The 115,343-nt window shown below is 55.6% G+C and carries 110 protein-coding genes, 6 pseudogenes and 1 riboswitch (2 of these 117 running past the window's edge); of the genes and pseudogenes, 41 read left to right on the top strand and 75 right to left on the bottom strand.

The features are described from left to right. The 6 genes from U5J94_RS01860 to U5J94_RS01835 form a co-directional block, all read right to left on the bottom strand. On the bottom strand, positions 1-465 hold the 5' portion of the coding sequence (locus tag U5J94_RS01860) for a chalcone isomerase family protein (protein WP_322563951.1). The gene continues 111 nt to the left of window position 1, outside the view; only the first 465 of its 576 coding nucleotides appear in the window; its start codon is at positions 463-465; the stop codon falls past the left edge of the window. A gap of 455 nt (positions 466-920) precedes the next feature. After that, complete coding sequence (locus U5J94_RS01855) at positions 921-1,469, bottom strand: hypothetical protein (RefSeq protein WP_322563950.1); 549 nt, start codon at positions 1,467-1,469, stop codon at positions 921-923. A 3-nt stretch (positions 1,470-1,472) separates the two neighbouring features. Then, entirely contained in the window at positions 1,473-2,894 is a 1,422-nt protein-coding gene (locus U5J94_RS01850; protein ID WP_322563949.1) for an ethylbenzene dehydrogenase-related protein, read from the bottom strand. A 259-nt stretch (positions 2,895-3,153) separates the two neighbouring features. After that, a complete protein-coding gene (locus tag U5J94_RS01845) occupies positions 3,154-3,852 on the bottom strand; it encodes an SDR family oxidoreductase (protein ID WP_322563948.1) in 699 nt (232 codons plus the stop codon). Positions 3,853-3,993: 141 nt separating this feature from the next. Next, the gene (locus U5J94_RS01840; protein ID WP_322563947.1) at positions 3,994-4,803 is read right to left on the bottom strand and encodes a sirohydrochlorin chelatase; all 810 of its coding nucleotides are present in this window, start codon (positions 4,801-4,803) and stop codon (positions 3,994-3,996) included. A gap of 136 nt (positions 4,804-4,939) precedes the next feature. Beyond that, positions 4,940-5,404 (bottom strand): hypothetical protein, encoded by a 465-nt coding sequence (locus U5J94_RS01835; RefSeq protein WP_322563946.1) that lies wholly within the window; start codon positions 5,402-5,404, stop codon positions 4,940-4,942. 129 nt (positions 5,405-5,533) lie between these two features. Here U5J94_RS01835 and U5J94_RS01830 point away from each other — a divergent pair, with 129 nt between their 5' ends. Beyond that, entirely contained in the window at positions 5,534-6,091 is a 558-nt protein-coding gene (locus U5J94_RS01830) for a DedA family protein (RefSeq protein ID WP_322563945.1), read from the top strand. A gap of 287 nt (positions 6,092-6,378) precedes the next feature. On the opposite strand, the gene U5J94_RS01825 is transcribed toward U5J94_RS01830, so the two are convergent. The 5 genes from U5J94_RS01825 to U5J94_RS01805 form a co-directional block, all read right to left on the bottom strand. Then, positions 6,379-6,906, bottom strand: coding sequence for a DsrE family protein (locus tag U5J94_RS01825; protein ID WP_322563944.1), 528 nt, complete (start codon positions 6,904-6,906; stop codon positions 6,379-6,381). Between the two features lie 81 nt (positions 6,907-6,987). Then, the gene (locus U5J94_RS01820; RefSeq protein ID WP_322563943.1) at positions 6,988-7,569 is read right to left on the bottom strand and encodes a TetR/AcrR family transcriptional regulator; all 582 of its coding nucleotides are present in this window, start codon (positions 7,567-7,569) and stop codon (positions 6,988-6,990) included. Positions 7,570-7,984: 415 nt separating this feature from the next. After that, positions 7,985-10,195, bottom strand: a complete 2,211-nt coding sequence (locus U5J94_RS01815; RefSeq protein WP_322563942.1) for a xanthine dehydrogenase family protein molybdopterin-binding subunit — start codon at positions 10,193-10,195, stop codon at positions 7,985-7,987. Then, positions 10,192-10,659: a (2Fe-2S)-binding protein gene (locus tag U5J94_RS01810; RefSeq protein ID WP_322563941.1), complete on the bottom strand. Its 468-nt coding sequence runs from the start codon at positions 10,657-10,659 to the stop codon at positions 10,192-10,194. Before U5J94_RS01810 ends, U5J94_RS01815 begins: the two co-directional genes overlap by 4 nt. Before the next feature lie 374 nt (positions 10,660-11,033). Further along, the gene (locus U5J94_RS01805) at positions 11,034-11,345 is read right to left on the bottom strand and encodes an antibiotic biosynthesis monooxygenase (RefSeq protein ID WP_322563940.1); all 312 of its coding nucleotides are present in this window, start codon (positions 11,343-11,345) and stop codon (positions 11,034-11,036) included. Positions 11,346-11,523: 178 nt separating this feature from the next. Between U5J94_RS01805 and U5J94_RS01800 the strand changes: the two genes are divergently transcribed. From U5J94_RS01800 to U5J94_RS01790, 3 genes are all read left to right on the top strand, one after another. Continuing rightward, positions 11,524-11,850: a hypothetical protein gene (locus U5J94_RS01800; protein WP_322563939.1), complete on the top strand. Its 327-nt coding sequence runs from the start codon at positions 11,524-11,526 to the stop codon at positions 11,848-11,850. A 99-nt stretch (positions 11,851-11,949) separates the two neighbouring features. After that, positions 11,950-13,668, top strand: a complete 1,719-nt coding sequence (locus U5J94_RS01795; RefSeq protein WP_322563938.1) for a chloride channel protein — start codon at positions 11,950-11,952, stop codon at positions 13,666-13,668. Positions 13,669-13,873: 205 nt separating this feature from the next. After that, positions 13,874-14,959 (top strand): thioredoxin family protein, encoded by a 1,086-nt coding sequence (locus U5J94_RS01790; RefSeq protein ID WP_322563937.1) that lies wholly within the window; start codon positions 13,874-13,876, stop codon positions 14,957-14,959. Positions 14,960-15,013: 54 nt separating this feature from the next. Here the strand turns inward: U5J94_RS01790 and U5J94_RS01785 are convergent, their stop codons facing one another. The 3 genes and pseudogenes from U5J94_RS01785 to U5J94_RS01775 form a co-directional block, all read right to left on the bottom strand. After that, on the bottom strand, positions 15,014-15,364 hold the full coding sequence (locus U5J94_RS01785) for a DUF3147 family protein (RefSeq protein WP_322563936.1): 351 nt from the start codon (positions 15,362-15,364) through the stop codon (positions 15,014-15,016). Between the two features lie 71 nt (positions 15,365-15,435). Then, positions 15,436-16,461: a hypothetical protein gene (locus U5J94_RS01780; RefSeq protein ID WP_322563935.1), complete on the bottom strand. Its 1,026-nt coding sequence runs from the start codon at positions 16,459-16,461 to the stop codon at positions 15,436-15,438. A gap of 49 nt (positions 16,462-16,510) precedes the next feature. Continuing rightward, positions 16,511-16,954: pseudogene (locus U5J94_RS01775) on the bottom strand (SDR family oxidoreductase); the annotation flags it as partial. A gap of 56 nt (positions 16,955-17,010) precedes the next feature. Between U5J94_RS01775 and U5J94_RS01770 the strand changes: the two are divergent. Further along, positions 17,011-17,772: a hypothetical protein gene (locus U5J94_RS01770; RefSeq protein WP_322563933.1), complete on the top strand. Its 762-nt coding sequence runs from the start codon at positions 17,011-17,013 to the stop codon at positions 17,770-17,772. Between the two features lie 29 nt (positions 17,773-17,801). Here U5J94_RS01770 and U5J94_RS15185 read toward each other — a convergent pair whose 3' ends face one another. Further along, a complete protein-coding gene (locus U5J94_RS15185; RefSeq protein WP_416224144.1) occupies positions 17,802-17,930 on the bottom strand; it encodes a hypothetical protein in 129 nt (42 codons plus the stop codon). A gap of 463 nt (positions 17,931-18,393) precedes the next feature. Between U5J94_RS15185 and U5J94_RS01765 the strand changes: the two genes are divergently transcribed. After that, entirely contained in the window at positions 18,394-19,233 is an 840-nt protein-coding gene (locus tag U5J94_RS01765; protein ID WP_322563932.1) for a mechanosensitive ion channel family protein, read from the top strand. Positions 19,234-19,343: 110 nt separating this feature from the next. On the opposite strand, the gene U5J94_RS01760 is transcribed toward U5J94_RS01765, so the two are convergent. Then, positions 19,344-19,988: an adenylate kinase gene (locus U5J94_RS01760; protein WP_322563931.1), complete on the bottom strand. Its 645-nt coding sequence runs from the start codon at positions 19,986-19,988 to the stop codon at positions 19,344-19,346. A gap of 275 nt (positions 19,989-20,263) precedes the next feature. Between U5J94_RS01760 and U5J94_RS01755 the strand changes: the two genes are divergently transcribed. Then, positions 20,264-21,484: a sodium:proton antiporter gene (locus U5J94_RS01755; RefSeq protein ID WP_322563930.1), complete on the top strand. Its 1,221-nt coding sequence runs from the start codon at positions 20,264-20,266 to the stop codon at positions 21,482-21,484. 34 nt (positions 21,485-21,518) lie between these two features. On the opposite strand, the gene U5J94_RS01750 is transcribed toward U5J94_RS01755, so the two are convergent. Together U5J94_RS01750 and U5J94_RS01745 are read right to left on the bottom strand one after the other, a co-directional pair. Then, positions 21,519-21,701 carry a DUF3330 domain-containing protein gene (locus U5J94_RS01750; RefSeq protein WP_322563929.1) on the bottom strand — a complete coding sequence of 61 codons (183 nt, stop codon included), beginning with the start codon at positions 21,699-21,701 and terminating at the stop codon, positions 21,519-21,521. Next, the gene (locus U5J94_RS01745) at positions 21,701-22,213 is read right to left on the bottom strand and encodes a hypothetical protein (RefSeq protein ID WP_322563928.1); all 513 of its coding nucleotides are present in this window, start codon (positions 22,211-22,213) and stop codon (positions 21,701-21,703) included. The genes U5J94_RS01750 and U5J94_RS01745 overlap by 1 nt, the downstream gene beginning before the upstream one ends. 271 nt (positions 22,214-22,484) lie before the next feature. Between U5J94_RS01745 and U5J94_RS01740 the strand changes: the two genes are divergently transcribed. Continuing rightward, positions 22,485-22,718 carry a hypothetical protein gene (locus tag U5J94_RS01740; RefSeq protein ID WP_322563927.1) on the top strand — a complete coding sequence of 78 codons (234 nt, stop codon included), beginning with the start codon at positions 22,485-22,487 and terminating at the stop codon, positions 22,716-22,718. A 253-nt stretch (positions 22,719-22,971) separates the two neighbouring features. Here the strand turns inward: U5J94_RS01740 and U5J94_RS01735 are convergent, their stop codons facing one another. Both U5J94_RS01735 and U5J94_RS01730 read right to left on the bottom strand, forming a co-directional pair. Continuing rightward, positions 22,972-23,523 (bottom strand): DUF2189 domain-containing protein, encoded by a 552-nt coding sequence (locus U5J94_RS01735; protein WP_322563926.1) that lies wholly within the window; start codon positions 23,521-23,523, stop codon positions 22,972-22,974. Positions 23,524-23,707: 184 nt separating this feature from the next. After that, positions 23,708-23,965, bottom strand: coding sequence for a hypothetical protein (locus U5J94_RS01730; RefSeq protein WP_322563925.1), 258 nt, complete (start codon positions 23,963-23,965; stop codon positions 23,708-23,710). Between the two features lie 294 nt (positions 23,966-24,259). On the opposite strand from U5J94_RS01730, the gene U5J94_RS01725 reads away from it, so the two are divergent. Then, positions 24,260-25,591: a Mur ligase family protein gene (locus U5J94_RS01725; RefSeq protein WP_322563924.1), complete on the top strand. Its 1,332-nt coding sequence runs from the start codon at positions 24,260-24,262 to the stop codon at positions 25,589-25,591. 61 nt (positions 25,592-25,652) lie between these two features. Here U5J94_RS01725 and U5J94_RS01720 read toward each other — a convergent pair whose 3' ends face one another. The 5 genes and pseudogenes from U5J94_RS01720 to U5J94_RS01700 form a co-directional block, all read right to left on the bottom strand. Further along, the gene (locus U5J94_RS01720) at positions 25,653-27,059 is read right to left on the bottom strand and encodes a GNAT family N-acetyltransferase (RefSeq protein WP_322563923.1); all 1,407 of its coding nucleotides are present in this window, start codon (positions 27,057-27,059) and stop codon (positions 25,653-25,655) included. Then, the gene (locus U5J94_RS01715; RefSeq protein WP_322563922.1) at positions 27,047-28,057 is read right to left on the bottom strand and encodes an ATP-grasp fold amidoligase family protein; all 1,011 of its coding nucleotides are present in this window, start codon (positions 28,055-28,057) and stop codon (positions 27,047-27,049) included. Before U5J94_RS01715 ends, U5J94_RS01720 begins: the two co-directional genes overlap by 13 nt. Before the next feature lie 1,130 nt (positions 28,058-29,187). Then, positions 29,188-29,938, bottom strand: a pseudogene (locus U5J94_RS01710) (transposase). A 286-nt stretch (positions 29,939-30,224) separates the two neighbouring features. Continuing rightward, positions 30,225-31,850: an aspartate:alanine exchanger family transporter gene (locus U5J94_RS01705; RefSeq protein ID WP_322563920.1), complete on the bottom strand. Its 1,626-nt coding sequence runs from the start codon at positions 31,848-31,850 to the stop codon at positions 30,225-30,227. Between the two features lie 380 nt (positions 31,851-32,230). After that, positions 32,231-33,157, bottom strand: coding sequence for a DMT family transporter (locus U5J94_RS01700; RefSeq protein WP_322563919.1), 927 nt, complete (start codon positions 33,155-33,157; stop codon positions 32,231-32,233). A 109-nt stretch (positions 33,158-33,266) separates the two neighbouring features. Here U5J94_RS01700 and U5J94_RS01695 point away from each other — a divergent pair. Further along, positions 33,267-33,473, top strand: a pseudogene (locus U5J94_RS01695) (MFS transporter); the annotation flags it as partial. A 336-nt stretch (positions 33,474-33,809) separates the two neighbouring features. Here U5J94_RS01695 and U5J94_RS01690 read toward each other — a convergent pair. The 10 genes from U5J94_RS01690 to U5J94_RS01645 all read right to left on the bottom strand — a co-directional run bounded on the left by U5J94_RS01690 (position 33,810) and on the right by U5J94_RS01645 (position 39,848). Next, complete coding sequence (locus tag U5J94_RS01690) at positions 33,810-34,310, bottom strand: DsrE family protein (protein ID WP_322563917.1); 501 nt, start codon at positions 34,308-34,310, stop codon at positions 33,810-33,812. A gap of 210 nt (positions 34,311-34,520) precedes the next feature. Continuing rightward, positions 34,521-34,757, bottom strand: coding sequence for a sulfurtransferase TusA family protein (locus U5J94_RS01685; protein ID WP_322563916.1), 237 nt, complete (start codon positions 34,755-34,757; stop codon positions 34,521-34,523). 11 nt (positions 34,758-34,768) lie between these two features. Next, complete coding sequence (locus tag U5J94_RS01680) at positions 34,769-35,185, bottom strand: DsrE family protein (protein WP_322563915.1); 417 nt, start codon at positions 35,183-35,185, stop codon at positions 34,769-34,771. A 75-nt stretch (positions 35,186-35,260) separates the two neighbouring features. Beyond that, entirely contained in the window at positions 35,261-35,857 is a 597-nt protein-coding gene (locus tag U5J94_RS01675) for a TetR/AcrR family transcriptional regulator (RefSeq protein ID WP_322563914.1), read from the bottom strand. Positions 35,858-36,012: 155 nt separating this feature from the next. After that, the gene (locus U5J94_RS01670; protein WP_322563913.1) at positions 36,013-36,249 is read right to left on the bottom strand and encodes a DUF2442 domain-containing protein; all 237 of its coding nucleotides are present in this window, start codon (positions 36,247-36,249) and stop codon (positions 36,013-36,015) included. Beyond that, entirely contained in the window at positions 36,236-36,601 is a 366-nt protein-coding gene (locus U5J94_RS01665) for a type II toxin-antitoxin system RelE/ParE family toxin (protein WP_322563912.1), read from the bottom strand. Before U5J94_RS01665 ends, U5J94_RS01670 begins: the two co-directional genes overlap by 14 nt. A gap of 19 nt (positions 36,602-36,620) precedes the next feature. Beyond that, entirely contained in the window at positions 36,621-36,866 is a 246-nt protein-coding gene (locus tag U5J94_RS01660; RefSeq protein WP_322563911.1) for an addiction module protein, read from the bottom strand. A gap of 93 nt (positions 36,867-36,959) precedes the next feature. Then, on the bottom strand, positions 36,960-38,069 hold the full coding sequence (locus U5J94_RS01655) for a polysaccharide deacetylase family protein (protein WP_322563910.1): 1,110 nt from the start codon (positions 38,067-38,069) through the stop codon (positions 36,960-36,962). After that, positions 38,005-38,853 carry a glucosaminidase domain-containing protein gene (locus U5J94_RS01650; RefSeq protein ID WP_322563909.1) on the bottom strand — a complete coding sequence of 283 codons (849 nt, stop codon included), beginning with the start codon at positions 38,851-38,853 and terminating at the stop codon, positions 38,005-38,007. Before U5J94_RS01650 ends, U5J94_RS01655 begins: the two co-directional genes overlap by 65 nt. Positions 38,854-39,179: 326 nt before the next feature. Beyond that, positions 39,180-39,848: a rhodanese-like domain-containing protein gene (locus U5J94_RS01645; protein WP_322563908.1), complete on the bottom strand. Its 669-nt coding sequence runs from the start codon at positions 39,846-39,848 to the stop codon at positions 39,180-39,182. A gap of 203 nt (positions 39,849-40,051) precedes the next feature. Between U5J94_RS01645 and U5J94_RS01640 the strand changes: the two genes are divergently transcribed. After that, complete coding sequence (locus tag U5J94_RS01640; RefSeq protein ID WP_322563907.1) at positions 40,052-40,687, top strand: rhomboid family intramembrane serine protease; 636 nt, start codon at positions 40,052-40,054, stop codon at positions 40,685-40,687. A gap of 32 nt (positions 40,688-40,719) precedes the next feature. Here U5J94_RS01640 and U5J94_RS01635 read toward each other — a convergent pair whose 3' ends face one another. The 7 genes and pseudogenes from U5J94_RS01635 to U5J94_RS01605 all read right to left on the bottom strand — a co-directional run. Next, positions 40,720-40,890: a hypothetical protein gene (locus U5J94_RS01635; protein ID WP_322563906.1), complete on the bottom strand. Its 171-nt coding sequence runs from the start codon at positions 40,888-40,890 to the stop codon at positions 40,720-40,722. Beyond that, entirely contained in the window at positions 40,880-41,377 is a 498-nt protein-coding gene (locus tag U5J94_RS01630) for a DUF6036 family nucleotidyltransferase (protein WP_322563905.1), read from the bottom strand. The genes U5J94_RS01635 and U5J94_RS01630 overlap by 11 nt, the downstream gene beginning before the upstream one ends. Positions 41,378-41,542: 165 nt before the next feature. Continuing rightward, positions 41,543-43,615 carry a hypothetical protein gene (locus tag U5J94_RS01625; protein ID WP_322563904.1) on the bottom strand — a complete coding sequence of 691 codons (2,073 nt, stop codon included), beginning with the start codon at positions 43,613-43,615 and terminating at the stop codon, positions 41,543-41,545. Positions 43,616-44,367: 752 nt separating this feature from the next. Then, positions 44,368-46,005 carry a hypothetical protein gene (locus tag U5J94_RS01620; RefSeq protein WP_322563903.1) on the bottom strand — a complete coding sequence of 546 codons (1,638 nt, stop codon included), beginning with the start codon at positions 46,003-46,005 and terminating at the stop codon, positions 44,368-44,370. A 162-nt stretch (positions 46,006-46,167) separates the two neighbouring features. Next, entirely contained in the window at positions 46,168-46,302 is a 135-nt protein-coding gene (locus U5J94_RS01615; RefSeq protein ID WP_322563902.1) for a hypothetical protein, read from the bottom strand. Positions 46,303-46,457: 155 nt separating this feature from the next. Further along, positions 46,458-47,666, bottom strand: a complete 1,209-nt coding sequence (locus tag U5J94_RS01610; protein ID WP_322563898.1) for an IS256 family transposase — start codon at positions 47,664-47,666, stop codon at positions 46,458-46,460. A gap of 118 nt (positions 47,667-47,784) precedes the next feature. After that, positions 47,785-48,918 (bottom strand): annotated as a pseudogene (locus U5J94_RS01605) (IS256 family transposase); the annotation flags it as partial. A gap of 65 nt (positions 48,919-48,983) precedes the next feature. On the opposite strand from U5J94_RS01605, the gene U5J94_RS01600 reads away from it, so the two are divergent. Then, entirely contained in the window at positions 48,984-50,213 is a 1,230-nt protein-coding gene (locus tag U5J94_RS01600) for an IS256 family transposase (protein WP_322563789.1), read from the top strand. Positions 50,214-50,221: 8 nt separating this feature from the next. Here the strand turns inward: U5J94_RS01600 and U5J94_RS01595 are convergent, their stop codons facing one another. From U5J94_RS01595 to U5J94_RS01575, 5 genes are all read right to left on the bottom strand, one after another. Further along, positions 50,222-50,350, bottom strand: a complete 129-nt coding sequence (locus U5J94_RS01595; RefSeq protein ID WP_322563901.1) for a hypothetical protein — start codon at positions 50,348-50,350, stop codon at positions 50,222-50,224. Between the two features lie 56 nt (positions 50,351-50,406). Continuing rightward, entirely contained in the window at positions 50,407-51,249 is an 843-nt protein-coding gene (locus U5J94_RS01590; protein ID WP_322563900.1) for a nucleotidyl transferase AbiEii/AbiGii toxin family protein, read from the bottom strand. A 2-nt stretch (positions 51,250-51,251) separates the two neighbouring features. Continuing rightward, positions 51,252-51,548, bottom strand: a complete 297-nt coding sequence (locus U5J94_RS01585) for a hypothetical protein (RefSeq protein ID WP_322563899.1) — start codon at positions 51,546-51,548, stop codon at positions 51,252-51,254. Between the two features lie 147 nt (positions 51,549-51,695). Continuing rightward, complete coding sequence (locus U5J94_RS01580; protein WP_322563898.1) at positions 51,696-52,904, bottom strand: IS256 family transposase; 1,209 nt, start codon at positions 52,902-52,904, stop codon at positions 51,696-51,698. Further along, positions 52,852-53,472 (bottom strand): hypothetical protein, encoded by a 621-nt coding sequence (locus U5J94_RS01575; RefSeq protein ID WP_322563897.1) that lies wholly within the window; start codon positions 53,470-53,472, stop codon positions 52,852-52,854. Before U5J94_RS01575 ends, U5J94_RS01580 begins: the two co-directional genes overlap by 53 nt. A 444-nt stretch (positions 53,473-53,916) precedes the next feature. Between U5J94_RS01575 and U5J94_RS01570 the strand changes: the two genes are divergently transcribed. Both U5J94_RS01570 and U5J94_RS01565 read left to right on the top strand, forming a co-directional pair. Then, positions 53,917-54,228, top strand: coding sequence for a transposase (locus U5J94_RS01570; RefSeq protein WP_322563896.1), 312 nt, complete (start codon positions 53,917-53,919; stop codon positions 54,226-54,228). After that, complete coding sequence (locus tag U5J94_RS01565; RefSeq protein ID WP_322563895.1) at positions 54,225-55,085, top strand: IS3 family transposase; 861 nt, start codon at positions 54,225-54,227, stop codon at positions 55,083-55,085. Before U5J94_RS01570 ends, U5J94_RS01565 begins: the two co-directional genes overlap by 4 nt. A 330-nt stretch (positions 55,086-55,415) precedes the next feature. Here U5J94_RS01565 and U5J94_RS01560 read toward each other — a convergent pair whose 3' ends face one another. Together U5J94_RS01560 and U5J94_RS01555 are read right to left on the bottom strand one after the other, a co-directional pair. Then, complete coding sequence (locus U5J94_RS01560) at positions 55,416-56,465, bottom strand: polysaccharide pyruvyl transferase family protein (RefSeq protein ID WP_322563894.1); 1,050 nt, start codon at positions 56,463-56,465, stop codon at positions 55,416-55,418. A gap of 106 nt (positions 56,466-56,571) precedes the next feature. Beyond that, positions 56,572-57,825 (bottom strand): ISL3 family transposase, encoded by a 1,254-nt coding sequence (locus U5J94_RS01555; protein ID WP_322563893.1) that lies wholly within the window; start codon positions 57,823-57,825, stop codon positions 56,572-56,574. A gap of 625 nt (positions 57,826-58,450) precedes the next feature. On the opposite strand from U5J94_RS01555, the pseudogene U5J94_RS01550 reads away from it, so the two are divergent. Next, positions 58,451-58,645: pseudogene (locus U5J94_RS01550) on the top strand (transposase); the annotation flags it as partial. A gap of 40 nt (positions 58,646-58,685) precedes the next feature. Here U5J94_RS01550 and U5J94_RS01545 read toward each other — a convergent pair. Next, a complete protein-coding gene (locus U5J94_RS01545; protein WP_322563892.1) occupies positions 58,686-59,465 on the bottom strand; it encodes a glycosyltransferase family 25 protein in 780 nt (259 codons plus the stop codon). A 130-nt stretch (positions 59,466-59,595) separates the two neighbouring features. Between U5J94_RS01545 and U5J94_RS01540 the strand changes: the two are divergent. Both U5J94_RS01540 and U5J94_RS01535 read left to right on the top strand, forming a co-directional pair. Further along, a pseudogene (locus tag U5J94_RS01540) lies at positions 59,596-59,706 on the top strand (IS30 family transposase); the annotation flags it as partial. 105 nt (positions 59,707-59,811) lie between these two features. Further along, on the top strand, positions 59,812-59,988 hold the full coding sequence (locus tag U5J94_RS01535; RefSeq protein ID WP_322564132.1) for a hypothetical protein: 177 nt from the start codon (positions 59,812-59,814) through the stop codon (positions 59,986-59,988). 249 nt (positions 59,989-60,237) lie between these two features. On the opposite strand, the gene U5J94_RS01530 is transcribed toward U5J94_RS01535, so the two are convergent. The 3 genes from U5J94_RS01530 to U5J94_RS01520 form a co-directional block, all read right to left on the bottom strand. Next, the gene (locus tag U5J94_RS01530) at positions 60,238-61,146 is read right to left on the bottom strand and encodes a patatin-like phospholipase family protein (RefSeq protein WP_322563891.1); all 909 of its coding nucleotides are present in this window, start codon (positions 61,144-61,146) and stop codon (positions 60,238-60,240) included. An 86-nt stretch (positions 61,147-61,232) separates the two neighbouring features. Beyond that, positions 61,233-61,478: an addiction module protein gene (locus U5J94_RS01525; protein WP_322563890.1), complete on the bottom strand. Its 246-nt coding sequence runs from the start codon at positions 61,476-61,478 to the stop codon at positions 61,233-61,235. A gap of 140 nt (positions 61,479-61,618) precedes the next feature. Then, positions 61,619-61,942, bottom strand: coding sequence for a hypothetical protein (locus U5J94_RS01520; protein WP_322563889.1), 324 nt, complete (start codon positions 61,940-61,942; stop codon positions 61,619-61,621). Positions 61,943-62,209: 267 nt separating this feature from the next. Here U5J94_RS01520 and U5J94_RS01515 point away from each other — a divergent pair, with 267 nt between their 5' ends. After that, positions 62,210-62,398 (top strand): hypothetical protein, encoded by a 189-nt coding sequence (locus U5J94_RS01515; RefSeq protein WP_322563888.1) that lies wholly within the window; start codon positions 62,210-62,212, stop codon positions 62,396-62,398. Between the two features lie 472 nt (positions 62,399-62,870). On the opposite strand, the gene U5J94_RS01510 is transcribed toward U5J94_RS01515, so the two are convergent. The 6 genes from U5J94_RS01510 to U5J94_RS01485 all read right to left on the bottom strand — a co-directional run bounded on the left by U5J94_RS01510 (position 62,871) and on the right by U5J94_RS01485 (position 72,229). After that, positions 62,871-65,708 (bottom strand): hypothetical protein, encoded by a 2,838-nt coding sequence (locus U5J94_RS01510; protein ID WP_322563887.1) that lies wholly within the window; start codon positions 65,706-65,708, stop codon positions 62,871-62,873. Further along, complete coding sequence (locus tag U5J94_RS01505; RefSeq protein WP_322563886.1) at positions 65,708-66,094, bottom strand: hypothetical protein; 387 nt, start codon at positions 66,092-66,094, stop codon at positions 65,708-65,710. Before U5J94_RS01505 ends, U5J94_RS01510 begins: the two co-directional genes overlap by 1 nt. A gap of 92 nt (positions 66,095-66,186) precedes the next feature. After that, positions 66,187-67,416 (bottom strand): IS256 family transposase, encoded by a 1,230-nt coding sequence (locus tag U5J94_RS01500; RefSeq protein WP_322563789.1) that lies wholly within the window; start codon positions 67,414-67,416, stop codon positions 66,187-66,189. 56 nt (positions 67,417-67,472) lie between these two features. Next, positions 67,473-68,552, bottom strand: coding sequence for an SIR2 family protein (locus tag U5J94_RS01495; protein ID WP_322563885.1), 1,080 nt, complete (start codon positions 68,550-68,552; stop codon positions 67,473-67,475). 490 nt (positions 68,553-69,042) lie between these two features. Beyond that, positions 69,043-70,932, bottom strand: a complete 1,890-nt coding sequence (gene thiC, locus U5J94_RS01490) for a phosphomethylpyrimidine synthase ThiC (RefSeq protein ID WP_322563884.1) — start codon at positions 70,930-70,932, stop codon at positions 69,043-69,045. Between the two features lie 49 nt (positions 70,933-70,981). After that, positions 70,982-71,148, bottom strand: a riboswitch (TPP riboswitch). 190 nt (positions 71,149-71,338) lie between these two features. Continuing rightward, complete coding sequence (locus U5J94_RS01485) at positions 71,339-72,229, bottom strand: alpha/beta fold hydrolase (RefSeq protein WP_322563883.1); 891 nt, start codon at positions 72,227-72,229, stop codon at positions 71,339-71,341. A gap of 217 nt (positions 72,230-72,446) precedes the next feature. On the opposite strand from U5J94_RS01485, the gene U5J94_RS01480 reads away from it, so the two are divergent. From U5J94_RS01480 to lpxL, 5 genes are all read left to right on the top strand, one after another. Next, the gene (locus U5J94_RS01480) at positions 72,447-73,100 is read left to right on the top strand and encodes a protein-L-isoaspartate O-methyltransferase family protein (protein ID WP_416224143.1); all 654 of its coding nucleotides are present in this window, start codon (positions 72,447-72,449) and stop codon (positions 73,098-73,100) included. Positions 73,101-73,253: 153 nt separating this feature from the next. Next, positions 73,254-73,577, top strand: coding sequence for a rhodanese-like domain-containing protein (locus tag U5J94_RS01475; protein ID WP_322563881.1), 324 nt, complete (start codon positions 73,254-73,256; stop codon positions 73,575-73,577). After that, complete coding sequence (locus U5J94_RS01470; protein ID WP_322563880.1) at positions 73,577-74,902, top strand: TolC family outer membrane protein; 1,326 nt, start codon at positions 73,577-73,579, stop codon at positions 74,900-74,902. Before U5J94_RS01475 ends, U5J94_RS01470 begins: the two co-directional genes overlap by 1 nt. Positions 74,903-74,906: 4 nt before the next feature. Next, positions 74,907-75,467 carry a hydrolase gene (locus U5J94_RS01465; protein ID WP_322563879.1) on the top strand — a complete coding sequence of 187 codons (561 nt, stop codon included), beginning with the start codon at positions 74,907-74,909 and terminating at the stop codon, positions 75,465-75,467. A gap of 54 nt (positions 75,468-75,521) precedes the next feature. Then, a complete protein-coding gene (lpxL, locus tag U5J94_RS01460; RefSeq protein ID WP_322563878.1) occupies positions 75,522-77,729 on the top strand; it encodes an LpxL/LpxP family Kdo(2)-lipid IV(A) lauroyl/palmitoleoyl acyltransferase in 2,208 nt (735 codons plus the stop codon). A 91-nt stretch (positions 77,730-77,820) separates the two neighbouring features. Here the strand turns inward: lpxL and U5J94_RS01455 are convergent, their stop codons facing one another. Then, positions 77,821-78,537: a 3-deoxy-D-manno-octulosonic acid kinase gene (locus U5J94_RS01455; RefSeq protein WP_322563877.1), complete on the bottom strand. Its 717-nt coding sequence runs from the start codon at positions 78,535-78,537 to the stop codon at positions 77,821-77,823. A gap of 230 nt (positions 78,538-78,767) precedes the next feature. Here U5J94_RS01455 and U5J94_RS01450 point away from each other — a divergent pair, with 230 nt between their 5' ends. Beyond that, on the top strand, positions 78,768-79,823 hold the full coding sequence (locus tag U5J94_RS01450) for a glycosyltransferase family 9 protein (protein WP_322563876.1): 1,056 nt from the start codon (positions 78,768-78,770) through the stop codon (positions 79,821-79,823). Here the strand turns inward: U5J94_RS01450 and U5J94_RS01445 are convergent. Genes U5J94_RS01445 through U5J94_RS01405 form a run of 9 tightly spaced genes read right to left on the bottom strand, consistent with a single transcriptional unit; the run spans position 79,814 to position 88,142 of the window. Next, entirely contained in the window at positions 79,814-80,923 is a 1,110-nt protein-coding gene (locus U5J94_RS01445; protein ID WP_322563875.1) for a glycosyltransferase family 4 protein, read from the bottom strand. The genes U5J94_RS01450 and U5J94_RS01445 overlap by 10 nt on opposite strands. Next, positions 80,920-81,726: an O-methyltransferase gene (locus U5J94_RS01440; protein ID WP_322563874.1), complete on the bottom strand. Its 807-nt coding sequence runs from the start codon at positions 81,724-81,726 to the stop codon at positions 80,920-80,922. The genes U5J94_RS01445 and U5J94_RS01440 overlap by 4 nt, the downstream gene beginning before the upstream one ends. A 3-nt stretch (positions 81,727-81,729) precedes the next feature. Then, complete coding sequence (locus tag U5J94_RS01435) at positions 81,730-82,491, bottom strand: glycosyltransferase family 2 protein (protein ID WP_322563873.1); 762 nt, start codon at positions 82,489-82,491, stop codon at positions 81,730-81,732. Position 82,492: 1 nt separating this feature from the next. After that, positions 82,493-83,497: a lipopolysaccharide heptosyltransferase II gene (waaF, locus tag U5J94_RS01430; protein ID WP_322563872.1), complete on the bottom strand. Its 1,005-nt coding sequence runs from the start codon at positions 83,495-83,497 to the stop codon at positions 82,493-82,495. Then, positions 83,494-84,297: an aldo/keto reductase gene (locus tag U5J94_RS01425; protein ID WP_322563871.1), complete on the bottom strand. Its 804-nt coding sequence runs from the start codon at positions 84,295-84,297 to the stop codon at positions 83,494-83,496. Before U5J94_RS01425 ends, waaF begins: the two co-directional genes overlap by 4 nt. After that, the gene (locus U5J94_RS01420) at positions 84,279-85,487 is read right to left on the bottom strand and encodes an FAD-dependent oxidoreductase (protein WP_322563870.1); all 1,209 of its coding nucleotides are present in this window, start codon (positions 85,485-85,487) and stop codon (positions 84,279-84,281) included. Before U5J94_RS01420 ends, U5J94_RS01425 begins: the two co-directional genes overlap by 19 nt. After that, positions 85,484-86,938, bottom strand: a complete 1,455-nt coding sequence (hldE, locus tag U5J94_RS01415; protein WP_416224142.1) for a bifunctional D-glycero-beta-D-manno-heptose-7-phosphate kinase/D-glycero-beta-D-manno-heptose 1-phosphate adenylyltransferase HldE — start codon at positions 86,936-86,938, stop codon at positions 85,484-85,486. Before hldE ends, U5J94_RS01420 begins: the two co-directional genes overlap by 4 nt. Positions 86,939-86,965: 27 nt before the next feature. Continuing rightward, the gene (locus U5J94_RS01410; RefSeq protein WP_322563868.1) at positions 86,966-87,190 is read right to left on the bottom strand and encodes a zinc-finger domain-containing protein; all 225 of its coding nucleotides are present in this window, start codon (positions 87,188-87,190) and stop codon (positions 86,966-86,968) included. A 28-nt stretch (positions 87,191-87,218) separates the two neighbouring features. Further along, complete coding sequence (locus tag U5J94_RS01405; protein WP_322563867.1) at positions 87,219-88,142, bottom strand: branched-chain amino acid transaminase; 924 nt, start codon at positions 88,140-88,142, stop codon at positions 87,219-87,221. A 385-nt stretch (positions 88,143-88,527) separates the two neighbouring features. On the opposite strand from U5J94_RS01405, the gene U5J94_RS01400 reads away from it, so the two are divergent. After that, positions 88,528-89,688 (top strand): glycosyltransferase, encoded by a 1,161-nt coding sequence (locus U5J94_RS01400; protein ID WP_322563866.1) that lies wholly within the window; start codon positions 88,528-88,530, stop codon positions 89,686-89,688. 18 nt (positions 89,689-89,706) lie between these two features. Then, entirely contained in the window at positions 89,707-90,666 is a 960-nt protein-coding gene (locus U5J94_RS01395) for an O-antigen ligase family protein (RefSeq protein ID WP_322563865.1), read from the top strand. A gap of 18 nt (positions 90,667-90,684) precedes the next feature. On the opposite strand, the gene U5J94_RS01390 is transcribed toward U5J94_RS01395, so the two are convergent. Beyond that, the gene (locus U5J94_RS01390; RefSeq protein ID WP_322563789.1) at positions 90,685-91,914 is read right to left on the bottom strand and encodes an IS256 family transposase; all 1,230 of its coding nucleotides are present in this window, start codon (positions 91,912-91,914) and stop codon (positions 90,685-90,687) included. A 145-nt stretch (positions 91,915-92,059) separates the two neighbouring features. On the opposite strand from U5J94_RS01390, the gene U5J94_RS01385 reads away from it, so the two are divergent. Beyond that, positions 92,060-92,341, top strand: coding sequence for a hypothetical protein (locus U5J94_RS01385; RefSeq protein ID WP_322563864.1), 282 nt, complete (start codon positions 92,060-92,062; stop codon positions 92,339-92,341). 84 nt (positions 92,342-92,425) lie between these two features. Here the strand turns inward: U5J94_RS01385 and glnE are convergent, their stop codons facing one another. From glnE to U5J94_RS01365, 4 genes are all read right to left on the bottom strand, one after another. Next, positions 92,426-95,299, bottom strand: a complete 2,874-nt coding sequence (gene glnE / locus U5J94_RS01380) for a bifunctional [glutamate--ammonia ligase]-adenylyl-L-tyrosine phosphorylase/[glutamate--ammonia-ligase] adenylyltransferase (RefSeq protein ID WP_322563863.1) — start codon at positions 95,297-95,299, stop codon at positions 92,426-92,428. A gap of 442 nt (positions 95,300-95,741) precedes the next feature. Beyond that, positions 95,742-97,397 carry a chaperonin GroEL gene (groL, locus tag U5J94_RS01375; protein WP_322563862.1) on the bottom strand — a complete coding sequence of 552 codons (1,656 nt, stop codon included), beginning with the start codon at positions 97,395-97,397 and terminating at the stop codon, positions 95,742-95,744. 62 nt (positions 97,398-97,459) lie between these two features. Beyond that, positions 97,460-97,750, bottom strand: coding sequence for a co-chaperone GroES (gene groES, locus U5J94_RS01370; protein ID WP_322563861.1), 291 nt, complete (start codon positions 97,748-97,750; stop codon positions 97,460-97,462). 185 nt (positions 97,751-97,935) lie between these two features. Then, entirely contained in the window at positions 97,936-98,379 is a 444-nt protein-coding gene (locus U5J94_RS01365; RefSeq protein WP_322563860.1) for an FxsA family protein, read from the bottom strand. A gap of 90 nt (positions 98,380-98,469) precedes the next feature. Here U5J94_RS01365 and cutA point away from each other — a divergent pair, with 90 nt between their 5' ends. The 11 genes from cutA to purH all read left to right on the top strand — a co-directional run bounded on the left by cutA (position 98,470) and on the right by purH (position 110,344). Next, positions 98,470-98,793, top strand: a complete 324-nt coding sequence (cutA, locus tag U5J94_RS01360) for a divalent-cation tolerance protein CutA (RefSeq protein ID WP_322563859.1) — start codon at positions 98,470-98,472, stop codon at positions 98,791-98,793. Then, a complete protein-coding gene (locus U5J94_RS01355; RefSeq protein WP_322563858.1) occupies positions 98,793-101,033 on the top strand; it encodes a protein-disulfide reductase DsbD in 2,241 nt (746 codons plus the stop codon). Before cutA ends, U5J94_RS01355 begins: the two co-directional genes overlap by 1 nt. 93 nt (positions 101,034-101,126) lie before the next feature. Further along, the gene (locus U5J94_RS01350) at positions 101,127-101,681 is read left to right on the top strand and encodes a TlpA disulfide reductase family protein (protein WP_322563857.1); all 555 of its coding nucleotides are present in this window, start codon (positions 101,127-101,129) and stop codon (positions 101,679-101,681) included. Positions 101,682-102,314: 633 nt separating this feature from the next. Further along, positions 102,315-102,758, top strand: a complete 444-nt coding sequence (aroQ, locus tag U5J94_RS01345; protein ID WP_322563856.1) for a type II 3-dehydroquinate dehydratase — start codon at positions 102,315-102,317, stop codon at positions 102,756-102,758. A 29-nt stretch (positions 102,759-102,787) separates the two neighbouring features. After that, on the top strand, positions 102,788-103,240 hold the full coding sequence (accB, locus tag U5J94_RS01340) for an acetyl-CoA carboxylase biotin carboxyl carrier protein (protein ID WP_322563855.1): 453 nt from the start codon (positions 102,788-102,790) through the stop codon (positions 103,238-103,240). A 70-nt stretch (positions 103,241-103,310) separates the two neighbouring features. After that, entirely contained in the window at positions 103,311-104,654 is a 1,344-nt protein-coding gene (gene accC, locus U5J94_RS01335) for an acetyl-CoA carboxylase biotin carboxylase subunit (protein WP_322563854.1), read from the top strand. Positions 104,655-104,761: 107 nt separating this feature from the next. Then, complete coding sequence (gene prmA / locus U5J94_RS01330; protein ID WP_322563853.1) at positions 104,762-105,661, top strand: 50S ribosomal protein L11 methyltransferase; 900 nt, start codon at positions 104,762-104,764, stop codon at positions 105,659-105,661. A 61-nt stretch (positions 105,662-105,722) separates the two neighbouring features. After that, positions 105,723-107,276, top strand: a complete 1,554-nt coding sequence (locus tag U5J94_RS01325; RefSeq protein ID WP_322563852.1) for a DUF3426 domain-containing protein — start codon at positions 105,723-105,725, stop codon at positions 107,274-107,276. A gap of 152 nt (positions 107,277-107,428) precedes the next feature. Then, positions 107,429-108,415, top strand: coding sequence for a tRNA dihydrouridine synthase DusB (gene dusB, locus U5J94_RS01320; protein ID WP_322563851.1), 987 nt, complete (start codon positions 107,429-107,431; stop codon positions 108,413-108,415). Next, positions 108,412-108,705, top strand: coding sequence for a DNA-binding transcriptional regulator Fis (fis, locus tag U5J94_RS01315; RefSeq protein WP_322563850.1), 294 nt, complete (start codon positions 108,412-108,414; stop codon positions 108,703-108,705). The genes dusB and fis overlap by 4 nt, the downstream gene beginning before the upstream one ends. A gap of 79 nt (positions 108,706-108,784) precedes the next feature. After that, positions 108,785-110,344, top strand: coding sequence for a bifunctional phosphoribosylaminoimidazolecarboxamide formyltransferase/IMP cyclohydrolase (purH, locus tag U5J94_RS01310; RefSeq protein WP_322563849.1), 1,560 nt, complete (start codon positions 108,785-108,787; stop codon positions 110,342-110,344). Here purH and U5J94_RS01305 read toward each other — a convergent pair. Then, the gene (locus U5J94_RS01305; protein WP_322563848.1) at positions 110,316-111,665 is read right to left on the bottom strand and encodes a metallophosphoesterase family protein; all 1,350 of its coding nucleotides are present in this window, start codon (positions 111,663-111,665) and stop codon (positions 110,316-110,318) included. The two genes, purH and U5J94_RS01305, sit on opposite strands and share 29 nt — an antisense overlap. A gap of 131 nt (positions 111,666-111,796) precedes the next feature. Here U5J94_RS01305 and U5J94_RS01300 point away from each other — a divergent pair, with 131 nt between their 5' ends. The 3 genes from U5J94_RS01300 to U5J94_RS01290 form a co-directional block, all read left to right on the top strand. Next, the gene (locus U5J94_RS01300) at positions 111,797-113,803 is read left to right on the top strand and encodes an LTA synthase family protein (protein ID WP_322563847.1); all 2,007 of its coding nucleotides are present in this window, start codon (positions 111,797-111,799) and stop codon (positions 113,801-113,803) included. A gap of 68 nt (positions 113,804-113,871) precedes the next feature. After that, entirely contained in the window at positions 113,872-115,161 is a 1,290-nt protein-coding gene (purD, locus tag U5J94_RS01295; protein WP_322563846.1) for a phosphoribosylamine--glycine ligase, read from the top strand. Positions 115,162-115,323: 162 nt separating this feature from the next. Continuing rightward, a protein-coding gene (locus U5J94_RS01290; RefSeq protein WP_322563845.1) for a phosphoribulokinase crosses the window boundary here: on the top strand, positions 115,324-115,343 show its start. 868 nt of this gene lie beyond the right edge of the window; 20 of the gene's 888 nt are visible here — the first part of the coding sequence; it begins with the start codon at positions 115,324-115,326; the stop codon falls past the right edge of the window.

Genomic DNA, 115,343 nt, shown 5'->3' with positions numbered 1-115,343 from the left:
CGTGTTGTTAATTCGTACCACAGTATTGCTGTCAGGCAGAAAGTCGATAATAACGACATCGCCCTCCACGATATTACCAAACGCGGCATTGAATGTGTCTATCTCGGATTGCAAACCGGTGAACTGCGCATCCGTCAGATTATCCTCAAACCCCTCTGTCCAGGCGGAGTGCATTTTCTTTTTTTCGATCTCGTCATAAAGAAAGTGCATAACAACGCGCCTGGGCGATCCATCGTCCAGAATTTTTTTGATACTGTCTGAACGCTCGGGGAGATAGAGTGCGCCGATATAAATATCAAAAATGAACTTGGCACGAACGCCCGCGCCGTTCAGGACCAGTTTCTGCTGTGAAGCTTCCTGCGTAATCTGTTCGGGGAACTTGACGCCCTTGATTTGCAGGGCAAAAACATAAGCGGGTAGCAGCAGCATGCATGCTGCCACACCCAATGTCGCGATCTTTTTCATCACACCCTCGGACTTGATCTGTAGTTCTCGCTACCTAATTATTGACCATTACCGGATAATTTCCAGGACAGGCGAAAATAAGACGCCGTGCAGGGAAAGCCGAGGAATCACCCCGGCTCTCCCCGGCCATATAAGCAGCAATACAGGGCTGTTCGCTACATATACCTGCGCGTATCTCTCAGGTGTTTTGGGACCGCGCGACAGGTTTCAACTTGAATTTTCCGTTTTTGAGCTTTATTTGCTCATATGCCGTAGCAGGGCAGTCACGTTAGCGTGAGGCTGCTTCTCTTTCGGTGGCTCGTAAGCACTCATGGTGCCACAACCGGCCAACATTTCCAGAGCAAGAATCCCCAAAAGCAGCAGAATATCCATAAGCCCGGGCCAGCCGGCCAACCTGAGCGGCGCCGACTTGAGGGGAAGCCCGGGATATCCCCGGTACCGCGCCATTCCCGGTTTTATTCAGGGCGTCGACTTTGTATGCCTATAATCACCAGCGAAAGCGCGACAAGACAGGTAATCACAATCATCCAGACGGGCATATAGAATGTCGTGTAGACCTCCCAACCCAATGCTCGCAATACGCTGGACAACGCGGTGGCGCTACCGGTCAGATGTCCCCCCAGGGTTCCGGCCACCGCCAGCAATACACCGCCCAGTGCCCCGAGCAACAGCATCAACCAGCGATTGTGGCCTTTCCAGACCGCCTCGCCTGCACGCTGACGCAACACGGCAATCAGCGCCCAGTAGGCCAGGGTCCAGGTTGCGGCGAGAATATGATTGCGGCCCATGGGTGTGTAGGTGATCGCCTCCGGCGACCAGACCAGCAAGCCGCTGGCATAGGCCAGCAGACCGAGGGCCGTCCCCAGCCACAGAATCGGGGCCAGCACCCGATCTGCCGCCAGGGCAAAGCGGCCGGCGGAGACGGTCCTCACCAGAATAATAATGGCCCCGGTCGTCCACAGGGCAAGCGGGAAATGCACCAGCATGTGATGATAGGCTTCCATCGCTTATCGCCTCGTCTCTGCCTGCAGCGTGCGCACCAATGCAAATCCGAATCCGGTAATCAGCAACATACCGGCAATCAGGGTCCAGAACCAGTGAGTGATAATCGCCGCATTGAATTCCATTTCGACCCCGTAATGGGCCAGTTGTTTCGGTGTATGCCGGGAAGCGACTGGGACATCCTGCGCGATCTTCTCCGCGCCGGCATGGGCGTGACTGGTCAACAGCGGCCAGCTGACCTGCCCGGGATAAAACAACGTCACCTCAAACCAGTCCTGTTGCCAGCCGGGTTGCTCGCCCTCGAAGCGTGCCGCGCGTAACGGCGCATCGCGTTCCATGCCCAGCGTGACCGGCAACGACACGTAGTGCCAGCGGCCACCACTCGCGTTACGGTGAACCGCGAAGGCCAGCCAGTACAGCTGTTTGTGGACAAAGGCCTTGTCATCCAACGGATGGCCCGTGTCCAGAGCCCGCTCCAGGGTCACCTCCCAGTACCCCGCCCGCCAGCGCCCCTGACTTGAGACGCTGATGTCGGAATGAGAGCCCGACCCCGGCCGCAACATCCGCCGTGGCAGGGTATCGCCATCCTCCCAGGCATGATCCGGATCGAAGGGTATGGCCTCGGCCTTGCGCAAGTAATAGATATCGTCGAAACCCAGCCGCTTTTGTTCCAGGTCCGCCCAGCTGAGTGCGGCAAAACCAACCTTGTCCGGGTCGAACATCCACATGGGCCGGTTGTTCGCACTGTCCCAGTTGGTGGTATAGACGCCCTGCCCCTCATCACCATAGCGGTACTCGGCCACAAACTGATCATCGGACTTGCCAATCGGATTGGAACGATGCGCCCGCCAATGCCACAAATCCAGAAAGTAGCCCGCCTCACGCAGCTCGCCCAGTTCCTGTTCGGGGACGATCGATGTCCAGTCCGCCGGGTCGGTTCGCGTGGCAGGCAGGTACTTGCGCACATCGGACTTGCCTTTCTTTCCACCAAGGTAGGGATGGGCCTTGACCGCTGCAGCATCCGCCTCGTCGGTGAAAAACCGCATGCCGTTACCGATAGTGGCATAACCGCCGTATTTGTCGAACGCCGGCACGCGACCGTCGTCCACCAGCATCGTCACTCGATCCTCGTAGATCCCCTGCGGCTGCCGGCCGATCGGGCTTTTGCCGATACGCAGCCACTTGCCGTCCTGATAACGGAGCATGTCATGGTATATATGCGGCTGCTTTGCGGGCCACCGGTAACGGAAGAACATCTTCTCGCCGTTGTAAGCCGCCTTCACCTGCAGGGGTATCGTCAGCGTTTGAGGGATATAAATGTTGCGGCCGGCATCATTACCCACGACACCGGTACCATGAAAAACCCAGGCGAGCAGCAGCGTAATCAGGAACAGACCAATCGCCAATCCTGAACGTGACATTCCCATCGCCCTTCCTCTTTTGCAAAAGAGATATTAATCGAGGTTGCCGGAACAACGATCAGCCGCCATCCGCAGGCTTTCATATTGACGGCTACATCTCGAAATTCCTGAATTATCGATATCCGCTGACCAAGGTGTAACAGCGAACCGGATGGAAATCAAATATTCCCCGGAGAAATCCGATATTCCATTCTCTGACGCGATGTCCGGTCAGGTCATTACAAGTTTGCAGACCTGCTTGTTGGAGGGACTATCCGGCTACCTGTCACCAGGGCATTGGGGTGCCGTCAAAACGCAGAAAGACGCCTGACTGCTCAAGCGTGAAATCATCGATGATTTGACGCATCCCCTGCACACTCTCGGCAGGTGTATACGGCGCCGAATCGCCTCCCATGCGGGTCTGGACCCAACCGGGATGCAGCAACAACACACCGACCTTGCGCGGCGCGACTTCATGGGATAAACCGGTCATAGCCGCGTTCAGGGCCGCCTTGCTGGAACGATAGGCGTAATTCTTGCCACTGTCGATATCCGTGATGCTGCCCATGTGGCTGCTGATGCCAACCAGCAGACGGCGCCGGCTGCGGGCAACCGCATCCAGCAAGGCTTCACTGACCCGCATGGCCCCCAGGACGTTCACCGCGAAGGTCTGCTGCCAGTTGGCATAATCAATGCTACCGAGTTTGTCCTTGCCCCAGCGTTCGTAATAAACACCGGCATTATTCACCAGAATATCGATGGCAACATCGCTCAATTCTCTGGCCAGCGCCCCGATCTGCTCGGCCCGGGTGACATCAAGCGGATGGACGGAGACATTCGGATGGTCACTTGCCAGCTTGTGCAGTTCATCGGCCTGCTCCGGAAAGCGACACGTAGCGTAGACCCGCCATCCCAGCTGTGCATACTGACGCACCCATTCCAGACCTAGCCCGCGGTTGCTACCCGTCACGAGGATCGAGTTCATATTCATATCCGATCTATATGCCAAATCGTGTGGTCAGTAAACCCTGGACAAAATCGCTGTAACGGACAACGGGGCTTACGAATTGCAATAGAACCGGTCTCTTGCCGGCCGGATCCTCTGTATACTAGCCGGCACTTTTAACTACTCTCCCGCTTCAAGACGATCTTTGAGAATTTCCAGTAACAACGGATGGTCGATGATCAGGGGGGTAATAGTGTAGTTAAGCTGCGGATAATCGCTCGTCACGGTATTGCAGATTTCCGCCACGTCGCCATGCGGGCCGGCATGGCGACCGGGGAGGAAGAAGAGCATGGCGACGATCACCTCTGTCACACCCCGCTCCGCCTGTTGTCGCAGCCAGGTCGCGAGCAGATCGCCGTTAAAATCGTATTCTTTGCCTTCACGGCGCTCCATGACCGCCTGGTCCACCTCAAGGCCGTGTTGCCTTGCCAGAGTTTGGGCAACGCCCCTGCGTACCTCGGTTATCATCGGGCTCGGGGAGCCGTGGTCGACCAGTACCAGCTTTGCCCCATCTACGCTCTGCCGCCGGGCCTGCTGGATATGTTCGAACACGACCTGCGCCAGGCGCGGTTCGCCCTCGGGCAGGGGCCAGGTGACCGGGGCCACCCTGACCGTCAGTTCGGGATATGTCGATTTGAGTCTCGCCACCTCGGCGGGAATAAACGAGGTGATCGCCCGGCTCAGTCCGAAGAACAACGGCACCACCACAAATTCCTGTTCACCCTGCGCCAACCGGGTCCGGAGAAATTCGGGAAACACCTGCGCGGGCGTACCATCCAGTTCCTCCTCGGGAATCGCGTCTGCATGCTGCAGCGAGACCGGGTGGATAGTCTTGCCCGTATGTTCGCTCAGCCGGGCGGCCAGGCAACGCAAATACAATGTAGCGTCCGGTTGTTTGGAACCGTTATCGACAAGCAGGTAAACTGGCATGGAACTCTTGGTCCCGGGTCATGAGCACACCCCATCTTATCAGCTTTTGCCGAAGAGCAAAGACCCGGACAAATCACCCCGCAACCTTCCAACAGTGGTGGCGGGCAGATATAATCTTCTATTTATTACTGATTTTTTATTTCGCTTTACGGCGACAATATTCTTTGCCCGCCTGGGTCAGGTAATACTTCGTGCCGCTGACACCGGCAACCTCTTCCACCATACCTTTATCTACAAGCTTTTTCATGGCATGTTGCGCATGGATCATACTGATACCCATCCTGTCGGCAATGGTTTTCATCAACACACCCTTGTCGCCTTCCTTTATGAGTATCGTCAGAATCCGGGCCAGTTCCGCCTTCTTTTCGCGCTCCTTCTCTTTCTCTTCATTCCTGGCTGATGCGCGCTTTTTGGGGTCAGGAGCACTGATCCGGTTCTGCACTTTCCAGACAACCGTGTCGCCCTGCTCTTCCCTGACCAGCCCGCCCTGCTTGAACCGGTAGCCTAGCCTGACCAGCTTTATCAGGGTCGGGAGCATGATGACGATCATGATGACCAGAAGCCATAGCGGGATTGATATGCTGTAAGAAAGTAATGACATATGAATAACGTCCAGGCCTGCCTTGCGTACGATATAGTCGGACTGAGTTATTGAATCAGCCCAAAGTACCTCTTAACATTAGGTAATTCCGTGCTCCGTTCCCGGTTTTCAGACAGAGGAATCCATCGCGTGACGCTCGAATCAGCCATTGCCACCTACGGCTACCTGGCAGTCGCGCTCGGCGTTTTTGTCGAGGGCGAGGCGATTGTATTGACCGCCGGCTTCCTCGCCCACCGGGGACTGCTGGAATTACACTGGGTGATGATGGCATCAATCATCGGCTCGATCCTGACCTACCAGTTTTTCTTTCTGCTCGGCCGCCTCAAGGGTCGGGCCGTACTGGAAAATCGCCCCGGGTGGCAACCGCGCGTGGCGCGGATTCGCAGTCTGCTCGAGCGTCACAATATGCTGATCATCTTTGGCTATCGGGGTCTGTTTGGCCTGCGCGCCATCACCCCTTTCGCTCTGGGCATGACCGGCATCAGCCACCTGCGCTTTACCCTGCTGGATCTGATACCGGCCACGGTCTGGGGACTGGGCGTCTCCTGGGCCGGCTTTGCCCTGGGCAAGGGTGCGGAAAAGCTGCTGGAGAACCTGGAGGAGTACCAGTACTGGCTGGCTGGCGCGGCACTGCTTGTTGGTCTGCTGATCGCCGGCCTGTATGCCCGGCATCGGATGCAATTATGACAAATCAAAACCCATCAGCGTTTCTTATAAGCTCCCGGCTACGTATCCCGTTTTCAATGACAAACAGCGCAAGGATTATCACCATTTTGTGAGCAGCACATAAAAAAGGGGAGAGGCACATCCCCTTCCAGAGCGTTACCACTAACTAAACAAGCGTCCCGAATACCAGTCCAGAGAGATTGCTTCGTCACGTTGTTCCTCGCAATGACCCACGATTTTCGGTCATTGCGAGCGAAGCGAAGCAATCTTTTGAACAAAGTGTTCGGGTATTCGGAACACTTATTTAGTTACTTTTTCTTCTGTGGCTGATCGAGATAACGCACATCGCGTACCGAGTACGGAATCGGGTTGATGTACTCATAGCCCTTGGACTGCAGGTAGGCAATCTCCGGAAAACCCGCCGGGACAACGGTAATAAAGCCGTGCATGTCCGAGGGTTCAAAGCCCGCTGCACGCAGCGCATTGTTACACATCCGGAAATCGACCCCGTCCTCGGCCAGGGCGGCCAGCTTATCGACGATTCCCTGATATTTCATGTAGTTCTCCTTGGCAAACAGGCGCAGCTCCGGCCCGTGGGTAACGACTACCATATGGCCCTTGAGCGGTTTGGCCGTATTTTTGACAAACGCATGCAAAATATTGAGCTTTTTGGGGTCCTCGTAATTGGCATCAAAAACAGCATTGATGGTCGGGTACTCATGCATATTGGTCTTCGCCGTGCCGTAGGGCGCCATCTCTTCGGCCTGGGCGATAGACAACGGCGCTAATAGCAGGCTCAGTAACATTGCTTGCAGTGCTCGATTAATACTTCTCATCTTGCTTCTCCTCACTTCTCGTTGGGTGGTGGTGTTATCCCGACAACCCGTGCCGGCTGGTTATCGTGTTTTTAGTTTGTATTAATAATCCGATTCAAGATCCGCCAGCCAGGCGCGCAATTGATCGTTCTCGCGCCTGATCAGATCGGGATCACTTAACGCATTGGCAATCAAACTGATACCCTGCAATGCCGCCAGCAGATGCAGGGCCAGATCCGCCGCCCGATCCTGGTGTCCCATCTCGACAAAACGCGCTTCGCACCACTGCAACAGAATCCGCAAAGGCTGCGAGGCCAGCTGTTGCTTCTCGCCGCCCTGCTTGGCGAGCTCATAACACAAGCTCCCGATGGGGCAGCCATATCGGGCGTCGATTTCGCTGTCCTCCTGCCAGATATTGATAACCGCCTCGATCATCGCCCCGGCTGAGGCAAGCTGCTCAAAGCCGTGCAACCGCTCCTCAAGCTCACGCACCCGCTGTTCGACAATGGCGCGAACCACATCGTCTTTATTGCGAAAGTAGTAATAGATACTGCCACTCGGCATCTGCGCCTGGCCGGCGATCGCCGCCAGGGTGGTTTCCGCAAAACCCTGTTGATGGACGAGCCGACTGGCCGCTTCGATCAACTGTTGCTGGCGTTGTGTATTGCTCGGGCGAGGTGTCATCGAAATACCTAGTTAGTTAACTAGCTATAGTCTAGTCCAGCCTATTCGGGGACACAACCTGGTCGTTTGCTAAAAGAAGTGATATCAAACCGGGTTGTTATACCCGATGAGCGGCAGGAATTAAGCAGTTATTGATATGCTTATTTGAAGGTTGCGAAGCGCTACCAGATTTTTCTGGGGGTTTTCAGCCGCACAAAAGAGAAGTCGGCAAATTGCAGTCGCAGTTGGCAGCGTTAGACTGTAGCGTCCTTCCGGACGCAGCAGGGCCAAGAGAGCCGTAGGAGCGCCTCTGGCGCGACAAGCCCCGTGGCCCTGCACGATCTATCGCGGCGCAGCCGCTCCTACCGAGCCATATGGTGAGAGTGTTTTCCTCGTCACTCGTCACTCGGCCCTCGGCCCTGCCCGAAGGGCCAGGCTAGGCCGCACTCAAATCCACATCCTTGAGCGGCACCTGCCGGATTCGCTTGCCGGTGGCGGCGAAGATGGCGTTGAGCACCGCCGGCGCGGCGACGGCGATGGTCGGCTCGCCGATCCCGCCCCAGAAGCCGCCGGAGGGCATGACAATCGTCTCCACTTTTGGCATCTCATCCATCAGCATGGACGGGAAGTCATGGAAATTGGTCTGCTCGACGCCGCCGTCCTTGATGGTGCACTCACCGTAAAGCAGCGCCGACAGACCGAAGACGAACGAGCCTTCCACCTGCGCCTCGATCTGTTGCGGGTTGACGGCATGGCCGGGATCGGTGGCGGCGACGATGCGGTGGATTTTGAGTTTGCCCTGCTCATCCACCGATACCTCGGCGCAGGCGGCCACGTAACTGCCGAAGGTCTTGACCACCGCCAGGCCGCGATGCACGCCTTCACCGGCCGGTTTATCCCAGCCGACTTTTTTGGCCACGGCATCGAGCACCGCCCGGCTTTTTGGCTGATCGGCCATCAGGCTGCGGCGGAACTCGAGCGGATCCCGGCCGGCGGCATGGGCCAGCTCATCCAGAAAACATTCCATATAGATAGCATTCTGGTTGATGTTGACCCCGCGCCAGAAGCCCGGCGGCACCGGCGGGTTGCGCATGGCGTGCTCCACCAGCAGGTTGGGCACCGTGTAGCTGATGGCGTGGTCGCCCTCGGAGTGAAAGCCCTGGAAAGTGACCGGATCCATGCCGTCCTGCAGCCCGTCGGGCATCACGGCGGCCAGGATCGACTGGCCCGAGATACGCACGTTCAGCCCGGTCAGGTTGCCGGCCTCGTCCAGCGCGCCGACCAGCTTGCAGTGGGTGATGGGATGATAGTGACCGTGGGCCATATCCTCCTCGCGGCTCCACAACAATTTGACCGGGGTACCGGGCAGCTGTCTGGCGATGGTCACCGCCTGGGTGACAAAATCATGAAACGCCCCGCGCCGACCAAAGCCGCCGCCCAGGTGAATCTTGTACACATCACACTTGTCCACCGGTAACCCGGCGGCGTCGACCGCCGCCTTGAGAGCCGCCTCACCGTTTTGCGTGGGGCACCAGACCTCGCACTTGTCTTTGCTCCACAGCGCGGTGGCGTTCATCGGTTCCATGGTGGCGTGGTTCTGGTAGGGATAGCGATAGGTCGCCTCGACGGTGCTGGCCGCGCCGTTTAACGCCTTGTTGACATCACCGGCCTGGTTACCGACAAAGACATCCTTGTCGGAGGTCAGTCCCTCCTCGAGCATTTTATCGATCGCGGCGCTGTCGAGTTTCGCGTTCGGCCCATGGTCCCAGGTGATCGGCAACGCCTCCAGCGCCTGGTTGGCCTGCCACCAGGTATCGGCCACGACGGCGACGGCGTCCTCACCCACGCGCACCACATTGCGCACGCCGGGCATGCCGGTGACCTTTTTCTCGTCAAACGCTTTGAGCTTGCCACCGAAGGTCGGGCAGGCCTTGATCGCGGCGTTGAGCATGCCGGGCAGTTGCAGATCGGCGCCGAAGATCTGCTTGCCGTTGAGCTTGTCGTCGGTGTCCAGACGCGGGATCGGCTTGCCGATGATTTCCCACTCGTCCGGTTGTTTCAGTGCCACATGCTGCGGCGGGAACAATTCGGCAGCCGCTTCGGCCACCTGGCCGTAGGTGAGCGTGCGCCCGCTGGGCTGGTGGGTAATCACGCTGTTGGCCGCGCGACATTCGCCTTTGGGCACATCCCAACGATCGGCCGCCGCCTGCAGCAGCATCTCCCGCGCCACGGCCCCGCCCTTGCGCACATAGCGGTGGCTGTCGCGGATGCCCCGACTGCCGCCGGTGGAAAAGCTCCCCCAGATCCGATCCCGCGCACGGTTCTCGCCGGGGGTCGGGTATTCGGTAATGATCCTGTCCCAGTCGCACTCCAGCTCCTCGGCCACCAGTTGCGCCAGGCCGGTCAAGGTCCCCTGGCCCATTTCGGAACGGGCGATGCGAATGATGACCGTGTCATCGGGCTGGATGACGACCCAGGCGCCGATTTCGGGGAAACCTTCGGAGGGCAGCTCATCCCACTCGCCCGCCACGGCCGTGGCACTCATGGGCAGATAGAGCCCGAGGGAGAAGCCCGCGCCCAGCCCGGCCGCGCGGGTGCTGGTGATCAGAAACTCGCGCCGGGACACATCGATGCTGTCGGTTTTCATGAGGTGCGCTCCTTGCCGATCGCCACGGCCCGGTGAATCCCGCGCCGCACCCGGTTGAAGGTGCCGCAACGGCAGATGTTGGTGACCTGGTTATTGATCTCCGCGTCACTGGGCTCGGCGTTGTTGTTCAGCAACGCCGCCGCGGCCATGATCATCCCCGGCTGGCAGTAACCGCACTGCGGCACATCCAGCTCCTTCCAGGCCTGCTGCAGCGGATGGCTGTTATCCTCGGAAAGCCCCTCGATGGTGACGATCTGCTTGGTGACATCCATGGCAGAGACCGGCACGGTACAGGCGCGCACCGCCTCGCCATCGACATGCACCGTGCACGATCCGCACAGGCCGATGCCGCAGGCATACTTGGTGCCGGTCAGCCCCAGCTGCTCACGCAGCACCCAGAGCAGCGGCGTCGAGCCATCGACCTCCACCTCGACCGTTTCGCCGTTGATGTTCAATGTTGCCATGCGAAGCCCTCCGAAAAACCTGCCAGAAGTCTAGACGGGGCAGGCAGGCTTAACAACAGGCTTTGAACGTAGTTTTTGTGGGAAAAGAAAATTGGCAGAACAGCTGAATAGTGAGCCTGTAGGAGCGCCCCGCGGGCGCGACTGCCGAATCTGGCACCGTCGCGGTCGAAGCCCGCTCCTACAGGGATTGTATAGATAGTTGGCAGTTGGCAGTTGGCAGTTGGCAGTTGGCAGTTGGCAGTTGGCAGTTGGCAGTTGGCAGTTGGCAGTTGGCAGTAAAAGCTGAACCGGGTTCATTCATCGGTCAAGTGATCGATCATCGTCATTAAACAATTCCAAGAGTGGTGTATACAACGTGCCAGAGGCCCGGGCTGTTAACCGGATTGTTCGCTGGCCACGACGACCTCGTGCATTTCCAGCTTGCCCTCGCCGTCGAATGCTTCTTTCGGCATCAGATTGCTGTGGGCCAGTTTGAAATCCTCGCTGCCTACCCAGGCCTCGAACGACGCTTTGTCCTGCCAGGTGGTCAGCACCACATAGGGGGTCTCATCACTCTCTGGCCGGAGGACTTCCATGCGCACAAAGCCCGGCTGCTGATCGATCTGGCCGGCCCGTTGGCGAAAACGTTCCTCGAAGGTCTCTTCCCATCCGGCGGCGACCGGCACGCGATTGGCGACAATAAACATGATTACAACTCCACTGACAAGCGATTTTAGCGTACCTGGCAGTTTATCAAAGATGAGCGGGAAAGCGGTTGCAGTAAACCGGATTACATCAAGAGGTGGCTCACCGCGCTTGATAGCCACTGCCAGGGATGCAAGACTGAGCGACCGGTTTACTGAATAACGACAATGGGAGAGCCTGATGGCGGAGATTATTGAACTGCCCGATAATTTTTTCGGCAAACACGATCGCGAGCGCGTGGAAAGCTTTGCCGCTCACGAAGTGGCCCACGGGCGGGCGACGCGCTGGCACTGGGCCAAGGACAACGATGATGACGATATTTTTCAACTGTTCGCCGGCGGCGCGGACGAGTATCTGGTCCTCACCCTCAGCCGGGATCGCGAGCAGGATGCCTACTGTGCCCACGACGGCGAGGGCCGACACCTGGTCAGCGGCTCGCTGGATCATGTCATGGCCGAGGTCGATACTTTTCTCAGCTCGCTGCATGGGGAGCCGCCGGCCTCCTGAACCGCCGCCCGGTTCCGGCAGCGCAACGATCGTCACCCGCCCGGGTGAGACGTCGGCGCCCCACCCCACCGACCAAGACACCCCATGATCCCGTCGAAAATGAGCGAATGGCTGGAGCGATTCCGCATCCAGCTGGCCCGGCCGGATGCAATATTGCCGCTCTCCTTCCTCGGGCTGGTCGCCGGCATCCTGGCGGCCCTGACGGTCATCGCCCTGCGCCTGCTGGTCGACGCGGCGCAGACCTCACTCTATCCGATGACGCAGGCCGGAGACTTCGAGTCCCTGTCCTGGCACTGGCGGCTGGGCACTGCCCTGGCGGGCGGGCTGCTAATCGGAGTGCTGTTTCGCCTGGTATCGGCTCCGGCGCAGACCGTCGGGGTGCTGCATGTGATCGAACGCCTGGCCTATCATCAGGGCCGCCTGCCGTGGATCAACGCGGTGGTGCAGTTTTTCGGCGGCGCGATTTCGATGATCGCCGGGCATTCGGTCGGCCGCGAGGGACCCAGCGCCCACCTGGGGGCAGCCAGCAGCAATCTGCCGGCCCAGGCGCTGGGCCTGCCGCATAACAGCCTGCGGGTGCTGACCGCCTGCGGCGCCGCCGCCGGGATTGCCGCTTCCTTCAATACCCCGCTGGCCGGGGCGGTGTTCGCCATGGAAGTGCTGATGCTCGAATACACCGTGGCCGGTTTTGCCCCGGTGATTCTGGCCACGGTCAGTGCCACCGCCATCAGCCAGCTGGTATTCGGCAACACCTACACCTTTTCCGTCCCCGAGCTGCACCTGGGCAGCGTGGCACAGCTGCCCTATATATTGGTATGCGGGATCCTGATCGGCCTGCTCGCCGCCGGCTTCAATGCCCTGTTTCAACAGGTCGCCCTGCGCAGCCGGGGCCTGCCCCACTGGTCGCGGCCGGTGCTGGCGGGCCTGCTGGTCGGCGTCTGCGGGCTGTTCGTCCCCGAGGTGATGGGCATTGGCGATGACACGGTCAATGCCATCCTCGGCGGCGAGATCGCCCTGCGCCTGCTGCTCGTGGTGCTGATCGTCAAGGTACTGGCCACCGCCGGCGGCATCGGCCTGGGGCTGCCCGGCGGGATCATCGGCCCGACCTTCTTTATCGGCGCGGCCGCCGGGGGGCTGCTGGGGGCCATCGGCATCCAGCTCGGCTTCATCGAACCCGGCAGTGTCGGCCTGTACGCAATGATCGGCATGGGCGCCATGATGGCCGCCACCCTGCAGGCGCCCATGGCCGGGTTGATTGCAATCCTGGAGCTGACCGGGGAGCCGAACTTTATCCTGCCGGGGATGCTGGCGGTCGTGACCTCGACCATCGTCAGCGGGCGGCTCTTCCGGCGCGAATCCCTGTTCCATACCCTGCTGCGCGGCCGCGGCCTGGATTATCGCAGCGATCCCGTGGCGCAATCGTTACGGCGGGTCGGCGTGGCCAGCGCCATGAACCGCAAGATCGTCGTCCTGCCCCGGCAGGTCGAGGCACAGCAGGTGGATCGCGCCCTGCAGGACGAGCCGGTCTGGGTATTGATCCAGGAAAAGAACCAACCGCAGATGGCGCTGGCGGGCGTGGATCTGGCCTATGCCCGCAAGCAGTCCCCCGATGTCGAACAGTTTGATCTGATGGAGTTACCCGGCGAGCGCCGCACCCTGGTGGCCGTCGATATGCGCGCCACCATGGAAGAAGCGCGGCAACTCCTGCACGACAGCGGCAAGGAGATGGCCTATGTCACCAGCCAGAACGTGCCTGGGCTGCCCCGCATCTATGGTGTGCTGAGCCGCGACGAGGTGGAAGGCAGTTATCGTTATTGAGCTATCGGTCGGCAACGGACGGACTGTCCTGCTCGTTTGCCGCGACATGCTGTAAAACCCGGTGTCCACAGTTAGCGCCACCTTGCACGGATAGACGTTGCCGGTTTGCCGGTCGGCCTTTCTTCGAGACACCCCGTTTCGCTTTTGTTATAAAGGGAGACGATCGGATTCCGGAAAATACCCGACAAAGACGCCAGGTAAAACGGTGATTAAGCGACAGGCTGTATTTGAGACGATTGTGCGGAATATCCTCCGGTACATCGTCTTTCTATCATTTGCCACCGCCGCGACCGGCCTGCAGGCGCAAAACGATCCGATCGCGCCTTTTTCTGACAGGCCGCTGGAGGAGCCCGTCACGCATCCCGACTGGTTCAAGCTCAGCTTTCTGGATCTTTACGATGATATCGAGGAAGCCGTTGCGGCGGGCAAGAAAGGAGTTATCGTTTACTTCGGCCAGGATCACTGTCCCTATTGTAAGGCCCACTTGCAAAACAACTGGGGGGACCCGGAGATTGTCAAATACACCCGGGAGAATTTCGATGTCATCGCCCTCGATGTCAAAGGCGCCCGCAATATCACCGCCATCGACGGCAAAGTCTACGAGGAGAAAGCCTTCGCGGTCGAGCAGCGGACCAACTTCACGCCCTCCCTGTTATTTTACAACGCGCAAAAAAAGCAGGTACTCAAACTGCAGGGTTACCATCCGCCGTATCAATTTCGCGCGGCGCTGGAATATGTCAGCGATCGGCATTATGCCAAAGAGCCCTTTCGTGACTACCTGAGCCGTGCCGTGCTGGCAGAAAGCTACGGCAAGGACCGGCTCAACACCCACCCGGTATTTGCTTCTCCACCCTATGCACTCGACCGCAGCAAAATGCCAGCCGCTCGCCCCCTGGCCGTGTTTTTCGAGCAACCACGCTGCCACGCCTGTGATGTATTACATGCAGGCCCGCTCGGTAACGACAGGATCATAGCCAGCCTGAAACAGATGGACGTGATACAGCTTGATATGCAATCGGACACCAGGCTCATCACACCGGGCGGCCGACGGCTCACCGCCCGGCAATGGGCCGACGAACTCGATCTGTACTATTCCCCGACCCTGGTCTTTTTCGATGAAAACGGCAAGGAGATCATCCGTATCAACTCGGTCGTCTGGGTCTATCGCCTGAACAGTGTCCTGGACTATATCTTGACCGGCGCCTACAAGCGTCACGACACCTATCAGGCATGGCGGCAATTTCTGGCACGCAAGAAACCCGACATAGCTCCGCAGGACATGAAGCATTGACAGCCCTGGTCTGCGACACCCGCTGCCCTGCGGCGTGCCCTTGAACACGAGTTGTTATAATTTTATGCCAAAATAGTGCAGCACATAGACCATCAACCAGTAACAGCCCACCGTGACGGCAATCGCAGCGCCCAGACTCAAATAAAAATTCAGCCCCTGCTTCAATAGGACCGGCAGAACGATAAACAATGCCAGGGAAGGGAGAACCAGCCAGAACACGCTGGTTGCCAGGGTGCTGACCCTATCAATATCCCGGGTATCAATATACAGCCAGATCATAGCCAGCACGGAAACGATGGGGACCGATGCCAGGATTGCGCCAATTAACGTACTGCGTTTGGCGATTTCAGAAATCAGCACAATCAACAGCGTCGTCACGGCAATTTTAACAAGGTAATACGACATGCGGTTCTCCTCTTGAACCTGTGCGATGGAGCGGTTAAAAGTGCCGGCCCCTTTACTTCAGACGCCTCGGATCACAACACCAGGGTGATCAGCCCCACGCCGCCCAGATAAAGCACGAGCAGCGTCGCACTCTCCAGGCCGATATTGCCAATCCCGTGACGTTCGCGCTGAATCAAGCCCATTATCAATACCGCGCACATCAGCAGCGTCAATGCCAACCAGAAGGTCTCGTAATGGGTCAGCGCCGCGTAGATGGAACCCCCTCGGTAGACGATGTCGGACAGGGCGATAAACAGGGTATCGAAAGCGTTACCGCCGATGATATCCCCCACCGCCAGGGTCAGGGCGCGCATGCGCACGGCGGTCACGGCAATTACCAGCTCGGGCAGAGAGGTGGAAATGGCAATAAATATCCCGCCCACCACCCCTTCGGCCAGCCCGGTTTCCCGGCTGATGGTGACCGCCGCGTGGGTCAAGAACCAGCCGGCCGTGGCGACCAGGGCTGCCAGTGCTAAAAAGCGCAGCCAGAGACCGTAAAGCGTCGCCCCGCGTGAGCGTCGGGTATGTGTCTGCTCCCGTCGGGTATCGCTGGTCCGTTTGGGATACCACATAGGCATCTCGTGAGTACGGTTGAGCAGCCACATGCCAAACAGATAGGTGATAATCAGCACCGGCGTCGCCGGATGGACGCCCAGGACGCTCAACTGCGGGACAGACAGCGCCACCAGGTGAATCGACAGCAGGATGATCAAAAACGCGGTCATCATCAGATTTTCCACCGAGGCGGCGGCATGCTCGAGATTGGCGCGCCGGTAGAAGAAATCGGCAATGGCCAGAAAGGCTGTTTGCGCCGCGATCCCCCCCAGGGAGTTGCTCACCGCCAGCGAGGCATGCCCCGACCACGCGGCGGTAACCGAGGCGGTGATCCCCGACAGCGAGGTCGCCGCACCGATGAACAGGGCGCCCATGATCGCCTCGCCCATCCCCGTGCGCCGTGCCAGCTCCCCGGCCACGCGGGTCATTCGCACGCCAAACACGGCAATAAACATCGCGGCAAGCGCGAAAATCAGAACCGCGGGAAGCAGGGCGTCAGTCATCGCCAAAAGATAGCAGAATTAACGGAATCAGAGTTCTTTAGTGATCCTGTTACGGTGCGTAGATCATCCTGCGCGTCATTCCGCCGTCGAGAATGAAGTTATGGCCGGTGACAAAGCCCGCTGCGTCGCTGATCAGATAATCAACCATCGCTGCAACGTCAGCGGGATGGCCGACCCGGCCGGCCGGGTGCTGGCGGTGATCGGTCTCACGCAGTTCCGGCGCCTTCCGCCGGGAAGGGGCCTGCCAGTCATCGGTAGCGACCCAGCCCGGGGTGATGCAGTTGACCCGGATAGCCGGCCCCAGGCTGATCGCCAGAGCATGGGTAAACGCCACTACCCCACCCTTGCTGGCGGCATAGACTTCGGTATGTGGCTCGGACTGGAGGGCCCGGGTCGAGGCAATATTAACAATACTCCCTCGGGTTTGGCGCAGGGCCGGAATGGTGTGCTTGGCCACCAGGAAATAGCCGGTCAGATTCACCTGCATGGTTCGCCAATTGCAATCCTTTTTATCATGAATACCTTCGCCAATACGAGATACATCATTTAATGGGCGCCAATGTCATGGAGAATGACAAGGGCCACTTTGTAATCGGTTTGCATCGTTCGTTTAAAACGGGCAGTTTTTCGGATGCCAATATCTCAATGTTTAATCTTTTGACCCCGCATCTGAAAAATACCATTGAGATACAAAACCGGCTGCACGAGCATCAGCAACAATGCAGGGCAGGTTATGATGCCATAGACTGTTTACCCTTTGGTATCGTTTTTCTTGACCGCAACAAGAGACCCATTTGGCATAACAGGCGTGCCGCGGAGATTATCTCCAACGGGAAAAGTCTGAATATAACTTCAGATAAAATCTACTGCGAGCATGCTGTAGAATCCCATAAGCTGTCCTGGCTGATTGACGAAGCGCTGCGTCAAAATCAATATCAGGGTGGCCAAATGTCCTTGAGTAGCGAAGCCGGCAATCTGACCATCTTTGTCGTGCCTTTGGGTCTGGAGCACCATCAGTACAGTGCACTCGCGGACCAGGCACAGGCGGTGATTTTTCTTGGTGATTCGATCTCTGACAGTAAAGTTTCAACAGAGATTCTGCACATGTTATATGCATTGACACCTGCCGAATCCCGACTGGTCAATGGCTTGTGTGAGGGTTTGACGATAAAGGAAATGGAAAAAGCATTCGGCCTGTCCGGCAATACCTTGCGCTCCCAGCTCAAGGCGATTTTCCGAAAAACTGGCACCAATCGTCAGGCGGAACTGGTGCGTCGGGTGATGACGGGCCCGGCCATACTACTCCCCTGACCGTGACTGCATACCTTGCCCGCCCCGTGCTATACCGCTGACAGCCGTGCGTAATAAATATAAGCATTTTTGCCATTGCGCTTGGCGTGGTACATGGCCACGTCAGCATTGTGAATGAGTTCGTCCGGGATTTGGCTATGATAGGGAAATACACTGATCCCGATACTTCCGCCAAGTTAAAAAGCGGACTATTAATGGCAACTGGCTCACGAATGGAGCAGATAGGTTTCGGAGGTACGATTGTTCACGACGGGCCTGTATCACACCCTATACAGAATAGGGTTATCGGCCCTTCGCCCTAAAGCGTTACCGAAAAAGGTGATAACTATTAACCCTGAATAATATAAGAATACTTAAGCTCTATCTAACTTCTTCACTGGCGCCCAGCCAAACGCAAGGCGCTCCAACAACGGATAAAACAACTCCGGATTGTAGAAACATAAAGCAATTCCAGCCGGAGAAACAGTAAACGGTATCCCCTTTTGTTAGCAGGTTTTATCGCCTAATATTGGACATTAATTTTCAGCCCCGGCCAGGTAGATGCTTGATGCTCACTCTGGCTGCCATTTAACAAAAAACTCAATAACAACGGCGTCCGAGAGCCGCGAAGGAGCCAGACCAATGGACGAGTTCTTCACTTCGGAACAACTATCAACCTACGCAGACAAGGGCGTTGAGCTGTTGATGCAGTTTGGCCCCCGGTTCGTGCTTGCCATTGTCGTCCTCATTGTCGGCCTGTCGCTGATCAGTCGCCTGGTCAAAGTCATGGCCAAAGGCATGGAACGCAGCAAGGTGGAGCCCACGCTGTCGCGTTTTCTGCAAAGTCTGGTCGGTATCGGTTTAAAAGTTCTGCTATTGATCAGTGTTGCCTCCATGGTGGGGATTGCCACCACCTCATTCATCGCCGTACTGGGTGCTGCCGGCCTGGCCGTGGGACTGGCACTGCAGGGCAGCCTGGGCAACTTCGCCGGTGGCGCGTTGATTCTCATGTTCCGGCCTTACAAAGTTGGCGATTATATTACCGCCCAGGGCGTCAGCGGCACGGTGACGGATATCCAGATCTTCAACACCATCCTGACCACCCCGGACAACGTGCGCATCATCGTTCCCAACGGCGCCATGTCCAATGGCATCATCACCAACTATTCCGCCGAGGCCACCCGTCGGCTGGATTTCGTTTTTAACATCGGTTATGGCGACAATGTCAGCAAGGCGCGCGAAGTCATCATGGCTATCATGACGAGTGAAGAGCGGATATTCAACGACCCGGAACCGCAGGTATTGCTGAGTAACCTGGGCGACAATTCGGTCGATCTGACGGTACGAACCTGGGTCAATGCCCCCGATTACTGGCCGCTCAAGTTCGAACTGACCGAAAAAGTGAAAACGGCCTTTGATCGGGAAGGCATCAGCATCCCCTTCCCGCAGCGGGATGTACACCTCTATCAGACTGCCGGCTAAACGGGTCGTGTTTCGGGCCAGAGCGACTCCATTTTTTCAATACAGGAACAAGGTTTAAGGGGTCAAAACCCTTTCCGGGCATGCCCCCGTTACTCATGTTAACAAGATAGTTATGCGAGACCGCATTTCTCCTTGATCGCAGCGACCACGTCGTCACTGGAAGTGGCATTGATGCGCATCAGCATGCCTTCCTTCTCATAGAAACCCGCCAGTGGCGCGGTCTTCTCGTTATAGGTATCCAGCCGGCTGGCAATCGCTTCCTCGGTTTCGTCATCGCGCTGCACCACCGGTCCGCCACACTCGTCACAGACGCCTTCGACCTTGGGCGGCTTGCTCTTGATGTTATAGATGGCATTGCACTGGGTGCAGGTCCGGCGCGTGGTCAGACGATCGAGGAGTACCTCGCGCGGCACATCCAGGTCGACCACCGCGTCCAGTTTTTCACCCATCTCTTCCAGCACGGTCTTGAGTTGTTCCGCCTGGGGAATGGTGCGCGGGAACCCGTCCAGCAGATAACCGTTTTTGCAGTCGTCTTCCTTCAGGCGCTCTTTCATGATCCCCATGATCAGCTCATCCGGCACCAGGTCGCCGGCGTTCATATAGCCCTCGGCCTCCTTGCCCAGCTCGGTGCCCTCCTTGACCGCCGCGCGCAGAATGTCGCCGGTGGAAATTTGTACAGAGCCGTCGATATCACTCAGCATATTGGCCACGGTGCCCTTGCCGGCACCCGGCGCGCCTAACAAAATCAGTTTCACTATGTTTCCCCTTGTCTCGAGTTATTGGTAAGTCAGAATCAGGGAAGGGTTATTTCATAAATTGGACTTGAGGTCCAAATAAATTTTTTTAGCCGCCAATAAATTGACGTCAATACCACCAATGATTCGGTGTCGGGCTACATTTTCGCTAACATTTCAGGAAGCTGTATTCCCGCTTTTTTTCAGCAAGACAAGCTGTCGTCCACCGATTTATATTGCATCTGTATTTTCCTTGCTATCCTTAATTAAGGAAATCAGAGCGTTAAGGCGATATTATGGAAATTAGCCGTATAATTCTCATTTTTACTGCTATGTTACTTCTGGCCTCGGCTGCCTATCCGGTATCAGCCCGTTTTCGAATCCCTTTCAGTGCGCTTCTGTTATTAATCGGCTATCTGTCCGGCGTCGTCATCGGCCTGTTTGGAATTGATAGCGGACTCCGTTGGCACCACTTTAAAGATATCGTTTTCAACGTATTTCTTCCCGTTTTAATTTTCGAATCTGCCCTGAATATCAATATCCGTTTATTGGTGCGAAACCTGACACCGATTTTATTACTGGCAATACCCGCGCTCCTGCTTACCACTCTGATCACAGCCAGCATTCTCTACTTCAGCATTGATCACAGCGCCTTTCCCTGGGTCGCGGCACTGATATGTGGCGTATTACTCTCGGCAACGGACCCGGTTGCCGTTCTGGACATGTTCAAACAATTTAATATTAATCCGCGTTTAACGGTAGTCATGGAGGGAGAGAGCCTGTTCAACGACGCAATCGCCATCGTGCTCTTTTCGCTCTTGCTTGCGATAGCTCTTGAGCCGGGGCAACAACTTTCCTGGCATACCCCGATTCTGCAATTTCTCTATGTCATGTTTGGTGGTGCAGTAGTTGGTATTATCGCCGGGTTACTCGTTATTTTGGCCAATCGCTGGGTGACAGACCCGATGGTATTTACCGGCATTACGCTCGGCTTTGCGTATTTGACCTTCCTCGGCGCAAAGGAATGGTTGCACGTCTCCGGCATTGTCGCGGTACTGGGCTACGGATTGTGCCTGGGCTGGGAAACCAGAAAACATCCAGAGGAGAACCGGTTTCCGTTACTGTTATCCATCTGGCAATTCTTTGCCTTTATGGCCAATGCCTTTGTGTTTCTGCTCGTGGGATTCACATTCACACTAAGCATGTTCACAGACATGTGGCTGGCAATGTTGTTTGGCATTCTGGCTGTTTTACTGGCGCGCGCAATTGGCATCTATACCAGCCTTCCTTTCATTGGCCGGATTCCCGGCGTCGAGCCGCTGAATCGCCAGCAACATTTCATTATTTACTGGGGTGGTTTACGCGGGGCGGTGGCGATTGCCCTGGCGCTCTCCCTGCCGCTTGAACTGGATTCCTGGTACACGATCCAGTCCATCACCTACGGGGTGGTATTTTTCTCGGTGTTTGTCCAGGCACCGTTACTCCATCCTGTATTGCAAAAGCTCAAGTCTCTGTAACTCCAGGAGTAATAAATCTGTCTTGAGCTAAATATTAGTTGTTTTGATTTTCATCCTGCCGCCATTGGTTATAGCAATCGAGCCCACAGAACCAGCGAATATATTCTTCGCCCTCATCCTTGAGGGCGTCGACGCGAGGAACTTCCTTCCGGCATACAGCACAACTGACTTTTTCCGGTAACGAAGCCTGTTCCGGGCTGTCGGGCTTTTTCGACATCAGTATTTCACCTCATCGATATGCATTGTGGATTGCATCAGTTTATACGCATCTTCCGCTTCCGCTTTGTCCCTCGCCTCAATCATGAGTACAGGATAGCCTTCTTTCAGAGCATCTTCCACGACCGCGGTCAAAACATCCTCTTTGACATGCAACCCATGAATCGCACCGGCCACCCCGCCAATCGTGGCAGCATAGCCGAGCACCATCAGTGGGGCAACAACCGGCGCGCTGACAAACAGGGCCGGCGCGCCCAGGCTGATCCCGGCAGCGCCGGCCGCACCGGCCACACCACCGACACCGGTACCCATGGAGATGTCTTTGATAAACTCGTCGCGTACAGCGCCGGATTCTGACTCGATTTTATGCTGCTGTTCCTCTACTGCCTCTTCCGCCCTGATGGGTGTGATCTGTCCGGTCTGGAAACCCTTATCGAGGAACAACCGCTCGGCCTGTTCCATTGCTCCTGCATCGGGAAAAATACCCGCCAACTTGTGTTGATATTCACTCACAGCCACACTCCCTTGAGATGATATCGCTTCCTCTTATATGCACCTGTTTAAAAATTAGCTCAACACTGTCGCACCGCATTGAAATAAATCAATACCGGGAATGCGTCAGGCATTGAAGCTACTCTCAAAGACGATAATAGTTTGCATTTTACCGGCCCTTTTACGATTGTGCCTTTTTAGCATTCCTGGCAGGTTCAAAATAAATTTCTAATCCCCATTTTCATAACGAATCTACTAGACTTTAAGTACATAGTAACCACGGAGCTGCAACATGGAATCCAAAATGGTTGATGTGATGCTGCATATCGATGAAAGAACCAGTTCGGACCAGCGTGATGGATTGCGCGACCGGCTGCTGCAACTCGATAGCGTGATGGCAGCGGATTATCGTGACAACCAGCCTCATCTGATAATTGTCGAGTACAACCCCGATCAGATTGCCTCACAACGACTGGTTGAAGTGGCCCGGGAAAACGGCTATCACGCCGAACTGGTCGGCATGTAGGCGACAAGGGCAAGCAACAAACAGAATTACCAGAGTCAGATAAATTGCAGCTCAGGGTACTGGTTTAAGGCCTTAATTTATTTATCTGGTTTTTCTTCGATAAGGCACTCCTGACCGAGCGCCATATTTGTCGCCAATGTGTAACAGCATCGCTTGGCCGATACGGCTCAACAAAAGGTGACCCAGCGCTCGTCTGGAGGAAATCCGGGGGTAAACACGGAATAACCTCCGGGCTAACCGATCCCCCTGGATATTATGTGATGATCGTTTCACGGTACGCGTGCCACGTCGCATAACCGAGTACCGGCGCGATGAGCACGAAGCCTATCAGTGCCGTCGCGAATCCTATTGCTGTCAGTGCCAGAATCAGCAATGCCCAGAGCGCCAGAGCCGACTTGTTTCGCCACACCGCATAAAAGCTTGTTGTAATTGCCGTCATGGCATCGGCATCCCGGTCCAGAATCATTGGCAAGGCAAATGAGCTGGCACCAAACAGCAGGCCGCCGAAAATAACGGCAACGACAAGGAACCCTGTATTAGACAGCGGCACCGCCGCAGAAGCCGCCGATTGCCCGGCTATCGTCACAACATTCATCACAATCGAAACAAGGATGAGCAGAAACATGAACATCAGGCTCAGCAACAGCGCCAGCATGAGCTCGTGCCCCATTTTAAGAAAAGCCTTGCTACGCTCGTGACGAAAACTCGGCTCGTGGTTTTTCTCGAGCTGGTGGCTTATATCGTAGAGGCCGAATGCGAGTGCGGGCCCCACTACCAGCAGACAGATAAACAGTGCAACCAGCAAATAACTCTCACTGGTCCAGGCTAAAGAAACAAGTAATGTTGCGGTGGTCCGACCCCGCCATAGCCGCTGTCGTGTGTTACAGAAAGAGGAACTGCCCTTCCGAGAAACAGGTTTCCAGCAGGCGTTACAGGCACTGCGCGAACAGTTTGAGGTGCAATGTTATGCGTGATTTTGCGGGATTCCGTCAGAATCTGTCCCGTTTTACGTAAAAATAAATCTGTCCCGTTTTTCCGCTTTCCGCTTTCCGCTTTCCGCTTTCCGCTTTCCGCTTTCCGCTTTCCGCTTTCCGCTTTCCGCTTTCCGCTGAATTGTATATCGCATTTTTTCCGATGGTGATCTTTTTGTCCTTCACAATGCCCTGAAAAGTATTCTTCCCGGTAAAGGCCAGATTGAAAACGACGGCAAAAACAGCCAACAGTGCGACTCCTTTGGTTTTGGGCATAACTGACTTAGTGAGCAGGCTGCCGATTTTAAATTCAGTGAAGAAATTGGCAAAAAATGCTCAGTTTTTCAGAGATCACCGTTTGATTTTATTCCGATAATAAGGTTATGGTGCATGTGACTGACTTCCTTTCCTTTCTTGATTTGTTTGCAAAGAAAGTAAATCCAGTCAATACTAACAATGATGTCAGCGTGTTATATTTTAAACCTTTTCGACTATCAACCCCGAAAGTTGAGTAAACTCATAATCTCTTTTTCATATAAATTATCCTCTAACGAGAAAAACTTTGTTTGAATGAGACTTAAGAATATACAGAAATTGCCTGATCTAATACGATTATTTCGTGCATTGCCAAATTCAGGTCATATTTTTCTGCGTCGAGAATTTGATCGTTATCATCGTTACTTATCAAGGCTGGCAAAGGCATATCGCCGAATTTTTCTTCGGCGAACCCGTATTGTTGCAGTTGTAGGTTCCCTTGGCAAAACTACTACACGCCGGACGATTAGTGCAGCTCTGAATTGTCCGGAAAGATATTTTTCTTTCAGTAACTACGGGTCAAGCCTCGCCGCAAATATCTTACGAATTCATTGGAACGACCACCATGCCGTTATTGAAGCCGGCGTTGCTGGTCCAGGTCCAATGGAGTCATATGCCAAAATGCTAAGGCCCGATATCGTTGTTGTAACCTCGATCAAGAGCGAGCATAATCGTTCGTTTCCCACGTTGCACGACACGCGTGCTGAAAAGGTAAAGATGGTCCGATCTTTGTCAAATAGGGGTATTGCAATCCTGAACGGCGATGATCCAAATGTACGTTGGATGGCGACTCAAACTAATGCACAAGTAATCACGGTAGGTTTGAACACAGATAATGACATCAGGGCTGAACAAATAAAAAGCTCCTCCGACGGAACTACATTCACTGCCATTTTTCCAAATGGGTCCTTTCAAATTAAAACCCAGTTTTTAGGCCTTCACATGGTCTATCCCTTCCTTGCTGCCTTGGCAGTGGCTAACATAGAAAACGTGAATATTGACCTTGCCGTTGCGCGGCTGAGTGAAGTGGCGTCTGCGGAATCTCGGATGGAAATGCTACGATTGCCTGGAGACATAACGCTGCTCGACGATAGCTTCAAGGGGACAATTGAGTCTGTCCATGCTGCATTTGATGTCTTAGCATCAATTCCAGCTTCACGCAAGATAGTGGTGTTTGGTGGCGTGGAGGAACCGCCATACAAACAAGGTGATTTAAATCGAGAAATTGGTCGGTGGCTGGGAAAAATTGCTGACGAGGTGATCTGTCTGGGCACAGGTATGAGCGGCATTCGTGCAGGTGCTGTGGAAGCGGGTTTAAGCCGGGAGTCGGTCCAGCTTATCAGACCGGATTTCAAGGCAGTTGTGTCGTTGCTGGAGCTCAAATTGCGCAAAGGTGACATAGTCTTGATCAAAGGTAAGAGCACTCAGCGTTTGCGCCGTGTAGTACTTTCTATTTTAGGCCATCAAGTATCTTGCGTTGTGCCATATTGTAAGGTGAAAGTACGTTCCTGCGATGTATGCCCTTTGCTTGATGCTCCGGCTCAACTGTTTCACAACCACTACATTTCCCGCTATGTGCGTGCATAACACACAAACAATTCTATTTGATTTTATTACATATCCAATACGGTTTATATGAGTTCTCTATTTATTCATGTTTCAGGTTGAGTTCAAGCACCGTCCATTCTTTGCGTTCGGAATCTCCAAAGTCGTGTCGCTTATGAGTTGTTCCCGTCTTTCGATAACCAAATTTTTCTATATACCAGTGGATAACGTTCGGACGATCGGCTTCGGTTCGCACATGGTGAACACCTCGTGCACGCATTTCTTCGAGCCGTTTATGCTGTAATTTATAACCAATTCCACAACCGAGAAACTCGGGGGAAACTGCAAGGCTGGCTGTTTCCGCATGCTCGGCGTCAATCATAAGAAAACTACCCACACCGACAATCCTGTTTTGTAATAGGGCGACAAAAGTGTTCCCGATTTCAATATGATCACGTTCGGGCCGGACTCCTGTGTTGCTTGTGCTTTCCGGCTTCATGTTCCACTTTTCAAGCAAACTCAACACATCCGGCAGATCCTCCTGCTGCATTGGTCGAATGTAAGCCTCGGTCGCCTCCCAATTGGCTGAATCCCCTATGCCCAGATGTTTCCTGGTATGAGCCGGCGAAGAAACCGGCCGACCTAACTCATCGGCAAGTCTGGCAACACGTGCAACTAAATCGCCATTGCTTGCAGGCTGCATTTGCTTGTAATCCATAAAAGGGCTATCCTCAAGTCCTACTCGCACATGTCCACCCAGGAGCATTGCGGCGGTGTTCATACTTAACTGATAGCGCCCGATCCCCGCAGCGGCCCAAATCCATGATGCCGGAATCTCGCGCGTCAGATTACAGAGATCAAGTACTCTTCCTGGTACACTCCCCAATGAACCCAGCAAAAGATTAATATAACAGTTTTTTGGCAGCATTCCTTTGCGACGCAAATAGAAGCCGTAATTAAGCATGCCCATATCAAAAACTTCGAGTTCAGGAAGAATGTTCCGTTCTTTCATGCGGATTACCAGTTCCTGGATCGTATCGGGTGCGTTGATAGAAGCAGTATTAGGGAAGTTAAGAGAACCTAAAGTCAAAGAAGCCATATCTGGTTTTGCATCCCCTTCCAGACTCAAAACCGCTGCTCGTTTTTCCACGCTCCCGTGTTCTCGTCCGCTGGTAGTGGCTATTAATACAACATCTGAATTATATTTGCGGATGCCCTCAAAAATACGTGCGTAAGGTTCTGGTCGCCATTCGGGACGACCGTTTTCGTCCCTTGCATGGATGTGCAGCATGCTGGCACCATGCTCGATGGCTTGCAAACCATCCTCAATGATTTGCATCGTATTCATGGGTAAGTGTGGTGCTTTGTCACGTTGAAGTACGTTGCCAGTCAAACAGGTATTTATGATTAATGGAGCATCGCTTATACCTGATGGAGTTCCCCCGTCATAAAGAGCCATAAAATTCGGTTCTGAATACATGTCAATCCCTCCAAAATTTACAATACCCATTTGTTTCCTAGCCACATTTCAAGTTCAACAGGTCTTTTTGCCAACCCGTTGGCGGGGGAAAATGTGACTTCGAGAAGATATATTCTTTCATTACTTCCAAACAATAAATCAACTCTTGCAAAAGGCACGCAACCTCCGATTCGAGATGCCAAGTACTTCATTTGTTGCTTTATCTCATCAGGTAAATCCTGATTTTTAACTTGCGGCCTGGCTGACTGTAGCGAAGACGGTAAAGGACAAAAATCGGAGTCGAGGCGCGTAAGTTCTTCCACTTCCCCAGACTTTCTGTTCACCTTCCTGTGAAGTAATATATATTCAACTTTTCCATTAAATACAAAGAAATCATATGATGTAGATCTGTTGTTTCCTACAACATCTTCATCAATTATTATTTCTCTATCAAAAACATTATACCACCACTCACCGTCTTCAAGCCCAAAAGGTCTAGCAAGCCATCTTTTGCATTCTTGTTCAAGCTTTACAATCTTTCTTTCGTCAAGCGGATAACATACTTGTTTGTACATGCCTGACCCATGCGTGGCTTTTATATAGTAAGATCCCCGTTTTATTTCATGATTTCTTGGGAGCCTAGGTACAGATGTACGCCAATAAATTTCGGGGCATTGAACAACATCCGCAAGGTCCTCCGGAATGAAATGTGACGTGAGAAGCTTATTACCACTCTCAGGAATCTTGATCTCAGAAAAAAATTTTAACCAAAGTATCTTTTCATTAAAGTATTTGGGATTTATCAAGTCAGGTATCTGACCTAATTTTTTGTAATATTTCACCATTGCCAAGGTCAGGATGCGTCTTAAATCTGATTCTTCATAAAAATCTATCCCTCTACAATATCCATTTGGAGGATTTTTTTTAAATGGTGAATCAGGCAATTTTTTGATTGCCTCAATTTGTAATGTAGATATTTTTTTGTATGCATGTATATAATATTTTTTTCTTATATTTCGAATTAATTTATCTATAGGTTTTATTTTCATAAGTGAAGAACCATTTTTTCTATAAAAACTTACCGATTGCCTGGTTGTGACAACCCAAAATTAATCACCTATGATAACGCAAAATTAACCAATCCAAAGGTTGATACTTCAAGCACCTTATCAGTAACATCACCTGGCAACCGGTGACTGTCAAAGACAGTTAGCGCATGAGGTCATGCACACTCTAATTCCGGCTCCGGCCTGGTCACGGATTCCGACTTAGAGGTCAAATCTTGACATGACAGTTCTGTAAGCCTCGCTCAACCTTTTGTCTTTCCTCATTACCCCCTGAATCCGCCTGATATTCTGGCCTACCGCCGAGTAGTGAATCCCCCGAACCGCTCACCGATAGCCGCCAGGGTCATCTCGGTCTCGTTCCAGCACAGCAGCATGGTCACCTGGCGGGCCTGGCGCTCCCTGGGCGCAAGTTACCGGCCGCGCCGGGTGGAGGAGCGCCTTCGCATCCATATCCCACGCGGAGGCCACGGCATAAAGCACCTCGTCCGGGCTGCGAAGGCGCTACGCTCCCGGCGCGGAGTTTCACTGCCCTATGTGCAACCTCCCGCCATACAGTCCCCTGGGTGAGATAACGTAGATTTTGGGGGCCAGCAGCGAGTAGCCCAAGATGCCCAAGCCATCGTCCGATCAGCAGGAGAATCAGGTGACCCCAAACCCCAATCTGGAAAAGCGCAGTCGCCAGCAATTCACTAAGGAGTACCAAGCTCCGGATTATCGCCGAGGCCGACGCTTGCCAGCATGGGGAGCTGGGGCGGAACGTGTCAACCTTTTTCCTCAGCTCTATGTCGGGCTCCCACCTGATCCTGTGAACAGTGATTTGATCGACTCCAGGCTGCCCAAGATACCAGTAGCCTCGTATGGCACCATCATGTGATCGCCCTCTTTGGCGATACCGGATAATGTATCCATGTAACGCTGGGCGATCAGATAGCTGACCACGGTTTGGGCATTGAGCTCGGCCTTTGTCTCCTTGCCCGCACTCAGTACCTCTTCGATGGACTTGCGTTCGAAATTTTACAGCTTGGGCCGGACCAAGGGTACAGCTTGGGTCGGACCAACATAACTTATTGAAAAACTGGACAAATTCTTTCAAATCAGCCCTTGTTTCACCCTTACAATGGCGATTCTCCCCCCAAATCAGCACAGTAGGCCGTGACGGGTTCACGCAACGCCAGCATCCCGTGCTGTTCATCGATCACCCGGCGGCAGCTACGGTGACCGAGTGTCGACTTGACCGCCTCGAGAAAATCCCACTCACCGACAGCCAGGCTCTCCGTCCAGCCGGGTTCGCGCGCGTATTCCCCTTTGGCCAACACGGCTTCGATCCAGTCGGCATGCTGTTGCCTCAACGCGGCATCATCATGAAACCCCAACAGCTCACACAGGGCCCGCCGATCAATCACGGTGTAGCGTTGCGGCGGTTGCTGTATCTCACGGTAACTGCACACCGCCCACTCGGCCGGGTGGCGGACAACACCGGCCCGCACCATGCTCAGATCGATGTACACCATACAGCGCGCTAGATAGCCTTCGCTATCGACTGCGGTGGCGTGATAGCGGTCTTCCCGGAACCACCCCCTTGCGGCCTTTTCGCCGGTTGTATTCCTGCGCGGTCCGTCCGGCGACAAGCTGCATCGACCGGGCATTTCCCCCTCGCCGCGATCGCGGACCAGCAGGTGAATGTGATTGAAGGTGGCAAAGTGGTTCAACACGCAAAGCCCGAAACGATTTTTGGCCTGGTACAGCCAGTACCGCCAGCGCAGACGGTCTTTGGCGAATTTGAGCAGAAAATCTTTCCGGTGACAGCAGAGGGTAATGTACCAGACGTGATGGGGTAAAAAAATAGCGACTCGCGCGCGGCATGACGGCTTCCTCAAAGCGACGTTTTCATCCATGAAATGAGGCGTTTAAGGCCTCAGACAGTACTTATTTTAAGTGAAAGTTCCGTGGTTTCAATATGTTGCGGTGGTCCGACCCTTGGTTGGTGGTATCGCGTTGAGTTCCGGTAAAGCGCGATGACGGGAAAGGGGAAACAGCCTGTTAAGCAATGACAAGATATTGATAGTCCTTGAATAATATATCATCAGCCGGGTGTAACACTGACTTGTGACTTGTGACTTGTGACTTGTGACTTGTGATTAATGATTAATCATTGAACGACACCGAGGCTGATCAGGGCAAGATGCATCCCCTGTACCAGGGCAATCACCAGGATAAGCGCGACCGGGTAGACCGAGGAGTACGCGATGACCGGTCGCTCCGAGACATCGGCCTGGCGAATGATATCCAGCCCCGGGGTGAACGTCATACCGCCGCAAATGACACCAAAACACTCGCTCACCGGGATTTTCATGTAAAAGTGTCCGAACAGGAAACTGGCCAGCATGGGAATAACGGCGAACAGCACCGCGTACATGGCGTAATAGACGGCCTGAAAATCCAGGGACTCGACAAAGCTCTGTCCGGTATCAAACCCGACCTGGACGAAAAACAGCGCCAGCCCCAATTCTTTCAGCACGGCTGTCGCATTACGTGGGAAGCGCCCGATAAAATTCCCAATCCGACCGAAATGGCCAAAGATCAACCCCGCCACCAGTGCCCCACCGGCGAGCCCCAGGGAAAATGGCCCCAGCGTCGGCACCGGGATGATCAGGCCGCCAATGGCAAAGGCGAGAAACAACGTCGCGGCCAGCGAGCCGATATCCACCCGCCGTTGCACGGTGTGGTGCTCATGGCCAAGGAACAGCTCCAGCTGATCGAGCTGGTAGGGTGTCCCCACCGCGACAACGACATCGCCGTATTCCAGCGAGAGATCGTGACGCGGCACAAATTCAACATTGGAGCGAATCACGCGGGTGATAGAGATATTGTATCTGAGCCGGATACCCAGATCGTTCAGGGTCCGATTCACTACGGAGGTGTTCTCTACCACGATGGAGCGGGTGTCCAGTTCCGAGTTCTCATCGAACTTTTCCTGCACTTCCTCGCCCAGCATCTCACCGACCGTTTGCACGTCTTCGGTCAGGCCTTCCAGCCGCACGATATCGCCAACCAGCAGTACCGTACTCCCGCTTGCCGTTCGCAGCGAGAGATCGCGCAGGATCCCGGAGACCACGACATTATGCGTCTGAAAGATCTCGGTATCGCGTAACAGCTTGCCGGATAGTTCAGGGTTATGCACTTTGTACACCGCGGTATGCATTTGTGAACGGGATTGCACTTCCGCCTCCATTCGCCCGCGCAATAATTTTACAGATATCGTAATAAATAGAATCACGCCCAACAGGCCGAAGGGATAGGCGACGCCGTAGCCAAAGATAACCTCGCTCTCCGGGCTGAACTGCAAGGCACTGATCAGCGCAGGACTGGAGGTAAAGGCCCCGGCAAACAGACCGAGTCCAATGCCCGTGGGCACCGACGCGATGGCGATGATCGCAACCACGGTGACACCGGCAACAGCCAGCAATATCAGGACATTGATAATATAGCGCTTGCCGTGCTGTTTGAAGGCACGGAAGAAACTCGGGCCGGCTTCCAGTCCGACGCAGAGCAAAAACAGGACAATGCCGAGATCCTGAAGGATGATGATAGGCTCGAATTGATAAAAGTAGCCGGCAATCATCGCAACGATCAAAACACCGCTCGAGCCAAAACCGACTCCCTTGATCCGCAGATTGCCAAAAGCAACCCCGAGCAGAATGACCAGAAAGGTAACGATCAGCTCGGTCTTGCGGAAGAAGAACTCAATGGGTACAACACCTTCTGTTTCCAGCATAGGACCTGATCCCGGTTAGCGCGAAGTCCTGCGGACTCCGGTGAGCCGTGTTCAGTTTGCGGGCAACTGAATCACTCGCATGGCGATGTGCGACTGGCACAGCCTGATAAGATAAATTCAATCATATTCAACCCGGCAGCCCGGATCAATCCAACCAGAGTGCACCAATCCGGAAATGTTTGGGTCGGAGCCACCATCATCCCGGCGAATCCCGGGGTCCAGACTGCTTTATGGCGGCGGTCTTCCTGAGTTCCGCCCGCGCCGGAAAGACGAAAATCCTGAAATTTTTTGTCTTAAGTAAATGTCATTCGGCTATGACACCTTTAATAAAGAGCGCACCGCAAATAATAGTGATACGTGTTTGTCACCGACTTCTATTATTATCGAGGCGGCAGAGTCTTGATGTCGGGCCGACGAAATCCCAGCCGGTAAACCAGCATGACGCCCAGGCCGGCGATAGCCAGGCCAATGACATCGGTCATGATCAGGCGATCCCCGAAGGCCGCCCAGGCCATCAGCATGGTTACCGGCGGGCTGAGATAAAACAGGCTGGCCACGCGCGTGGCGTCATGGCGCACCAGTAGCCGCCACATACTCCAGTACGCCCCCAGCGAGACCACCAGTACCAGCCAGCCCATCGTGGCAATAAACGGCAGCGTCCATTCTGTATAGAAGGACTCCCATAACCAGGCCGGCAGTACCAGCACCAGGGCCGAGGCGGCACTTTGATAAAACAACACATTGATATCCGACAGCCGACTGACCCGCACATCACGTTCGCGCCGGCGCTGCAGCAAACTGGCAATGGTGATAGCGACCACCGAGCCAAACGGAATCAGATAACCCCACAACGATGTCTCCGAGTCCTGAGAAAGGCGCGCGCCGACCGCGATGACCACGCCACAAAATCCCAGCACCAATCCCAGCCACTGCCAGCGATCCGTGCGTTCACCCAGTACCGGCCCCGACAGGGCCCCGGTCAGCAGGGGTTGCAACGCCGTCACCAGCGCCACGATCCCGGCCGGCACACCCATATCGAGCGACACCAGTACACAGCCGAGCCACACGGCATGGGCCAGAACACCGACCAACGCCGTGTGCGCCGCCGAATTGAGACCAGGCCAGATCAACCGGCCGCGCAGCCACAGCCATAGCCCCAACAACGCGGTCAGGATCAGATAGCGCCAGAACAACAGACTCCAGGGGCCGGAGAACGGCAAACCGTACTCGGCACCGATGAAGCCGGAGTTCCACAGTAAAACAAACAGCAATTCGAGCCCGAGCAGTCGGGCGAGGACATGTTTCATCGACAATCCTGATGAGCAATAGAAGTCAAAGCAAGTTATCCACAAAAGGATAATAAAATGGCTCTGATAATTTTAAAAGGATTGATGAAAAAATAATCCCTCCGACACCTTTTCACTGGTCAAATGGATTGTCAACAGCCCGGCAGGGACGCCCGCATTCAACGAGAAACTCGGACAGATGACACTGCTGAGTTACCCTGTCATTGCCATCCCATCGACGGTGATGATGATGGCAATTCTGTATTACCTGTGGCGAACGATTCGTACGCTGACCGGGTATAAATTAGAAGAAACCATTACCACGCCTGGCGACTGAGTAATCGGAGCCTGACACGATCGGGAACCAATGATTTTCCGGCGCTGCAAGGCGTGGGATGAAGTACTACCGATTCACCTGAATAACTGTTCCAGATTCATGCACACCCTGTACTCTGGCTAATCCTGCAGGTCACGCTGGCGCTAGCCTGCGTGACACCCCTTGCCGATACGCAGAATGTCAGGTAGCGCTGCGCGCAACCTGACCTGCCTCTCTGCCCACCTTTCAGGAACAGTTATCTAGACAACGAGACAGCCCCCCGGAAAAACCTGGATCTGTCGTGTTGCTCTTTGATCCAGGCTACCTGGTCAATGAACCGGTATTCGGATCACCTATTTAGTAGACCGGCACCAGGTGATAGCCCTGTGCCTGGTATCCGATCAGTGAAATAAAGCCGTCACCGACCAGGTTAAGGTCTGGTAGCAGGGTGTTGTTATCAATGCCGAACGCCTCGGTTGCCACGGCACAGATTTCCTGTTCAATGCCCAGTGCCGCAAGCTTTTCGACATTGCTTTCAATTTCCATCAGCACGGCGCCGTGTCGGTCTGCAACTTCCTCTTTCGGTGAGGTGCTGAGATATTGCACGCTGGGGCCAATGTAGACCATCACAAAATCCGGCGTCACACCCTGGGCCTGCATGCCCTTGAAGGTGCCCTGAATGACCTCCAGATAGAAATTCATTTTCTTCGCATCGGCAATATCGATCAGAAACACCGCCTTACCGACGTTCAGATCAGCCAGTGCAGCACGGTCGTTTATCTCTCTGTCGGCATGACTATGGCTGGTTGCCAGCGCCAGTGACAGAATCAGTAAAGTGTATTGAAATAATTTTATCATGATGAATTCCGTGATGTTTGCTGGTTTGGCATGTTCTGCAGATCAATTATCGAGCAACTGGTTTTACGCGTTTGCCGGCAGTTTTGATCGCCCGGCTGATGATCGTATGAACAGCGCTTCTGTTGCAGCTCATGATAATCAGACTCGCTATAGGCTGTTGCGGGGAGATTGGGTGGGTAATACACGCACCCCCCGCACAGCGCATTGACTTCAACCTTTTTTAACATAGAACTGGATCACCCCGTCGCTCTCCCCTGACTCCAAAAGCGTATGTCCCGTCCGCTCGCACCAGGAAGGAATATCCGTGAGCGTTCCGGGATCGGTGGCAATGATCTCCAGCACTTCGCCGCTGTCGATCTTTTTCATCGCGACATTGGTTTCCACGATCGGCATGGGACAACATTTGCCACTGGTATCCAGCTTGCTGTTGGCTTTGATATCACTCATCGTTGCGCTCCTTAAAAATACTGGCAATGTTCGGCTTTGGCGGCTTTATCGTTCAAAAACCACGATGCGCCGACGATGCCGCTGGCTTCCGGGACCAGGTTGTCCTCGTTCACGCCGAAGATACTGGCCGCCAGGCTGCAGGCATAAAAATTCACGTTGCCGGTGGCTTTGAGGGCCTGAATCACGTCATAGATATCCGGCGGCAAGCCCGCCTTCTCGACCTGCTGGCGAACCCAGGCATCCTGATCGGCATGTTCCCCCTGGATTACCTGGCCTTTCGCGCCGTCCTCGGTCAGCGCCCTGACCGCCCAGTTCACAAACAGCAGATCGACCTGGGTCCCTTCCGCCCCCTGCAGATAAGCGAACGCCAGGGGGGTGAGCAGTTTGTCGTAGCCGTCTTCACGGACCACGATTGCGAGTGATTTCATCGTTGCCTCCTTAGAACGAACGTTCGTTCTAATTTCAGGGCCAAAAAAAAGCCGATGCCGCCTGAACCCGATTGTTCAGACCGCCACCGACCGCCAGGCACATTGCCAGATCTCATCGAGATACGCCGGCAATGGCGCGTCCAGAATCCCGTCCAGACGTAACTGAATTAAGCGCAACGCCCCGCCAAACACGGCCGAGGCGGCAACAATCGGGGTCATTTCGCGGATTTCACCGCCCTGCATCCCGGCGCTCACCATCTCGCGCATCTGCACGAAGGGGCGCGAGGAGCAGACCGGTTTCTGATCCGGAATAAACTCCCGATGACGAGAGAACAGCATGAAACGCATCATCGCCGGCTCCTGCTCGGTCAGCTCAAACAGCAGCGCGATCACCGCCCGGCAGCGATCGTGGGCCGTGGGATGGGCGGCTTCGATCTGGCTGAATTGCGCTTCCATTCGCTCGACCAGGCTGTCGTACAGGCTGCGGGCAATCCCTTCCTTGTCGCCAAAATAGTGATAGATGGAGCCGGTACTCACCGATGAGACCTTCACGATGTCCGGAATCGAGGTATTGAAATACCCCTGCTCGGTAAAGAGATCCAGGGCCGCCCCCAGCACCTGTTTGGTGGCCGGGGCGGTGCGATCGCGTTTGGTTGCGGTGCCGGTTTCCACACATCAAGACTAGAATGAACATTCGTTCTAGTCAACCAATTAAACACCTTATTTAATATATGTGTTTTGGTCGAGCTTATATTAGTTGTGAGTTGGGGCCTGGTTTAGAAGAGGTCCCTGATGCTGTATGTCACAGGCGTGCCCTCTGACCCCGCCTACCCTCTTGATGCCAGGGGATAGTCTTCCGGGTTTTTGATGCTATTCAGCGACAGGTCTACATCCAGATCCGGCCAGTACAGATGCTCCAGACCCTGCATCTCAACATGATTGATCGCGGTGATATTGGCATCACGAAACCAGGGAAAATGTTCGAAGACCAGAAAATATTCCTTACCATTGCAGAGCAACCAGAAACCCTGCGCGGAGACGTTGGTGAGTTCAACCGCCGGCATGATTGATCATATTTGCCAAATACGCGCTTTCTGGCTCTCGCGCCTTGTCACCGTTTGTATTTTTTACCCTGCCCAGCCAGTATCCGGGTTTGCGGTGTTGGTGTGCGACGGCTATCACCCGAATATCATGTTCTCGAACCTGATAAATGATGTTATATGGAAAGCGCTTCATTACCAGTCTGCGCAGATTGGCAGATATTTGCACGCCCAGCTCGGGAGAGTCGAGGCAATGTTCTATCTGCCTGTCCAGTTCTTCAATAAACTCTTCGCCAAGACCTGGTCGATCTGATTCATAGTATTTAACGATTTCCAGGAATTCTTTTTCTGCTCGCGAACTATAGCTGACTCTCATCCCTGAGTTACCCCGATAATTAGTTTTTAAGTGCTGACCTTAGCGAGGCCATAACCTCTTCATGTGACAATAACTCTACTTCGCCACGCTCGATCTCCTCCAGCCGTCGATTGGCCTCTTCTACCCACGCGGCATTCCACTCTTCGCGTGAGAGTCGCTCATCGTCTTTGTTTAGGCTGCGGATCAAATCCAGGGCGATGCGTGACCGATCCTGTTCTGACAGTGCCATGAGTTCCTCTTCGATATCCTTGATGCTGCGGGCCATGATGTCACCTCCTGGGCCAGATTATAGTCCATCATTTTGCCGGGTTCTTTCCTGGTTTGCCGGGGTCGCCATTAGCCAGCCGGCTGCATTCGCTCATTCCCGGTACCAGCTGCCGTCCGGCAGCGGCTTCATCCACACAAAGCTGTACCAGAACCACTGGTCTCCATCGGTCGCCGGTGCGGTGCAATTGACCTTGGAACGGCCGGGTTGCAACGCCCTGGCGGGGCGCATCGACAAGCGTGGCGGGTTACCGGTCTTGAGCTCGAGCGGGAGCGTATCGCCACCCAGGTAGCAACGGATCGCCTCCGGCCGGTAGGGCCCCGGGCCCAGCGTCAAACGCAGTCTCGGCCGGTCATCGCCAGGATCGAGCACGCCACTTTCGGGGCGGGTCCCGGTCACCGGCAGCGGCCGCGAGCGGACCTTAATTGCGAAGCTGTCCATGCCGGCGAAGGCGGTCGCGATCGGAAACCGTGGCAGGGCCGAGAAGTCGCTGCCGGGCCCGACAGCGCCGGACTGCTGGCCGAAGCCGACAAAATCGAGCTTGCGGACGAGCGCCGCGACCGCCGGCGAGAATTCGCCGAACGGGTACGCGAACAGCCGTGCCGGTCGCTCGAGTTCCTGTTCCAGGCGGGCCTGCGCATCCACAATTTCGCGGCGCATGCGTTGCAACCAGGCGGCCTCGTTCTCGCCTTCCCGTCGCCGGATCATGTGCGGATGATTGACACTGTGGTTGCCGATCGTGACGCCGGCCGCTTCCATCTCGCGCAGTTGCTCCCAGCTCACGTAGTTGCGGTCGCCGCCGTCGAGGTAAGCGGTCGAGATAAAGATCGTGAACGGCCAGCCGCGCGCCTGCAGGCGCGGGAACACCTCTTCGTACACCGACCGGTAGCCGTCGTCGAAGGTCAGCGCGATCGCCCGCTCCGGAACTTCCCTGCCGGCACGAACGGCCGCAACCAGGCGCGGCAGGGGCCACACCTCGAAGCCATTCGCCGCAAGGTAGTCCATGTGGCGCTCGAACGTCTTCGGCGTCACGCTGGTCGATGGGGGAGTATCTTCGGAGACATGATGGTACTCGAGCACCACCGCGCTGTCGGCGGCGGCCGTCAGTGCAGGCAAAAACAGCGCAACCAGCGCGAGGCTAGCCAGCGCCGTCAAGCCGATCCAGGTCGTTGCGACGGATGACACCTTTGATATGTTGGACATAGTCCTCTCCAATGGCTGCATAGTTGATCAGTCCGGCCGCCATTTCCAGCCCGCTCGGCTCGCGTCCCGCCCTGCGTGCCTGCGCGCGGATATCGCGCAGCGGCTGGTAGGCCGGGTGCGAGTTGAGCTGCCGGAGGTAGGTCCGCACCGATCCCGCCACGGTCGCAAAGGCCTGCACCTCGTAGGTCGCCTGCGCCGGGCGCCGCAGTGGCACGATTCCGCACCCCACAGTGAAGCACCACTGACCGAACAGATTGTTGCCCTGGCGCGCGAAGCGCGAGGTGCCCCAGGCCGACTCCAGTGCCGCCTGTGACAGCGCCAGCGAGGTCGGCACAATATCGATCCGCGTGGCGAGCTTGCGCGCGCGCTCGAGCTCCCCTTTCGCCTTCACCCGGTACAGCTTCGCCTGTTCCGCCAGCCAGGCCTGCTCATCGGGCGCGGCTTGCTCGCCATCCTCGAGATCGTCGAGGATGGCGAGCAGCTTCTCACGCTTTTCGAGCACGCGCCGGTTCTCGGACTTGACCACGGGCCACAGGAACTCGATAAACGCCTCCTTGCGCTCACCGGTGTCCTCGATCACCCGAAAGTCCGGCAGTGAGTGATTGCCGGGCGGCGGCACACGTTCGTAATCATAGCTGAACCACGCCACAACCAGAATCATAACGATGCCGGCACCCAGCAGTCCCGGGGCCAGGTGTGCGAGCGCCCGGCGAACCGCGTCGATCGGCCTGGCCAACAGGGGCTGGCGGCCGATAGTGCGCGCGCCATCGACCAGTCGCTTCAATAATAGCTTCATCCGGTTATTGTGCCCGAACCCCACCGGTCAAAGCCAGACGGATTCAGCTCAAGGCAAATCAAATACGACCCGCAAAGCGGGTCGTATGATGAAAGCCCCCGAAGGGGGCTATGTCACAGGCAGGGTGCGTTCTACACACCATTATCCCGGCATCGAGAATGTGGTGCGTAGAACACATCCTGGCCGATTTTCCACGCACAACATCGTCGTCCCTTATGAGACCCGCCAATTCATAAAAAGGCGATTTTCTATCGAAGCTCACCGCAACGGCCGAGCCGCTTTATGGCTCGCCACCAAAGGCGGTTTACCAGGATTTAATTACTTTTCTGAGATTGCTTGGCTGTGGTAAAGCCCAGGTTAGACCAGTTCTGCATACCGCCTCGATACCATTTGAGTTTATTCGCCGGGTAACCGTATTCCAGCAAGCTGCGGATATTGGCCGGTGACTGACCACACCACATGCCATTACAGAACAACACCAGAGTTTTTGCGTCCGAGTAGTTAAACAGATCGTCCTGCTCTTTCACATCGAACTGGTCAGTCAGAATATCGACAATATCAAAGGGTGCGGCACCGCGAGACGTGTCGAGTTGTACCCAGGGAATGTTAATAGAACCGGGAATGGTGCCACGCTTGACCCACTTTGGGGTACGCGAGTCGATCACCAGAACTGATTTGTCGCCGGAAGAGACTTTTTTCAGGTACTCCAGCATTTCCACTTCGCCGATGGTTTCAACCCCCGGTGCCAGTGACATGGGCTGAATACAGAACGGCGGACAGTTTCGCGAGGTTTTGGCAAAGTCGTCCACCACCTTGTTGTCATTGTTCTGGTTACGCTTGATCGTAACGGTTTTGCCATTGTGCTTCACCTCCACACTGCCGAGCTCCGGGGTAATCTTGACCTTCAGCTCTTGTGCATGGGCAGGTTGCACGAGAAGGCCAATGGATAGCACAGCGGTGGAAAACAGATGTTTTATGTTCATACCAGGACTCCGTGATTTAGCCAAATCCAGGCTCTGACCCTGTATTGAAGTTTTGAAAATAGCAGAAGACCGTTGTAAATGAAAATGAGACGTGATGGCCACCGATCGCATAGACGCGTTATTGGATTGTGCGAACCCTGGACCTGCCCCGTTGCCGGTATCTGCCTGGCACATGACCGGATGTCTCTAGTATCATCACCTTCATGAATCATCGTAACGCATTTCCCGTCCCGGTTGTCCCGGCACTGCTGATCATCAATGGCATACTATTTTTGATGGAGATGACCGCCGGTGGTCGCCAGTTGATCGAACTGTTTGCCCTGTGGCCGCTCGGTTCCGGCTCTGGCCTGTTTGATGGCGCCGCGCCAGGCTTTCAGGTCTGGCAGCTGGTCACGTACTCTTTCCTGCACGGCGGGGTGTTTCATTTACTGGTCAATATGTACGCCCTGTGGCTGTTCGGCTCACGTATGGAAATGGTGTGGGGCTCGAAGGCCTTTTTGATTTACTATTTTGTCTGTGTCATCGGCGCCGCTCTGGTGCAGTTGCTGGTGGCCGGTCTGGGCAGCGGGCCGGCCTATCCGACCATCGGCGCTTCGGGCGGGGTATTTGGCCTGCTGCTCGCTTTTGGCATGACCTTTCCCAACGAAAGGCTGATGCTGCTGTTTCCGCCAGTGGCGATGTCGGCCAAGTGGTTCGTCATAATCTATGGCGCCGTTGAACTCTATTTCGGTGTCACCGGCAGTATGGCCGGCGTGGCGCACTTTGCCCACCTGGGTGGCATGCTGTTCGGTTATTTGCTGATTCGCTACTGGCGCAGCCAACCACCGCGGTATCGTTAGTCACGTTCAGGAAGAGCAAAGGGCTTTATCTTTTAGTTCTGCCCTCTTGAATTGCTTTTCAATGCGCCTGATTTCAACGCGATCTGCTGCGCCTCTTCCAGCCACGCCAGGCGCTGGGCCGGTGTGGCGCTGGCCCAGCGTTTGAGCTGCGCTTTCTCATCGACAGTCAATTTATTTGGTTGCTTGTTTTGCTCAGTTTTCATTGTTGCTCAATAAACTCTGCAAGTACTTGATGTCTTCTTCGTCTTTCGCCCTGCCAGTGCCGGTTTTCATTGCAATCAGGTCCTGTATAGCACATACCGACACGGTTATCCCGCCGATATCCATTGGAACGGCTCGTTGTGCCATTTCTGAGAAGGGGAACGGTTCATGCACAAATACGGCAAGGACCATTAATGGATTGTTTTGATCGTAAAAGGAAAACACCAGCATGTTTTTGTCGTTGATCCAGGATTCGCGCGTGGCCTTATCTGTCAATTGCATCGGGTCAACCGGTAAACGTGGCGTCAGACCTGTTGCCAGGATAGCAGTAACCGCTTTCCCCGCCTCTCGCTGTTCGAGATTGATCACCAGGTCGATATCCGCCGTCAAGCGGGCATACCCATGCAGGACCGTTGCCAGGCCGCCAACGATGATATATTGCACATCAGCATCGTTGAGGGCCTTAAATAGTGGCAGATAGAGTGACATCTGTTTATTTTATCTGGATTCCGACGCACACGGAACGAGGTGAGATTGCCAGGTCGCCCATTAGCCAGCCCCGCCATGTCGTTATTCCATAGTCCCCGGATTCCACAGTTGGAACATGTTGACGCGGGCCGGTGAAGGCACTTAGGCCCCACCGGCCGGTGGTCTTCAGTCCGGCTCGGACTCGCCGCCGGTGACGGCGGGGCCGATCTTGAGCTTGTCCCGCAGGCGTAGGGCGCCCGGGTCGAAGACCTTCGGGTCGGGGCCGATGCCGCCATCGCCCAGATCCAGGCCACCCGGCACTCCGCCCTTGTTACCGCAGCAGGGGGACAGCGGCTGCGCGGCGCAGTCGACGATCATGGCCCCGCAGGTGCGTCGCTTCTCGGCGGCGGCCACAGCTTCCAGCGCCGCCCCGCGGCCCATCTCGTTGACGCAGCGGCAGATCCCGCCCACCTTGCGCGCCCGGGCCGGGGGCATACAGTCCAGCGCCCCGCAGGCCTGGCCCTGGCCACTGCGGCCGCCGATCACACGGACCTTGCCGTCGGCGGTGACCACCATCTGCTTGTTTTCCGCCATGCAGCGGCTGAAGGCATTGTCGCCGTACTGGGCGTCGATCCACTGGTCCTCAGAGGGGTCGACATTGCCGTCGGTGTTACCCAGCGACGGTTTGCCGGCGACGCTGTCCTCGTCCGTGCCCGGCATTCGAACCGGGTCGCCGTCCTTCATGCCCGCGACCGAGCCAGCCTCGCAGGCCATCAGGTCCCGGTAGGCCTCGGCCACGGGACCGCACTGGCGCGGCGGGCTGAGTGGGTCGGGCATCTTTTCCTGGCCGCCGCCTTGTTGCTGTTCCTGCTGCTTTTTCTTCTGCTCCTCGGCGGCCTTCTTCGCTTTATCCACCACACTGAAGCCGGTACCCCGTCCTTCGACCAGGGCGTCCATCTGGGAGTGGTCCAGGTCGTCGCCGGCGTAGGCCCATTCCCTGAGGGTCATATCCAGGGCGTGAGCCGCGTGCAGCAGTTCCTCGATGAGGGTCATGGCCATTTCCTGCTGACAGGCGCTGGCGCAATTGCCGTTTTCGCCTTCCTCCTCGGTGATGTGCTCGACGTCCATGGTGATCTTTGGCTGACAGTCGCTGGAAAGACCTCGACCGACGCAGTTCATCTCGCCCATCTGGATATTATCCTCGTCCTTGTCCAGACAGTCATGACACAGATCGGCGTCCATCAGTGATTCCTCCAACGTCTCAAAGTCCTCGTCGGAGAGTTCGTGATCGGTGGCGGTTTGAAGTGCCGCGCGCAGCCAGCTGCCCTTTTTCTTGAGCAGCTTGGACAGGCTGTACTGCATGTTGAAGGCCTCGGCCTCCGGACCGACCGGGCGGTTACCGTCAGGCAGGTCCATGCGCGGATTGGACTGGCAGCCGTCCTCACCGAGGATGCCGGCGATCATCGGTCCGCCCTCGCCGCCGGGTACGACGACCAGGCCACCGCTGCGGGCACGCTGGAGTTTGGCCATGGCCTTGAGCCGGCAACGGGCCGGGTCGTTGGCCATTGCCTCCAGATACATGGCCCCGGCCATGCAACTGGCGAAGCCGTGGTGGCCGCCGGAAAATGGTCCGGCGCCGCCACCGCTTTGACCGCCGCCCGCGCCGACGCTGCCGCAACGTCCCGTGAGCATATCCGGGTGGACGCCGAAGCCGGTCGTCGGCGGGGCGCTGGTGTCGACCACGCGCTTGCGGCCGAAGCGATCCTTAATCAGCTTCACATCGATGCCTTCGGCCGTGGTTTGCCGACAGTGCGGACCGATGCCGCAGCCGAAGTTGCCGGTCTTCGCGCCGGCGCTGGCCATCTGGCCAATGCTGCAGTGGCCGTAGGCGATGTTGCGCGGGTCGAGCAGCTCGTTGAGGTTGTCCAGCAGCAGCCCGGCCTCGTCGAAGCCGATCAGGGCCCCGCTGATGCGATCGAAGCTATAGATCCGCGCCACGTGCGGGGCGCTTTCGCCCAGCTCATCGCGATGCCGGCTGAGCCAGCGGTGCAACTCGTTGTAACCGCGGTGCTTGATCAGGTCGAACACCAGCAGAGCGGGGTTGGCCACGGCCGCCAGGGCTTCGCCCAGGCGATCCTCGCCCAGTCGGTCCTCGATGCGCCGGGTCTGGCTTTCCAGGACCGTGCCGAGGCGGTTGGCGAAGCTCTCCACCTGGTCGGCGCTCAGGGCCAGCAGGCCGAGCTGGAATTCACTGAGCACCGCGAGCTGCCCGTCCCGGTCGCCGGCGGCCAGGGCCGCGGCGTAGCGGGCGAAGTGCCGCCCACGGGAGAGATCGACGCGCCCGGCCTGGGTGTCTCGCACCTCCGTGCGGGTGGTGCGCAGTGGGCCGTTGTCGTGGGCCCGGCGAACCCGGATGCTGAGCTCGGCGCCGACCTGGCGCTGCAGCTCGCCGGTGGCGACGCCGTCGGCGTAGAGGTCCGGGCGCAGCCGGCGGATCCTGCGAGCCTGTTTGCGCACCACGCTTCGGTCCTGTTCCGCCAGACCCTGTATCAGGGCACTATCCGCAAACTTTAGCTGGGCGCTGAGGACGAGCTGGACGACCTGGGGCTCGAGCTTCAGACGCATTGGTGTCAGCTCATCGCCGCAGACCGAGGCGCTGACCATAAGCAGGGGGATAAAAATGAGCGCGAGCGCGCGGTGCATACTGCCTCCTTGTTATTGTTGTCTTCCCTGAGATTCGGCGGGGAGGTTTTCCAGGTCTTTTCGGTTGTCGGTATGCCTGGATGGCCGAAGCCGGGTCAATGATAGTGTGTCGAAATATAGGAAGTATAAATCCCCTTTTCGCCCAAAAACTACCCTGACCACCACGTGGCAACCCGGTCATGTCGCAGCGACGCCCACCAACAGAAAAAGGTGTCAAAGACCGAGGTATCCCCACAAAATTGCGATCAAAAACAATAATTTATTGCCGGGGTCCGACCCCGCCATTGCCAACCCCGCCATTGCCATTTTTACTCCGCCCTCAAGGCACATCCACCCTGCAGGCGACAATCGCTGCGATAGTTTTCGATGAGCCACGCCTCGGCAGCGGTCACCAGTGAACGGCGGATCCCGAAACGCACTACGGCGGTCGAAAAATCCGGACTGCGAAACGTGGGATCCGTAAGAAGCCGATCCAGATCAGGTGGTTCATCGCCCGGTGTACTAGCAGCTATTTCGCGCAGCACGTTGCGCACCGCACCGGGCAGGCCGAAATGTAATTGGGACCAGGCGCGGCGCGCCCCATCCGACATGTTGTTCAACGCCCGACGAAGTTCCGCAGTGCTGCGGCCGTCCATCTCCTCACGCAGCTTTTGCACGAATCCCTGTTCAGCGCGGCGTGTCTCCACGATGAACGCAGCCAGCAGATACTTCAACGGAAGCCGGGCCGGCGCCGGCGGCGATGCGCGGGCCCGGCCACGTTCGGTCAATTCCTCCCGCGGCACCGGCCGAATATCATCCTGCGCGGAGGGGGGAAAATCATCCCGGTGATTAAACAGATAATCGAGTCCGGACTCACCCTCCGGGTGCACCTCCCTACCCGATGAGACGATGACGCGATCGGAGGTGGACAACAGATCCGCCACACCGCTTTCGCGAGCGCCCTTGGCCAGGACCAGCGCCGTATCAATCGGGAGCTCGTCGGTATTGAGATCGGCCCCGAAGCGTTCACCTTCACCGTCGCCGGCCTCGATCCCCAGCTCCCGTTCAAACATCTCCATCGTGTCCTCGATGTGCCGGCGCGCATCCGGATGCGCCTCCAGGTACTCGGCCAGTTGCCGCGCCAGCACCTGGCGCCCGCGCATGAGACCCGCCCGCTGCGCGCGGGGGTTGCCGCGCCTGGCTTCATGCAGCCACCAGCCGTCCAGCACATCGTGACCCGACTCGCCCGGTGGCGGGATATGAAACCGCTCCCGCGCGCGGCTCACCAGATCCTCGCAGGGTGCCTTGCCGGCACCCTCGAAGCGCGTACCGCCAAACACAATGGCGTTATCCGCACAGCGATAGATCTCATAGCCTGCGGGCATACGCGGACCACCATCCGCCTCCTCTTCGACCATCACGCCGGTAACAACGTGTTCGCGCTTCTCCTCAATAGTTCCCGGTTCCCATTCAATGAGCACACTCCGCGGCGACTGGCCCCGTACGCAGCCTGTCTTCTCACCATTGAACACGCTCCGGGTCATGATTTCTTCGGTAAAGTCGCGGTAGTGAGCGCGGCTGCGACCGGAGGGATTGATCTCAAGTTCGAAGAGGCCACTAAAGGCGATGTTATCGGTGCTGGCCGTCCCATTATCCAGCCGCCAGCGGCCCACGAGACAGGGGTCGAGCACCGCCGGGTTGCGATCGTAAGCATCGAAGACCTTCTGTTCCGAGTCGCCGGGCATGTTCTCCTGAAGGCGGCGGCGCACGTTGGGATCCTGCAGGCTTTCGGACAGCCCCTCGCCCATGCGCCGCTGCAACTCAAACAGCTTCTCGCCACTGAACTCGCCACGTTGCAGCGCCTCCAGCTCCTCGGGCGTGATACCGAGGCGCTCCGCCACCGCCTCACGCTGTTCCTCGGAGAGTTCGGCGGCCCCGGCCGTCGGCCCGGGCAGCGCCATTGTCATTACGATTATTAAAGCGATGGCACTAGCACATCGAATCAGGATTGGCAGACGCATATCTAGCATGGATCAGGTAAATCCGTCGCGGTGAATGACTCTAATGCTTCATATAACAACAATATAATATGTGACCAACAGTATAACAAACAGAAATGGGTACAAAAGCTACGACGCATCCTGTTTGATCTTGAGATACATCAACAGGTTCAGCAAGAGGCTACCGACAAAGGCAATGCCGGCGCCTTTAAAGAAATCGTATATCACCGACAGACTCGACAAACCCGTCGCGGCCTCCGCCACGCATGAATTCCTGAATTCCTGGGGTCAGGTCTTACGTTTTGCTTCTTGAAAGGCAAAAGGCAAGACCTGACCCCGAGCTTGTGGTTTTTCGTGACCTCTTTAATTTATTTACCAAGGCAGACGAGGGTGTTCAAAACTCTGTGTCACCGAAGCACTTATAGCTCAATATGTTTTTCCAGCCTGCCCTCAAAATGGATCGCCAGTTGCGAGAGGGTCAGGTTCCAGTTTTTCACCGGGTGCGTCCAGCGCTCGGACGCCTTGAGTATACCGGCATAGAGTAATTTGAGTAAGCTGTTTTCATTGGCGAACCCGCCCTTGGTTTTGGTCAGCTTGCGGAACTGACGATGCACGGCTTCGACGGCATTGGTGGTGTAAATGGCGGTGCGCACGTAGTCCGGATATTTGAAATAGGCCGATAGCGTAGGCCATTTACTGCGCCAGGACTGGATCACCATGGGGTACTTGTCACCCCATTTGGCTTCCAGTTCATCCAGGGCTGTCTCGGCGGCATTGAGGGTGGCGGCTTTATAGACGGTTTTGAGATCGGCCATGAAGGCTTTGTGATTTTTCGAGCCGACGTACTTTAGCGAGTTTCGGATCTGGTGAATGATGCAGTGCTGGATCTCGGTATCGGGGTAGAGGCTTTCGATGGCCTCGGGAAAGCCCTTGAGGCCGTCCACGCAGGCGATCAGAATGTCCTTGACACCCCGGTTATGCAGATCGGTGAGCACGCTCAGCCAGTGGTGGGCGCCTTCGGTGTCCGACAGATACAGGCCCAGCAGCTCTTTTTTGCCGTCGATGTTCAGGCCCAGGATGGTGTAGATGGCCTTGCTAACATACCGGCCGTTCTCCTTGATTTTGTAATGGATGGCGTCGAGCCAGACAATCGGATAGATGGCCTCCAGGTCCCGTTCCCGCCAGGCGGCCAGCTCGGGCAGGAGCTTGTCGGTGACGGCATTGAGGGTGCCATTGGACAGCGCGATGCCGTACATGTCACCAATGTGGTCGCGGATGTCCTGATAGCTCATACCCAGAGCAAACAACGCAATGACCTTGCGTTCGAGCTCATCGGTCAGATGTGTCTGGTGCTTTTTGACCAGCTGCGGCTCAAAGGTCCCGGCCCGGTCGCGAGGGGTGTCCAACTCAAATGGCCCGGCGGCGCTTTTCATGGTTTTTGAGGTGCTGCCATTTTTGCGATTGGGCGTCTCTTGGGCGTCCAGATGCGTCTCCAGCTCGGCTTGCATGGCCGCTTCGGTGAGCTGCTTGATCAGCGGGGTGAGGACCCCGTCCTTGCCACTGAGGTCCTGGCCTTCACGCAACGCCTTGAGCGCCGCATCCATGTCGAAGTTGATTTGTTTTTTCATGTGTCATACCTTTTATAGACAGTTTAATGGAATGACACAGAATTCTGAACACTACCAGGCAGACCTATATAAAAACTAGTAACTCTGAGACTGTAAATAATTCTGTGTAACTGCCCGGTTAGAACTGCTCCGGCATTCTATCCGGAAACTCAATCATAAAACGATTCAAGGCGTCCTTCCAATGGTGAATGGGCATGGTCCATTTCTTGGAGGCCGCCTGCATGGCCAGATAGACGACCTTGAGTGCCGCGTCGTCATTCGGAAAGACCTTACGGTTGTTGACGGCCTTACGGATAACGCTATTGAGGGATTCGATAGCGTTGGTGGTGTAAATTACTTTACGAATATCATCCGGGTAGTTAAACAGGGTGATGAGATTCGGCCAGTGTTTGCGCCAGGCCGTGCTGATGGACGGAAACTTCTCATCCCAGCGCTCGGCAAAGGCGGCCAGCTCTCGCTCGGCCTCCTCGACAGTGAGGGAGGCGTAGATCTTTTTCAGGTCAGCGGCAACGGTCTTGCGTTCTTTCCAGGAGACGAATTTGAGCGAGTTGCGCACCATATGCACGATGCATAGCTGGATCTGGGTCTTCGGGTAAACGGTGTTAATGGCTTCCGGGAAGCCTGTCAGCCCATCCACCGAGGCGATGAAAATGTCCTTCAGGCCCCGTTGTTGCAGTTCGGTGAGCACGGACAGCCAGAACTTGGCACCCTCGTTTTCCGCGAGCCACAGCCCCAGCAGTTCTTTCTGGCCGTCCAGGTTGATGCCCAGCGCCAGGTAAATGGCTTTGTTGATGACGCGTTTGTCCTGACGGATCTTCACCCGGATGCAGTCGAGATAGACGATGGGATAGACCTCATCCAGGGGTCGGGATTGCCATTGCTGGACCTGTTCCAGCACCTGCTCGGTGACCCGTGAAATCAGCGTAGGAGAGACCTCAACGCCGTACAGTTCCAACAAGGTGGAAGCTATGTCCCGCGTGCTCATGCCCTTGCTGTAGAGCATGATGATCTTGTCGTTGAAAATCGGTAGCCGGGTCTGGTTTTTGGAGATAATGAGCGGCTCAAATTCCCCGTTGCGGTCCCGGGGAATGGCAATTGGCAGCTCGCCAAGCTCGCCCTTCAAGGTTTTACTGCTGTAACCGTTACGGCTGTTGCCGCTATGCTGACCGGCTTTGTCATGCTTGGGATAGCCAAGGTGGTCATCCATCTCGCCTTCGAGCATAGCTTCAAAGGTTTTTTGGCGCAGCAAGCGAGACTGTAAATTAAATTGTGTAACTGCTCAAAGTCCCATACCCTTGATAATAAAGGAGAAGACACATGAGCAGAAGAACAAAAACCAAAACCGATCTCGACCCGCAGCTTGAAGAACTGGTCAAGGCAGTCAAAACGCCAGAACAGCTTGCCGCATTGACCCAGCAGCTTCAGCAAAAAGCCTTTGAGGCCATGCTCGAAGGCGAGATGACTGACCATCTCGGCTATCCCAAGCACGCCACAGCCGGCCACAACACCGGCAACAGCCGTAACGGGTATAGCGCCAAAACCCTCAAAGGCGAACAGGGCGCACTGACCCTCGATGTGCCTCGAGACCGTAACGGCGAGTTTGAGCCGCTCATTATTCCCAAGGGGCAGACGCGTCTGCCGATGTTCAACGATAAAATCCTGGCGCTCTACAGTCGGGGCATGAGTACCCGCGATATCGTTGCCATGCTACTAGAGCTCTACGGCGTCGAGGTTTCCCCTACGCTCATCTCCCAGGTCACCGCGCAGGTGATTGAGGAAGTGCAGCAGTGGCAGTGCCGACCGCTGGACGAGATCTATCCCATCGTCTATCTGGACTGCATCCACATCAAGATCCGCCAGGACAAGCGGGTCAGCAACAAGGCCATCTATCTGGCGCTGGGTATCAACCTGGACGGCCAGAAAGAACTGCTGGGGCTCTGGCTCAATGAGAACGAGGGGGCTAAGTTCTGGTTGTCCGTGTTGACCGAACTCCAGCAGCGGGGTGTCCGGGATATCTTTATCGCCGCCGTGGACGGTCTGACCGGCTTCCCCGAGGCGATCAATACCGTCTACCCCAAAACAAAAATCCAGCTGTGTATCGTCCACATGGTGCGCAACTCGCTGAAGTTCGTGGCCTGGAAACAGCGCAAGGCGGTCGCCGCGGATTTGAAAAAGATCTACACCTCCCTGACGGTGGCCGAAGCCGAGCAGGAGCTCGACGCCTTTGCGGCTCGCTGGGATGATCAGTTCCCGTCGATCAGTGCCAGCTGGCGGCGACACTGGCCCAACCTGATTACCCTGTTCGACTATCCGGATGACATCCGTCGGGTGATCTACACGACCAACGCCATCGAATCACTGAACAGCGTGATCCGCAAGGCGGTCAAAAATCGCAAGGTTTTCCCTAACGATGAATCCGCCCTCAAGGTCGTCTACCTGGCCATCCAGGCGGCATCGAAAAAATGGACCATGCCCATTCACCATTGGAAGAACGCGCTCAATCGCTTTATGATTGAATTCCCGGACAGAATGCCGGAGCAGTTCTAAGCGGGCAGTTACACAGAATTATTTACAGTCTCCAGCAAGCGGGTGAGGTCCTCGAGTTCCTCCGGTGTTTTGATACTGTTCACCAGGGCTTCAAGCTGCGGGTCGATATCGGTTTTGGTTTTTGTTCTTCTGCTCATGTGTCTTTTCCTTTATTATCAAGGGTATGGGACTTTGAGCAGTTACACAATTTAATTTACAGTCTCGTAACTCTTTCATATACAACTTCAAAACTAGGCAATTCACCTTCAATTTCACTTTCTAGTTGTTTATATTCAGCTTCTGATCGTTTTCTAATTTCCGGGTTATTCATACTGCCTTTATTTACCTCTAACGCTCTAGCCTCTGCCTTGAGCAATAAACTATTAAGAACCTCATTCTTTCGCGCATCACTTAATTCTCCGATCTGTTCTAATAAACAATATAAATCATATGCGTCTTGCCTCCGCACTCTATTTCTTGCCTCTTGTTGCAATATTGATCTAATTTTCTCGGCCAACAAATCTATTAAACTATATACTAAGATATGACCGCCATTATCAAGCTCAACTTCTGCTGTATGCTCATAATTTGGTTCATTAAAACTATAATCTACCTCTACTATTGCTGGAGATCGTCCATTCAATAGACGCTTATGTTTCGCTTTGTCACCTTTATAAGCATAACCAATCTTAATTTTATATGTTGGCTGTGTATGCCCAGCAGTTGCTGGCGGTCTCATTTCATGAGATTGTATTCTGCAATCCAATCCATAAGGAAGTGATTCTACTGCTGAAGCTAACTCCCGCTTAAGCTCCTCTAAGAATTCACCTTCATCAAACCCAGAAACTTTCTGAGATGTTGAGAAATCAATATCACGCGTATGGCGTATGCCATTATAAATAAGCGACAATAATATACCGCCTTTCATATACATGCGTTGATTTAAAAAAGCAGAATTTGAAACAGCAACTAACACGGTATGCGCTGCCTGTCGAAACACTAATTCATTATTGTTATCAGTAGCCTCAACCCAATTCTCAACATCAACAATTGACACACTTAAACTTCCTCTAGATTTATTGATATACACCATTTTTCTGAAAAAATTGGACTATATGGTGCGCTAGCAACCAGTTTTCGAGAACCTCCGCGCTGAACGTTACCCAGCCATTTATTGATTTTCTGATCATTTAACTTGCATACTTCATCAAGAATATAACCAGCTCTTACTTTATCAATCGGCCCACCATGTCGATCTATTTCTTCAACAATTGTTTTTAAATATATATCTGCATTATCTTTATAAACATCAATTATATGCCTTACCCCACCACAATAGTCTGGATTACGTATCATATCTAGAAATGTTCTTCCAATCGTTGAAACCCTTAATAATGAATTTTTAATTACGGTGTATGCCCCTAAATACGATTTGGCATTAATTATCTGGACGTTCCTACTATTAATCTTGAGGGTGTTCAAAACTCTGTGTCACCGAAGCACTTATAGCTCAATATGTTTTTCCAGCCTGCCCTCAAAATGGATCGCCAGTTGCGAGAGGGTCAGGTTCCAGTTTTTCACCGGGTGCGTCCAGCGCTCGGACGCCTTGAGTATACCGGCATAGAGTAATTTGAGTAAGCTGTTTTCATTGGCGAACCCGCCCTTGGTTTTGGTCAGCTTGCGGAACTGACGATGCACGGCTTCGACGGCATTGGTGGTGTAAATGGCGGTGCGCACGTAGTCCGGATATTTGAAATAGGCCGATAGCGTAGGCCATTTACTGCGCCAGGACTGGATCACCATGGGGTACTTGTCACCCCATTTGGCTTCCAGTTCATCCAGGGCTGTCTCGGCGGCATTGAGGGTGGCGGCTTTATAGACGGTTTTGAGATCGGCCATGAAGGCTTTGTGATTTTTCGAGCCGACGTACTTTAGCGAGTTTCGGATCTGGTGAATGATGCAGTGCTGGATCTCGGTATCGGGGTAGAGGCTTTCGATGGCCTCGGGAAAGCCCTTGAGGCCGTCCACGCAGGCGATCAGAATGTCCTTGACACCCCGGTTATGCAGATCGGTGAGCACGCTCAGCCAGTGGTGGGCGCCTTCGGTGTCCGACAGATACAGGCCCAGCAGCTCTTTTTTGCCGTCGATGTTCAGGCCCAGGATGGTGTAGATGGCCTTGCTAACATACCGGCCGTTCTCCTTGATTTTGTAATGGATGGCGTCGAGCCAGACAATCGGATAGATGGCCTCCAGGTCCCGTTCCCGCCAGGCGGCCAGCTCGGGCAGGAGCTTGTCGGTGACGGCATTGAGGGTGCCATTGGACAGCGCGATGCCGTACATGTCACCAATGTGGTCGCGGATGTCCTGATAGCTCATACCCAGAGCAAACAACGCAATGACCTTGCGTTCGAGCTCATCGGTCAGATGTGTCTGGTGCTTTTTGACCAGCTGCGGCTCAAAGGTCCCGGCCCGGTCGCGAGGGGTGTCCAACTCAAATGGCCCGGCGGCGCTTTTCATGGTTTTTGAGGTGCTGCCATTTTTGCGATTGGGCGTCTCTTGGGCGTCCAGATGCGTCTCCAGCTCGGCTTGCATGGCCGCTTCGGTGAGCTGCTTGATCAGCGGGGTGAGGACCCCGTCCTTGCCACTGAGGTCCTGGCCTTCACGCAACGCCTTGAGCGCCGCATCCATGTCGAAGTTGATTTGTTTTTTCATGTGTCATACCTTTTATAGACAGTTTAATGGAATGACACAGAATTCTGAACACTACCTTAATCTTTGAAATCTTTATTCTCTGAAGTTTCGGAAACCCACTGCTTTCGTATTCATTTATATGAATTGCGAAGTCTTGTTCCATTTTCTCATTAGCTGCCTTTGACCACTCTAATGAAGATAAAGATGTGAGATACAGAATTTTCGGTAATCTATCTGTCAGACCATGATAATCCATTGCACTTAAGTGTGAGACATAAGCAAATGGATCAACTATACATGCGATCTCTCCTGGAGATTTAGATTCCTTTCCAATAATATTAAAAACTGAGCGTGACGGGAAATTTCTATTCTCTGTTAAAATACCAGTATCTAATAATTCTTTAAGTACGCGCGAAAAATCATTTTGCACCGGAAATTCTTTTCTAGTACATAACGGCTGACCTTGGTAATCGCTGTCTGCAAGTAGATCGAAAATGAGCTTTGCCAATTGATATTTGGTAATTACTGGCTGCCGTAAAGAACCAACTTTTAGTGTTACAGCTTTGATTATTGGAATACAATTTGGCATGTGGGGGTTCACCTGGTATACGTCCTAAGGACGTATACCAGGTGAAACAAAATATGTCAAGTTCATTATAACAACAGAATCCCGATTATACTGCTTGACCTTCGTTAATTCGCCCCTTACACTGCGTCCTTAGGACGCAGTGTAAGGGGCGAACCAACAGAAAAAGCCCGCGTACGCAGGCTTTAATCAATTCTAAATCATTGTAATATCACGTTTTTTGGTAAATCTCCGCACCCTTCTCTAAAGCTCCACCGCCTTGGTCGCTCCCGGCGTCCTGCCTCCCGCGACAAGGCTCACTCCATGAGCAAAGCGAGTGTTTTGGGTGCTAGTGCATCCCTGGCTTATTGCTTGCGGTAAATTTAAATCAAGGGGTCAGAATGAACCTCCCCCGGTTTTACGGACACATTAAATCAGAGACAATACTGATTAAGGAGTGTCCAAAACATGACGAGAAAACGCAATCCCTACAAGACGTACACCAAGGAATTTAAGGCCGAGGCGGTGAAGCTAATGGAAGAGTCCGATCGTCCCGCTGCTGAGATTGCCCTGGAACTGGGAGTCCGCCGCAATCAGCTTTACAAATGGAAAGAACAGCTGCAGGCCAAAGGTGAGCAGGCCTTTTCCGGCCAACGGGGTCGGCCAAAGAAAGAGAACCAGTCCGAGGTGACCACCTTGCGCCAGGAGAACGAGCGTCTGAAGGAGGAGGTCGAGATTTTAAAAAAGGCCACGGCGTACTTTGCGAAGGACCATTCGTGAAGTACGCGTTCATACGAGAGCAAGCGGCTCGTTATACGGTGAGCCGGCTGTGCCAGATATTGGACGTCTCTGCCAGCGGTTACTACGACTGGCGGGATCGTCCGGAGAGTGACCGGGCCAAACAGAATCGGGCACTGCTGAGTAAGATCACGGTGTTTCACCGGGCCAGTCGCGGGATCTACGGATCACCCCGTATTTATCGCGACCTGGTTGAATCGGGGGAGCAAGTCGGTGAGAACCGCGTGGCCCGCCTGATGCGTGATAATGACATTCAGTCCCGGATGGCGAGAAAATTTGTGATCACCACCGATTCAAAGAATACACAGCAGCCGGCGCCAGACCAACTACAGCGTCAGTTCAACGTCACTGAACCGGATAAGGCCTGGGTCTCGGATACCACGTTCATCCCGACCCGAGAGGGCTGGTTGTACCTGGCGGTTATCCTTGAACTCTATTCCCGCCAGATACTGGGCTGGGCCATGGGTGACAAGAACAACGCGAAACTGGTGCAGGATGCGCTGACCATGGCCGTGTGGCGTCGAGGTAAAGTCGACTCTGTCATCGTCCACTCCGATCAGGGCACCACTTATGCCTCGGGCGATTACCAGCGGCTGCTGAAGTATAACAAGCTGCTGTGTAGCATGAGCCGTAAAGGAGAGTGCCTGGACAACGCCGTCGCCGAGAGTTTCTTCGGGACGTTGAAAACAGAACTAGTCGATCATGAAGATTACCGAACCAAAGACCAGGCCAAACGCAGCTTGTTCGAGTACATGGAAATCTTCTATAACAAACGGCGGCGTCACTCTTACCTGGGTTACGTCAGTCCGGTAGACTATGAGGCGAGGTTCGCCTCTTAATTAAACTGTCCGTTTTATTGGGGGAACCTCAGATCACTTGATTCAGTAGGAATAATTGCAAATGATAATGAGACGCGTTTGTCACCGACCCCTTTTACATGGTGACAGCGGTGGGTAAGGTGCCAGACGTGATGGGGCAGAAAATGGCGATTGGCGCGCGGCATGACGGCTTCCTCCTTAAAGCGACGTTTTCATCCATGAAATGAGGCGTTTAAGGCCTTATACAGGGCTTATTTTAGTAGAAAGTTTTACTCATTCAATATGTTGCGGTGGTCCGACCCCGACCCCGCCCTTGGTCAGACCGACCCCGCCCTAATATCTCTTATCTACTTACTTAAACCCCATTAATTCTAAAATTAAGTTTTCTAATTCGTTCGTTCTATTCTTATGTGCCTGGAATAACCTGGCTGGAAAATCCGGTCTCTCAAGTATATTCTTGGCACACTTGCAAATACTTTCTGTTTCTGCGGCGGTAATTTCATCACCATGTATGCGAAAAATAAAATCAGCCCCATCAACCATCTCAAAAAGCATTTTCTTTTTTTCATCATTTAATGTTCCAAATTGGACGGTGTCACGACTTTCTTTGTATATACCTATAACAGGAGTCCTTAAATTGTAACAATTGAGAGTCATGTGATAGATGTCAGTAAGCACAAATGAAGAATTAGCAATTGTATTGAGTATTTTTTTAAAAGCGCCATGGAAAAAATGCCGTAAACCAAAAAGTAATTCAGGCTTTAGCCAGTCAATGTTAATTGCCTTGATACCCAGTTTTGATTCAATGTTTTGCACAAGACGTTGTGCTTCATCTGCACTTATATCAGACCGCCCGAAAGACCAGACAAAATAAGGTTCTTTGTTTTTTGATGGACGCGTATTTGTTTGCAATAGTGAAGAGACGTCGTAGCCCTGGTAAACTCTTTGAGAAAGTTCAGAAAAGAGTGACTTTATTAACTGGTATGAACCTGTGTCACGAACTACAATTCCATCAGTACGTTGTAAAAAGTACTCAAAGCTCTTTTTAGTTCCAGGATCTTCGAGTTTCTGGTTCATACCAAGAAAACAATTTCCGAAACTATAGATTTTAGTACTTTCTGGTAATTGTTTTCCTAATTCAAGGTAAAACTCTTTCCAGTATTCAAATGCTTCTTCAACTGTATTTAAGTCACTATTCCCAATTTCTCGACGTGCAAAGTCTCGTCCACCCCACATCGGGTTATTCTGAAAATCACCCCAATAAATTATTTGATCATATTTTTTAAGGTCGCAAGCCGAACGTACTCGTTTGAATTTTAACTTTCCAATATGAGTTCTATGTTGTGTAACACATAGATCAGCACCAAGATTATTAGAGGAAAAAAACTGTTTTCCGGCCATATCAACTGAATACATCCCTGAGTTTACAGGATTATGGGCACATATAATGGCGATCTTTGATGACATTAAACTTAATGGTTTATTTGAGTAAGATAAAAATGGGTCTTCACCGATTGTAGTGGGTTCCCATCTCGTATTTTCTGGGCATTAGCGATAGGCCACCAAAATGAAACAGGATGGTGGTTTTAAATCGCGCCCGATTTCGAAAGCCGCGCGCCTTGTCTTTGAGCATTTTGATTTTGCTGTTGATACTCTCCGCCCGGGCATTGATTACATTTAATACGATGGCATTGATGATGCCCCACAGGTGTTGTTTGACCATTCGCGCGACTTTTTTGATCGGGGCCAGGCGGCTGCGAATGGCCCACTGATACCATTGCTGCCAGGCACGCTCGGCCCAGCTACGGCGCAGGTAATGCCATAGCCCCTTGGCGTGTTCCTTGATGGCCCAGGCCCGACCGGTTTGGCGAGCCACGCGACTGAGTTGCACAAGTTCCTGGCGCAGCTGGCGTCTCAAGTCGGCCGCGTTGCGCAACCAACCGTACTTGGTGCCCTTTAATGTCGCATCGCCCTGTTTCATGCGTTGCCGGTGCTCTTGTTTGCGCACCGCGTCGACGGCCTGGTTGAGATGCTGGTTGACGTGGAATTTATCGAAGGCGATTTTGTCTTCGGCGTCGGGGATATGTTCGAGGGTGGCACGGATATAAGCTGGCCACATGTCCATCGAAATGCTCTGAATTTGCGCCTTTTGGGCGTCGCTCAGCTGGCCATAGAAGTCATTGAGGCTCGCGCCACGGCGGTCATCGGCCACGTGCAGGACATTCCCATGGGCGTCATTGACCACCGTCACGTATTCATGGCGCTTTTGAAAGGCGACCTCGTCGATACCCAGATGGGCTAACGCCGGGGTGCCCCGACGGGACAAGCCCCGCTGTACCGCGCGCTGCATGATGCCGTCCACGGCATTCCAGCTCAGTCCCATCTGTCGGCTGACGGCGGAGGCGGTGTTCTCTTTCAACAGCAGAATGACCATCGCCTCAAACAGGACCGTGTAGCGAGCGTTATCTTGTGCCCAGGGGACCTCGATGGTCTGGACGCCATGTTCAGGACATTGGACACACGGAACATCGGCCTCAACCTGCGTTTTGAACTGGCAGGTATCCAGGTGCCACCAACGACGCCGGCGCTTGTCATAGCGCGGTGTTGGCCTACCACAGGTCGGGCAACGCAATGGCGAATCCGCTTCGAGTTCAACATGGACCTCGACCGTCTTGTCCGGTTCAATGAATTTGATGCCGCTGACAAACCAGGGCGAGGCGATCCCCAGGATCTTTTCATATAACGTCGTTTCATCCATCATCGATTTAACCTAGCAAACCCACTACAGTTGGGGAAGAGCCTAAAAAATTAACGTGAATTCAATTTGTAAGTGCAACTTAACCGGTTTGGTGAGAGGGCAAGCGGCGGTAGCCTATGCAGCTTCTCTCACCGACCAAAGTTTGAGGAGCATATATAACGCGATACTCACAGCTTACCCAGGAACAAGCATACCAAATTCAGGTCTACATGAAAGTCGGTTTTAACCAAACCCAGACCGCAAATTTCATCGGTGTCGATAATTCCACCATCAGCCGTGAGGGGCGCCGTGACCGGAGGGGGGAGGGTATCGGGCCTACCATGCCCAACAGGCCCATCGCTTCTGTCTTCAGCGGCGTACGGACAAAGCTTCCTCTCGTATCGAATCCGCTACCTGGCGTCACGTCCGTCAATTTCTGCGCGAGGACTGGCGCCCTGAACAACCCGGTCTCTGGCTGGCCCAGGAAGCCGGCCTGTCAGTCACGAGTCCATTTAGTCAGTATGACTCCTGGCCGATAAACAGGCCGGTGTCTCTCTTTATCGACATCTGCGCTGCCAGAAGCAACGCATGAAGCCTTATGGCTCCTATTCGCATCGAGGCCAGATCCCGAATCAAATCTCAACTTTCTTCTTGGGAGCGCAGCCTGAATGAAAACACCAATGGACTCATTCGCCAGTATTTCCCCAAGAAGCATGATTTTACAACCATCACTCAACGACAAATTGAATGCGTGATGGTGAAACTCAACAACCGACCCCGAAAATGTCTTGATACCAAAACACCGAATCAGTATTTTTCGGAGTCAAACCGAACGTTGCACTAACAACTTGAATCTACGATTGTTTATAATTGTAAGAACCCCGTTATACGCTAGGTGGGGATTTTAAGCTTATAAAAAAGTGTCGGAGGATCTGCTCTAAGCGTTGCAGCCCCTTCCTACGTGGTTTTTCTGCTTGATTTTTGCTGACACCACCCGTTTTATTTAACCTGTCAGATCTTAATGTAGAAGTTTCATATGCCTGTTCCATTAAAAACACCATTCGTGGGTAAAGCGCATAGATGGACATATCTTTTTCAATCCTCTCGCCTATAAGCATTTCATCTGGTGGTATAGCAATAGAACGAGTCTTTCGAATCAACTCCTTTGCACCCCTTTTACTTAATATATATGCTGATGCAAAATATGATCTCCGTGAAAAACGAACTAATTGGTATTTATCAGTTATTTTACGCTTTTCCCATACCGATGGAACACAATCTGCATAAGAAAGCATAACAAGATCAACGTCACTATGATGATCCCTAATAGTACTAATCATTTCGACAGCTTCACGCGTCAATGCAGCGTCACTCTCCAGTATTAAAACAAAATTATCTTTACCTTTTGCTACTTTATTCCATATAACCCAATGACTGGCTGCACAACCAATTTCTGGTTTTGACAGTTCTCTCCCCATATAAGTTAAAGCGTCATCTTCTGAATAGCAAATACCGAGATCTGATGGCATATTTTCTCCATCAATCCCAATATATTCGGCTTCAATACCTAGATCGGATAAGTTTTTATTGAGTGATTGATGGCGTTCTACTTCACGTTCTAAGCAGATAGCATAAGTTTTGATGTTATCAATTTTCTTTTCCATTTTTTAATTAACTATATGTTATATATTTTCGTGAATTCAATTTGTAAGTGCAACTCAACCGGTTTGGTGAGAGGGCAAGCTGTGGTAGCCTATGCAGCTTCTCTTACCGACCAAAGTTTGAAGAGCACACATGAAGCAATACGCGCAGCTTACCCAGGAACAACGATATCAAATTTGGGCCCTTATGCAAGCCGGTTTCAACCAAACACAGATCGCGAATTGCATCGGTGTCCATAAATCCACCGTGAGCCGGATTAAAGGGGTCGCCCATAAGTCGTCGCCTCCCCTGCGGAGGCATCCAGAGATAAACTCCGGGGCTTACGCTCACAATAGAGGAGGCGCGACGATGACACTGTACTGCGGAATCGATTTGCATAGCAATAACAGCCTGGTCTCCCTGATTGATAATGATGATCGGGTCATTCGTGAACAGCGGTTGCCGAATGAGCTCGATACGGTCGTTGACCTGCTTGGGCCCTGGCCCTATCAGTCCGACGGCAAAAGGGTCGGTGAAAAACGATAATCATTTACATTCTCAACCAATACTATATCTTTGACTCCAACGGATAATCCCCGGCTTTTTAATAATTGCCAGCGACAGATCCACATCCAGATCTGGCCAATACAAATGCTCCGTACCCTGTACCTCAACAGAAACCGGGGTCTATCAGAGAGTAGCAGGACTAACTGCAAATGATGATGAGAAGCGTTTGTCACCGACCCCTTTTACGCTCTCTTGTTGCGGTGGTCCGGCCCCGACCCCGCCGGTGTCTCACCGACCCCTTTCGACTCTATATTTTCTGATTTCATCCTGCAGCCTGTCGCGGCCTGAGCGACTTTGCCGGTATATCTCATCGGCCTTGTAGAACTCCAGCACACGAACATCCTGAATATCCGGCTTGATATAGATATCCGGCGGTCTGTTGCGCATTTTTTCCTGCATCACTGCTGCCTGCATGATTTGAAAAGTATTAAAAATCGTTTCAAAATAGGTTGGCCCGTTATCAGTGTCCGGGGTACGTTCACCCAGCACATCAATTGCCACCACCACATCACAATCATCAAACAGCAGGTCATAGGGTACCGGGTTGACCAGTCCGCCATCGACCAGCACTTTTCCCTGGTACTCCACCGGCGCAAATAAACCGGGCACCGCGATACTCGCCCTGATCGCGAAGGCCAGTTCACCGGATTCGAATACCACCTGTCTCCTACTCCAGAAGTCAGTCGCCACAACCGTTAACGGTATTTCGAGTTGACTGAAATCGTCAACTTCAATCAGGTCCAGCAGATATTGCATCAGGGCCTCGGATTCGATTAACCCACCCTTGCCCATGCCAGGTTCTACAAAGTCGAACCAGTTGAAAATATCTTCGCTGAACAACGTATCCAGCCAGTCCTCATCTTCCGAAACTGTCAAACGTTCGACGACCTGGCGGATTTGCATGCCGGATAATCCCGAGGCATACAAACAACCCATTACAGCACCAATACTGCAACCGGCTATGCGATGGGGCCGGATACCCAGTTCATCAAAGACTTCCAGCATTGGAATATGCGCCAGGCCCCTGGCGCCCCCACCTCCCAGTGCCAGCCCGATTTTTGGTTCTTTAAGGTCGCGTCCGCAGCCTGTACTGAGAATGCTGACGGCCAGGAATGTCAGAAATTCTCGTCGAGTCATTGTCATCGTTTTATACGTCTATGAAGAATTGGAAAAGGACTCTGACCCTGGGGTATTACTTTTACGCTACTGTAAAATGCTGTTTGCTAACTTTTATATTTTGCCCTTAATTCCGCCAACGCTTCTTCTGCATCGACTAATTCGACCCGCCCCTCATGCACATCCTGTACACGTTGCTGAATTTCTTCCCGCCACGCGGCTTCCCACTCTTCGCGCGAGATCGGCTCGTCGTCTTTGTCCAGACTACGGATTAAATCAAGGGCGATACGCGCCCGGTCCTCCCTGGGCAAGGCAAAGACTTCCTTTTCAAGGTCGTTGATGCTACGTGCCATGATGTGCCTCCTGCACCGATTGTAGTCCATGAATTTTGATAAACTCTACCTTCATACATACTTAGCAGAGGGCGGTAGGAATAATTGCAAATGATAATGAGACGCGTTTGTCACCGACCCCTTTTACGCTTTAGCACCCCTCAGCCAAAATACTCCTCTATCCACTGAAACAGTTTCTGTGTATCCATCTCTGAGAGCGCGATGCTCTGAAAGTCAGAGCCCACTTCATCTTCAATCGTGATGAACTGATACAGCAGTACGCCAGGCTGTTCATCATGCAGAATCAGGGTTATTCGGCGACGAGTGCGCAGGCAGTCAATGGTCATCACATCGGCAGGAATGCCGGCGTCCCGCATGCCGCGGCGCACCTCTACCACCGGGTTGATGTGTTCGTGGCTGGCCTGAATGCCGGCATGGGCATCACTGACCATATCGGAAAGGACTTTCAGAGTAGCTTCAGACATAACACTTACATTTTTTGCAGTGAATGAAAACGAGTCAGAATTAATCGGAGTTTGGTCTTGTCTTTTTATCAACCCAAAGGCAAAACGCAAGACCTGACCCCGTTACGCATGACGGCTTCCTCCTTAAAGCAGTGTTTTCATCCATGAAATGAGGCGTTTAAGGCCTCAGACAGGGCTTATTTTAGTAGAAAGTCTCGTCGATTCAAGGAGTTACCTTGGTCCAACCCCGCCATACCTGACACCAAAAACGGCAACCGCTATCTGGCCATGGCGTACCTGGAGGCGGCTCACTATGCCGCCATCTGGAACCCGACCATCAAGCACTACTACCAGCGCAAGTGCAAAAAGGTCCCAAAGATGGTGGCCAAAAAAACGATTGCCAACAAGCTCAGTCGGGCCTGTTATCACATGTTAAAAAACGGCACACAATTCGAGGTGAACCGTGCGTTTGGTTAATCGGTTTTTCGGTGCGCAGATCGAAAGGGGTATGGCAGCCAGCCCGGTCCACTGAATATCGCGCACCGAAATCATTTTCTTCGGTTTAGTTGGCGTGCCCGCGGTGTCAGCTCAAAGGCGACTGACGAACAGTCCTGAACTCTGACTCCCTCTAGCGGCACCGGGGTACCGATTATTTTGTGGGGCAGCGACGCTGCCAGGGATGACCGCCAAACTGCTATCGGCAGCGCGGACCATCTTGATCCTGATGGGTGACTGAAGCACGTCAATTTTGACGGGCAGACAGCAACCAAAAATCGGGCGCACGGCCTGACGAACCGAAGCCACTTTTTTAGGGTGAGCTCACTTCGTTCTCGCTCGCCCACTTGACAGGCGACGACTTATGGGCGACCCCTTTGACCCCAAAAATCGGGGTCAGGCCAAGACTTTTGTCAACCGAAAGGCAAAACGCAAGACCTGACCCCGTGAGACCTCAATCTAAAATTGGAGCAGTTGGTTTAAATCCATCACCTAATAAATGATATTGTTTTAATGCTGATTTATCTTTTTTATCACCACCAAGATTTTGTTCCCAGCTGAGGACATGCAATGGGGCGTTTGTTGCTCGGGCCATGTCTAGCGCACGATCTTCTTGGTGCAAGAATAATATCAGCGAAAGATCTGTTTTATTATTATTATGCAGACGAATAAAGCTACTTATAAATCTAGAAAATGTTCGGAACGTGGTTTGATCCATCTCTTGCGCAGGATCATCAAGCGCAATTAGTGCATTCCTGAAACGACCATCAGTTAAATATCGTGTAAAAAACCAAGCTAATCCTAATATGTGTTGTTCAGCTTGGTTATAAAGATATCGAGCAAGAATTTTCTTGTTCTCATTCCCTGCTTTCACCGTCAATTTCTCTCTACCTCTGCTAGTACTAGCCTCGAATTTTGGCATGCCAGCAATATTCCACCTAGCTGAAGTTAGCGACAAAACCAACTCCAGCCACACAGCCTCAAGGGTCGAAGGAAGGTGTTGCTCTACTATTCGCTGACTCTCTTCCCTCAATGCAACATTTATCTCTTTCCATTTATCTGGTTCACTCCAGACTCTTTCCCCCTCTGCATTAAGATTAAGAATTGTTGATGCTAATTTCGAAGAAATATCATCAATATTATCAACAATATGTAAAGATTCTGGTTTTGATGCCAAATTTCTCAGATCTGATTTTAACTCTACTCGTTTTTCTTCATCAATTAATATCGATTGCAATGTCGTGTCGCCAACTAAACCATGCAATTTTTCACCTAAGGAAATACGTCTATCTTCTGAGATAGGACACTGCCCAAACGAAGACAGTTCTTGCTCTGCCTCCTTAAGCTCCTTGTTTTTATTATTCAACTCTTGACGTTTATTATCTAGATCAGATTGAACAGCAGCATGCAGTTTGTCTACAACAGAAACTATACCACCATTATCTTCATGATCTGTAGAACATGTCGGGCACTCATTAGGTTTCTCATTAGCCCATGTCGGAATAAAATCATTACGTATATATTCAATATGGTCATAGTGACGTCTTATTGATTTTCCCGCTGTAATTAATTCTTCACTTTCTTTCCTGAGTTTTTCTATGTTCTCAGTTAAGGCGTTAATATATTCATTAGATGGCTCTTCATCTAAATCTTGAGTTTCTCGGCGTGTTAGCCAGCCCCCCCATTGATCTAATTCATCTTCAATCAATGGTAAAGATTCTCGAAGGTCATCCACCAGAGGCGAAATATCCTCTATGTATTCATTTACACGGATATATATATTGTTTCTACTCTCGAGCCATTCATTCAATAAAATCTGTATATTATTGTTGTTAGTAATTGCAAAAGATGCGATATTGTTAACCAACCTGTCACGCTGAGTCTTACTATCATGGGTTTCTAATTCATTATTAAGCGTTCTACCTTTTTCAAAATCCGTAGAAAAGAATTGTGAAGATTTTTTAATCCACTCAGACAAGTTTTTTGATGCTTGAGGAAGATTCTCATTAATCACATATTCTACAAGTTTTTGGAGCCTTGTTTCTTGTCTTGTTATATTTGAGCTTAGGCCATAACCTCTAAGCCAATTCTGGCGCTTTGAATTACTTTGCTCATACTCTAATTCAACTAAATTACGTACATATTCAGCCAAAGATGAATAGCCGGATAGTATCTGAACTCCTAGTTCATTACTGTTTTTTCTTACAAAATTTATACTATCTTCTTGACCTAAAAGATTACCATCTGCTTTTCTCAGACGCGATTCAGCTTCTGTCTTTTCATAAGGAATTGCATCCAATAGACTTTCTATATCATTTAATATTATTTTAGGGTTACCACCATCCAGCGGCGCCAATACTTGGCTAATATAGTCCGAACCCTTTTTTATATCAGGATCTTCTAAGTATTTTATATGTCTACTTGAGGTACCAGAAATACTAAAACTCAATGCCTCAAATAGTGTAGATTTACCAGTACCATTCGGACCAAAGATAACGTGCGGTTTAGCATAACCAATTGGTTTTTCTGTCAAAAGATTTAACTCGCAGCTAGTTAGGTTTCTGCAGTTATATATCTTCAATGATGATATTGTTTTTACTTCATTAGGAAATTCATCTGTAACTCCCCCTAATTCGTAATTTCTCGCATCATCGACGACTCTCTTTGCCCGAGTTGATACCTCTGGGTCACTAAATCTTTCTGGGAAATTCTCGAGCATTGACATTACAGCATCATTTGCTGTTAACCACTGAGGTATCTTATCTGACTCTAATCTGTATAACTTTCTCGTATTAAACAATAGAGACGGTAAGCTAAACTTGTTCAATGTATTTACTAGAGAATCTTGGTTTTCATAGAAGAGCACATCAAGCGACATTTCTTCTGTGAATCCGCTTTCTGATCTTAGTTCAGCAATATATTCTTTCCATGATTCAGATAGATCACTAGAAACTAACCAGAGCATTCCGACCTGCCATACCCCATTTTCATCATACTCGTGTTTTTCTAGTCCATATTTTGGCTGTAGCTTAGTTACCCACTCTAAACCGTTTTGAATGTCACTATCTATTGCAAGGTGAAGATCATCTTTATTATTTACTACGTGAATGTTCAGCATATTCCCTATCTCATAATCGAGAAGCATGGCATTATCCCTGCCATCTGAATTTCTGATAACCCACCTTGGCTGTTTCTCATCTGTATTATCAGACTCACTTATCGTAACACCTAAACAATCAATATATTGTTGATTCAGCCAGACTTTAACCGTATTTAATATATCTAGACTCATTAGGCATTCTCTATATCTTCAAGATTCAGAAAACCAATATTTTCAGTCCTCGACAATGATGCAGTATCCATCAAAGAAGCAACTTGCGATTTCCAGTTTATTACTACGGTTTCTTCTAACTCTTCATCAAGCTTTCTATCAAAAATCGGTAGAATTGATAGCTGTTTGATTGCTCCTTTATTATCCCAATGCCACCCATCTGACAATGATCTGAGAGACATTAAATTTATATTATTGCTACGTTCCCAAGCCGGGAGAGGAAGAATTAAGTGCCTATTTTCTTTATCCCATATACCACCCGGATACGCTGCCAAATCCCATTGCTTTGCACTACCAGTCATCGCAGCAAGTAATATACTTGCCCCTAATAAATCTTTTCGTGTCACACTACCATCACTCCATGGAATATGCTCATCTCTGCGATGTGTGGGTACGACGTTTGTTCCGAGACTGTAAATAATTCTGTGTAACTGCCCGCTTAGAACTGCTCCGGCATTCTGTCCGGGAATTCAATCATAAAGCGATTGAGCGCGTTCTTCCAATGGTGAATGGGCATGGTCCATTTTTTCGATGCCGCCTGGATGGCCAGGTAGACGACCTTGAGGGCGGATTCATCGTTAGGGAAAACCTTGCGATTTTTGACCGCCTTGCGGATCACGCTGTTCAGTGATTCGATGGCGTTGGTCGTGTAGATCACCCGACGGATGTCATCCGGATAGTCGAACAGGGTAATCAGGTTGGGCCAGTGTCGCCGCCAGCTGGCACTGATCGACGGGAACTGATCATCCCAGCGAGCCGCAAAGGCGTCGAGCTCCTGCTCGGCTTCGGCCACCGTCAGGGAGGTGTAGATCTTTTTCAAATCCGCGGCGACCGCCTTGCGCTGTTTCCAGGCCACGAACTTCAGCGAGTTGCGCACCATGTGGACGATACACAGCTGGATTTTTGTTTTGGGGTAGACGGTATTGATCGCCTCGGGGAAGCCGGTCAGACCGTCCACGGCGGCGATAAAGATATCCCGGACACCCCGCTGCTGGAGTTCGGTCAACACGGACAACCAGAACTTAGCCCCCTCGTTCTCATTGAGCCAGAGCCCCAGCAGTTCTTTCTGGCCGTCCAGGTTGATACCCAGCGCCAGATAGATGGCCTTGTTGCTGACCCGCTTGTCCTGGCGGATCTTGATGTGGATGCAGTCCAGATAGACGATGGGATAGATCTCGTCCAGCGGTCGGCACTGCCACTGCTGCACTTCCTCAATCACCTGCGCGGTGACCTGGGAGATGAGCGTAGGGGAAACCTCGACGCCGTAGAGCTCTAGTAGCATGGCAACGATATCGCGGGTACTCATGCCCCGACTGTAGAGCGCCAGGATTTTATCGTTGAACATCGGCAGACGCGTCTGCCCCTTGGGAATAATGAGCGGCTCAAACTCGCCGTTACGGTCTCGAGGCACATCGAGGGTCAGTGCGCCCTGTTCGCCTTTGAGGGTTTTGGCGCTATACCCGTTACGGCTGTTGCCGGTGTTGTGGCCGGCTGTGGCGTGCTTGGGATAGCCGAGATGGTCAGTCATCTCGCCTTCGAGCATGGCCTCAAAGGCTTTTTGCTGAAGCTGCTGGGTCAATGCGGCAAGCTGTTCTGGCGTTTTGACTGCCTTGACCAGTTCTTCAAGCTGCGGGTCGAGATCGGTTTTGGTTTTTGTTCTTCTGCTCATGTGTCTTCTCCTTTATTATCAAGGGTATGGGACTTTGAGCAGTTACACAATTTAATTTACAGTCTCTTTGTTCCAACAGACTGACCTAACAATTTAAAAATAACTTTCTTCGATTTAAAACATAAAAGAACCCATGCAGGCAAAAAGTCATCAAACCATGTGTTCAACCAACAGTTACAATCTGGTTTTCCAATTCTATCAAGCAGATCTGTTAATACATCTCTCAATTCGCCTTCTGCTTGGCTTAAATTTATCAAACATTGCAACCCAAATATAGTCTGCACCCATAAGAGCAAATCATCCGCATTAGGGCATTCATCATTTTTTACTTTAAAAAATGCCGCTCCTTCATTTACTTCATATTTGTCTAAAATAAAATCATGGTACTCATGCCTTTTTTTTATATCAACAATACTTAATGGATCTTCAATATCTTTTTTTACTAGAGAATGCGCCTCCTGACATTGTTTTAGCACATCTCTTATGTAGTCTTCGGCGGCTTTCCACCCAATTGAAATCAACGGCCTAGTATTGAAATCGGCAACTAAATTATAATTATTTGCCTTTAATGAGCTTTTTATATTATCTAGTTCGCTGGATGTTATTAAGAAGGTTTCATTTCCTTCAGACAGCTTTTCAACACATCCATGCGGTTTCATTACCCTAATAACTTTTTTACTATCCCCTGGGTTATTCTGTGGCTGCGTCCATGATACAAACCATTCTGGCCAATCATTTGGTAGCCTCTCAGGTGGCTGATTTTTTTCATTGTTTATCAATCCAACACTTCTTAGTGCTGCTTCTAATACTACGTCCCAATTCAATGACCAAATCGCATGCCATCTTCCTTCTCGCGCCAACCTAGCAACTACACGATGTCTATATGTTGCTCCACGTATAGGGATATTCACTTTCGCAAGAAAGCTTGGATTATCTAAAACATTTATCGCTTTTGCTATTTTCTGTTTTGCTATTAAATTACTATCCCCATTTTTATCTACTAAAATTTCAAATATCGCATCTGCCCATTTATAAAGGTCTTTTTCATCATCGGTGAAATTATAGCCAGATTCACATTCTAACTCACTCTCAACCTTTTCTTGATTTTCGCTTACATACTTAGTGATCTCATTCACTATTGGCACAATTCTGTAAGACATCCCTGCGCCGATCACTAATACCGGTGATGTTCTATGATTTTCTATTTTAGTAAGTGAAGGAAAATTGTGTGGACAGCTCATTAATAACCCAATTTATTTATTACAATGCTTTAAAGACTATTTACACAAAAAGGCTCGCATCAGCGGGCCTTTTAGTTTAATTTTTCTGATAATTTATTCCATGCATCCCTGCACTCCACCCTTTGAGCCAGCTAAAGCTGTTCAAATCTATACCTGACAGATTTATCTTCACTCGCCTATCCATCCTGACACCCAATCCTTAATTCTAATTGCCTAAGGGTTTCCCCCTAGTTTTCTGGTTTAACTAGTTATCCCAATAACCCTTATAATAGTACAAAAATAAAAGGCCCGCATTAGCGGGCCTTCAATTCAGAGTATATTCCGGCCTGAGCCGGTATGACGAGCGATAACGACATGATTGCCGCGCTTCGCTCGCAATGACGGACTAAGTTTTCTGATAAACCTCCGCCCCTTTCTCGATGAACTCGGCTGATTTCTCTTCCATGCCTTTCTTCAAGGCTTCTTCTTCACTGACTCCAAGTTTAGCCGCGTAATCCCGTACATCCTGCGTAATCTTCATCGAACAGAAATTCGGCCCGCACATGCTGCAGAAATGCGCCACCTTGTGGGCCTCCTTGGGCATGGTCTCGTCGTGGAATTCGCGGGCGCGGTCGGGATCGAGCGAGAGATTGAACTGGTCCTCCCAGCGGAACTCAAAGCGCGCTTTGGACAGGGCGTTGTCGCGCACCTGAGCACCGGGGAAGCCCTTGGCCAGGTCCGAGCCGTGGGCGGCGATCTTGTAGGTGATGATGCCGTCGCGCACGTCCTGCTTGTTGGGCAGGCCGAGGTGTTCCTTGGGCGTGACGTAGCAGAGCATGGCGGTGCCGTACCAGCCGATGTTGGCGGCGCCGATGCCACTGGTGATGTGGTCGTAGGCCGGGGCGATGTCAGTGATCAGCGGGCCGAGGGTATAGAACGGGGCCTCGTAGCAGTCGGCCAGTTCCTTTTCGACGTTCTCTTTGATCTTGTGCAGCGGCACGTGGCCGGGGCCTTCGATCATCACCTGGCAGTCGTGTTCCCAGGCGCGTTTTGTCAGTTCGCCCAGGGTTTCCAGTTCGGCGAACTGGGCGGCGTCGTTGGCATCGGCGATGCAGCCGGGGCGCAGGCCGTCGCCCAGGCTGAAGCTGACGTCGTAGGCCTTCATGATCTCGCAGATCTCGTCGAAGTGGGTGTAGAGGAAACTCTCGGTGTGATGCGACAGGCACCACTTGGCCATGATCGAGCCGCCCCGGCTGACGATGCCGGTGAGACGCTCGGCGGTGAGCGGCACGTAGCGCAGCAGCACGCCGGCGTGGATGGTGAAGTAGTCCACGCCCTGTTCGGCCTGCTCGATTAATGTGTCGCGGAAGATCTCCCAGGTCAGATCCTCGGCCTTGCCGTCGACCTTCTCCAGTGCCTGGTAGATGGGCACGGTGCCGATGGGCATGGGCGCGTTGCGCAGGATCCATTCGCGGGTTTCGTGGATGTTCTTACCCGTCGATAAATCCATCAAGGTGTCGCCGCCCCAGCGGGCGGACCAGACCATCTTCTCAACTTCCTCTTCAATACTGGAAGTCACCGCCGAGTTGCCGATGTTGGTGTTGACCTTGGTGCGGAAGTTGCGGCCGATGATCATCGGCTCCAGTTCCGGGTGGTTGATGTTGGCCGGGATGATGGCGCGGCCGCGGGCGACTTCATCCCTGACAAATTCAGGCGTGATCTCGTCCGGGATGCTGGCACCGAAGGATTCCCCCTGATGCTGGCGCAGCAGTCTGGCGTAACGGGGATCGTTGCGCATCGCCTGCAGTTTGTTGTTCTCGCGGATGGCGATGTATTCCATCTCCGGGGTGATGATGCCCTGCTTGGCGTAGTGCATCTGACTCACGTTCTTGCCCGCTTTGGCGCGGCGCGGCTGGCGGATGTGCTCGAAACGCAGGTGGGCCAGCTCGGGATCGTCCTGGCGGGCGCGGCCATATTCCGAGGTGGGGCCGTCGAGCAGCTCGGTGTCGTCGCGCTCGGCGATCCACCGGGCGCGCACGTCCGGCAGGCCCTTGCGCAGGTCGATGCTCACCTGCGGATCGGTGTAGGGGCCGGAGGTGTCATAGATATAAATAGGTAGGTTGTGTTCCTCTCCCTGCTCGGTATGGGTCGGGGTGCACTCGACCTCGCGCAGGGGCACGCGGATGTCATCGCGCGAGCCGGTGACGTAAGTCTTTTTGGAACTGGGAAACGGCCGGGTAACGTCGTCGGACAGTTTGGCCGTCTTCTGGATAAATTCTTCGGGGATAGCGCTCATGGTATTTGCCTCATAGCTGAATTCCACGACCGCACACGATAGGGGGACTGCTTGTGTGACTCCGCCTTGCCTACGCCAGTACTACCTGGATCAGGTTCGGAATATTTCACAGGGTATGTCTCAGCCGTATTTCGATCCCCTCACCCTTTACCCTCTCCCTGAGGGAGAGGGGAAGTCGGTAAGAGGCCGTTTTACTCGGCACCCCCGGCGGTCTCTGTACAAGTTAATTAATAAGGTAGGGATTTGCAATACCACAGAAGACAGGGACGAGGGCCGGAGGGACGAGTGACGAGGAAAAGCGGTTATGTGCCCGGATTAGAGATTTGGGCTTCCTCGTCCCTCGTCCCCTGGTCCTTGGTCCTCGCTCGTTCTCTGATGCAGCGCATGAGAGAACGAAGCGTTCGGGTTATTCCGCGGTTTCGGGGATTTCGCCACGCTGGAGGAACCGGACGGTGTGAGCGATTACTGCGGGATCGCGCAGGATGCGGCGGTGGCCGAGGCCGTCGGTGCGCAGCAGGTGGCTGCCGGGCCAGGCCTGCTGGAGGATTTCGGCCTGGCCGGGGGTGACTTCGCGGTCGTCGTTGTCGTGGATGAGCAGCGCGGGGATGTTGTCGAGCAGCTCCACGTTCGCCTCGGGGGAGAGCTGCTCCCAGACATCCGCCCCGAAGCGGGCCATGACCCGCGCCTCGAAGGCATCGCGGGCGCGCAGCGGCAGGCGCAGCAACTCGCAGAAGCTGTTGAACAGGTAGGGCATGCGCCCCGGCGGGCTGATCCCGATGACCCGCCGGGCGTAGACACCCAGATGACGCAGGGCATAGGCGGTGACCGCCACGCCGAAGGAGTGGGCGATGATCCCCTCGAACGGCCCGAAGCGGACCGAGACCGAGCGCAGGGCGTGGGCGATCTCGATCAGATCGGTGCGTTTGCCGGGGCTGAGGCCGTGGGCCGGGGCGTCGAAGGCGATGACCTGATAGCCGGCCTGCAACAAGGGTTCGATAAACGCACTCAGCTGGGTGGCGCGGCCGTTCCAGCCGTGCATCAGCAGTACCCGCGGGCCCTTGTGGCCCCAGCGATAGAGCGCCACCATGCCGTTATCCAGCGAGGCGACGTATTCCCGCCGGGCGACATTGAGCCAGACCCGCTCGCGCGGCGGCCGGCGAAAGCGGTACGGCGCAAACCAGCGCCGGCAGGCCAGCTCGCCCGCCAGCGACGGCGCCACGCTGCCGAGCAACGCCAGCCAGACGGCCAGGACCCGGACGCCGGTGACATGCAGCCTGGGTGTGCGCGTAATGACCATAAGCTTCTCCCCACTGTCCCCCGCGCGCCCGGCGGGGAGTCTAAATATAGTCCACGCACCGGCGCTCTGCAGGTATAAACAGCCTTTATGGGTAAGCGCCCGATTTTGAAGGGGTTTGGCCGCCCGGCGGCTTGCGGGGGCGGGGGAAAGACCGTAATCTTGGGCCCCTGACAATAATCATAACAACCGTGCCGTGCGAGGGAGTCCCATGACGGAGATGAATTTCGAGCAAGCCCGTCTGAACATGATTGAACAGCAGATCCGGCCCTGGGAAGTGCTGGATCAGCAGGTGCTGGATTTGCTGGTGGAGGTGCCGCGCGAGGACTTCGTCCCGCCCGAGTTTCGCAAACTCGCCTTCACCGACATGAATATTCCGCTGGGGCACGACGAGGTGATGATGTCGCCCAAGCTGGAGGCGCGCATGCTGCAGGCGCTGGAGATTAAACCCGGGGACACCATTCTGGAAGTGGGCACCGGCAGCGGGTATGTCACCGCCCTGCTCGGCCGCCTCGGCAAGCACGTCTACAGCGTCGACATCCACGGCGATTTTGTCGAAAGCGCCCAGACCAAACTCAGCGCCCACAACATCCACAATGTCACCCTGGACGTCGGCGACGCCGCCCATGGCTGGGACATGCACGCCCCCTACGATGTGATCTGCCTCACCGGCTCCCTGCCGATCCTGCCCAAAGCCTTCATGCACCAGCTCAAGGTCGGCGGCCGCCTGTTCGCCATCGTCGGCGACCCGCCGGCCATGGACGTGATCGTGCTCACCCGCGTCGGCCAGGAAGACTGGGCCAGGGAATACATCTTCGAGACCGACCTGCGGCCGCTGAAAAACGCGGAACAACCTGAACGCTTCGTTCTCTGATGCGCTGCATCAGAGAACGAGCGAGGGCCCAGGGACGAGGGACGAGGGACGAGGAACGAGGAAACCCAAATTTCTAACCCGGCATAACCGCTTTTCCTCGTCCCTGTTTTTACAGGGGTGAAATCAAGCGACGCCGCCCGCATAATAGCGCCCATGAAAAAGTTCACGCCGCGCGATCTCAAAACCCATCTTGAACAAAGCACCGAGCCGCCTTTTTTGCTGGATGTGCGGGAACCCTGGGAGTACGAGACCTGTCATATTGACGGTTCGACGCTGGTGCCGATGGGCCGGATCCAGTCGGCGGTGGAATCATTAGACAAGAATCAGGAAACCGTCGTAATCTGCCATCATGGCATTCGCAGCCGGGCCGTCGCGATTTTTCTCGAACGGGAAGGCTTCAATAACGTGATCAATCTCGAAGGCGGCGTGGACCGCTGGGCCGACGAGGTCGATCCACAAATGCAAAAATACCGCTAATGAAACCACTACAACTTGTTACCAGTTTAAGTCTGTTGCTGTTCAGCCTGAACGCCGGCGCCGATGATCTGATGTCGATCTACGAGCAGGCCGCGAAGAACGATCCACAATACCGGGCCGCCGCAGCCGATTACCGTGCCAACCAGGAGGCCACTGCCCAGGGTCGTGCGCCGTTGCTGCCGCAGGTTAATCTGACGGCAAGGACCGGCCAAACCACCACCGATTACAACACATACGAATTTGATACCAGTCGAGAAGGAACTAGTGAGGACTACGACAGCACCAGCTACTCCCTGAGCCTCACCCAGGCGCTCTACCATCACGACTATTACGTGCAACTGCGCCAGGCCGATGCCCAGGTCGCCCGGGCCGAGGCCAACTTCCGCAATGCCCGGCAGGAACTGATGACCCGGGTGGCGCAGCGCTATTTTGCCTACCTGGGCGCCATCGATAACCTGGGCTTCGCCCGCGCCGAGCAAAAGGCGATCGAGCAGCAACTGAATCAGACCGAGCAGCGTTTTAACGTGGGGCTGACGGCCATCACCGATGTGCATGAGGCCCGGGCCCGCCGGGATCAGGCCGAGGCGCAGACCATCAGCGCGGAGAACCAGCTGGCGGTGGCGCGTGAGGACCTGCGCGAGATCACCGGCATGCCCCATGAACAGATTGCCGAGCTGGACAAGAACAGTCCGCTGCTGCGCCCCGAACCGGAAGATATCGACCACTGGGTTAAAACCGCGCTGGATCACAGCTTGCTCCTGATCGCCGCGGAAAAGTCGCGTGAAATCGCCGAAGAGGAGATCAACCGGGCGCGGGCCGGCCATTACCCGACGCTCGATCTGGTGGCGGATCATACCCACAGCGATACCGACGGCGGCAGCTTTGGCGCCCGCGAAACCGAGGACACCGCCATCTCGTTGCAGTTGAACGTCCCGCTATACTCCGGCGGTCTGGTTGCGTCCCGGACCCGTGAAGCTGCGGCCCGGCATATCCAGGCCAAGGAGCAGTACATACAGCAGCGCAGGGCGATCGAACGCGAGATCCGCAGCGCCTACCTGAGCGTGATCGCCAACATCAGCCAGGTGAAGGCCTTTGCCCAGGCCCTGGAATCGAGCCGCACCGCGCTGGAAGCCACCGAAGCCGGCTTTGAAGTCGGTACCCGTACCGCGGTGGATGTGCTTAACTCACAGCGCGAGCTGTACCGGGCACAACGGGACTATGCCCAGTCCCGTTACAACTACATTCTCGAATCCTTCCGCCTCAAGCAGGCTGCCGGCATTCTCAGCGAGCAGGACATCAAACAGGTCAACGCCTGGCTGCAGTAATCCCATGCATCAACCTCCCCTGCTGTGCGACACGGCCACCAGTCAGCTGGTGCTGATCGATATCCAGGAAAAACTGGCCGCGGCCATGAAGCCGGCAGTGCGCGAACAGCTGCTGCGCAACACGGCGATTTTGAGCCAGGCGGCCGGCGCGCTGGGCATCCCCGTGGTACATACCGAACAGTACCCCAAAGGACTGGGGCCGACCGAACCGGAACTGGCCGCCCATCTGAACGACCTCGCCATCGAAAAAACCTGCTTTTCCTGTTACCGCGCCCCCGATTTTGTCGAGCAGCTGCGCGTCAATGCCCGCCGCCAGATCGTACTGGGCGGCATGGAAAGCCATGTCTGTGTTCTGCAGACCGCCACCCAGCTGCAGGAACACGGTTATCAGGTGTTCGTGGTGGAAGATGCCATCGCCTCGCGGCGCAAGACCCATCATCGCAATGCCCTGGCCCGACTGCGCCAGGCCGGCGTTTCGGTGATCATGACCGAGTCGGCCCTGTTCGAATGGCTGCGGGATGCACAGCATGCGCAGTTTCGCACGTTGTCGAAGCTGATTCGCTGATAGCCCGCGGTGATTGGGGTATGATCCCTGTCACCTACATCACCGACGCCGATCATGTCCCAATCCGACAGCCCGTTTCCCGTTCGCGATTACCTGCATCCCCGATTCTGGCCCACCTGGCTGGGACTGGGCTTGCTGCGTCTGACAGTACTGCTGCCCTATCCGGCGTTGAATTTCCTCGCTAAAGTGCTGGGCCTGCTGGGTTACGGGTTGCTGCCCTCGCGACGGCGGATCGTGCGCACCAATCTGCGCCTGGCCTTTCCGCAACTGGATAACCCGACGATCCACCGGCTGATGCGCGAGAACTTTCACTCCTCGGCCATGGCGCTGTTCGAATCGGCCCTGGCCTGGTGGGGATCGGAAAAACGGCTGAAAAGCCTCTATCGCGTCGAGGGACTGGAAAACCTGCGCGAGGCCGAGGCAAAAGGTAAAGGCGTGCTGTTGCTGGGCGGCCATTACACCACCCTGGAGATCAGCGGCCGCTTTCTGGCCTATCACGTGAACAGGCTGCGACCCACTTACAAACGCGCGCACAATCTGCTGTTCGAGGCGGTCATGGTGCATAACCGTCGCAAGATGCTCGACGGGCTGATTCGCAGCCGCGATATGCGTGACATCCTGCGCAATCTGAAACAGAAAAAAGTGGTCTGGTATGCCCCGGATCAGGACTTCGGTTACCGCGGCTCCGTGTTCGCGCCCTTCATGGGTGTGCAAACCGCCACGCTGACCCTCACCGCCCGCATGGCCAAAGCCTCCGGCGCCCCGCTGGTGCCGTTTTATTCCGAGCGTCTGCCGGGTAATCAGGGCTATCTGATCCGGGTGGGACCGGCCATCGAGGCGTTTCCCACCGGCGACGATGTCCGCGATGCGACCCTGGTCAACCAGGCGATCGAAGAACAGGTGCGCCGCACCCCGGCCCAGTACCTCTGGGGCCATCGGCGCTTCAAGACCCGTCCGCGCGGCGAACGCCAGCTCTACAAAGTACGACGGCATAAATCGATGCAGCGTTATACGGGGTTGCTGACTTTACTGAGCCTGCCGATTGTGCTGTATACCGTCTGGACCGCGCTGCGCAATCGCGACGCGCGCTATCTGATCGAGCGGCTGGGTTTGTCGGCAACGGATATCAGGGCGGACATACAACTGCATGCCGCCTCCATCGGCGAGTTCAACGCCGCGCTGCCGCTGATTCAATTGCTGCAATCAGAATATCCCGATCGGCAACTGCTGGTGAGCATGAACACGCCGAGCAGCCGGGCTCTGGCGCAAAAACGGCTCGGCGACAGCGTGCGCTACAGTTACCTGCCCATCGACTGGCAATGGGCCGTCAACCGCCACATGCAACGTGTTCAACCGACCTGTCTGCTGATCATGGAGACCGAGTTGTGGCCCAATCTGTATGAATACTGTTTTCAGCACGGGATTCGCAACATCATCATCAACGGCCGGCTCTCCCGGCGCACCATCGAAGCACCGCAGTGGATACGCCGTTGCCTGAAGCAGACCCTGCTCTATTGTTATTTTGTCCTGGCGCGCTCAGAAGAAGATCGGCAGCACTTCAAAACACTAGCGGGGCCGCGCAAAGTCAAACTGGTGGGCAATATCAAATATGCAGCGACCCCGACCCGCCATGCCGCGGGGATGGAACTGGGCCGGCCCTATGTGCTGGCCGCCTCGACTCGCGACGGTGAGGAGCACTGGATCGTCGAGAGCTGGCTGAAACTCGAGGCCCCGCGTCCGTTGCTGGTGATCGCGCCTCGCCATATACAACGGCTGAACAACATTCTGGACGATCTCAAGCCGTTCGCGTTGAATATTGCGGTGCGCAGCCGGGATGAGACGGTCACGGCCGATACCGACATCTATATCGCCGACACCTTTGGCGAGCTGGATCAGTTCATTGCCGGTGCCGACTTTGTGCTCATGGGCGGGGGCTTCAAGGCGCATGGCGGGCAGAATATTCTGGAAGCGGCCCGCGCCGGCAAGGCGGTGATCTTCGGATCCCATATGGATAACTTCCGGGCCGAGGCCCGGGATCTGCTTGCCGCCGACGGCGCCATCCAGATCAACGAGCAGAGCGAACTGTACACGGCGATCAAGACATTACTGGAAGACAGCTCACAAAGAGCCCGGATGGGCACCAGCGCACAGGCGTTTATCGAAGCGCATCAGGATATTGCCGAGCGTTATCTGGATGAATTGCAGCAGTTGTGTCCGGTACTGAACAGTTCCGAGGGCCGAGTAACGAGTGACGAGGTATAGGCCCAATCACTCCACGCAGGGTGGCTCAAGCCAAGTACTCAGCACTCAGCACTAAGAACTAAGAACTAAGAACTAAGAACTAAGAACTAATTTACGCCTGGTTGTAGCCTGTCAGCAGGACCTGCCAGTTTGCCTCGCTGAAGTGGAAGGTTTCGTGCGCGGCCTGGAGCTTGGTCAGGGAGCGATGCAGGCGCTGCAGATTGCGTTGCTGCCAGCGACGACGCTTGCGTTTGATCGCCCCGCGGTCGAAGTCGATAAGATAAAACTGCCCCTGTGGATCGCGCATGATGTTGTTGGCGTTGAGATCGGCGTGATAGACCCCGTGCTCATGGAAGCGCCGGATAACCGCGCCCATCGCCGCCCATTGCGCCTTGTCCAGCTCCCCCGCGACAAGCAACTGGCCGACTGTGCGTGCCCCGGTGATGCGCCGGGTCATGATGTCGGCGGTGTAGAACAAACCCTGGCGAATCACCTGTGCGGCGATTGGCCGGGGTACCGGCAGATTACTCTCAAACAGCTTCTGTAACAGACGGAGCTCTCTCCAGGCCCGGGTCGACGCCAGACCGGTCCACAAATAATGATCCGGTGACCAGCGGGCGATCAATCCGCCGCGATGATAATGACGTAACGCCAGATCGCGGCCCAGGTAGTTGACAAAAAATGTCGTACCCCGTCCTTCGGCAAACCCGACGATAGCATCCCGTTGCGCCCAGTCTGACGAGGCAAAGGAGATGTCATCGGGATCGATGAAGCTGGTGCTATCATAAAGAATGTACCGATTATCGGACTTGAGAGTGGAAAAGATCATTACAGGCTGCTGATTCCGACGCGGGTGAATTGGCCGCAGCGAAGGTTTTGCTCCTGCTGCGCAGTTACGGGGAGTCGTAAGGTTTTAGTTTGACCGGTGCCGGCTTCTTGGCTGGGTAAATTTCATTTTGTCTGCCGGCTTTAACTACCGCCGGCATTGACGCGATTTAGCATTTTACAGTCCGCTTCCCGATAAGTACCATTATATTTTATTCCTCCGACCACGCAACTATGCCCGCAACCGCCAACTGCAAGATTCTGATCGTGCGTAATGACAAGCTCGGTGACTTTATGCTGAGCCTGCCGGTATTCGCCGCCCTGAAACAGAACCTGCCACATTGCGAACTTCATGCACTGGTACCCGCCTATACCCGCGAGATAGCCGAGGCCAGCCCCTGGATTGACCGGGTTATCCTCGATCCCGGTCAGCAGGCCACCTTGTCTGACCAATGGGAGTTTGTCCGGCAGATCCGGCGCACCGACTACCAGGCATTGATTACACTATTTTCAACCACCCGGGTGGGACTGTTCGGCTGGCTCGCCGGTATTCCCGTGCGTTTCGCCCCCGCCACCAAACTCGCCCAGGTTTTTTATAATCACCGAATTACACAACGACGCTCGCGATCCCTCAAGCCGGAACATGAATACAATCTCGATCTGGCGCTCGCGTATCTTGCCAGTCAGGGGATTCATAACCCGCCAAAGCCCGGGCCGCCTTATCTGCGTTTCCCCGCGCAAGAGATCAGTTCGCTCAGACAGGCATTTGCCCGTGAACATGCCATCGATGCGGACAGGAAACTGGTCTTTGTGCATCCGGGGTCCGGCGGATCGGCCAACAATCTCGGTCCTGAACAATATGCCGAATTGATTACCCGCTTGAGCGCCAACCCGTCCCTGCACTTTGTGCTCAGTGCCGGGCCCGGCGAACAACAGGGCGTCGAGAAGGTGTCCGAACTGATCGCCAGAGTGCCCCATACACGCTATCTCTCCGATCGGGGACTGACGGACTTTGCCCGGCATCTGGCCTTCGCCGATGCCTTTATTGCCGGCTCGACCGGCCCGCTGCATCTTGCTGGTGCGCTGGACAGACCGACTGTCGGTTTTTATACGCGACGCCGCTCGGCCACGCCGTTACGCTGGCAAACCCTCAACCGTGCCGGGCGACGCCTGGCCATCACCCCGCCCGAACAGAGCGAGGCCGAGGACATGCGGGCCATCGATATCAATGCCGCGGCGAAAACGATCGGCGACTTTCTCGAGCAACTCGACGGCCCGCCTCAGCCCTGAACATCCAGCATATGCTGGCGCAATAAACGGAAGTGGCCGGCGTAATCGAAAAGCTGTGCGGCGCGCTCGCGACCGGCCTGTGCCAGGGACGCTCTTGTTTGCGGGTCGTCCTGCAAGCTGGCCAGTTGTGCGGCCAGCGCCCCGCTGTCGCCCGGCTCAAACAGCAGACCGCTGTGTCCGTGTTCGATAATTTCCGGCACCCCGCCGCTGTTGGTGCCGATCACGGCCACCCCCGCCTGCATGGCTTCGGCCAGCACCAGACCAAAGGTCTCCTCCTGCGAAGCCAGGATCACCGTATCGCAGACCTGCATCCAGCGTTGTGGCTCCTTCACAAAATCCATGAAGCGGATATAAGGATCCAGACCTGATTCCCGCACCGCCTGTTTAAGTTGTTCAAGATACGCGGGCTCCATCGGATGACCGACAATCAGTCCATAAGCCGTCTTGCCCTGGCTGTGCAGTTTTTTGATCGCCTCGATCAGCAGGTACTGGCCCTTGGTCTCTTTAATCCGGCCGAAGATCCCGGCCAGAAATGCCTGCTCCGGCACATTCAACTCCTCGCGAAGTTGTTGCTGTGTGTTCGGGTCAATCAACGTCTGCGGCGACTTGACGCCGTAGTAGAGCGTGACGATCCGGTTTTCCATTTGCGCCGGCAGGAATTTTTTCAGATCGGACTCAAGGCGTTGCGTGATGGCCAGAATCAGATCCATATTTTTGTAAATAAACCGGTGATAGCGATCCGTTTTGGGACGCGTGATCTGCATTTGCCGGGTATGCACGACTCTGGGCTTCGAGCGCGAGAGGGTCCTGGCCCAGGCGGCCAGAGGCAGGTCCTTGCCCCAATGGACATGCAGCACATCGATCCGGTGCTGATCGATGATCTTCGCCAGCTTTTTAGCCGTGATCAGCGGCAGCGGCTTGAAACCCGACTGTAACCCGACCCAGGCTAAACCTTGCTCCGCGAAAAACCCCTGCAACTTCCCCTGCGGGTCAATGACACCGAGCACCTCATCGGTCTTGTCCAGCTCGAGCGCGCAACGATACGCGTATAACTCCAGCCCACCCAGATCCGGCGAGAGGCAAAGTTCAAGCAGCCTCATTTTCCGGCCATTCGTGCTGCAAACATGTCCTCCCTGAAGAAGCCTTTATACTCTTTCATGCCCGGATTTTCCTGCAGCCACATTTTGCGGATCGCTTTTTCATCCTTTCTGTTGGCATCATCAAGCAGGATGACCGCGCCTGGATTGAGCTTGTCCCGCAGCACAGGCAAGGCGGGATAACGGGCATTTTTCTGTTCCCGCCCGACGGGGCCGTCAATAAAAAGCAAGTCGATATTGTCTTTTATCTTGCCGGGATCGATCTGGTACCACTGGTAAACATGGCCGTCAATTTCAACATCCACAAGCGGTGCATGGATCACCTCAACATAGCCCGACAGCCCGTGGTTGCGAATATTCTCTTCAGTATATTCGGCGAACTGCGCTTCATGTTCAAACGAGATCAGCTTGCCTTTGCCGTTTTTCTTCAGACAATAGGCGGATATCAATGTTGAGACACCGCTGCCAAGCTCAACAATCATCCCGGGCTTCTCATCCAGAACCAGCTCCATCAGGCCGGTTGTTTTGCGTGCCGAGAGGGTAAACGGCCCGAATTCCGGCAACAGCCTGTTCGGCTGCAAAAATGTATACATCGCGGGGACGGCCTGACTTTCACTGCGAACCTTGCCCAGTGTTTCCTTCATCTGGCGAAAGTACTTTACCTGGGCATTCAACATGACTAACAACACAAACAGCGCCACCAGTACCGGTAAAAGCAAACTGTTTGTCGCAATCGCCAGAACGGCGACTACCACCAAGATTAACAGGGACCAGAGCTCCCGCTGTCTGTTGCTACTGAGACGCATGATTTATTCCTTTTCTGTTTTCGAACTCTGGTGAATTTCCAGCAATTTGATGTACTTCATGTACCCATGAAAGGCCGTGGTTATCGCGACCGTCAAACCGTCCAGACCCTGGAAAATACCCCCCTTGAACACCAGTTTTCTGATCAGCCCGGCCGTGGCGTGAAGGAATGGGGTATACCGGTGCACTTTCACGCCGCGTTGATACATCGCCCAGGCGTCGCGGCTGCTGAGGGCATTGATCCGCTCGACCCAATGCGTGTAATTTTCATAGGTGAAATGCTCGATATGGGCATTCAGTTGACAGAGATTGTCTCCCGCCACGCTGGAGTGGGCCTTTTTGGGCAAATAGCCTGCACGGTCCTTATGATAGAGTCTGACGACCCTGTCGGGATAAAACCCCGCCGCCCGGATCCAGTGTTGACCGACATAGTTGCGACGTTTGAACGAATAGCCGTCACAACGGCTGTTGTCGAGATCGAGATTGCGGATGGCGCTTACGGCGTCCTCTTCGAGTCGTTCATCGGCGTCGATACTCAGAATCCAGCTGTTTTTGGCATAGGTGACGCCGAAGGCTTTTTGCGGCCCATCACCCAGATACTCCTGCTGATAGACTGTTGCCCCGAGACTTCGGGCGATGTCGACCGTATTATCGCTGCTGAGTGAATCCACCACAATGACTTCATCACAGACCTGCTGAACCGACAGAATACAATCGCGGATATTCTGCGCTTCGTTCAGGGTAATAATGGTTGCGGTAATCATCATCTTATTCTATCAAATCGGCCACATCGTCGGGCTTTATCATCTTCAGACAATGGGTATGTCCCAGCGGACAGGTTCGCTTGAAACAGGGGCTGCACGCCAGGTGCTTGTAGACGATCTGTGCTGTATCGGACAGGGGCGGCGTATAGGCCGGATCCGAAGAACCATAAATGGCGATCACTTTGGTGCCGCTGGCACAGGCGACATGCATCAGCCCCGAATCGTTGCTCACTGCCTGATCGCACAACGCCAGCAGATCCACCACATCCACCAGTTCCGTTTTACCGCACAGGTTGGTCACCCCGTCCACTTCGGCAATCTGTTCGCCCAGTTCCACTTCTTTTGCTGATCCCAGTACCCAGATCTGTTTGCCCCGCTCGACGAGACGTCTCGCCAGCTCGGTGAAATAGTCTGTCGGCCAGCGCTTGGCCGGACCGTATTCGGCGCCCGGCATCATGGCAATAACCGGTTTATCGGTATCGAGGCCGAACCGGTGCAGCAGCGTTTGCTGATTCTTCGCATCGATCTGCAGGGACGGCCCGGGGATCGCCGGCGCCTGTGTTGCGTTACCTTCGCGGCCCAGTGCGACATAGCGCTGGACCGTCTGAAACAACACGGCCTTGTCCAGCAGACGCATGTCGTTGATCGTGCCGTAACGCATTTCACCCCGATAGCCGGTGCGCCGCGGAATACGCGCAAACCACGGGACCAGCGCCGCCTTGTAGGAACGGGGCACTACAATGGCCTGATCATAGCCAATGCGCCTCAAGCTGCGGCCCAGCTTCCAGCGCCTGGCGAGCCCCAGCTCTTTGTGTTTTACCGGCAGGGCAATACCCTGATTGACCTCGGGCATACGGGCTAACAGGGGCAGCGACCACGCCGGCGCGACCACGTCGATCAGCGGATTGTTGCGGGTCTGCTTCAGGGTCATGAACAGGCTCTGGGCCATGACCATGTCGCCGACCCAGGCCGGCCCGATGACCAGAATGTGCGGGGTGGAATCTGTCACAGGCCTTTTTCGTGCAATCGCTCGAGCACCTGGTGGGTGATCTCGACGTTCTGGCACAAATGTTCCGGGTTGATGGTGCCGACGATCATGCTGCTGACGCCGGCATGGCTGAAGACATGTTCGAACGCCTTCTCCACGCCGTGACCGCCCGCGGACTTGTCGGCATGCCCGCTTTGCAAGCCTTTTTTCACCACCACCCCCTTGTCCAGCTCATGGGCGCGGGCAATCACCGGCAGATCATGATCATCGGCCAGATTCAGGGTGGCCATGACCACATCGCAATGCTCCACGATCCAGCGCCCGCCTTCGGCGGTCTTGGTGGACATGCCATAGGATCGAATCAGGCCCGCCTGCTTCAGCCTGTCCAGCTCGGCCAGGGCGTCCTGATTGTGAATAATATCCATGTCGTTGCCATCGGAATGGACCAGCACGATATCCAGGCTGTCGCGTTCCAGTCGTTGCAGGCTGCGCTCCACGCTCATGCGGGTATGCGCGGCGGAAAAGTCGAAGCGCGAGACGCCGTTTTCAAAAATCTCGCCAACCTTGGTCATGATGACCCAGTCATGTTTATCCGGCAGCAAGGCGCCCAGCCGCTGCTCACTGTTGCCGTAGGCCGGGGCGGTATCGATAAAGTTGATCCCCAGCTCGCGGGTCAGGGCGAGAATGTCGCGCACCTGCCCGTCATCCGGAATGGTAAAGCCGCCGGGGTACTTGACCGCCTGATCGCGACCGAGCTTGACCGTCCCCAGGCCCAGCACACTGATAGCGATGCCGGTTGAGCCTAGTGCCCTGATTTCCATCGCTCCTCCTCTTGCCATGGCAGCACCGCATAAGGGGGCTGTGGCCAGGGCGGCAGCGGTGACTGCCCGCGCGGCGCGATCCCCCCTGATTCCAGGGCATCGAGCACTGCCGCCGTCAGCACCGGCGCCAGGGCCAGCTTGGTCGGCCATATCGTCACTATCGCATCCTGTTCGTGCACAAAGACATTGTCCGGTCGTTTACCGCCCGGCTGGCGGGGCTCCGCGCGATCGATATCCAGGGTCGCCCATTCGCTGCGGGAGAAATCCACCCACGGCAACAGCGCCTGCAGCTCTTTACGGGCCGCCACGATCTGGTCGGAATCGCTGCGTCCAACGCCCTGCTCCGCCAGTTGGCCGCCCAGATACCAGACAACCTCGCCGTGCGCATCGCGATGGCTGGTGATGGTCAGGCGCGGATTAACGTTGGCATCCACGCAATGGGCAAACAGCGGTTGCGGCAGACCGCCGCGCAGCATCACCATTTTCAGCGCTCGACGTTGCATGGCGGGTTGGGTATAGCCGGCCTGTTGCAGCAACCCGGCATTCCCCTCGCCCGCGCCCAGCACAATCCGTTGCGCACGCAGCTGCCAGTTGGCCCCATCGACCGTCGTAAACCGCAGCGCGCCCGATTCCCGATCGAATTTCAGCGAGGCCGGATCGACATGCACCAGCGCGGCGCGATGCGGCCCGGCCAGCGCGCGGATCACGCTCAGGGTATCCAGCACCGGCTCATCCAGCCGGTAGACCTGTCCCCTGAACGCCCGGTCCTGAAACAGCACCGGCCATTGCGCCCTGTTCAGCCCCCGGGTCCGACTTTGCATCACGCGACTGGCGAAAAACCCGGCCAGCCGGGAAGTCAGGGAGGCACTCGACCACAGATACTGGTGTTGCGAGAGGACCTGTGCCTGACCCAGATCGACTTCGCCGGCGCCGTGCAAACAGTCGCGCCAGATTTGCGGCATGCGGGCAACGGCGCGGGAGGAGTCGGTCAATTTACCGCGCAGGGCATACTTGGTGCCGCCGTGAATAATGCCCTGGGCGTACCGGGTCTGCCCGGCCCCCAGGGCACGACTTTCCAGAAGGACGGCCTGATAGCCCTGCTGGCGCAGGCGCGCCAGCAACCACAACCCGGCAATACCGCCGCCGATCACGCTCACATCGACATCCAGGACCTGGCCTTGTTCGCTCATCCCTGATCCGGTTTGTTGGTCTTTTGTTCCGATTCGCGAATCGCGCCGATGATCCCCGTGGTGGAGAGCCCCTCCTCGTAGCCCAGCAGCCTGACCTCACCGCCGGCGTCGCGCACGCACTGACTGCCGGGAATGTTGTCCGGATCCGTATCCCCGCCCTTGACCAGAAGCTGGGGCAGCAGTTTGCAAATCAGTTTGGTGGGCGTGTCGTCGTAAAACGGCACTACCCAGTCGACGCACTCCAGCGCCGCCAGCATACGCATGCGCTTGTCCAGCGAGTTGACCGGCCTGTCCGCGCCCTTCAGGCGCTGCACGGATTTGTCGTCGTTGACGGCCACTACCAGTCGGTCGCCCAGCTCACGGGCCTGTTCCAGGTAAGTCACATGGCCGGCATGCAGAATGTCGAAACAGCCGTTGGTCATCACGATCGTCTCGCCGTGCTCCTTGGCCTCGTTAATCTGGCGCAACAATTCGTCCTCTTCCATGACCCCGCGCGGCAGCTCGTGTTGCTCCCGGATCGCGCGGCGGATCTCCGCCACACTCACGGTCGCCGTGCCCAGCTTGCTGACCACGATGCCGGCGGCGATGTTCGACAGCGCGGTGGCCTCGGCCAGATTGTCGCCGGCGGCCAGGGCGGCGGCCAACACTGATACCACCGTATCCCCGGCACCGGTGACATCGAACACTTCCCGGGCGTGGGTCGGCAGATGGATCGCCGCCTTCTCTTTTTGCAGCAGGGTCATACCCCGTTCGCTGCGGGTGATCAGCAGGGCCTCGAGCGCCAGCTCCTGAATCAGGCGCTGGCCTTTTTGCACCAGCTCCTCGTCAGTGCGGCAAGGGCCGACGACGCCTTCGAATTCCGACATATTGGGGGTAATCACGCTGGCCCCGCGGTATTTACCAAAATCGTGGCCCTTGGGATCGACGATCACCGGCTTGCCGGCCTCGCGGGCCTGTTGTATCAACGCTTGCATGCTCCCCAGGGTGCCCTTGCCGTAATCGGAAAGCACCACGATATCGCACTGCGCCAGCGAATCGGTATACCGCCCGAGCAGCTTGTCACTGTGCTGCGGCTCGAAGCCGTCCTCAAAATCGAGGCGAATCAGCTGTTGATGACGGCTCAGAACCCGCAGCTTGGTGATCGTCGCCAGCCCCGGCAGCCGGGTCAGGTGACAGCTGACGCCATTGGCGGTCAGGATCGTCTCCAGGCTGGCACACGCTTCATCGTCGCCGGTCAGTCCGTGCAACGCCACACCGCCGCCGAGCGAGGCGATATTAAGCGCCACGTTTCCGGCACCGCCGGCCCGCTCCTCCGACTGGCCGACCCGCACCACCGGCACCGGCGCCTCGGGCGAAATGCGCGAGGTGTCGCCATGCCAGTAGCGGTCCAGCATCAGATCGCCGACCACCAGCACCCGGGCCTGTTCAAACTGGGGTAATTGAGGTTTCATCATGGGCTTGCCGGCCGGGGCCGGGAGTCACATATCCTTGAGAATATAAATGGCGCCGCAATAGGGGCATTTGGCTTCGCCGCCCTGCTCCTCGATGGGCAGATAAACCCGCGGGTGCGAGTCCCACAGGGTCATGTTGTCCATCGGACAGTGCAGCGGCAGATCCGCACGGGTCACTTCATAGCGGCTGGCCGCATTGGCCTGCACCGGTTTACGGGTTGCCGGGGATTGCTGTTTCGCTTTCTGGGTCACTGCCTTCGCCTCCTCGCGGATTTTAATTTTATTTTACGTAGGCCAGCCAGTCTGTGTACTTGTCGACACGACCGTGGACCAGATCGAAATAGTGGCGCTGTAACTGCTCGGTCACCGGCCCCCGCACGCCCGAACCGATGTGCCGCCCGTCCAGTTCCCGGATCGGCGTAACCTCGGCCGCGCTACCGGTGAAAAAGGCCTCGTCGGCCACGTAGACCTCATCGCGGGTGATGCGCTTTTCACGCACCTCGTAACCCAGATCCCGTGCCAGGTGCAAAAGGGTATCGCGGGTGATGCCCTCCAGTGCCGAGGTCAGTTCGGGTGTATAGATCACGCCGTTGCGCACCAGAAAGAAGTTCTCGCCGCTGCCCTCTGCCACGAAACCGTCCACATCCAGCAGCAGCGCCTCGTCGTAGCCGTCGCGGACGGCCTCCTGCAGGGCCATCATCGAGTTCATGTAGTTGCCGTTGGCCTTGGCCCGGCACATGGTGACGTTGACATGGTGGCGGGTAAACGAGGAGGTGCGGATGCGAATGCCCTTCTCCATCCCCTCGGCCCCCAGATAGGAGCCCCACTCCCAGGCCGCGACGATAGTGTGGACCTGCAGGTTGTCGGCGCGCAGGCCCATGCCTTCGGCACCGTAGAAACACATCGGGCGGATATAGGCCGATTCGAGGCCGTTTTCGCGCACCACCGCCAGCTGGGCGGCGTTGAGGGTTTCCTTGTCGAAGCGGATCTTCATGTTAAGGATATGCGCGGAACGAAACAGCCGGTCGGTGTGCTCCTGCAGGCGGAAAATAGCCGTACCCTGGTCCGCCTTGTAGGCACGCAGACCCTCGAACACCCCCATGCCGTAATGCAGGGTATGGGTCAGCACATGCACCTGGGCCTCCCGCCAGGGGACCATTTCACCATCGAACCAGATGACACCGTCACGCTCGGCCATCGACATACCGCACTACTCCTCTGAAAAATCGACTCAAAGAGGGCTATTCTATGCGAAAATCGCCGCGTTGTCGTTCGCTCCGGGGCTCCGGACAACCCGAACCCGCACAGGCGCCTCCCTGCAGCAGCGGGATTCGCGTCATTCCCCGCCCGGGCCCGAGGGGGGCACGATCCGGCTCCACAAGTCTTTCCGGTCTGCCGGGCGGAGCATAAAAAATACGCAAACACCCGACGGACAAAAATGGATAAAATTTGGTGTACTCCCCGACCCGCTGTCGAACCCACATTGTCCCGCGCTGTGATACAAGTGGCGATTTCAGCCCCCAGCCGAAACCTGTTTTCCCTTATAATCGTCTCCTTAAATATTAGAGCACCCGGATTCCGGTAAGTTGATGTCAAAGAAACTCAAATTTGTGATCGCCTGCGAGGTGATTGACAACGTCCGTTTGATGCAGCCTCACGGGATGATTCCGTATACGCTCTACAAACATTACGGTTACGACGCCGAAGTTGTCACCTATAAGAACGGCGAGTACAGCTATCTGGATAATGAGCTGAAAGGCTTGAAGATTCGGTTTCTGCGTCATTTTTTTTCAAAAAAGTTCAAACCGCCCTTCTTCTGGTACCTGGCCAGAAACGCCGGAAAAATCGACGTACTGATGGTTTATAATGTTAAAAAGCGCCCTATTTATTACGGCCTCATCTACAAACTGTTTAACCCCAGGGGATTTCTTTACGTCAAGGCCGACACGGCGCTCCCGGCATTTAATTTTTACGTCGAAAATGCGTTTTTCCCTTACAAATACTACATGCGCACGCTGGGTAAACTCTTTTTGAAAAAATGCAACGCGGTTTCCTTTGAAAGCAGCCTGCCTTATCAACACAACAAACAGGTGAGCGAAGACAAGAAATTGCTCATCCCCTGTGGCTTCGACCCTGACATTGTCAAAGGCCTGTCAGTTCAGGAAAGAACGTTTGCGGAAAAAGAAAATATCGTTCTTCACGTTGCCCGAATGGGCAGTCACCAGAAAAATACCGAGCATCTCGTTCGCAGCATTGCAAAAATGCAGCTCCCCGATGACTGGCGGTTTATCTTTATCGGTTCACAAACAAACGGCTTCCACCACTTTCGCGAAGCGTTTGTACGCGAACATCCCGAACTGGAAGAGCGCATGGAATTTCACGAACATATCCAGTCCAAGGCAGAACTCTATAACTTTTACAGTCGTGCCAGAATATTCTGCCTGCCTTCGCGTATCGAATCTTTTGGCAATGTACTGGTTGAAGCACTCTATTTTGGCAATGCCATTGCAGCCACGGAAACCATCCCTTCGGTACAGGATCTGGTAGATGAAGGGAGAAACGGCGTCATGTTCAGCATTAAAAACGACAATGATCTCGCCCAAAAGCTAGAACAGCTAATGCAAGACTCCGAGAAGCTCGAGTCAATGTCAGTTTGTGCCAGAGACTATGCTGAAAAACACCTGAACTGGAAAAATGCTCTGCAGCCCCTGCATGAGAAAATTCAGCGTCACTATGCTCATATAAATTGATCTGTAGTAAAGGAAAGCATGGAATCCATCGCACCATCATCAACACGTATCAGACAGATCGGACTGGCCGGGCTGTATGTCTTTGCCTTCTCCGCGTTTTATGATAAAGCCGGCGGGGTGCTCGGTCTTTTACTGATGCTCATCGCCATGGGCTTTTGCGCTCGCGAGGTCTGGAACGATTACAAGTTCGACCCCATGGCCTGGACCGTTGCATTGTTTGTTCTCTATCTGGTACTCCACGCCTATACAAGCGCCCTCGAGTTTCCGCAAACCAGCGAGGCCCAGTGGACAGAGGCGCGCAACTGGGGACGTCTGATCGTGTTTTTAATCCTGGCCTGGTGGATGCGCGGCGAACCCCGTGTAATTTTCTGGTGCCTTGCTCTGGCCCTGCTTGGTCTGTTCGCCAAACTTTTAATTGATACGGAAGCAACTGACATTACCCGGATGTTAAAAAGTCAGCGAACAGGGTTCGCCTATACCCTCGGTTTTTCCACTATCATATCCGCCGCATCTATTGCCGCGATGTTGATATTCACACCAAGAGTATTGAAATATCCGGCTCCCACTGCAGCAAGAGCATTAATTATACTCACGTGGTTCGCTGCAATAATTGTCCTAATCCAGATTCAGATCACCACTGCATTTCGCGGAACCTGGCTGGCGATTGCCGTAGTGATTGCTTTAGCTATGCTTTTTTTGCCTCGATCTCTGGCAAAAAATCTACTCTTGTATAGCAGCCTGGGAATAATATTGATTTTACTGATCGTGCAGAACAGCACCTTAGTACAAAATAGAGTACACAATGAGGAGAAAACCATCTCACTTCTCATGGAAGGCGCGTCTATTAACGAAATACCCCTGAGAGGCTCCGTGGGTATTCGCCTGCATCTTTGGAATTACGGATTGAAACGCTGGCTGGAACGACCTTTATTCGGCTGGGGCCCGGGAACCGAGATCACAAAACGAGACTGTAAATAATTCTGTGTAACTGCCCGCTTAGAACTGCTCCGGCATTCTGTCCGGGAATTCAATCATAAAGCGATTGAGCGCGTTCTTCCAATGGTGAATGGGCATGGTCCATTTTTTCGATGCCGCCTGGATGGCCAGGTAGACGACCTTGAGGGCGGATTCATCGTTAGGGAAAACCTTGCGATTTTTGACCGCCTTGCGGATCACGCTGTTCAGTGATTCGATGGCGTTGGTCGTGTAGATCACCCGACGGATGTCATCCGGATAGTCGAACAGGGTAATCAGGTTGGGCCAGTGTCGCCGCCAGCTGGCACTGATCGACGGGAACTGATCATCCCAGCGAGCCGCAAAGGCGTCGAGCTCCTGCTCGGCTTCGGCCACCGTCAGGGAGGTGTAGATCTTTTTCAAATCCGCGGCGACCGCCTTGCGCTGTTTCCAGGCCACGAACTTCAGCGAGTTGCGCACCATGTGGACGATACACAGCTGGATTTTTGTTTTGGGGTAGACGGTATTGATCGCCTCGGGGAAGCCGGTCAGACCGTCCACGGCGGCGATAAAGATATCCCGGACACCCCGCTGCTGGAGTTCGGTCAACACGGACAACCAGAACTTAGCCCCCTCGTTCTCATTGAGCCAGAGCCCCAGCAGTTCTTTCTGGCCGTCCAGGTTGATACCCAGCGCCAGATAGATGGCCTTGTTGCTGACCCGCTTGTCCTGGCGGATCTTGATGTGGATGCAGTCCAGATAGACGATGGGATAGATCTCGTCCAGCGGTCGGCACTGCCACTGCTGCACTTCCTCAATCACCTGCGCGGTGACCTGGGAGATGAGCGTAGGGGAAACCTCGACGCCGTAGAGCTCTAGTAGCATGGCAACGATATCGCGGGTACTCATGCCCCGACTGTAGAGCGCCAGGATTTTATCGTTGAACATCGGCAGACGCGTCTGCCCCTTGGGAATAATGAGCGGCTCAAACTCGCCGTTACGGTCTCGAGGCACATCGAGGGTCAGTGCGCCCTGTTCGCCTTTGAGGGTTTTGGCGCTATACCCGTTACGGCTGTTGCCGGTGTTGTGGCCGGCTGTGGCGTGCTTGGGATAGCCGAGATGGTCAGTCATCTCGCCTTCGAGCATGGCCTCAAAGGCTTTTTGCTGAAGCTGCTGGGTCAATGCGGCAAGCTGTTCTGGCGTTTTGACTGCCTTGACCAGTTCTTCAAGCTGCGGGTCGAGATCGGTTTTGGTTTTTGTTCTTCTGCTCATGTGTCTTCTCCTTTATTATCAAGGGTATGGGACTTTGAGCAGTTACACAATTTAATTTACAGTCTCCACAAAACATTTTAAATCCAGGGAGTTTACAGACCCACTCGATAAACGCCAGAGTAAAAAACTGGCAAGACACCCGCACTTGCATAATGCCTACATTACTATTCTGGCCCAACTTGGGCTCGTGGGTGCCATTATGCTGGCTTTGATCTTGCTATTTGTGCTTCGACAAATGATCATCGCTTACAGGCATAACCTGTTACCCAAAGACATCATTGCCGCGACAGTTTCCGTTCTTCTGATATTCCTTTTTTCCAACGTAACTCAATCACGCTTTACGATTCTTGACTTCCAGTTTCTTGCCGTCCTTACTCTTGCAGTAGGTTACACCTCGCGCTATGTAAAGAAAGAAAAACCTGGCTGAAAGCTGGTTGGCAAAAATATAGCGTCGTTGGTCGGGACGTAAACTTTCCGTCCCATATAATCCCGGGTCCTGGTCACCCAGTAACTAGCCACTGCCACCCAACACCTCGTTCCAGATGCGGCGTACTTCAGCGAGATACTGATCAAACTCTGCCTCGGAAGCGAGGGCTTTTTGTTCCTGCAGGGCCTGACGGTGACTCCGGTCACGGTAGGCACGGTAGGCGTCCTTGAGTTGTTCGGTGTCGGTCGCGGCCAGCAGGCCGGTCCCGGCCAGGGTGTCGAGGATGCGGATGTTGTCGGTCCAGGTCAGCAGTTCGGGATACTGGTGGGCGTAGCCGAGGACGTAGTACTGGACCAGAAATTCGATATCGACCATGCCGCCCTCGCCCTGTTTGATATCCACACAGCCGGGCGCTTTTTTGGCCAGTTCGGTGCGCATGCGCTGGCGCATTTTGACGACCTCGGCGCGCAGTTCCCCCAGATCCCGTTCCCGTCCGAGCACGGTCTGGCGCACCGTGCCAAAGCGGTCGATGATGTCGTGATCCCCGGCCACGCCGCGGGCCCGCACCAGGGCCTGGTGCTCCCATAACCAGGCCTTGTTGAGTTGATAGCCTTCAAAAGAGGTGAGATTGCTGACCAGCATGCCCGAGGCGCCGTCGGGACGCAGGCGCAGATCGGCGTCATAGAGCACGCCGGCCGGGGTATGGGTGGTGAGAATATGGATCAGTCGCTGGCCGAGCCGGGCATAAAACACCGGCACCGCCAGCGGCTGGGGGCCGTCGGTCATCTCGTTTTGATCCTCGCTGGCGTGCAAAAAGACCAGATCCAGATCCGACCCGTAGCCCAGCTCATAACCGCCCAGCTTGCCGTAGGCGATCACCGCAAAGCCCTTCTCGCCGCTTTGGCGGCTGGCGACCGGCTGGCCGTGGCGCTCACTCAGATGCCGCCACGCCTGCTGCAACGCCTCTTCGAGAATCACCTCGGCGATCCAGGAGAGGTGATCGCTGACTTTCATCAGCGGCAGCACATCCGAGACATCCGCCGCTACCACGCGCAGCACGTTGGTGTGTTTGAAGTGGCGCAGCGCCTCCATCGCCTGCTCGTGATCGTCGGGCTCGAGCGGGGCCAGTTCGCTGGCCAGTTCCGCCGCCAGCTCGGTTTTGGCCGGTGGCGCATAGAGACTGCGCACGTCCATCAGTTCATCAAGCAACAGCGGATAACGGGACAGATAACGCGACAGCCAGGGGCTGGCCTGGCACAGCTTGACCAGCTGCGAGAGCACCAGCGGGTTCTCCACCAGCAGGGCCAGATAGACGCTGCGCCGGGCGATGGTACGCACGATCTCCAGCACCCGCTCGAAAGTGAGGTCGGGATCGTCGGCCTGGCCCGCGGCACCGATCAGCAACGGCATCAATCGATCCAGCCGGCTTTTGCCGTTGGTGCTCAGCGAATGATAAAGCCGGCTGTCGCGCAACTCGCCGACCCGTTGCAGGATCGTCTGTGGCTGCTGATAACCGGCCTCTTCCAGGGCATGCCCGGCCGGCTCGTCGTCCAGATTCCCGTGCCACAGATCGTAGAAAATGTTCTCGTTTTCATCCTCGACGTTCTGCGGCGCGGCGAAGACCTGATCGAAATGGTTATGCACGTGCTGGCGGTGGTGCTCCAGCTCGGCAAAAAACGTCTGCCAGTTCTCGAAGCCCATGCTGTGGGCCAGACGCAGGCGCGGGTATTCCTCCTCGGGCAAATCATGGGTCTGCTGATCCAGATAGCCCTGCAGGCGGTGCTCTACATCGCGCAAAAACCGGTAACCCGCCGCCAGTTCGCGCACCACGAACTCGGGCAACACATCCATTTCCTGCAGCAGCGGCAACACCAATAACACCTGCCGCTCCTGCAGCGCCGGATCCCGGCCGCCGCGGATTAACTGAAACACCTGGGCGATAAACTCGATCTCGCGAATGCCGCCCAGTCCGAGCTTCACATTCTGCTCCAGCCCCTTGCGTCTGACCTGCTTGGCAATCATGCCTTTCATATCGCGCAGGGACTCGTAGGCGCCGTAATCGAGATAACGGCGATAGACGAACGGATGCAACATGCTCATCAGCTCTTCACCGGCGGCCTGATCGCCGGCCACCACCCGCGCCTTGATCATGGCATAGCGTTCCCACTCGCGACCGTGGGCCTGGTAATAGGTTTCCAGCGCATCGAAGCTGGTGACCAGCGGTCCGCCGTCGCCGAACGGGCGCAGGCGCATATCGACCCGGAACACAAACCCTTCCGGGGTCTGTTGATCCAGCACGGCGATCAGCTTCTGGCCGAGTTTAATGAAAAACTCGCCGTGGCTGAGGGTGCGCCCCTCGCCCCGGGTCTCGCCCTCATCGGCGAAGGAAAAAATGAGATCGATATCGGAGGAGACATTCAGTTCCCAGGCCCCCAGCTTGCCCATGCCCAGTACCACCAGGTTCATGGGTGAGCCGTCTTCATAACAGGGGGTGCCATACTGATCACAAAAGCGCGGATATAACCAGTTCAACGCCCCGTCAATACAGGTCTGTGCCAGCCAGGTCAGATCCCGGCAGGTCTCCTCCAGCTCGGCCCAGCCGGCCAGATCCCGCCACAGAATGCGCACCATCTCGCGATGGCGAAACCGGCGCAGGGTATGCATCAGACCGGCTTCATCCTCAACCGTATCGACCACCGATTGCCATTGCCCGGCGAGTTGCTCCCGATCGGCCGACTGCAACAACCGCGGCTGCAAGCCAGGAAACTCCTCGGGATGACGCAGACACTGGCGCGCAACGTATTCACTCCCCGCCCAGACCGCCGGCAGTGATTCCGCAACCGACTCGTCCAGCGCGGTATCGCCCTGCTGCGGGGCAAACTCCGCCCACCAGCGCGTGACCTGTTCGGCCAGCGGCCCGGGTAACTTCGAAATAGCCTGATCGACGTTGTTAGTCATTGATAAAAACCTGATGGGTGTGCCGGATACTATGACCAAAACCGCCTGGCGTCACAACAGTTCTCTTGTTTCCTGCACTGGAAAAACTTCACTGGGAAAATTTCACTGGGAAAAAATCGCGGAGGACGCAGAGGCGCGGAGTCGCAGAGTATATAAAAATATTGTTTTACGTTTTCGCAGTGTGCCATTGATTCAGGATAAATTTCAGCAACACCAATTCCAAAACGACGCTGCATGGCATAGCTGAATCCGATACATTTGATCCCCCATCTCGGTTTAACCAATGAATACCATTTTGCTTTTCTCTGCGACTCCGCGCCTCTGCGCCCTCCGCGTTAATTCCACTGACATTGGAATAATGAGTATTTACGACAGGCAAATAAAAAAGCCCCGCCATTTCTGGCGGGGCTTTTTGTTTTGCCTGAACGGTTAAGGCAGTCGGTTACATCATGCCGCCCATACCGCCCATGCCCATGTCGCCCATCCCACCACCGGCACCGGCACCGGCACCGCCGTCTTCGTCAGGCTTGTCGGCGATCATGGCTTCGGTGGTGATCATCAGGCCGGAGACCGAGGCGGCGTTCTGCAGGGCAATCCGGCTCACCTTGGTCGGGTCCAGAATCCCCATCTTGATCATGTCACCGTATTCCCCGGTGGCGGCGTTGTAACCGAAGTTATCCTTGCCTTCTTCCACCTTGTTGCAGACCACGGAGGCTTCCTCACCGGTGTTGGTCACGATCTGACGCAGCGGCTCTTCCATGGCCCGGCGCAGGATGTTGATACCCACGTCCTGATCGTGATTGTCACCGGTCAGGCCATCGATACCGGTACGGGCACGCAGCAGGGCGACGCCACCACCGGGAACGACACCTTCTTCCACCGCGGCGCGGGTGGCGTGCAGGGCGTCTTCCACGCGGGCTTTTTTCTCTTTCATTTCCATTTCACTGGCGGCACCGACCTTGATGACCGCCACACCGCCGGCCAGCTTGGCGACGCGTTCCTGCAGTTTTTCCTTATCATAGTCGGAACTCGCTTCCTCGATCTGGGCACGGATCTGGGTGACCCGGCCTTCGATGTCGTGCTGGGGACCGGCGCCGTCGATGACGGTGGTTTCATCCTTGGAGACAGTGATCTTCTTCGCCTGACCCAGATCTTCAACGGAGGCTTTTTCCAGCTGCAGACCGACTTCTTCGGAGATCACGGTACCGCCGGTCAGAACGGCGATGTCCTGCAGCATGGCCTTGCGACGCTCGCCAAAGCCCGGGGCCTTGACCGCGGCGACCTTGACGATACCACGCATGTTGTTGATGACCAGCGTGGCCAGGGCCTCGCCTTCGATGTCTTCGGCGACGATCAGCAGCGGCTTGCCGGCCTTGGCGACACCTTCGAGCACGGGCAGCAGTTCGCGAATGTTGGAGATCTTCTTGTCGTGCAGCAGGATGTACGGCTCTTCCAGCTCGGCGGTCATACTCTGCTGGTTGTTGACGAAGTAGGGCGACAGGTAACCGCGGTCGAACTGCATCCCTTCGACCACGTCCAGTTCGTTCTCCAGACCGGTGCCTTCTTCGACAGTGATAACGCCTTCCTTGCCGACCTTGCCCATGGCCTGGGCAATGATGTCACCCACTTCCTGATCGGAGTTGGCGGAAATGGTACCCACCTGGGCGATGGCATTGTCGTCGGCACAGGGCTTGGACAGTTTTTTCAGCTGTTCGACTGCCGCAGCGGTGCCTTTGTCGATGCCGCGCTTGAGATCCATCGGGTTCATGCCGGCGGCCACGGCCTTCATGCCTTCGGTCAGAATGGACTGGGCCAGCACGGTCGCGGTGGTGGTACCGTCACCGGCGACGTCGGAGGTCTGCGAAGAGACTTCCTTGACCATCTGCGCGCCCATGTTTTCGAACTTGTCGGTCAGCTCGATCTCCTTGGCCACGGAGACGCCGTCCTTGGTAATGGTCGGGGCGCCGAAGCTCTTTTCGAGCACCACGTTACGACCCTTGGGACCCAGGGTCACCTTGACGGCATTGGCCAGGGTATTGACACCCTTGAGCATTTTATGACGCGCGTCGTCACCAAATTTCAATTCTTTTGCACTCATGTTCCTTCCTCACTATCTCTTAATATAGATAAGCTATCGATGTTGACGGGTTGAACGCCGAATCAGGCTTCAACCACACCCATAATGTCTTCTTCGCGCATGACGAGCAGTTCCTCGTCATCGAGTTTGACTTCGTTGCCGGCATACTTGCCGAACAGCACCTTGTCGCCCACTTTGACGTCCAGCGCGCGGACTTCGCCGCTGTCCAGAATCTTGCCGTTACCTACGGCGATGACTTCACCCTGACTCGGTTTTTCGGTGGCCGAATCGGGAATGACGATGCCGCCGGCCGTGGTACGTTCTTCTTCCATGCGACGAATAATCACGCGGTCATGCAAAGGACGGATTTTCATTCTCAGCTTCTCCTGGATGTTATTGATTTCTTTGATTTCAAACAGTTGCCCAGGCAGAAGGTCTGCCCGGGCGGGAATTTCAGTCGGTCTGTTAGCACTCTCTACCGACGAGTGCTAATAATAGCGGTCACTGCTCGACTGTCAAGAGCAATGCCTTGATAGGGGGATTATTGGGAAATTCAAGGTCAGTCGTCGTCCCGACGCTGAAATTCGCCTTCGATGGTGCGCGGCCCGCCGCCGGACTGGCCGGGGCCACCGCCCGGCGGACCGGTGCGAATCACGCCGCGCTGGATGGCCCAGCGGATCAGTCCCTGGCGCAGGGGCGGGATCAGCAGAATGAAGCCGACGGTGTCGGTGACAAACCCCGGGGTCAGCAGCAGCGCCCCGGCCACCACCAGCAACAGCCCCTCAAGCAGCGGCAGGGCTGGCACCTGCCCCCGGGCCAGTTCCGTCTGAAAGCGCATCAGGGTGGAAAAGCCCTGCCAGCGCAACAGGCCGACCCCGATCACCGCGGTCAGTACCACCAGCAGGATGGTGGGCCAGGCGCCGATCACCTCGCCGATCTGGATGAGAAAATAAATTTCAATCAGCGGGATGGCAATAAACAAAAGCAGGAATAAACGGAACAACGGCGGCGTCCTTAATCAGCATGTGTATTGGTGCTATTGTAACAGCTTGACGCTTTGCCAGCTGTGCGGCGGGCTGGTATCTTGCAGGGCATGAGCGAACTGCCCCAAAGCCTGGTACTGTGTACCTGCCCCGATACCGACACCGCACGAAAACTGGCCGATCAGCTGGTCGGACAGCGCTTGGCGGCCTGCGTCAATATCGTGCCGGGCCTCGAGTCGGTCTACGAATGGCAGGGCAAAGTCGAGCGCGATGCCGAGGTTCTGCTGATTATTAAAACCCGGCAGGACCACTATGCGCGGGTCGAAGAGACAATTCAACAACACCATCCGTATGAACTTCCGGAAATTCTCAGGGTCTCTCTAGACGGAGGATTGCAGGATTACCTGCACTGGATTGATAACGCACTGGAATAATGATGATTAAAAAACTGTTTGCTGGCCTGTTATTTCTGTTTGCTTTTTCCGCTGTCGCCGAAGAGGAGCTGCTGGAGCCGGACAAGGCGTTTGCCTTCCAGGCAGAGGTCAAGGGGGATGCGATCCAGGCGCGCTGGGATGTGGCCGACAACTATTATCTGTATCGCGGCAAGATCCGCTTTGAAACCGACAACCCGGATATCGAACTGGGTGAACCGGAACTGCCCGCGGGCAAGGTCAAAGATGACGAGTTCTTCGGCAAGGTCGAAATCTACCGCGGCAGCGTCCCGGTCACCATTCCCATTCTTTCCGGCAGCGGTTCGTTTGAGCTGACCGCCCACTCCCAGGGCTGCGCCGATCTTGGCGTCTGTTATCCCCCGCATCGCCAGACCGTCAGTCTGCAAGCCAGCGGCACGGCTGCCGACGGCGACAAGCGCACGTTCCAGTCCCTGAACGAGGATCTTGGCCTGAACCAGGGCGATGACGAGGTACTGGCGCCGGATCAGGCCTTTGTCTTCAGCACCGAGCTGGTCGATGCCAATACCGTGCGCGCCAACCTGCAGATCGCCCCGGATCATTATGTCTATCGGGACAAGTTCGAGTTCTCGGTCAAGCAGGGCGAGGCCCGCATCGGCGCGGTGCAACTGCCCGAGGGCAAATCCAAGGAAGACGAATTCTTCGGGCGCATCCAGGTCTTCGAGGGTGAGGTCAGCATCGACATTCCGCTGCAGCGCAGCAGCAAGGCGGCCGGCGAGGTTGTAGTCGGCATCGTTTATCAGGGCTGCGCAGAGAAACTCGGCATCTGCTATCCCCCGATTCGCAAGAGCGCAAGCTTTAATCTGCCCGCCACCGACAGCATCACCGAAGGCGCCGCCCCGGGCGATGCCGGTACCACCTCCCAGCAGAGCGAAACCGCCGGCCAGGTTCCGCCGATGTCCGAACAGGATACGATCGCCTCCTCCCTGCAGCAGGGTGGCGTACTGGTCATTCTGACCTTCTTCGGCTTCGGCCTGCTGCTGGCCTTCACGCCCTGCGTGTTCCCGATGATCCCGATCCTCTCGAGCATCATCATTGGCCAGGGGGACAAAATTACCACCGGTCGCGCCTTTACCATGTCCACCGTGTATGTGCTGGCGATGGCGCTGACCTATACCGTTGCCGGGGTTCTCGCCGGCATGCTGGGCGAAAACCTGCAGGCGACTTTCCAGAACCCCTGGATTCTGGGCAGCTTCGCAGCGGTGTTTGTGCTGCTGTCCCTGTCCATGTTCGGCTTTTACGAACTGCAGATGCCCGCCTCCATCCAGGGCAAGCTCTCCGAAGTCAGTAACCGCCAGAAGGGCGGCAGTCTGAGCGGGGTGGCCGTGATGGGCTTCCTGTCGGCGCTGATCGTCGGCCCCTGTGTCGCCGCGCCGCTGGCCGGTGCCCTGATCTATATCGGCCAGACCGGTGACGCGGTCCTCGGCGGCATGGCGCTGTTCGCCCTCAGCCTGGGCATGGGACTGCCGCTGATCGCCATCGGCACCTCGGCGGGCAAACTGCTGCCCCGCGCCGGCGGCTGGATGGACGCGGTCAAGGCCGTCTTCGGCGTGCTGCTGCTGGCCGTGGCCGTCTGGATGCTGGAGCGGATTATTCCCGATTATGTCGCCCTGTGGTTGTGGGCCGCGCTGCTGATCATCTCGGGCATCTACATGAAAGCGCTGGAGCCCTTGCCGGCCGGGACCGCCGGCTGGCACCGGCTCTGGAAGGGGCTGGGGATCATCCTGGTGGTCTACGGCATCCTGCTGGTGATCGGTGCCAGCGCCGGGAGCAATGACAAGTTCCGGCCGCTGCACGGCGTGTTTGCCGGAGCCGGTGGCGGCGCCGTCCAGCAGCAGTCGTTGCAGTTCGAGAAGATCAAGACTGTCGAGGATTTCGAGAACAAGCTGGCCGCCGCCAAGGCGGCCGGTAAACCGGTGATGCTCGACTTCTACGCCGACTGGTGCATCTACTGCAAGGACTACGAGAAATACGTGTTCACCGATCCCCGGGTCATCGAGCGACTGGATGACTTCGTCCTGCTCAAGGCCGACGTGACGGATAACGACGACAAGGACAAGGCGTTACTGCGCAGTTTCAATCTCGTCGCGCCGCCGGCGATCCTGTTCTTCGGCCCCGACGGCGAGGAGCGTCACGGCCGGCGCCTGGTGGGCGCGATGGGCGCCGACGGCTTTCACGACCATCTGAACATGATGGCCTTTTAACCGACAGTCCGCCCCTTGCGGGGCGGACATTGCCACTCACTCAGCGCAAACTCACTCATTTAATAATTAACCTGCAAAGAACGGAACAGCCGTATGAAACGTTCAGTCTTTATTTCGATTATTGTTGTTGTGGCAGTGGCCAGCCTGCTGGCCGGTCTCTACGCCAATCGCCTGTTCGATAACAACGCCACTGAAGCGCCGCGGACCGCCGGCGCGGACACAACCGGTGTCCCCGACATCCGCCCCGATTTCGGCCTGCTGGATCTGGAAGACGAGTTGCGCCATGTCAGCGAATGGGACGGCCAGGTGCTGCTGATCAACTTCTGGGCCACCTGGTGTCCGCCCTGCCGCCGCGAGATCCCCGCCTTTATCGAGTTGCAGGACGCCTACGAGGATCAGGGCTTCACCATCGTCGGCATCGCCATCGACACCAAACAGAACGCCATCGACTTCGTCGATCCCATGGGCATCAACTACCCGATCCTGGTTGGCGACAAGCAGGGTATCGCCCTCTCCAAAGAGTACGGCAACCGCCTCAGCGTCCTGCCCTACACCGTGATCGTCGATCGCGAGGGCCGGATCACCGAAACCCACCGCAACGAGCTGACCTTCGAAGACGCCGAAGCGATGATCAAACCACTTTTGTAAAAAAGAGGGCCGAGTTACGAGGGACAAGTGACGAGGCCCATCCTTGATAAACCACCAAGACACCAGGGCACCAAGTCATCTGATTTGGCATCCGCCCATTTACAAGTGGAAGAACATCGCAAAACTGACCGCACTTACCTCACCGATCAAACAAAATTATCGGGGCAATGGCTGTGGGAGCGGGCCACGACCGCGACCGCACCCTGTCGCTGACAATCGCGCCCGAAAGGCGCTCCCACCCACCCCGCTCAACTGAATGGTGCACCCCTAACGGATAGCCATTTTTATTGTGTTTTCTTCGTGCCTTCGTGTCTTCGTGGTAAATGCTTTTCCTCGTCACTCGCCCCTCGTACCTCGTCCCTCCCGAGGCCGCAAGGCCGAGGTGGGGGCCGAAGGCGGAGCTGTGATGCGGTTCAAACCACCCTGGTGCGAATCTTGCTAGGATTTGTTTCGAACTGGCGGGGAAAACCGGGGTTCTGGACAACCCCTTCATCTTGAGGCAGAATTCCCTCAAATCGGCCGAAAAAACTGCGTCAAACTGGCGTCGATCTTGTCTCGATCTTCTCAGATTTGTAGCACGATAAATCGAGACAAACGGCCTGCGACGCAACAACGCTATATAATAGACAACCTATGGCCCAGATACTGGTACTGCACGGACCGAACCTGAACCTGCTCGGCACCCGCGAGCCGGCCCATTACGGTGCGACCACCCTGGCCGAAATCGATCGGGAACTGGAACGCCTCGCCGCCGATGCTGGTCACCAGTTGAGCAGCCTGCAAAGCAACGCCGAACACGAGCTGGTCGCCCGGGTGCAGCAGGCCGCCGCCGAGGGCGTCGCCTACATCATTATCAATCCGGCCGCCTTTACCCACACCAGTGTGGCCCTGCGCGATGCGCTGGCGGCGGTGAAGATTCCGTTTATTGAAGTCCATCTGTCCAACATCCATGCCCGCGAGGATTTTCGCCACCACTCCTATTTTTCGGAGCTGGCGGCCGGGGTCATCAGCGGCCTGGGCGCATACGGTTATACGCTGGCCCTGCTGTCGGCGATCGAAACCCTGAAAAACAACTAACCTGATAACACTTTCAAGGCATTACTGTTATGGATATTCGCAAAGTCAAAAAACTCATCGAACTGCTCGAGGAATCCGGTATCGCGGAGATCGAGATCAAGGAAGGCGAGGAGTCGGTGCGTATCAGCCGCAGCGGCCCCAACGCCCCGATGATGGCACCGGCACCACAACCGGCCCCGGCCGCCGCGCCAGCCGCGGCACCGGCCCCGGCGGCCGAAGAGAGCGGCGGCGAAGCCGCGCTACCCGAAGGCCACGTGGTCAAGTCGCCGATGGTCGGCACCCTCTATCGGGCACCGTCACCGGGGGCCACCCCGTTCGTGGAAGTGGGCCAGCAGGTCAATGTCGGCGATACGCTGTGCATTATCGAGGCGATGAAACTGCTCAACCAGATCGAGGCTGACAAGGGCGGCACCATCAAGGCCATCCTGGTGGAAAACGGTCAGCCGGTGGAATACGACGAACCGCTGTTTGTCATCGGTTAACCACGTGCATCGCATTGTGGCGGCATCGCCAAAACCCTGCCTTTTGGGCACCAACCAGATTGTGTAAACGATGATAGAAAAAGTCCTGATTGCCAACCGTGGTGAAATTGCGCTGCGTATTCTGCGCGCCTGCCGCGAGCTGGATATCAAAACCGTGGCGGTCCACTCCGAAGCGGATCGCGATTTAAAACATGTCCGCCTGGCCGATGAATCGGTCTGTATCGGCCCGGCCTCCTCCACCGAGAGTTATCTGCACATTCCCGCTGTCATCAGTGCCGCCGAGGTTACCGATGCGGTGGCCATTCACCCCGGCTACGGTTTTTTGTCGGAAAACGCCGACTTCGCCGAACGGGTAATAGAAAGCGGTTTCATTTTTATCGGCCCGCGCCCCGAAACCATCCGCATGATGGGCGACAAGGTGCAGGCCATCAAGGCGATGCAAAAAACCGGGGTTCCCTGCGTCCCCGGCTCCGATGGCCCGCTGGGCAGCGACGAGGAAGAAAACATTCGCGTCGCCCGTCAGATCGGCTATCCGATCATCATCAAGGCGGCCGGCGGCGGCGGTGGCCGCGGCATGCGCGTGGTGCATTCGGAAGCCGCACTGCTCAACGCCATCGGCATGACCAAGGCGGAAGCCGGGGCCTGGTTCGGCAACGACATGGTCTATATGGAAAAATTCCTGGATAACCCGCGGCATATCGAGTTCCAGGTCCTGGCCGACGAGCACGGCCACGCCATTCACCTGGGCGAGCGTGACTGCTCCATGCAACGCCGCCATCAGAAAGTGATCGAAGAGGCGCCCGCGCCCGGCATCACCGAAAAGATGCGCAAGAAGATCGGCGAGCGCTGCGCCGAGGCCTGTCGCGAGATCGGTTATCGCGGCGCCGGCACCTTCGAGTTTCTGTATCAGGACGGCGAATTCTATTTCATCGAAATGAACACCCGGGTCCAGGTGGAACATCCGGTTACCGAAATGATCACTAGCGTGGACATCGTCCGCGAACAACTGTTGATCGCCTCCGGCAAGAAACTCACTTACCACCAGAAGGACATCGAAATCCGCGGGCACGCCATCGAATGCCGCATTAACGCCGAGGATCCGGAAAAGTTCGTCCCCTCGGCCGGTACCATTACCTCCTATCATGCGCCGGGCGGGCCGGGCATCCGGGTCGACACCCATATCTACAACGGATACCGGGTCCCGCCCTATTACGATTCGATGATCGGCAAGCTGATCGCCCACGGCAATACCCGCGACATCGCCCTGGCCCGGATGCGCAATGCGCTGAACGAGATCGTGGTGGAAGGCATCAAGACCAACACCCAATTGCACCAGGAACTGCTGCGCGACGCCGCCTTCCGGGCCGGTGGGACCAACATCCATTATCTTGAAAAACTGTTGAGTGAACGGTAGTTCACTCAACAGTTTTTCAGTGCCGAGGGACGAGTTACGAGTGACGAGGAAAAATAACCGGCTTGTCCTCGTAACTCGTCCCTCGTAACTCGGCCCTTTTTTTTCGTATGTCATGGTTACAACTCATCATCCCCGCCCGGGCGGCGCAGGTCGAGGCCCTCAGTGACGCGCTGGAGGCGGTCGGGGCGGCCTCGGTGACGCTGCAGGATGCCGCCGATCAACCGCTGCTGGAACCGGCGCCGGGGACCATGCCGATCTGGTCCGAAACCCGGGTCATCGGCCTGTTCCCGGCGGACCATGATCCGGGCGCCCTCATCGAACGGATCAATCCGCTGCTGGCCGAACCGGTCGATGACTGGAAGGCCGAGCCCCTGGAAGATCAGAACTGGGTACGCAGCTGGATGGATCACTTCCAGCCGATGCAATTCGGCCGGCGTCTGTGGATCATCCCCGGCGGTTACACCCCGCCCGATCCGCAGGCGGTCAACATCCTGCTCGATCCCGGTCTGGCGTTTGGCACCGGCACCCACCCCACCACCCGGCTCTGTCTGGAGTGGCTCGACGAACATCCTCCTGCGGAGCAGGACGTCATCGACTACGGCTGCGGCTCGGGCATCCTCGCCATCGCCGCCCGCAAGCTCGGTGCCCGACACCTGTGGGGCGTGGACAACGATCCCCAGGCGCTGCTGGCCACCGCCGAGAACCTGCGCAAGAACGGCATCGAGGACGGCGTCAGCCTGCACCTGCCTGACGCCATGCCGCAGAACATCATCGTCCCCCTGCTGCTCGCCAATATCCTGGCCGGCCCCCTGACCAGCCTGGCGCCGCAACTGGCCGCCCACGTCCAGCCCGGCGGCAACATCGTCCTGGCCGGGATCCTCGACACCCAGATGGACGACGTCATCGCCGCCTACCAGCCGTTTTTCGACATGCAGCTCTATCGCCAGATTGAGGAGTGGGTTTGTCTAACAGGGGCCAGGTTCCAGGGGCCAGAACCTGGAAACTGATCTAGCATGGTATGATCAAACCCATGTCTCATTCCGACTTAACAAGATACTCCGAACCACGATGCTAACCTGTTGTCCTGCCTGTCGGACCTGTTTTCGGATCACCGAAGCCCAGCTGGCGGTGGCCCAGGGCAAGGTGCGTTGCGGCAAGTGCAAGACCGTGTTCAATGCCAGGCAGCATTTGCAGCTCGTTCCCGGCCAGAGCCCAGCGGCATCGTCCAGCGCACCGCAACCTGCCCCAACGGCCCCCGCTGACGATCAAACGGATCATATTGATCTGCTCCGGGCCCCGCAGAGCGAAGCGCACCCCCCCGGGTCAACCAGCGATGAAACCGCCCCCGCCGGGACTTCCCCGCAAGCGGCGGATACACCGCCCGGGCCGGAACCCTCCGACACCACCGCTTCCGAAACAGACGCCGATGCGGTTCCGCCGGCCCCGTCCGCTGTGCTCGCAGAGACCACGACGGGGGACCCGTTCGAGACAGACGAAACGCCGGCATCGTCTGCTTCCGAACAGGAGCAGCCTGTCGAGGCTGAATCCGAAGCCGACCCGGAGACCGTCGAAATCCCGATGCCTGACCTGGACGAGATGGAGACGGAATCCTTCACCGAGTCGCATGTCGACACCGAGTCCGTGAACGAAGCGACCGAAGCCGAACCGACCGAGCCGGATTCGCGTTACAAATACAACGATTTCACCGATGAAATATTCTCGCAGCATGAGCTGGAGGACATCCTGGCCGAGATGGACCAGCAGTTGTCGCGGGGCATCGACTCGCCGGGACCCGAGCTGTCCGACTCACTGGCCATGCCGGAGGGTCCGAGGCCGCCAACGGAAGAGACCCCAGACGAACTGGGCGAGGCGATCGATACCCTGTTTGATGATCTGCAGCACGAAGAGGCACTCGGGGACGAGCTGCCTGAAATCGACGACACCGCCGAAGCGACGCTTGAACAAGCCCCTGATTACGATGTTCGGGATAGCGAAGAATCCTCTTTGGCCGACGCCTCGCAGAGCGAACGCCTCAGCGAAGATCGCGATTTTGTCGATAAAGCGCCGGTAACGACCGGGACCGATGATGAGGCGGTTCCTTTGCGACTGCGTGACTCCCTGGCGATACAACCGCCCAAACGGCGTAGCTGGCTGGCGACGCTCGGCGGCAGCCTGCTGATTCTGCTATTGCTTGTCGCACTGGTGGGACAATTGATCCTGTTCCGCCCGCTGGACGTTTACCGGCTGTTGCCCCAGAGCAAACCCTATATCGAACAACTGTGTCAGCAACTGCCCTGCCAGTTCAATGCGCGCCGGGATCCGACACAGATACGGCTGATCAACCGCGACGTGCGCGCGCATCCCGAACAAACGGACACCTTGCTAATCACCGCCGCCCTGGTCAATCAGGCGGACTATCAACAGGCCTATCCCGATCTGCGGGTCACCCTGTTCAACCTGTCCGGTAACCGGGTGGCCCGGCGCCGCTTTACCCCGAGCGATTATCTGGGCAGCGGGTATACACCGTTTATGCTGATGGAACCGGGCACCCCGCTGCATATCAAACTCGAGGTCGTCGACCCGGGAAGCGATGCGGTCAATTTCGAATTCGATTTTCAATAACCCCCGCCGCCGATCAGGCCCGTTGCGGTAGATCAGGACACGGCAAATGGCAAGGGTCCACGCCGGGTTTTCGCGCTTTATCCTGTCTGCCCGAACGGGTATGATAATCCGCCTCGCGCAACGGAGCACGAGGTCAGTCAGACGATATCAACATGCAAATCGGCCCCTACCAGCTTAGTAACCCGTTGATCCTCGCGCCCATGGCGGGCGTGACCGATCTGCCGTTTCGCCAGTTGTGTAAACAACTGGGGGCGGGCATGGCTGTCTCGGAAATGGTCTCCTCCAACTCCCTGCTGTGGGGCAGTAAAAAGACCGAGCGGCGCGCCAGTCACGAGGGTGAGATCGAGCCCAAGTCGGTGCAGATTGCCGGCGCCGATCCGCAAATGATGGCCGAGGCCGCGCGCCACAATGTCGACCAGGGCGCCCAGATCATCGATATCAATATGGGCTGCCCGGCCAAGAAGGTGTGCAACGTCATGGCCGGCTCGGCCCTGTTGCAGGACGAACCGCTGGTCGAGCGCATCGTCAAGGCCGTGGTCGACGCGGTGGACGTGCCCGTGACCCTGAAGATCCGCACCGGCTGGGACAGCGAACACAGAAATGCACCGCTGATCGCCCGCATCGCCGAGGAAGCCGGCATCCAGGCGCTGGCCATTCACGGCCGCACCCGGGCCGATCAGTACCACGGCGAGGCCGAGTACGACACCATTGCCGAGGTCAAATCGCGGATCGGCATTCCGGTCATTGCCAACGGGGATATCAGCACGCCGCAAAAAGCGGAATATGTTCTGCGGCATACCGGCGCCGACGCGGTGATGATCGGCCGCGCGGCCCAGGGGCGTCCGTGGATCTTTGGCGAAATCGATCACTATTTACAAACCGGCGAGTTGCTGCCGGAGCCGTCCGCGGAAACCATCCGCGACATCCTGGTCGGTCACCTGAAAAACCTGTATGCCTTTTATGGCGAACACACCGGTGTACGGGTGGCCCGCAAGCATATCAGCTGGTACAGCAAGGGACAGTCTCATGGCGCCGCCTTTCGCCAGGCTGTCAATCGCGTCGACAGCGTGGAGCAACAGCTGGATATGATTTATGAATTTTTTGAACGCTTAATCAATCGGGAGGAACTTGCCGCATGAGTGAAGCAGTGGCTATGGAAAACGCTGTGGTGACCAATAACAACACTTTCGACTCGTCCCAGAAACCTCTGCGCGATTGTGTTGCCGATGCGATGGATAATTATTTCCGTCAGCTGGAAGGCCATTCGACCAACGATCTGTATAAAATGGTGCTCGCCGAGCTGGAAGAGCCGTTGTTTCGTGCCGTGTTGCAGCACACCGGCGGCAATCAGAGCAAGGCTTCCGAAATGCTGGGCATCAACCGGGGCACCCTGCGCAAGAAACTCAAGCAGTACGGATTACACGACTGACACCGGACATCACAATCGATAAGCACAACGTCGGCCACGGCAATCCCGTGGCCGAATTGTTGGTGGGGAACTCACAACCATGAATAAAATCCAGCGCGCGCTGATCAGCGTCTCCGACAAAAGCGGCATCGCCGAATTTGCCAGACAACTGCACGAGCAGTTCGGTGTCGAGATCCTCTCGACCGGCGGCACGGCAAAATTGCTGTCTGAAGCCGGTATTCCGGTGATCGAGGTGTCCGATTACACCGGCTTTCCGGAGATGATGGACGGGCGGGTCAAGACCCTGCATCCGAAGATCCACGGCGGGCTGCTGGGCCGCCGCGGCACGGATGACGCGGTGATGCAGGAACATGCCATCCCGCCCATCGACATGATCGTGGTGAACCTCTATCCGTTTCGTGAAGCCATCGCCAAACCCGACTGCGATCTGTCCACCGCGATCGAAAACATCGATATCGGCGGGCCGACCATGTTGCGCGCCGCGGCCAAAAACCATGCCGGGGTGGCGGTGCTGGTCAACAGCATTGATTATCCGCGCGTGCTCGAAGAGATGGCCGACAACGACGGGGCGCTGAGTGATGCCACCCGTTTCGATCTGGCGGTCAAGACCTTCGAACATACCGCCGGTTACGACGGCGCGATTGCCAACTATCTGGGCGCCATCGACCGCGAAGGCCAGCACGGTGGACTGCCGCGCACCTTCAACAGCCAGTTCCACAAAGTCCAGGCCATGCGTTATGGCGAGAACCCGCATCAGGCGGCCGCTTTTTATGTTGAACCCGATCAGCACGAGGCCTCGGTGGCCACCGCTCGCCAGCTGCAGGGCAAGGCGCTGTCCTACAACAACATCGCCGACACCGATGCGGCACTCGAATGCGTCAAACAGTTCGACACTCCGGCCTGCGTCATCGTCAAGCACGCCAACCCCTGCGGGGTTGCCCAGGCCGAGAACCTGCTGCTGGCCTACGATCGTGCCTATGCCACCGATCCCGAATCGGCCTTCGGCGGCATCATCGCTTTCAACCAGGAACTGGACGCCGAAACCGCCAAAGCGATCGTCGAGCGCCAGTTTGTCGAGGTGATCATCGCACCGGGTGTCAGCGCCGAAGCCATCGAGGTGGTCGCGGCCAAGAAAAACGTGCGCCTGCTGGCCTGCGGCGAGTTCAGCAACGGTCAGTCGCGGCTCGACTTCAAACGGGTCAACGGCGGCCTGCTGGTGCAGGAGGCCGATCTGGCTTTATATAACGAGCTCAAGGTCGTGACAAAACGCCAGCCCACAGAGCAGGAGATGGGAGATCTGCTGTTCAGCTGGCAGGTGGCCAAGTTCGTCAAGTCCAACGCCATCGTCTATGCCCGCGAGCTGATGATCGTGGGCGTCGGCGCGGGGCAGATGAGCCGGGTCAACTCGGCGCGCATCGCCGCCATCAAGGCCGAACAGGCGGGGCTGGAAGTGTCCGGCTCGGTGATGGCCTCCGACGCCTTCTTCCCCTTCCGCGACGGCCTGGACCAGGCCGCCGCGGCCGGCATCCGGGCCGTGATTCAGCCCGGCGGCTCGATGCGCGACGAGGAAGTGATCACCGCCGCCGACGAACACGACATTGCCATGGTCTTCACCGGCATGCGGCATTTCCGCCACTGAAGTTGACGGCGTCGCCCATGCCGCGACGGATCACAAAAGTATCCTGCAACACCCCCTGATCATCGATAAAGCGGGCACTGAGACGGTGCGCTTCGATATCGATCAGCATCGATCCCGGCGCGCGCAGCGATACCGGCAACGCCGGATGATCCAGCGGGCCGTTGTCCAGCTTGGACGACGAGCCCACCACCGCATAGACAATTCCCCGGGAAGAATAAACCGTCCCTTTGGCAGTCTGCCGGCTGAGAATCATCGTTTCCCGCAGACTGTCGGAGGTGCCGTAGTGACAGCGCAACGGGTAGGAGCGCTCATACATGTGACTGTGACCGGCGAGCACCAGCTGCACCCCGCCCTTTTCAAGTAGCGGCAATACATTCCTGCGCACCTCAAACATGCGTCCGTCGCTGTCGAAAATGTCGTCCGAATCGTGACTGCCCCGGGTATAGGGCGGATGATGCAACACCACGATCTTCCAGGGCTGTTGGGTTGCTGCCAGATCCTGCTTTAACCAGTCCAGCATGGCCGACTCCCGGCCCAGATCGCCGGCCTGGGTATCCAGCATGATGACGTGCAGATTACCGTAATCAATTGAATAGTAGTGTTCCGTGCCGGACGCCAGGCCACCGGACTCGCCGTTTTGCGGCAACGTAAAGATATCGAAAAACACGTTACGTCGGGCATCGTGATTGCCGTAGGCGGGCCAAATCGGCTGCCGGCGCAACAGCCCGGCATAGGGTTCGAAAAAGGCGTTCTGGAACTGGGGATTGGAGCCGGAGGTATAGGCGTTGTCGCCGGTGGTCAGCCAGACATCCAGGGCGGGCAACCCGGTGCGCTGATGCCGGTCGAGCCACGCCAGGGCGGCATCGCGCACCTTCTGCTGCTGCGGGCCGGCATAACCCGGATCGCCGATCACCCACAGGCGCAACGGCCGGGCCTCGCCGGTTGGCGGCGCGGTGCGAAAATAGTACGCCTCGCCGCCATGGACCCGCTCGCCGTCATGATAGATGGCATAGTAATAGCGGGTATCCGGCGTCAATCCGCTCAGCCGAAGCTCATGTTCTTCGCTGAGCTGCCCGGTTTCGCGGCGCTGGCTCAGTTGCCGGGGATCGGTGCCGTAGCGGACTTCGGCGTGCACCGGTTCGGCCGCCTGCCAACGCAGGGTGATGGCGGTGGGCGCGGGCATCTGCAAATAGGGCCCCCGCTCGCCGCTGTAGAAGCCGTCGATCCAGATCTCGAGAGGCCGACCGACGGCATACAACAAAACCAGCGCCAGCAGCGCGAACAGGCTATAGCGGCCGAGGCGTTTGAGAGTGTGTAACATTTTAAGTTTGCCTTGAGGTAGCTGCAGATTTGCTGTCGAACATCACATCACCGGATTTGATTTTTGCAATGCCCGGACCCTTACCTTATGATCGACAGCCTGAATTTTCCACGATCTCCGACTGAAAAACCATGCCGAAACTCCCGCGCCTCGTCACCCTGGGGCTGGTCATTATCCTGTTGCAGCTGCTGTTGCTGGGCGCCGCGCGCCTCGCCTTCTGGGCCTACTTCAATAATGCCAACAACCCGGTGCCCGCCTCAGAGCTTTTAACCGCCCTGTATGTCGGCGGCAAATTCGATTTGCGCCTGATTCTGCTGAGCTTGTTGCCGCTGCTGATACTCGGCGGCTTCGGCTGGTTCAGCCCGTTTCGCAGCCGCTGGCACCGGCGTATCTGGCTGGGCTATCTGGCAGTAATCTTTGCCGGGCTGGTGCTGTTTTATATTTTCGACTTCGGTCACTTTGCCTATCTGGGCAAACCGCTGGACGCCACGATCCTGCGTTTTCTCACCGATTTTGACATCTCCGCCGGGATGATGTGGCAAAGCTATCCGGTGTTACGTCTGATACTGGCCGTGCTGCTTGTCTCGGCTGCTTATGCGTGGTTGATGCATCACCTGTTGCTGCGGGTCAACGCACTGGCACCCTGGCAACCCGGCCGCAAGAAACGGGTTTTCACCGCCACGCTGATGACCTTTCTGGTGATCTTCGGCATCTATGGCAAGTTCTCCTATTATCCGCTGCGCTGGAGCGATGCCTTTGCCACCACCCATCCCTTTGCCCCGGCGGTCACCATCAATCCGGTGTTGTACTTTTTTGATACCCTCAAAAACAAAGATATCGCCTATGACGAGGCGAAGACCCGCAAATATTACGATCGCATGGCAAAGTATCTGGGCGTTGACGAACCGGACAAGGCGGCATTGGACTTCCGCCGCGAGATTACCCGTCCGGGCCCCCTGGCCGAACACAAGCCGAACATCGTGGTGGTATTGCTGGAATCTTTCGCAACCTATAAAACCGGGTTATCCGGCAACCCGCTGGATCCGACGCCACACTTCGACAGCCTTGCCGAAAACGGCCTCTCTTTCAGTAATTTTTACACACCGCATACCGGTACCGCGCGCTCGGTTTTCGCCTATCTCACCGGGATTCCGGATATCGAAACCAACCGTACCTCTTCACGTAATCCGCTAATTGTCGAACAGCATACCCTGGTCAACGCCTTCAATGATTATGACAAGCTGTATTTCCTCGGTGGCAGCGCTAACTGGGGTAATATCCGCGGCATCCTCTCGCACAATATCCCCGCTCTGCAGATGTACGAGGAAGGCAGTTACAAATCACCGCGCGTGGATGTCTGGGGGGTCTCCGATCTGCATCTGTTCGAGGAAGCAAATGAGGTACTGGCAAGCCAGGACGAGCCGTTTTTCGCCATGATTCAAACCGCGGGGAACCACCGGCCCTATACCATCCCGGAGGACAATCGCGGTTTTGAGTTCGACAACCATGACGACGAGGAACTGAAAAAACACGGCTTCATCTCCAATGCCGAATACAACTCCTTCCGTTACATGGATCACAGTGTCGGCCGTTTCATGCAGCTGGCCCGTGAGTCGGATTACTTTGACAATACGATCTTCGTTTTCTTCGGCGACCACGGCATTACCGGCTATGGTGGTGAACATACTCCCGATTACGCCACCCATTTTGATTTGACCCGTTTGCAGGTGCCGTTTGTCATCTATGCGCCGAAGCTCATCGAGCCGCGCCGAATAGACAAGATCGCCAGTGAGCTGGATGTCTTGCCGACCCTGGCGGGTCTGGCGGCGCCGGCGCACACCAATACCACCCTGGGCCGGGATCTGCTGGATCCGCGCTTCGATGATCAGCGTTATGCGTTGACCATCAATTACCAGCATATCCCCCAGCTAGGTCTGCTCGGTCAGGACTTTTACTTCCGTATTCGCGCCGACCGTGACAAGCCCCGGCTGCATGATATCCGGGGTGACGACTTCAAGCAGGATGTCAGCGAGCAACATCCCGACACGGCAAAACGGATGCGCGAACTGACTCTGGGTATCTACGAAAGCGCCAAGTATCTGCGCCACCACAATCCCAACACCCGGGCAAAACACTGAGGCCGGTTTGACCCCTGCGGGCGGATACGGCATAGTCCCCGGCCTCCGAGCATGCTGAGAGACTGCACATGAAAATCCTGGTGATCGGCGGCGGTGGCCGTGAACATGCCCTGGCCTGGAAGGTCGCCCAGTCATCACGCGTTGAGCGCGTCTATGTTGCCCCCGGTAACGCCGGCACCGCCCGTGAGCCAGGCCTGCACAACGTACCCATCGGCGCCGAGGATATCCCCGCCCTGCTCGACTTTGCCCGCAGCGAGGCCATCGATCTGACCCTGGTCGGCCCCGAGGCGCCGCTGGTCGCCGGCGTGGTGGACGCGTTCACCGCCGCCGGCCTGCGCTGCTTCGGTCCCAGCCGGGCGGCCGCCCGGCTGGAAGGCTCCAAGGCCTTCAGCAAGGACTTCCTGGAACGTCACAACATCCCCACCGCGGCCTATGGCAACTTTACCGACGTGGAGGAGGCCGTCGCCTATGTACGCCAGCAGGGCGCCCCGATCGTAGTCAAGGCCGACGGGCTGGCCGCCGGCAAGGGGGTGATTCTGGCCCAAACCGAGGAGCAGGCGATCGCCACGGTGCGCAACATGCTCGCCGGCAACGCCTTCGGCGATGCCGGCCATCGGGTGGTCATTGAGGAGTTCCTGCAGGGCGAGGAGGCGAGTTTCATCGTCATGGCCGACGGGAGACACGCTCTGCCGATGGCCAGCTCACAGGACCACAAGGCCCGTGATGATGGCGATCGCGGGCCCAACACCGGCGGCATGGGGGCCTATTCCCCGGCGCCGGTGGTCACCCCCGACATTCACGACCGGGTCATGCGCGAGGTGATCGAGCCCACCATCCAGGGCATGGCCGCCGAGGGCCATCCCTACACCGGCTTTCTCTACGCGGGGCTGATGATCGGCCCCGACGGGACGCCCAAAGTGCTGGAGTTCAACTGCCGCTTCGGCGATCCCGAGACCCAGCCGATCCTGATGCGCCTGCGCTCGGATCTGGTCGAGCTGTGCGAGGCGGCCCTGGACCAGCGTCTGGATAGCACGCCTATCGAATGGGACCCGCGCGCTGCAGTGGGTGTGGTGCTGGCGGCGGGCGGCTATCCGGATAGCTACCGCAAGGGCGATGTGATCGAGGGGATCCCTGCCGAAACCTCCGACAGCAAAGTCTTCCATGCCGGCACCGCCGAACAGGACGGGCAGATCGTGACCCATGGCGGGCGCGTCCTGTGTGCGGTCGGGCTGGGCGAGACAGTCACCGCCGCCCGGCAGCGGGCCTATGCCGTGACCCGGCAGATCCGCTGGGACGGGGTCTATTACCGCAACGACATCGGATATCGCGCGATCGCACGCGAACAGGCGGGGAACTAACACGAACCCCGGCGATAGCCGTCCATCACCAATAATTTCACCCATCGCGAGACTTCCGCCACGCATTCTATTAGAATAGGCGGCTCGCTCGCGGCCCGGCCGCCGCTGGACACCCAATTCCATAACAAGATTTAAACCACGTTTGACCAAAGGGAGATCCCCATGTCTGCAAAACATCCCAT

The sequence above is a fragment of the Thiohalophilus sp. genome (genome assembly GCF_034522235.1).
Lineage (GTDB): Bacteria > Pseudomonadota > Gammaproteobacteria > UBA6429 > Thiohalophilaceae > Thiohalophilus.
This window is presented reverse-complemented; position numbering and strand designations above follow the sequence as displayed.

Coding starts and splice junctions, on each gene's coding strand:
- U5J94_RS01425 (WP_322563871.1), bottom strand. CDS start 84,297: ATGGAAATCAGGGCACTAGGCTCAACCGGCATCGCTATCAGTGTGCTG.
- U5J94_RS01630 (WP_322563905.1), bottom strand. CDS start 41,377: ATGTCACTCTATCTGCCACTATTTAAGGCCCTCAACGATGCTGATGTG.
- groES (WP_322563861.1), bottom strand. CDS start 97,750: ATGAAAATCCGTCCTTTGCATGACCGCGTGATTATTCGTCGCATGGAA.
- U5J94_RS01750 (WP_322563929.1), bottom strand. CDS start 21,701: ATGTCGAAAAAGCCCGACAGCCCGGAACAGGCTTCGTTACCGGAAAAA.
- U5J94_RS01390 (WP_322563789.1), bottom strand. CDS start 91,914: ATGAGCAGAAGAACAAAAACCAAAACCGATCTCGACCCGCAGCTTGAA.
- U5J94_RS01305 (WP_322563848.1), bottom strand. CDS start 111,665: ATGTTACACACTCTCAAACGCCTCGGCCGCTATAGCCTGTTCGCGCTG.
- U5J94_RS01405 (WP_322563867.1), bottom strand. CDS start 88,142: ATGTCGATGGCCGAGCGTGACGGTGTCATCTGGTTCGATGGTGAAATG.
- U5J94_RS01785 (WP_322563936.1), bottom strand. CDS start 15,364: ATGTCGTATTACCTTGTTAAAATTGCCGTGACGACGCTGTTGATTGTG.
- U5J94_RS01825 (WP_322563944.1), bottom strand. CDS start 6,906: ATGAGAAGTATTAATCGAGCACTGCAAGCAATGTTACTGAGCCTGCTA.
- U5J94_RS01555 (WP_322563893.1), bottom strand. CDS start 57,825: ATGATGGATGAAACGACGTTATATGAAAAGATCCTGGGGATCGCCTCG.
- U5J94_RS01635 (WP_322563906.1), bottom strand. CDS start 40,890: ATGAAAACTGAGCAAAACAAGCAACCAAATAAATTGACTGTCGATGAG.
- U5J94_RS01435 (WP_322563873.1), bottom strand. CDS start 82,491: ATGATGATTACCGCAACCATTATTACCCTGAACGAAGCGCAGAATATC.
- cutA (WP_322563859.1), top strand. CDS start 98,470: ATGAGCGAACTGCCCCAAAGCCTGGTACTGTGTACCTGCCCCGATACC.
- U5J94_RS01670 (WP_322563913.1), bottom strand. CDS start 36,249: ATGCCGGCGGTTGAACTCACCAACGTCTCCGCGCAGGGTTTCTGGTTG.
- U5J94_RS01755 (WP_322563930.1), top strand. CDS start 20,264: ATGGAAATTAGCCGTATAATTCTCATTTTTACTGCTATGTTACTTCTG.
- U5J94_RS01560 (WP_322563894.1), bottom strand. CDS start 56,465: ATGGCCGGAAAACAGTTTTTTTCCTCTAATAATCTTGGTGCTGATCTA.
- U5J94_RS01715 (WP_322563922.1), bottom strand. CDS start 28,057: ATGAAAATAAAACCTATAGATAAATTAATTCGAAATATAAGAAAAAAA.
- U5J94_RS01765 (WP_322563932.1), top strand. CDS start 18,394: ATGGACGAGTTCTTCACTTCGGAACAACTATCAACCTACGCAGACAAG.
- U5J94_RS01575 (WP_322563897.1), bottom strand. CDS start 53,472: ATGCCAAATTGTATTCCAATAATCAAAGCTGTAACACTAAAAGTTGGT.
- U5J94_RS01645 (WP_322563908.1), bottom strand. CDS start 39,848: ATGAACATAAAACATCTGTTTTCCACCGCTGTGCTATCCATTGGCCTT.
- purH (WP_322563849.1), top strand. CDS start 108,785: ATGAATAAAATCCAGCGCGCGCTGATCAGCGTCTCCGACAAAAGCGGC.
- U5J94_RS01800 (WP_322563939.1), top strand. CDS start 11,524: ATGGCGGAGATTATTGAACTGCCCGATAATTTTTTCGGCAAACACGAT.
- groL (WP_322563862.1), bottom strand. CDS start 97,397: ATGAGTGCAAAAGAATTGAAATTTGGTGACGACGCGCGTCATAAAATG.
- U5J94_RS01580 (WP_322563898.1), bottom strand. CDS start 52,904: ATGAAAAAACAAATCAACTTCGACATGGATGCGGCGCTCAAGGCGTTG.
- U5J94_RS01850 (WP_322563949.1), bottom strand. CDS start 2,894: ATGGGAATGTCACGTTCAGGATTGGCGATTGGTCTGTTCCTGATTACG.
- U5J94_RS01855 (WP_322563950.1), bottom strand. CDS start 1,469: ATGGAAGCCTATCATCACATGCTGGTGCATTTCCCGCTTGCCCTGTGG.
- U5J94_RS01475 (WP_322563881.1), top strand. CDS start 73,254: ATGAAAAAGTTCACGCCGCGCGATCTCAAAACCCATCTTGAACAAAGC.
- accC (WP_322563854.1), top strand. CDS start 103,311: ATGATAGAAAAAGTCCTGATTGCCAACCGTGGTGAAATTGCGCTGCGT.
- U5J94_RS01685 (WP_322563916.1), bottom strand. CDS start 34,757: ATGAGTGATATCAAAGCCAACAGCAAGCTGGATACCAGTGGCAAATGT.
- accB (WP_322563855.1), top strand. CDS start 102,788: ATGGATATTCGCAAAGTCAAAAAACTCATCGAACTGCTCGAGGAATCC.
- U5J94_RS01660 (WP_322563911.1), bottom strand. CDS start 36,866: ATGGCCCGCAGCATCAAGGATATCGAAGAGGAACTCATGGCACTGTCA.
- prmA (WP_322563853.1), top strand. CDS start 104,762: ATGTCATGGTTACAACTCATCATCCCCGCCCGGGCGGCGCAGGTCGAG.
- glnE (WP_322563863.1), bottom strand. CDS start 95,299: ATGACTAACAACGTCGATCAGGCTATTTCGAAGTTACCCGGGCCGCTG.
- U5J94_RS01805 (WP_322563940.1), bottom strand. CDS start 11,345: ATGTTTATTGTCGCCAATCGCGTGCCGGTCGCCGCCGGATGGGAAGAG.
- U5J94_RS01665 (WP_322563912.1), bottom strand. CDS start 36,601: ATGAGAGTCAGCTATAGTTCGCGAGCAGAAAAAGAATTCCTGGAAATC.
- U5J94_RS01815 (WP_322563942.1), bottom strand. CDS start 10,195: ATGAAAACCGACAGCATCGATGTGTCCCGGCGCGAGTTTCTGATCACC.
- U5J94_RS01730 (WP_322563925.1), bottom strand. CDS start 23,965: ATGCCCAAAACCAAAGGAGTCGCACTGTTGGCTGTTTTTGCCGTCGTT.
- U5J94_RS01700 (WP_322563919.1), bottom strand. CDS start 33,157: ATGAAACATGTCCTCGCCCGACTGCTCGGGCTCGAATTGCTGTTTGTT.
- U5J94_RS01840 (WP_322563947.1), bottom strand. CDS start 4,803: ATGCCAGTTTACCTGCTTGTCGATAACGGTTCCAAACAACCGGACGCT.
- U5J94_RS01585 (WP_322563899.1), bottom strand. CDS start 51,548: ATGATACGTAATCCAGACTATTGTGGTGGGGTAAGGCATATAATTGAT.
- U5J94_RS01395 (WP_322563865.1), top strand. CDS start 89,707: ATGGAATCCATCGCACCATCATCAACACGTATCAGACAGATCGGACTG.
- U5J94_RS01725 (WP_322563924.1), top strand. CDS start 24,260: ATGAGACTTAAGAATATACAGAAATTGCCTGATCTAATACGATTATTT.
- U5J94_RS01300 (WP_322563847.1), top strand. CDS start 111,797: ATGCCGAAACTCCCGCGCCTCGTCACCCTGGGGCTGGTCATTATCCTG.
- U5J94_RS01515 (WP_322563888.1), top strand. CDS start 62,210: ATGGCGTACCTGGAGGCGGCTCACTATGCCGCCATCTGGAACCCGACC.
- U5J94_RS01690 (WP_322563917.1), bottom strand. CDS start 34,310: ATGATAAAATTATTTCAATACACTTTACTGATTCTGTCACTGGCGCTG.
- U5J94_RS01680 (WP_322563915.1), bottom strand. CDS start 35,185: ATGAAATCACTCGCAATCGTGGTCCGTGAAGACGGCTACGACAAACTG.
- U5J94_RS01530 (WP_322563891.1), bottom strand. CDS start 61,146: ATGACTCGACGAGAATTTCTGACATTCCTGGCCGTCAGCATTCTCAGT.
- U5J94_RS01610 (WP_322563898.1), bottom strand. CDS start 47,666: ATGAAAAAACAAATCAACTTCGACATGGATGCGGCGCTCAAGGCGTTG.
- U5J94_RS01705 (WP_322563920.1), bottom strand. CDS start 31,850: ATGCTGGAAACAGAAGGTGTTGTACCCATTGAGTTCTTCTTCCGCAAG.
- U5J94_RS01470 (WP_322563880.1), top strand. CDS start 73,577: ATGAAACCACTACAACTTGTTACCAGTTTAAGTCTGTTGCTGTTCAGC.
- aroQ (WP_322563856.1), top strand. CDS start 102,315: ATGGCCCAGATACTGGTACTGCACGGACCGAACCTGAACCTGCTCGGC.
- U5J94_RS01485 (WP_322563883.1), bottom strand. CDS start 72,229: ATGGTCATTACGCGCACACCCAGGCTGCATGTCACCGGCGTCCGGGTC.
- U5J94_RS01740 (WP_322563927.1), top strand. CDS start 22,485: ATGGAATCCAAAATGGTTGATGTGATGCTGCATATCGATGAAAGAACC.
- U5J94_RS01810 (WP_322563941.1), bottom strand. CDS start 10,659: ATGGCAACATTGAACATCAACGGCGAAACGGTCGAGGTGGAGGTCGAT.
- U5J94_RS01450 (WP_322563876.1), top strand. CDS start 78,768: ATGCCCGCAACCGCCAACTGCAAGATTCTGATCGTGCGTAATGACAAG.
- U5J94_RS01350 (WP_322563857.1), top strand. CDS start 101,127: ATGAAACGTTCAGTCTTTATTTCGATTATTGTTGTTGTGGCAGTGGCC.
- U5J94_RS01445 (WP_322563875.1), bottom strand. CDS start 80,923: ATGAGGCTGCTTGAACTTTGCCTCTCGCCGGATCTGGGTGGGCTGGAG.
- U5J94_RS01835 (WP_322563946.1), bottom strand. CDS start 5,404: ATGTCATTACTTTCTTACAGCATATCAATCCCGCTATGGCTTCTGGTC.
- U5J94_RS01620 (WP_322563903.1), bottom strand. CDS start 46,005: ATGACAATGGCGCTGCCCGGGCCGACGGCCGGGGCCGCCGAACTCTCC.
- U5J94_RS01525 (WP_322563890.1), bottom strand. CDS start 61,478: ATGGCACGTAGCATCAACGACCTTGAAAAGGAAGTCTTTGCCTTGCCC.
- U5J94_RS01595 (WP_322563901.1), bottom strand. CDS start 50,350: ATGAGCAGAAGAACAAAAACCAAAACCGATATCGACCCGCAGCTTGAA.
- U5J94_RS01545 (WP_322563892.1), bottom strand. CDS start 59,465: ATGGAAAAGAAAATTGATAACATCAAAACTTATGCTATCTGCTTAGAA.
- U5J94_RS01465 (WP_322563879.1), top strand. CDS start 74,907: ATGCATCAACCTCCCCTGCTGTGCGACACGGCCACCAGTCAGCTGGTG.
- U5J94_RS01400 (WP_322563866.1), top strand. CDS start 88,528: ATGTCAAAGAAACTCAAATTTGTGATCGCCTGCGAGGTGATTGACAAC.
- U5J94_RS01570 (WP_322563896.1), top strand. CDS start 53,917: ATGACGAGAAAACGCAATCCCTACAAGACGTACACCAAGGAATTTAAG.
- purD (WP_322563846.1), top strand. CDS start 113,872: ATGAAAATCCTGGTGATCGGCGGCGGTGGCCGTGAACATGCCCTGGCC.
- hldE (WP_416224142.1), bottom strand. CDS start 86,938: ATGAAACCTCAATTACCCCAGTTTGAACAGGCCCGGGTGCTGGTGGTC.
- U5J94_RS01440 (WP_322563874.1), bottom strand. CDS start 81,726: ATGCGTCTCAGTAGCAACAGACAGCGGGAGCTCTGGTCCCTGTTAATC.
- U5J94_RS01480 (WP_416224143.1), top strand. CDS start 72,447: ATGAATTTCGAGCAAGCCCGTCTGAACATGATTGAACAGCAGATCCGG.
- U5J94_RS01455 (WP_322563877.1), bottom strand. CDS start 78,537: ATGATCTTTTCCACTCTCAAGTCCGATAATCGGTACATTCTTTATGAT.
- U5J94_RS01845 (WP_322563948.1), bottom strand. CDS start 3,852: ATGAACTCGATCCTCGTGACGGGTAGCAACCGCGGGCTAGGTCTGGAA.
- U5J94_RS01420 (WP_322563870.1), bottom strand. CDS start 85,487: ATGAGCGAACAAGGCCAGGTCCTGGATGTCGATGTGAGCGTGATCGGC.
- U5J94_RS01520 (WP_322563889.1), bottom strand. CDS start 61,942: ATGTCTGAAGCTACTCTGAAAGTCCTTTCCGATATGGTCAGTGATGCC.
- thiC (WP_322563884.1), bottom strand. CDS start 70,932: ATGAGCGCTATCCCCGAAGAATTTATCCAGAAGACGGCCAAACTGTCC.
- U5J94_RS01655 (WP_322563910.1), bottom strand. CDS start 38,069: ATGTCCAACATATCAAAGGTGTCATCCGTCGCAACGACCTGGATCGGC.
- U5J94_RS01535 (WP_322564132.1), top strand. CDS start 59,812: ATGACACTGTACTGCGGAATCGATTTGCATAGCAATAACAGCCTGGTC.
- U5J94_RS01600 (WP_322563789.1), top strand. CDS start 48,984: ATGAGCAGAAGAACAAAAACCAAAACCGATCTCGACCCGCAGCTTGAA.
- U5J94_RS01820 (WP_322563943.1), bottom strand. CDS start 7,569: ATGACACCTCGCCCGAGCAATACACAACGCCAGCAACAGTTGATCGAA.
- U5J94_RS01640 (WP_322563907.1), top strand. CDS start 40,052: ATGAATCATCGTAACGCATTTCCCGTCCCGGTTGTCCCGGCACTGCTG.
- U5J94_RS01780 (WP_322563935.1), bottom strand. CDS start 16,461: ATGACTGACGCCCTGCTTCCCGCGGTTCTGATTTTCGCGCTTGCCGCG.
- U5J94_RS01720 (WP_322563923.1), bottom strand. CDS start 27,059: ATGGGTATTGTAAATTTTGGAGGGATTGACATGTATTCAGAACCGAAT.
- U5J94_RS01355 (WP_322563858.1), top strand. CDS start 98,793: ATGATGATTAAAAAACTGTTTGCTGGCCTGTTATTTCTGTTTGCTTTT.
- dusB (WP_322563851.1), top strand. CDS start 107,429: ATGCAAATCGGCCCCTACCAGCTTAGTAACCCGTTGATCCTCGCGCCC.
- U5J94_RS01795 (WP_322563938.1), top strand. CDS start 11,950: ATGAGCGAATGGCTGGAGCGATTCCGCATCCAGCTGGCCCGGCCGGAT.
- U5J94_RS01510 (WP_322563887.1), bottom strand. CDS start 65,708: ATGAGTCTAGATATATTAAATACGGTTAAAGTCTGGCTGAATCAACAA.
- lpxL (WP_322563878.1), top strand. CDS start 75,522: ATGTCCCAATCCGACAGCCCGTTTCCCGTTCGCGATTACCTGCATCCC.
- U5J94_RS01770 (WP_322563933.1), top strand. CDS start 17,011: ATGGGCGCCAATGTCATGGAGAATGACAAGGGCCACTTTGTAATCGGT.
- fis (WP_322563850.1), top strand. CDS start 108,412: ATGAGTGAAGCAGTGGCTATGGAAAACGCTGTGGTGACCAATAACAAC.
- U5J94_RS01500 (WP_322563789.1), bottom strand. CDS start 67,416: ATGAGCAGAAGAACAAAAACCAAAACCGATCTCGACCCGCAGCTTGAA.
- U5J94_RS01325 (WP_322563852.1), top strand. CDS start 105,723: ATGCTAACCTGTTGTCCTGCCTGTCGGACCTGTTTTCGGATCACCGAA.